Below are 112,460 nucleotides of genomic sequence, written 5' to 3'. Positions count from 1 at the left end.
ACCGGCGGCCGGATGCGGTACTTCAGGCCGACGCGCCACGGCTTCGGTGTCAGTCGCGCACGGAAACAATGCTGCAGCCGGCACATGCGCGCGTACAGGGTGTCGGTGCCCAGTGCCTTGAAGAATGCCTGGAGCTGCTCGTCCTCGGGCGAGAAGGTGGCATGCATCGCCAGCACGCGCAGTCCGGCCGGCGTGCGGTAGGTGCGCAGATGCCAGTCCGGATGCTGTTCGCTGAAGGCTGCGACCCGCTGCAGCGCCACACCTTCGGCGCCACCGGCGGCGGCCAGGCGCCGCTTGCGCTGCATCAGCATCGCGGCATTCACCAGCACTACGGCCGCCACACCCAATACCAGGCCCACCAGCCAGTGCCAGAGCAGGGTGCCGATGACGGCGCCGGCAAGCAGCACGATCGCAGCCACGATGGCCGGTATCACGCATCCGGCCGGTGCTGCGCATGGTCGATGTCGGCAAACAGCACGTCGGGGCTGTTGAGGCACAACGCGCCATAGCTGTTGCGGGTGATGATGACATCGCCGTCGCGCTGCACGATCTGCTCGCGGATAGGTACACCTTCCACACCGTAGTTGCTGCGCACTTCGCGTCGCGGCAGCACCTGGCCGGCAAGGATGGCATTGAGTGCTTCGTTGGCACGGCGGTCGGCGTGAGCCTGGGCCTCGGCAGGGCCCTCGTCAGACCAGCCGAAGCGGCGCACGACCACCGGCCGGCCACGGAAACGGGCCTGCAGGCGGGCTTCGGCCCAGTACGCGGAACGATCATCATCGTGCGGTGCTCCATCATCCATGGCAGGTGCCTGAGTGAGTCTGGCACAGCCCCGAAGGGCCTGCATGTGCCCGCTGCGGTGGCCGGGGCGGAGTGATAGATTGCGCGCTTCGCATGCACTCCACCAAGGACGGAGCGATGTCCAGTTTCCTGCGTTGCCTGCTTGCCCTGGCCTGTGCCGGGGCGGTCGGCGTGGCGTCGGCGGGTACCCCGCCGGGGCCGCAGATCCTCACCACCGATGCCAGCCGCTTCTACGCGCTCTACGACAGCACCGGCGGCAAGCCCAGCGTCGCCCAGCTGGCCGGTTACCTGGCCGAAGGCAGTCCGGGCCTGAGTGAACTGGCGAAGGCGCGCCGGGTCACGCCCGAACGCATGGCCGAAGCCATTGCCAGCCAGCCCGGGGTGTATGCGCAGGGCCGCAGCTGCCTGGCGGAGCTGCCGGCGGTGAAGCAGCGCCTGGTGCAGGTGTTCGGCAACCTGCAGGCGATCTATCCGCAGGCCGCGTTTCCTCCGGTGACTCTTGCGGTCGGCCGTGGTCGGCCGGTCGGGTTGACCTCGAAGAGTGGGGTGATCATCGGCCTGGAAGCGCTGTGTGCAGCCGATTTCATGAATCCCAACGTGCAGGACCGTTTCGTGCACGTGATCGCGCACGAGTACGTGCACATCCAGCAGACCGGCCTGACCGATTTCGAGCCCGGCGACCCGCATGCGACGGTGCTGCGTGTTTCGCTGGGCGAAGGCATCGCCGAATTCATCGCCGAATTGATTTCCGGCAACGTCGGCAACAGTCGCCATGCGGCATGGACGCGCGGCCGCGAGGTCCACATTGAAAGCGCCTTTGCGCTGGATGTGGACAGTACCGATCTGTCGCCGTGGCTGTACAACTACAAGCCCGGTTCGCAGGAGCCCTATGACCTCGGGTACTGGGTGGGCTACCGCATCGCCAAGGCCTATTACCTGCAGGCCAAGGACAAGCGCGATGCAGTGCGTGCGCTGATCCAGCAGGACAACCCGAAGGCAATCCTGGCTGCCAGTGGCTGGACGCCCGGCATGTGGATGCCGGCCAAGGTGACCGGCGTGGCCGCGCGGTCGGCGGCGCGGTAAGCGCGGGGCCGCGCGCTAGACTGGCCCGCACATTCAAGGGAGAGACCCCATGCGTTCCTTGTCCGGCGGCCTGGCCGCAGTTGCCCTCGGTATCGCGCTGAGCGCCCACGGGGTGGCGGCCGAGATGCCCGCGATCAACCCTTTGCTGCTGGAGCCTGTCGAAAGCCTGCGCGCGGACGAAGTGCGCTTCATGCAGCAGCGCCTGGCCGATTGGCCGCAACTGCAGCGTTATCGCGACGCCAACGCGCGAGTGCCTGCCGCTGTACCGGGGCAACCACGCGTGGTGTTCTACGGTGATTCCATCACCGAAGGCTGGGGCAGGGAAGGCAGCGCATCGTTCTTTCCCGGCAAGGGCTGGCTCAACCGCGGCATCAGTGGCCAGACCACGGCGCAGATGCTGGTGCGGTTCCCGCAGGACGTGCTGGCCCTGAAGCCACAGGTGGTGGTGATCCTGGCCGGCACCAACGACATTGCCGGCAACACCGGCCCGTCCACGCAGGCGATGATTGAAGACAACCTGCACGCGATGGTGGACCTGGCACGCGCACATGGCATCGCCGTGGTACTGGCATCGGTGCTGCCGGTCAGCGATTACCCGTGGTTGCCGGGCACGGCACCTGCTCCCAAGGTGCGCGCATTGAACGCGGCATTGAAGCGCTATGCCGATGCGAAGCAGCTGGTCTATCTGGACTACTACACGCCGATGACCAATGCCGCCGGAGGGCTGGATCCGCAGCTGGCCGAGGATGGCGTGCATCCCACGGCGAAGGGCTATGCGGTGATGGGGCCGCTGGCGGAGGCTGCAATCAGGCGCGCAATGGCGCCGGACTAGGCACAGCACCCGCAATGCACAGCGTCCAGCCCGTCGAGGTAAAATGGCCCCGGAGCCGGCCACGCAGCGTGGCCGCCAGGGACGATCGGGTGGGTGATGCGGAAGGGAATCCAGGGATGGCTGCGCCGCAGCGGCGCAACGATGGCACTGCTGCTGGCGGCCGTGCCGGCGTTCAGTGCAGACACGGCGGCGCCTTCGCCGCTGACGCGTGAGCCGGTGGCCGGAGTTTCACTGGCCGAATGGACCGCCCGCTGGTGGCGCTGGGCCGACGCCCAGGGCGGCGCGCCCTATCTCGACCCGGATGGCCGTGTATGCGATGTGGGCCAGGAAGGCCCGGTCTGGAACCTGGCCGGCACCAATGGCCGTTTCCGGCCACATCGCGAATGCGTGGTGCCGGCGGGCAAGTACCTGTTGCTGCCGATCATCAACATGGCGCACTACCAGGTGGATGAGTCTGTGCCCTGCAAGGAGCTGCAGGCGGGGGCGGCGGTCAACAACGATTATCTGATCAGTGCAGTGGTGCTGCTGGATGGCCAACCCCTGGGCGACATGCGCATGCATCGGGTGCGCAGTGAAGGCTGCTTCCGCATGGATGACGATGACGCAGACTCACGGCTGGCCGCCGCCGACGGCTACTGGGTGATGCTCAAGCCGTTGCCGCCAGGCCGGCATACCCTCAGCGTGGGCGCCAACTACGGCGTGCCGGAGGGTGGCGCGTACAGCCGCATGCGGCAGTCCTTCGAGTACGTGCTGCACGTGGGAGGGCGCACCCAGGTCGTATCGCGCAAACTGCACGCGGTGCCGCTGGCCGCCCCCTGAAGCTCAGGCATCGTCCTGCTTCAACGCTGCATCGGCCGCCAGCAACGCTTCGGCGGCCGCACTGAGCGGCGGCGAGGGCGGGGCAACCACGCCGATCGCTTCCATCATCTTCGGCATGCCCAGGAACTGGCGCGCGCGGCGGTCGTAGATGCCGGTGACCAGCAACGCGCGCGTGGCGATCTTCTGCTCGGCACCGATCAGCACGCGCTGCTCCATGATGCCGCGCGAGCCGACCCAGCCCACCAGTCGTGTTTTCAGGGTGAAGCGCTGGAATGGCTTCAATTCGCGGCGGAACTGGATGGTGCCGGCGCCGACGATCGGCGCCCACTTCTCGCGCAGCGCCACCCGGCCCAGACCCATGCGCAGGATCAGGTCCAGCCGGCCCAGGTCGAAGATGTTCCAGTAGCGGCCGTTGGTCATGTGCAGGTTGCTGTCCAGGTCGTTGGGCAGCACCCGGAACTGCAGCCGCGAGACCCGAACGGGGCCTCCAGCTTCGGCCGGAACAGGCTGCACAGCAGCAGGTGGCAGCAGAGCAGACGGAACCAGAGATTCATGGCTATGACGACTGTTATAGAATCGCCGGTACGCTAATCTATGACGACTGTCTTAGCAAGGAGACCGCCGTGAGCCCGCGACCGTCCGATGCCCCACAGCGCGTGATCGATGCCGCGGCGCAGATGCTGGCGCGGGTGGGCCTCAATGCCACCAGCATCCGCGAAGTGACCAAGCTGGCCGAGGCGCCATTGGGCTCCACCTACCATCACTTTCCCGGCGGCAAGCAGGAGCTGCTGGCGCGCGCCACCCACATGGCCGGCGACAAGGTGGAGGCGCTGCTGGTGGAGCTGTTGAAGGATGGGGCGGTACAGGGCCTGCAGCAGTTCCTTGCGATGTGGCGCGAGCGTCTGCTGCGCTCCGGGTTCCGCGCTGGCTGCCCGGTGCTGGCCGCTGCCGTGGAGGAACCGGTCGAGGCGGTTCCCAGCCAACCGCGCGCGGCGGCCGCCGAGGTGTTCGCACGCTGGCACGGCCACCTCGCCTCGGCATTCGTCGCCGAAGGACACGCCCCGCCAGCAGCGGCTGAGCTGGCCAGCCTGGTGATCGCCAGCGTGGAGGGGGCGGTGGCGATGTGCCGTGCGCTGCAGGACATCGCCCCGTTCGATCAGGTGGCCGCGCAGCTGCTGAAGGCGGCCACGCGGCCTTGATCGGCCGGTGCCGACAGGCCAGACTCGCCAGCAGCCCACGACTGGATGCCGCCATGGACGAATTGCACCATCGTCAGTTGATCGAGCACTACCTGCAGGCCTACAACCGCTTCGATATCGACGCCATGCTGGCGGTGCTGGCGCACAACGTACGCTTCGAGAACCACAGCGGCGGCCAGCTGACGATGGTCACCGAAGGCGTCGATGCCTTTGGCGAACTGGCACGCCAGTCTGCGCGCCTGTTCCGGGAGCGCGAACAGCGCTTGCTGGCGCTGGTGTTCGATGGCGACCAGGCGACGGCGACGATTGGCTGGCGCGGCGTGTTCGCGCAGGATGTTCCCGATGGACCGCGTGCGGGCACTGAGCTGGAACTGCAGGGCCAGAGCGAGTTCGTGTTCGCGGGTGGCCGCATCGAACGGATCATTGATCGCAGCTGAGGATCGGCCGCTTGGAACCGCCGTCTGGACAGCGGAGCTGCCCGCGGTAGAATCCGCCCAACACCGCCTACGCGTGCCCGGCAAGGATGTCCGCATGCAGCATCAGGTTCCCGAGGTCCCTGGCCGCGATGCCTCCCGCCCCCTGGCGGCGGCATGAAGCGCTCGCGCCATTTTTCACGCAGCCCACTGACATTGCCGATGAACCGCGGCAGCGAAGTCGTGCGTGCGCGCAGGCACTTGCAGCAGCGCGGTTGGCCACGCCTGCAGATGGCACTGATCGTCGCCCTCACCGGTGCGGCCGGTTTCCTTGCCTCGCACCTGCTGCGCCTGGCCGGTATCGACGCGATGTGGTTTCGCTACCCAATGGCCGTCGTGCTGGCCTACGGCGTGTTCCTGCTGCTGATGTGGATCTGGATCCGCTGGCGTTGGGACAACGTGCTGGATGGCCTGTCGCCGGATGTGGGCGGTGGCAGCCCATCCCCTCGCGGCAGTGCCGTGGAATCACCGTGGAGCGGCGCCGGCGGCCGTTCCGGCGGTGGCGGTGCGTCGGCCTCGTGGAACGAGCCGGCATCGGTGAGCAGTGGCGACGCCGGAGAGCTGCCGTTGGCCGGGCTCGCTGAAGACGAAGCGGGCTTGCCGTTGCTGGCCATCCTCGGCATCGTCGCGCTGGTGGCGACCGTCCTGCTGGCCAGCGTGTGGGTGGTGTGGTCGGCGCCGGTGCTGATGGCCGAACTGCTGGTGGACGCGGCGATCGCCGGCGGCCTGTACCGGCGCATGCAGGGCATGCACGAGCAGGGATGGTGGCGGGTATGCGTGTCGCACACGGTCTGGCCGCTGATCGGCCTGTTGCTGTTCTTCGCGGTGCTGGGCTGGCTTGCTCAGGAACTCGTGCCGGGCGCGAGCCACCTGCTGCAGGTCATCCAGGGGCTGTAATGCGGTTGCTTCCTGGCCTGGTCCCGACCTGTTTTCAGCCGCCCTGAACAGTGGGCTATGATCGCGGTCGCCGAGGATTCGTGTCCTGGCGGTTTTACCTATCCGGAGCTTGTCGTACTGCATCGGGAACCGGGGCGCTGGATGGCCGAACGCCCACTGAGACACACAACCACTGACGAGGAAGAGCGCATGGATGTCGCTGTACGCAGGAACAGGACGTTGTTTCGTTGGATCATGGTGACGCTGCTGGCGGTGTGGTTGCCGTTTGCAGCACTGGCGCAGCCGGCAGCCGGGCAGGGCGATGGCGCTGAAGCCGGCACTGCCGCGGAAGAGGCGCAATGCCGCGCCTGCGCCTATGAGCGCATTGGACCGAAGGTTGATATCGGCCTGGTGGCACTGGTGTCGCTGCTGGTGGTGGGTCTGCTGGTAGCGGTGTCCCGCGAGTGGGGAACCACCTCGCAGCGCTGGACCTGCCGCACGCTGTCCCTGTTGCTGGTGGGCATCGGCGCAGCGTTGCTGTGGTGGGCCGGCAGCATCCTCTACCTGGGTTACAACCCTTGGCAGGAGCAGCTCGCACCCAGCGACGGCTCGCTCGGTTCCACGCTGCTGAGTACGTCGCCGAAGTGGCTGGCGGCACTGGTGCTGATCGGCTTCGCGCCTTCCATCTGGAAGCGCAGCGAGCGCCTGCCAGCGTGGCGTATCGGCTGACCCAGGAACGGCGGCGCCGGATCACGCCCGGCGCCGCCTTCTGCCATCAATCAAAGCGCCAGCGCACGCCTGCATAGAGGCCACGACCTTCGCCCGGGGTCGAGCGCGCAACATCCTTGCCGGCGTCGTCGTAGCCCGGCGTGACCGTAGCGGCGTAGCGGCGATTGCCGAGGTTGCGCATCTCCGCCCAGGCCTGCCAGCGGCCACCGGGTGCGTCGTAGCCGATGCGGCTGCCGAAGATCACATGGCTGTCGGCCCAGTAGCTGTTGGCATAGTCCACCGCGATGCGTGAGGCGTACTCGGTGTTCAGTGCGGCGTACAGGCCGGAGGCATGGTCGAAGCGCAGCTCGGCCTGATAGCTGTGGCGCGGCAGGCCGGGCAGGCGGTTGCCGTCGAAGCGCGCATCGTGGCGGTAGCGGAAGTCGCTGAAGGTATACGCCTGGCGCAGCGACAGGCGGCCCGGTGCAGCCTGCCACAGCGTGCTGTCCAATCCGGCCTCGATACCGCGGTGTACGGTGGGGCTGGCGTTGTTCTCGGCAATGAACAGGTTCGGCACTGGTTGCAGTTCGACGCTCAGCAGTTCGTGGTTCACGTGGGCGTAGTAGCCGGTCAGTTCCCAGCGACCCAGCGCCGCATCACCGCGCGCGCCCAGTTCCAGCGTGGTGGCGGTCTGGTTCTGCATCGGCACCGGCGCGCGCTGGCGGCCGGTAGACGGGCCATTGCCCGGCCCGAAGTACTGGTTCGAGCCCCAGATCATCGACCACGGGTGCGGTGCCTCCACTGAACGACTGAGGTTGCCGAACCACTGGGTCTGCGCGCTGTGCTGCCAGGTAAAGCCTAGTCGCGGTGCGTAGTCCCAGTCGTGGTCACGCAGGCGGCCGCCGCTGCTTGGCCAGGTCACCTGCACATCGCGACGGGTGTTGATCAGTGCCAGCCCGGTCTGCATGCGCAGGCGGTCATTGAAGGCGAGGGTATTGCCGACGTGCAGTGTGCTGTCGGTGCCGTGGTGGCGGAAGTCACGCGTGCGCGTGCCGGCAGCGTAGCCGTTGCTGGCAAAGCGCAGCGACTCGCGCACATCGGCATCCAGGTCATGGGTGACGCGCAGGCCGACCGTGGTCTCGCTGTCCAGCCCGAACAGCCGGTGGCGGTGGCGGTAGTCCAGTGTGGCGTTGAGGTTGGCGTAGTCCAGCTGCTGGCGGTACAGGCTCTCGTTCAAGTCCATCGGGTAGGTGTGGTAGACCAGCCCGGCCTGCAGCGACGAATCCTCATCGATCTGCAGCGTGGTGACATTGCCCACCCAAGTGCTGCCCGGCTGCGGGCGGCGCGCATCGATGGCCAGGTTGGCCGCATTCGCGGCATGTGGATCGTTGCGGATCTGGTCGCGGGTCAAGCGACCGGGCGTTTCGTGATTGGTTTCGCGGTAGCGCACGAAGAAGCGCGTTTGCAGATCGGGCGTGATCTGCCAGCCGATGTTGGCCATCGCGCCCTTGCCGTCGCCGTGCGCATGGCGCTGGTAACCGTCGAACTCGGTATCGGTGTAGGCCAGGAAGTAGTCGACATCGCCGTTGACGCCGCCCCAGCTGAGGCCGCGCTTCTGGTAGCCACGGCTGCCGGCTTCGTAGTGCAGCTGCACGCCCGCCGAATCACGGCCGCTGCGGCTGACGTAGTCGATGGCACCGCCCAGCGCGAGCGCGCCGCGCTCGAAGCCGTTGGCGCCGCGCAGGACTTCCACGCGCGACAGCCACAGCGGTTCCAGCAGTTCGTAAGGCGTGCCACCTGGGCCGGTCAGCGGCAGGCCGTCGATCGACACCGCAATGCCCGAGGCATGCGCGCCCGGCCCGCGGTTGATGCCCGAGCCCCGGATCGAGATCTTGGTGCCCTCGTTGCCCGGCGACTGCGCGCTGATGCCCGGCTGGTAGGCCAGCACATCGGCACTGCTGGACAGTCGGCTGTCGGCTTTGGCCACGTCGATGACGTTGCTGGCGCCGGGTACGCGCTTCAGCGACTCGCGCGCCTGCGCGCTGGCATCGCCAGCAGCGGTGACCTGCACCGCATCCAGCGTGGTGGCCTGCGGGACTGCAGCGGCAGTGGAGGCGAGGCCAAGGGAAACGGTCAGAGACAGCAGCGAGGGGATGGGGCGGTACGACGAGAGCGACATGCGGAAATGCTGTAAACCACGAAAGTGGCGAGCAAGTTAACAGGTCGGTGGCCCCCACGTCACCCTCCACCTGCGTATGGCCACCTGTGGTGGCCCTGTAGAGCCGAGCCCATGCTCGGCTATCGCGCGCAGCGCGGGTTCTCTGCGATCGCCACGAAGAGCAGCCGAGCATGGGCTCGGCTCTACAGCAGGGTTTACGGCGAAGGCTTCGCCAGCGCCTTGGCCTTCGCGTACAGCGCTTTGGCAATCTCTGCATCGCCCAGCGCCGCATGACACTCGGCCAGGCTGTCCCACACATTGGCCGAATCCGGATACAGCTCGGTGTTGAGGGCGAATACCTTCAACGCCCTGCGTGCACCAAGGCTCTCGCGGATGGCATACCCGCTGGCGTTGATCGCTCGTTCCAGCTCGCTGCCCGCCACCCGGTTGTTATCGCGCAACCAACTGCGTATCGCCTGGGCAGCGCCTGCATCATCATCCAGCGCATACGCGACCAGCCCCTCGGACAGCACCGCGTGCGGAAACGCCTGCGGCGCCGCGACCGCCATCGTGCTCTCCACCAGCGTGCTGGACCAGACATTGCGGGCGCTGCCGTTGGTCAGGTACACGAACACCCAGTAGCCGCTGGCCAGCGTGTCCTTGTACGCCAGCCGCGCACGTACACGGGTGCCGCCATCATGGCCGACCTGGGTGTAGCCGTCGCTGCGGGTGGTGTCCCATCCCGTGGAGAAGAAATTGCTGCCGCCACCGCTCAGTTTCTGCGGCTGCCAGAGCTTTTCCAGGGTCTTCGTACGCACCAGCGTGCCGGTCGCCAGCGCCTGCAGGAAGCGGTTCATGTCGCCCACGGTGGTCTGCAGATCGGCATGGCCCCAGCCGTAGTCCGGCCAGGGATCTTCATTGGCAGGCTGCAGTTGGCCATCCTTGCCGATGTACGGCACCGCCGCGCGCCGGGCCGGCACGCTGGCAACGCCCCACGAGGTGCTGGCCATCTTCAATGGCTGCAGGATGCGTTCGCGCGCGATGGCCGGGTAGGACTTGCGGTAGTGCGCTTCCAGCAACGCCGTCAGCACCAGGTAGTTGGCCTGGGTGTACTGCACGCGGCTGCCGGTGGCGAACTGCATCGGTACAGCGCCGGCCACCTTCAGCGCAGTGCCAAGGTCAGGCGCTACACCGGGGTAGCCCTTGCTCACCCAGCGGTTATCCACCCGGTTGTAGTACTCGCCGATACCCGAGCTGTGGTTGAGGAAGTCGCGCACGTGGATTGCCTGCCATGCAGTCGGCAGGTCCGGCACATAGCGGCTCGCCGGCGCATCCAGATCCACCTTGCCCTGATCGACCAGTTGCATCACCAGCGTGCTGGTCAGCAGCTTGGCCATCGACTGCGCGGCGAAGATGGAATCGACGGTGGCAGGTGTGTGCGTAGCGCGATCACGTTCGCCGCTGGCGCCCTGGTACAGCACCTGGCCGTTGTGGGCGACCAGTACCGCCTGACCGGCGATGCCGTAGCGTTCGAGGTTGGCCTGCAGTTGGGCGTCAAGCTGGGTAGAGAGGCCGGCGGAGAGGTCACTCGCTGATGCGGGCGGAGCAGCGAACAGGACGCAGAGCAATGCAGCAGCAAAGGTGCGGTACATCGCGGTGATCCATCAGCGGTGATGGCGCATCTTGGCATGTAGAGCCGAGCCCATGCTCGGCTGCCTTCGGGCCAGGCATCATGCACCCGGAAAAATGAGCCGAGCATGGCTCGGCTCTACAGGTGTTTCCGGGTAGTGCCGGCCGCTGGCCGGCACCCCTGCGATCAGCCCAGGATCCCCGGTAGATCCAGTCCCTTTTCCTTCGCGCAGTCGATCGCGATGTCATACCCCGCATCGGCGTGGCGCATGACGCCGGTGGCCGGGTCGTTCCACAGCACGCGGCCAATCCGCTTCGCCGCTGCCTCGGTACCGTCGCAGACGATCACCATGCCGGCATGCTGGGAGAAGCCCATGCCCACGCCGCCGCCATGGTGCAGCGAGACCCAGGTCGCGCCGCTGGCGGTGTTGAGCAGGGCGTTCAGCAGCGGCCAGTCGGACACCGCGTCGGAGCCATCGGCCATCGCTTCGGTTTCGCGGTTTGGCGAGGCCACGCTGCCGCTGTCCAGGTGGTCACGTCCGATCACCACCGGCGCCTTCAGTTCGCCGTTGGCGACCATCTCGTTGAACGCCAGTCCGAGTCGATCGCGATCACCCAGGCCGACCCAGCAGATGCGCGCCGGCAGGCCCTGGAACTTGATCTTCTCGGCGGCCATGTCCAGCCAGCGGTGCAGGTGGGGATTGTCCGGAATCAGTTCCTTCACCTTGGCATCGGTCTTGGCGATGTCTTCCGGGTCGCCACTCAGTGCTGCCCAGCGGAACGGGCCGATGCCGCGGCAGAACAGCGGGCGGATGTAGGCCGGCACGAAGCCGGGGAAGTCGAACGCGTTCTCCACGCCTTCTTCCAGCGCCATCTGCCGCAGGTTGTTGCCGTAGTCCACGGTCGGCACGCCGAGTGCGTGGAAGCCGAGCATGGCGCGGATATGGTTGGCCATCGACGCGCGCGCTGCTTTCTCCACTTCCTTCGGCGCGGACACGCGCTTTTCGTCCCATTGCTCGACGGTCCAGCCCTGCGGCAGGTAGCCGTTCACCGGGTCGTGCGCGGAGGTCTGGTCGGTCAGCAGGTCCGGCTTCACGCCGCGCTTGAGCAGTTCGGCCAGCACGTCGGCGACGTTGCCGAGCAGGCCCACCGACTTCGGCGTGCCGGCCTTGCAGGCTTCATCGATCAGGCGCAGCGCTTCGTCCAGGTTGTCGGTCCAGGTGTCCAGGTAGCCGGTGCGCAGGCGCATGTCGATGCTGCTCTTGCGGCACTCGACGGCCAGGCAGGAGGCGCCGGCCATCACGGCGGCCAGCGGCTGTGCGCCGCCCATGCCGCCGAGGCCACCGGTGAACAGCCACTTCCCGGTCAGGTCGCCACCGAAATGCTGGCGCCCCATCTCCACGAAGGTCTCGTAGGTGCCCTGCACGATGCCCTGCGCGCCGATGTAGATCCAGCTGCCTGCGGTCATCTGGCCGTACATGGCCAGGCCCTTCCTATCCAGCTCGTTGAAGTGGTCCCAGTTGGCCCAGCGCGGTACCAGGTTGGAATTGGCGATCAGCACGCGCGGCGCATCGGCGTGGGTGCGGAACACGCCCACCGGCTTGCCCGACTGCACCAGCAGGGTCTGGTCGTCGTCCAGGCGCTTGAGCGTTTCGACGATGGCATCGAAGCTCTCCCAGTCGCGTGCGGCGCGGCCGATGCCGCCGTACACCACCAGTTCCTGCGGGCGCTCGGCCACATCGGGGTGCAGGTTGTTCATCAGCATGCGCAGCGGCGCTTCGGTCAGCCAGCTCTTGGCGTTGAGCGTGGTGCCGGTCGGCGCGGCGATGGTGCGGGACGGGTCGTTGCGGGTCATGCGGCGCTCCGGTTCGTAGCGAATTCAAGGCAGGCATTGAGCACCTGCGCCAGGGTGTGGCGCAGCGGTGCGGCGTGGTCGGGGTCGAGCGGCGTGGGCCAGCTGTGCTCGTCCACCTGGTCCGGCAGGGGTTCGTGCATGTAGCCGCGGCAGGCCAGCTCCATCTGCAGGCTGTGCACGCCGCCGGCGATGTTGCTGTAGTGGCGGGTGATCCAGCCACCCTTGAAACGGCCGTTGCGCACCTGGCTCATGCCACTGATCTTCAGCAGGTTCTCCACCACGTCGCTCAAGGCGTTGTCGCAGGACGTGTCAGGTGCGCCGGACGGGCCAGCGGTGCCCAGGTTGAACTGCGGCAGCTCCCCGTCGAACAGATGCGGGATGTGTGAGCGGATCGAGTGCGCGTCGTACACCACCACGGTGCCGTGGCGTGCACGCAGGCGCGTGATCTGCGAAGCCAGCGCATCGTGGTAAGGCAGGAAATACGTGTCGCGGCGACGGGCGATTTCTGCGTCGTCCGGTTCGCGCCCGGCGTGGTACAGCGGCTGGTTGTCGAAGGTCGTCAGCGGGCACAGGCCGGTGGTGTTCTGGCCCGGGTACAGCGACACGCCGCTGGGATCGCGGTTGAGGTCGATCACCGAACGCGAGATTGCCGAGCGCACCGTGGTCGCGCCCATGCCACGCACGAAGTCGTACAGATCGTGCACCCACCAATCGGCGTCGCGGCGTGCCAGCCACGGCGAGTGGTAGTCGCCCATCAGTTCATGCGGCAGCTCGCTGCCGGTATGCGGGAAGCTGACGATGAGGGGGCGTCGCCCTCGTGCACCGTCAGCCATTCGGGAAGGGTCGTCATGCCTGCGGTTCCACGGTCGGCAACAGATCGCCCAGGCCCTGCGCCAGCGCACCGCTGCGCACCAGATTCGTGGCGGTCACCATGTCCGGATGGAAGTAGCGGTCTTCTTCCAGTGTCGGCACCTGCGCACGCAGGCTGGCGCGCACGCTTTCCAGCGCGGCACTGGAGCGCAGCGGGGCGTGGAAGTCGCAGCCCTGTGCTGCGGCCAGCAGTTCGATACCGATCACGTTGGCGGCGTTCTCGGCCATCTGCATCAGGCGGCGTGCGCCGTGCGCGGCCATCGACACATGGTCTTCCTGGTTGGCCGAGGTCGGGATTGAATCAACGCTGGCCGGGTAGGCGCGCTGCTTGTTTTCCGAGACCAGTGCAGCCGCGGTCACCTGCGGAATCATGAAGCCGGAATTCAGGCCCGGGCGCGGGGTCAGGAACGCCGGCAGGCCGGACAGCGCCGGGTCCACCAGCATCGCCAGGCGGCGCTCGCTGATCGAGCCGATCTCGCACACCGCCATCGCCAGCATGTCGGCGGCGAAGGCGACCGGCTCGGCGTGGAAGTTGCCGCCGGACAGTGCTTCGCCGGTGTCGGTGAACACCAGCGGATTGTCGGAGACGCCGTTGGCTTCGATTTCCAGCGTGGTCGCGGCCTGGCGCAGGATGTCCAGCGCCGCGCCCATCACCTGCGGCTGGCAGCGCAGGCAGTACGGGTCCTGCACGCGCACATCGTTGTCGCGGTGCGATTCGCGGATGTCCGAGCCCTGCATCAGCGCGCGCAGCGTCGCGGCAGTGGCAATCTGCCCGCGCTGGCCGCGGATGGCGTGGATGCGCGGGTCGAACGGCGTGTCCGAGCCCTTGGCCGCTTCCACCGACAGCGCGCCGGTGACCAGTGCGGCCTGGAATACGGTCTCGATCTCGAACAGGCCGGCCAGCGCGTAGGCGGTGGAGAACTGCGTGCCATTGAGCAGCGCAAGGCCTTCCTTCGCTCCCAGTTCGATCGGCTGCAGGCCGGCACGTGCCAGGGCATCGACCGCCGGCAGGCGCTCGCCATCGATGAAGGCTTCGCCCACGCCCAGCATCACGCTGGCCAGGTGCGAGAGCGGCGCCAGATCGCCCGAGGCACCCACCGAGCCTTGTGCCGGCACCACGGGCAATACGCCCTTGACCAGCATCGCTTCGAGCAGCAGCAGGGTTTCCTCGCGAATGCCCGATGCGCCCTGCGCCAGGCTGACCAGCTTCAGCGCCATCATCAACCGCACCACGCTGGCCGGCATCGGCTCGCCCACCCCGGCGGCATGCGAGAGCACGATGTTCCGCTGCAGGGTGGCCAGGTCTTCGCGCTCGATGCGCACGCTGGCCAGCTTGCCGAAGCCGGTGTTGATGCCATACACCGGTGCGCCTTTGGCGACGATGGCGGCGACGGCTGCGGCACTGGCGCGCACCACCGGCAGCGCGGCCGGGTCCAGTGCAAGCGGCGCACCGCGATAGACCTGCCGCCATTGGGCGAGAGTGACATGGCCGGGGCGAAGAACCAGGGTGTTGCTCATGTGTTGCTCCAGGAGGCAGGCAGGTCGGGCTGGCCGCGCACCACGCGCGCGTGCAGCGGGTTGAATCCAATGCGATAGACCAGGTCGGCAGGGGCGTCGATGTCCCAGATCGCCAGGTCACAGTCCATGCCGACGGCGAGGCGGCCGATGCGCTCACCATGGCCGAGCGCGCGCGCTGCTTCACGGGTGAAGCCGGCGATGCACTCGTCCACGGTCAGGCGGAACAGGGTCGCGCCCATGTTCATCGCCAGCAGCGGGCTGGTCAGCGGCGAGGTGCCCGGATTGCTGTCGGTGGCCAGCGCCAGCGGCACGCCGGCCGCACGCAGCGCGGCGATCGGCGGCAGGGTGGTATCGCGGGTGAAATAGAAAGCACCGGGCAGCAGCACGGCGACGGTACCGGCAGCGGCCATCGCGGCGATCCCGGCATCGTCCAGATGTTCGATATGGTCGGCCGACAGTGCACCGAAGCTGGCCGCCAGTTCGGCACCGTGCTGGTTGCTCAGCTGTTCGGCGTGGATCTTCAACGCCAGTCCGTTCGCGCGGGCGGCCTCGAATACCTGCCGCGCCTGCGCGGGCGAGAAGGCGATGTTCTCGCAGAACACGTCCACCGCTTCGGCCAGGCCTTCGGCAGCAATGGCCGGAATCATCACCTCGCACACCTCGTCGGTGTACTCCTGTGCCTCGCGGCCCGGCGGAATCGCGTGTGCACCGAGGAAGGTGGTCACCACGTTGACCCGGCATTGCTCGCCCAGCGTGCGTGCAACCTGCAGCTGCTTGCGTTCGTCGGACAGGGTCAGGCCGTAGCCGGACTTGATCTCGATCGTGGTCACGCCTTCGGCGCGCATCGCCAGCAGGCGCGGGCGGCTCTCGCTGGCCAGTTGCTCGGGCGTGGCAGCGCGGGTGGCGCGCACGGTGGAGACGATGCCGCCGCCGGCACGGGCGATCTCGGCATAGCTCACGCCCTGCAGGCGTTGCTCGAATTCGTTGGCGCGGTTACCGGCGTAGACCAGGTGGGTGTGGCAGTCGATCAGGCCCGGCGAGATCCAGCGGCCTTCGCCATCGATGCGGGTGGTCGGCTGCAGCTGTGCATCGCTGCCGGCCGGGCCGACGTGGACGATGCGGCCCTCGGCGCAGGCCAGTACGCCATCGCGGATGACACCCAGGCCCTCGCCATCGAGGGTGATCAGGTGGACGTTGGACCAGAGGGTATCGACGTGCATGGCATCCACAACGCGGCTGTGCTTATATGTCTATACAATATAGGTGTCCATTTCGGGTTGTCCAGCCATGTCCGATTCGCGTTCCCCGCACTGTTTCCATGCCGCCCACGCCCTCCTGGCCGATGGCTGGGCCCGTGATGTCCGCCTGCAGGTACAGGACGGTCGTATTGCGGCGATCAGTACGGGGCAGGGCGCCCAGCACGGCGACACCCGCGCCGGCATCCTGGTGCCGGGCCTGCCCAACCTGCACAGCCATGCCTTCCAGCGCGGCATGGCTGGCCTGACCGAGATCGGCGGCGGTGACGGTGACAGCTTCTGGAGCTGGCGCGAGCTGATGTACCGCTTCCTGGCCCACCTGCGTCCGGACGCGGTGCAGGCCATCGCCGCCCAGGCCTACATGGAAATGCTGGAAAGCGGCTTCACCCGCGTCGGCGAGTTCCATTACCTGCACCACGACGCCGATGGCCATGCCTATGCCAATCGCGCCGAGATGAGCGCGCGGATTGCCGCTGCGGCCGATCAGACCGGCATCGGCCTGACCCTGCTGCCGGTGTTCTACGCGCATGCCGATTTCGGTGGCGCGCCGCCGAATCCGGCGCAGCGCCGCCTGATCCACGACGTGGACGGTTTCGCGCAGCTGCTGGACGCCGCCAAGCCGGCGTTGGCCGCGCTGCCCGATGCGGTGCTCGGCATTGCACCGCACAGCCTGCGTGCGGTCACCGGCGAGGAACTGGGCGCGTTGCTGCCGTTGACCGACGGCCCGGTGCACATCCATATCGCCGAGCAGGTGCGTGAAGTCGAGGCCTGCCTGGCCTGGAGCGGCCAGCGCCCGGTGCAGTGGCTGTACGACCATGCACCGGTCGATGCGCGCTGGTGCCTGGTGCATGCCACCCACATCACCGATGACGAGCGCGCGGCCATCGTCGCCAGCCAGGCTGTGGCCGGCCTGTGCCCGATCACCGAAGCCAATCTGGGCGACGGCCTGTTCCCGATGCAGGCGTTCGCCCGCGAGGGCGGGCGCTTCGGTGTCGGTTCCGATTCCAATGTGCTGATCGATGCAGCTGAAGAACTGCGCCTGCTTGAGTACGGCCAGCGGCTGACCCTGCGCGGACGCAACGTGCTGGCGCCGGATGCCACCCGCAGCACCGGTCGTTTCCTGTTTGAAGGTGCATTGCACGGTGGCGCACAGGCGCTGGGCGTGGCCGCTGGCCTGCAGGTGGGCGCCAGTGCCGATCTGGTCGAACTGGATGCCGCACACCCGGCGCTGCAGGCGCGACAGGATGACGCATGGCTTGACAGCTGGGTGTTCGCCGCACGTAATGGCGCGCTGCGATCGGTCTGGCGGCATGGCCGCCAGTGCGTGGCCGACGGCCGCCACCTGCAGCGCGAGGCGATCACCACCGCCTTCGCCGCCGCCCTGAAGGGCGTGCTGGGCTGATCGTCTCCGCCACCGGGATCCCATTACGTGAAGGCCAGCAAGTCCGCCACGCTCAACCAGCGTATCCGCAGCGATCTGGAAAGCCGCATCCTCAGTGGGGAGTGGGCGCCGGGCTTCCGGATTCCGTACGAGCACGAACTGATGGAGCAGTACGGCTGCTCGCGGATGACGGTGAACAAGGTGCTGACCGCACTGGCCGAGAGCGGCATGATCGAACGCCGCCGTCGTGCGGGTTCATTCGTGGCGCGTCAGCCGCCGCACCTGGAGCAGGTAGCGCTGGAGATTCCCGATATCGCGATGGAGGTCGGTTCGCGCGGCCACCAGTACGCGTACCGCCTGCTGCAGCGCGAGCTGCGCCTGGCCGACGGCGGCAATGCCGGTGAAATGGAGCTGGCCGGCAGCGAGAAGCTGCTGGCGATGCGCTGCCTGCACCTGGCCGATGGCCGTCCGCTGGCGCTGGAGCATCGCCTGATCAGTCCGGTGGGCGTGCCCGAGGTACTGGAAGTCGATTTCAGTACCACCGCGCCGGGCAGCTGGTTGCTGCAGAACGTGTCCTGGACGCGCGCGCAGCATCGCATCAGTGCCTGGGGTGCGGACACCGCCACGGCCAGGCTGCTGGACGTGAAACCGGGCACCGCCTGCCTGGTGATCGAGCGCCTGACCTGGCGCGGTGAACAGCCGATCACCCGCGTGCGCCAGGTGTTCCTGGGGGATGCCTGGGACCTGGTTGCGCGCTTCGCGCCGGGCGCTCGCTAGGGATTCCATCCACGCATGGCGTGGATCTACTGGTCCGGTACGGCTGTCGTCTTGAACTCTGTTGGTGCGTGTGTGCGATGTGTATCGTCCCTGCATGAAGAGCAGGGACCTCATCCGGGGTCTGGAGGCGGCAGGTTGGACCTGTTGCAGGATTCGCGGATCCCATCATGTATTCGTGCACCTCGCAGTGGCCTCACATCATCACCGTGCCTCACCCCAGAAAGGATCTGGGCAAGGGGCTGGTTCAGGCGTTGCGGAAGCTCGCAGGACTGACGTAGGAGGTCCCATGCGCTATCCAGTCTTGATTGAGGCCGGCGATGAACGCACCGCGTGGGGGTCATCGTTCCCGATCTGCCGGGGTGCTTCTCGGCAGCCGACACGCTTGACGATGCACTCAGCGCGGCCGAGGAGTCTGCGCTTGCCTGGATCGATGCGGCCCTGGATGAGGGGCGCTCGATTCCGAGTCCTTCTGCGCCACAGAAGATCGTCGCCGAGGCTCCCAGTGGTACGGCCTGGATTCTTGCCTACATCTGCATTGATCCATCTCTGCTGGACGACACCATCGAACGGGTCAACATCAGCCTGCCGCGTCGCATCCTGGCCAGGCTGGATGCGCAGGCCAGGGCGGCCGGCGAATCCCGCTCCAGTTACATCGCCCATCTCGCAGCATTGGGCTGAGCGGGCGCCCTGTAGAGCCCAGCCCATGGTCGGCTGCTGTTCGCGCGTTGCGCGATGAGTCGAGCGTGGCTCGACTCTGCAAAGGCATCCACGCATCGCGTGGATCTACCAGAGATTCGTGTGTCGGGATTCAGTAGGTCCATGCCATGCGTGGATGTTGCCCCATCAATACGTAGCGCACTGCCGCCAGCGCACCGGCTCATCCACGCCGGGGCGGGCATTGAGCTGGATGCGCACGTTGCGCAGGGCAGGGTAGTGCAGCACTTCCTCACAGACCTGCGGCCAGACCTTTTCCAGTTCACCGGTGCGGTTGATCGCCAGCGTCTGCCGGGTCAGCCAGACACCGCTGGCGATGCCGGGCTTGCCAGCCAGGGCACGGGCCAGATCGGCCTGGTAGCGATCCAGCGTGGCTGCATCCGGATTGGGGTTGCTGCGCGGGTCGGCCGCCGGGGCGACGGCAGCGGCGGGTGAAGAGGCGGCCGGGAGCACTGCCGCGGTGCCAGCAGGTTCCGCCGCAGGCGCGGTTGAAGGCGTCGCCACCACCGACGCTGCAGCAACCGGCGCGGCCTCTTCCACACGCAGGCCCTGCAGGCCCAGGCCAACCAGCAGCCCCAGCGTTGCCGAACCCAGTGCGGCGATGGCGATGCGGCGCAGCGCTTCGTGCCGGGCGCTGGCGCGCACGCGCGCTTCGATGTCGCCGGGCAGGTAAGGCTGCAGCAATGGCCACAGGCGCGGGCCGTCCAGCACTTCAACCGCCTGCTTCTCGGCGGCGCTGCGGCCGTCGCGCTCGATGCGGCCTTCGGTCAGCAGCACGCCGCCCTTGGCGCCGGCCAGGCGCGCGGCCGCACCCAGCTCGTTCACTGCGGCGGTGCCGATGCGGTAGGCCAGGCCATGCTTGCACGACACCAGCCAGTGGTTGGGGCCATCGCTGAGCATGAAATCGCTGCTTGGCTCGCGGGCTTCTTCCGCCGGATCGATCAGTTCACGCAGGCCGCGCTGTTCGCGCAGCATGCGCTTGACCAGAACGGAGAATTCGCGCCAATGCATGCCCGCCAGGGCCTGCAGGCCGAGTTGCATCTCCTTCTGCCGCCGCTTGACCCACCACAGATAGATAACGGCCAGGAAACAGCTAAGCAGGGCCGACAGCAGGGCCAGGATCCAGGGGAGCATGCAGGAGTAGGGCGGAAGGGGCGAAAGCGGAGAACGACAGTGTAAAGGTCGCGGTGCCTGGCCGGGTCAGGATGTTCCTGACAGAAAGCGTGATGGAGCGCGCAGATCGGCGTACAGCGGGCACGAAAAACCCGCCAATCCTGAAGCCGTGAGGGGAGGGAACAAACGGCAGCCGAAGCGATTGGCGGGTTGCTCGCGATTGTCAATCAATTTTTATTGCATTGCAACAATCGTGGTCAGGGCACGCTGTCCGGTGACTGATGGCTGCCCGGAGCAGGGGCATCGGTGCCGGACGCGGCGCGGTTTTCCAGCTTGGCCAGGCGCGCGTGCAGGGCATCAATGCGCGCCTCCAGTGCGGTCACTTCGTCGGCGGTGGGTACATGCAGGCGCTTGAGTACGCCCTGCACCTGGTCATCGAAGGCCTTCTCCACCTTGTTCCAAGTGCCGGAGGCCTTCTCGCGGGCCTCATCCAGCGAGGTCTCGACATTGTCACGCCAGCCCGGGCCCTGGTCGCCGTTGCGTTCACGGCGGCGGGCTTCCCAGGCTTCGCCTTCCTTCACCAGGCCATCGAAGAAGCGGCTGCCCTCGGCCTGGGCGCGACCCAGCGCACCCAACCCGGCCAGCCAGACCTGCTGGGCCGAATCGCTCAGCTTGCGCGAGAAGCGCTCGGCCTGGTCACTGAAAGAGGCATCGTCGTTGCGGCGGTCGTCGTTCTCGTAGTGGTTCATCGCACTTCCCGTGGGAGTTGGGCCTGCCCCGAGAGTAGCGCGCACCGGCGTTGCACGGCCGTGACGGCCGCCGCCGGGGTTCAGCCCAGCTTTTCCTTCAGCACACGCTGGATCTCGCCTTCGACCATGCCCTTCATCGCCGACAGCAGGAAGCCCAGCTTGGCGGTTACGCGCACCGCGCCCGGCTGCAGTTCGATCGCACCGTCCACGCCGCTGCCGGAGAAGTTCAGTACGTCGGCGGTCCAGGACGACTTCAGGCCAAAGCGCTCGGACAGCTTGGCAGCGACCTGTTCGATCGCGGCGCGCGCCTGTGCATCGGGCAGGGCGTGGGCGTGGCGGACATCGATGGTGGACATGCAGGCTCCTGGCGCAGGGCGGGGATGGTCGAAGAGGGCAAGCATTGTGCGCATCAAGGGCCGCCGCGCCAAGCACTCATCGTGGGTTCTTCTTCGTTGGCGACCAACCTGCTAGGCTGCGCCGCGTGCAGAACCTGCTTGTTCACTTCAGTCAACAACAACAGCCCGACCAGCCCTTGCGGCCCGGGGTGCAGCGCATCGTGCGCCAGGCCAACGGCAGCGTGCGGCTCGGAGATCCTGGCCACGGCGCACTGCTGCTGGCCCAGTTCTGCATGGATGATCGCGGCCTCTGGCTGCAGGTCGGCAACGGCATCCGCGGCGTCCACGTGAACGGTCGCCCGGTACGCCGGATGGCCCTGCTGCGTGCAGGCGATGCGGTGTATGTGGATGGCGTGGAGATGGTCCTGCAGGGCGAGGTCGAAAGCCTGCTGCAGGCGCCTGCGCCGAAAGCCGAAGATGGCAGCGACGAGCAGCAGCGGCTGCTGCGCGGTGTCGGCGGTCTCCATCATGGCCGCAGCTTCACCCTGTCGCGGGCCCGCCTGATCGGGCGGGGCAACGAGGCCGACATCGCCATCGATGACCCGGCTTTTGCCGAGCAGCATGCCCGCGTGGAAGTGCACGGCGAACGCGTGCTGCTGCGCGACCTCGGCAGTGCCGAAGGCACCCGCGTCAATGGCGTGGCCGTGCGCCATTGCTGGCTGCAGGCCGGCGACCAGGTGGTGTTCGATGGCCAGCACCGTTTCGTGCTGGAAGTGCCGCATGATCCGCGCCGACGGTCGTTGCCGGTCGAGGACGAGTCGGGCGAGGACGTGGAACAGGCGCCGGTGCTGCCGGCTGCGCCGCGCAGGGTGCGGCGCTGGCCGTGGCTGCTGGTCAGTGCGCTGCTGCTGGCCGCGCTGCTCAGCCTGCTGCTCTGGTTCGGCGCGCGCTGACGGTAGTGCCGGCCGCTGGCCGGCAACCGCCGCCCCGAATCCGTTAGGTTGCCGGCCAGCGGCCGGCACTACCTGGTCGCGTTGCCGATGGATTCCGATGAAACCAAATTTCCCTTGCCGCACAAGGCCGCAAGGCTGGTGCACTGCGGCATACTAGGGGTCTTGCCCCACAGGTGTGACATGACGCGCGCGTTCAACTTCAGTGCCGGCCCTGCGACCTTGCCGGAATCGGTCCTGCGCCAGGCGCAGGCGGAAATGCTGGACTGGCACGGGTCCGGCGCTTCGATCGTGGAAATGAGCCATCGCGGCGCGGAATTCATGTCCGTGGCCGCCGAGGCCGAGGCCGACCTGCGTCGCCTGCTCGATATTCCCGAAGACTATGCGGTGCTGTTCCTGTCCGGTGGTGCCACCACCCAGCAGGCGTTGATCCCGCTGAACTTCGCCGCCCCCGGCCAGCGTGCCGACTACGTGGTCAGTGGCCACTGGGGCAAGACCGCGGTCAGGCAGGCCGGTGTTTACGTGGACGTCAACATCGGCGCCAGCAGCGAGGCCGATGGCTATCGCACGCTGCCGCCGCGCGCCGACTGGCAGCTGTCACCCGATGCCGCCTACGTGCACATCACCGCCAACGAGACCATCCACGGCGTCGAGTTCCGTGATGTGCCCGACACCGGCAACGTTCCGCTGATCGCCGACTTCAGCTCGTCCATCGCCAGCGAGCCGCTGGACGTGCGCCGCTACGGCGTGATCTATGCCGGCGCGCAGAAGAACCTGGGCCCGGTCGGCATCGCGGTGATGATCATCCGCCGCGACCTGCTCGAGCGCAGTGGCCAGCCACGCGCGGACATCTTCGATTACCGCTCGCATGTCGCCCGCGATTCGATGCTCAACACCCCGCCAACCTGGAACTGGTACCTGGCCGGCCTGGTGTTCAAGTGGATGCTGGCCGAGGGCGGCGTGGCCGAGTTCGCCAGGCGCAATGCCGCCAAGGCCGCGCTGGTGTACGGCGCCATCGACGGTTCCGGCGGCTTCTACCGCAATGAGGTTGCACACGCGGCCCGTTCGCGGATGAACATCCCGTTCTTCCTGCCCGATGCCGATCTCGATGCCCGCTTCGTGGCCGAGGCCAAGGCCGCTGGCCTGCTGGCGCTGAAGGGGCACAAGGTCGTCGGTGGCATCCGTGCCTCGCTCTACAACGCCATGCCGCTGGCCGGGGCCGAGGCGCTGGTCGCCTTCATGGCCAATTTCCAGCAGCGTCACGGCTGAGCAATGAACGGCGCGCACCGTCGGGTGCGGGCCCCGCAACAAGGAATTCCGATGGCAAGCAGCAAATCCAGCAAGAAGGCGCCGAAGAAGGCCGAACCGGCCAAGGACAGCGTGCCCACCAAGGCGAAGGGCAAGGCCAAGGCCACCTCGAACCCGGCACCCACCCTGGCGCCGCTGGCGCTGGCCGATGTGCGCTCGAAGATCGACCAGATCGACCGCGACATCCAGAGCCTGATCGCCGAGCGCGCGCGCTTCGCCCACCAGGTCGGCAAGGCCAAGGGCAAGCTCGCCGCCGCCGTCGACTACTACCGCCCCGAGCGCGAAGCGCAGGTGCTGCGCATGGTGGTGGACCGCAACGAAGGCCCGCTCAGCGATGAACTGCTGGTACACGTCTACCGCGAGATCATGTCGGCCTGCCTGGCCCAGCAGGAGCCGCTGAAGATCGGTTACCTCGGCCCGGAAGGCACCTTCAGCCAGCAGGCCGTGCTCAAGCACTTCGGCCGCTCGGCGCTGGGCCTGCCGATGGCCAGCATCGAAGAGGTGTTCCAGGAAGTGGAAGCGGGCAACGCCGATTTCGGCGTAGTGCCGGTGGAGAATTCGGGGCAGGGCACCATCCAGATCACCCTGGACATGTTCCTGACCTCCAACCTGAAGATCTGCGGCGAAGTGGAACTGCGCGTGCAGCAGTTCCTGATGTCGCGCAGCGGCCGCATCGAGGACATCGAGCGCATCTACGCGCATCCGCAGTCGTTCATGCAGACCTCGGCGTGGCTGCGCGCCAACCTGCCGAAGGCCGAGAAGATTCCGGTGTCGAGCAACGCCGAAGGCGCGCGTCGTGCGCGCAACGCCGACGACGCGGCGGCCATCGGCGGCGAGAGTGCCGGCCACGTGTACGGCCTGAAGAAGGTGGTCACCAAGCCGATCCAGAACGATGCCGACAACACCACCCGCTTCCTGGTGGTGGGTCGCAACATTTTCCCGACCTCCGGGCACGACCGCACCTCGGTGCTGGTGTTCATCCATGACAAGCCCGGTGCGCTGTTCGACGTGCTCAGCCCGTTCGCCCGCCACGGCATCAGCATGAACCGCATCGAGTCGCGGCCGTCACACCACGGCAAGTGGGAGTACGGTTTCTTCATCGACCTGGCCGGCCACATCGACGACGCGCCGATGCAGGCTGCGCTGGCCGAACTGGAAGCGCACTCGGCGCAGATCAAGGTGCTGGGCTCCTATCCGGTGGCCGTGCCCTGAGTGCTGCTGCGGCGGCAACAGCCGCCACTCCCTGATGCATCGCCGGCGCTGCCGGTGTTTACGGAATGATCGAACGATGAGCAACGCGCAACACTGGATAGCCCGCAAGGGCCAGCCGCTGCAGGGCAGCCTGACCATTCCCGGCGACAAGTCGGTCTCGCACCGCTCGGTGATGTTTGCCGCGCTGGCCGATGGCACCTCGCACATCGAGGGCTTCCTGGAAGGCGAAGACACCCGCGCCACCGCGCGCATCTTCAGCCAGCTGGGGTGCGCATCGAAACCCCCAGCCCGTCGCAGCGCATCGTGCATGGGGTGGGTATCGACGGCCTGAAAGCACCGCAGGCACCGCTGGACTGCGGCAATGCCGGTACCGGCATGCGCCTGCTGGCGGGCCTGCTGGCAGGCCAGGCCTTCGACTGCACGCTGATCGGCGATGAATCGCTGTCCGGCCGACCGATGCGCCGCGTGACCGGCCCGCTGTCGCAGATGGGCGCAAGGATCGACACCCAGGACGACGGCACGCCGCCGCTGCACGTGCATGGTGGCCAAGCGCTGCACGGCATCGATTTCGCCTCGCCGGTGGCCAGTGCGCAGGTCAAGTCGGCGGTGCTGCTGGCCGGGCTGTATGCGCAGGGCGAAACCAGCGTGACCGAACCGCACCCGACCCGCGACTACACCGAGCGCATGTTGTCCGCATTCGGCGTGGACATCGCGTTTTCGCCGGGCAAGGCCCGCCTGCGCGGTGGCCAGCGCCTGCGCGCCACGGATATCGTGGTACCCGCCGATTTCTCTTCGGCCGCGTTCTACCTGGTCGCCGCCAGCATCATTCCCGGTTCCGAGCTGCGCCTGAAGCAGGTCGGCCTGAATCCGCGTCGCACTGGCCTGCTGCATGCGCTGCGCCTGATGGGTGCGGACATCAGCGAAGAGAACCCGGCAGAACAGGGCGGTGAACCGGTGGCCGACCTGGTGGTGCGCTACGCCCCGCTGAAGGGCGCACGCATTCCGGAAGAACTGGTGCCGGACATGATCGACGAGTTCCCGGCGCTGTTCGTGGCCGCCGCGGCCGCCGAGGGCCAGACCGTGGTGAGCGGTGCGGCCGAACTGCGAGTGAAGGAATCCGACCGCCTTGCGGCGATGGCCACCGGCCTGCGTGCGCTGGGCATGCAGGTGGACGAGACCGAAGACGGCGCCACCCTGCACGGCGGCGTTCGGCTGGGGAGTGGCACCATCGAAAGCCACGGTGACCACCGTATTGCCATGGCGTTTGCCATTGCCGGCCAGATCAGCGACGGCGAAGTGCGCATCAACGACATCGCCAACGTCGCCACCTCCTTCCCGGACTTCGACGGCCTGGCACGCAGCGCCGGCTTCAACCTGGCCTGATCGGCCGATCAGGTTTTCCGGTAGGTGCCAACCATGGTTGGCACGCGCCCCCTGTCCGGTAGGTGCCGACCTCGGTCGGCGCGCTCACATCGCCCGGTAGGTGCCGACCTTGGTCGGCACGCTTCTCCGCATAAAAGGACGGAGGCCGAAGCCTCCGTCTAAACATCACGAACCCCTCGTCCGCGATCAACGCTGTCCGGTACGGAAATCCACCGGGACCCGCACCACACTGGCCACTGCACGGCCTTCATGCATCGCCGGCTGGAACTTCCAGTTCTGCACGGCGCTCAGCACCGCACGATCCAGGTCACGGCTGCGCTCGCCGCTGCGCGAAACAATCGCAGCATTGGTGACCTGGCCGCGGGCATCGACATTCAGGCTGGCGACCACGCTGCCCTGCACGCCATTGCGCAGCGCGGCAGCGGGGTAGGTCGGCTTGCTGTTGCCTGCCAGCGGGCGTGCCTCGCGATTGCGTACGGCAGGGGGGGCCTTGCGCTGGTTGCCGGCCGCTGCGGCCTGGCGGGCCGCAGGCTGTTGTACATCGGCGACCGGCGCCTGCTCGGGCGCGGGCAGCATGCGCTCGCCGACCGGTGCCGGCGCCACGTCTTCCTGGTTCGAGTGACGCAGCCAGAGCAGCGCGGCGGCAAACATCGCCACGATCAGCGCGATCCACATCCAGGGCGACGTGGGCTTGTGCTGTTCGCTGGCGTCCTGCTGCAGCTGCGGCGAATGAAGGTCTTCGTGGGTGGTGGCGGTCATCGCAAACTCCTTCCGTCAATGGACGACGGGGAGAGTGTTGCGCGGGCCAGTGGCGGGAAGTGTCAGCGTTGCGTCAACGCGACCGGCAGGGTTCAGTTTGCCTGCCGGGAAACGTTCAGTTACTGGGTCTTGAAGTCGAACGGCACTTCAATGCTGCCCGGTACGGCCTGGCCGTTGCTCTGCGCCGGGGTGAAGCGCCAGCGGCGCACCGCATCGGTCGCGGCACGGTCGAGCTCGCGTGAGCCGCTGCGCTGGATCACCGTGGCATTGTTCGGATAGCCGGTGGCATCCACGTCCACGCGCACCACCACGCTGCCGGTCTCGCCGGCGCGCAGCGCGGCGGCCGGGTAGGCCGGTGGAGGCGACTGGCCGGCGATCGGCATCGGCTGGCTGTTGCCTGTAGCAGCCGGCGCCGGGGCCGGTGCGACCGGGGCCGCTTCAGCGACGGGCGCCGGCGGTGGCGGCGGGGTTTCGACCAGCTTCGGGGCTTCCTCCTCGACCGGGGCCGGCTTGGCATCGGGCATGTCGCTGGAACCGGCGGCCGCAGCCAGCGGTTCGGGCAGCGGTTCCACCTGCGCCGTCTCCTGCGGGGTCTGTGCGGCCGGGTCGGCGCGGAAGAATTCCTTGTCGCGACCGGTGTACCAGACCAGCACGAACAGCAGCACGCCCACGCCGAAGGCGATGCCCGCGATCTTCAGGGCGTTGCGCGGGATATGCACGGTAAACGACTTGGCGGACGACGAGCGGGGTGCAGACATGGACCGGACCAGTACGGAATGCCCCGATTCTGCCACGGCGGGAATGAACCGGGCGGCAGAAATCCGTATAACAAGCGATAATCCCATCCCTGATACCCACCACGACACCTGCCATGCTTGATCCAGCCCTGCTCCGCCACCAGCCCGCCGACCTCGCCGAACGCCTGCGCACCAGCCGCGGCTTCGAGCTCGACGTGTCTGCCCTGGAGTCCCTGGAGGCCGATCGCAAGCGCATCCAGGTGCGTACCCAGGAGCTGCAGAGCCTGCGCAACAGCCGTTCCAAGGCTATCGGCCAGGCCAAGGCCAAGGGCGAGGACGTGTCGGCCATCATGGCCGAGGTCGCTGCATTCGCCGACGAGCTGAAGGCCTCGGAAGTGGCGCTGGACGAGCTGCGCGAGAAGATCGAAGCGATCTCTATGGGGATTCCGAACCTGCCGGCCGATGACGTGCCGGCCGGTTCCGACGAGAACGACAATGTCGAGCAGGCGCGCTGGGGTACTCCGCGCCAGTTCGACTTCAAGGTGCTCGACCACGTTGAGCTGGGTGCGCGCAACGGCTGGCTGGACGGCGAGACCGCGGCCAAGCTGTCCGGCTCGCGCTTCACCGTACTGCGCGGCCCGATCGCGCGCCTGCACCGTGCGCTGGCCCAGTTCATGGTCGACCTGCACACCGGTGAGCACGGCTATGAGGAAACCAACGTACCGCTGCTGGTCAACGCCGATTCGCTGCGTGGCACCAGCCAGCTGCCGAAGTTCGAGGACGACCTGTTCAAGACCGCCGTGGGCGACTCCACGCGGTACCTGATCCCGACCTCGGAAGTGCCGCTGACCAACATCGTGCGCGACGAGATCGTCGACGCCGAGCGCCTGCCGCTGCGCATGACCGCCCACTCGATGTGCTTCCGTGCCGAGGCCGGCAGCGGTGGCCGCGACGTGCGCGGCATGATCCGCCAGCACCAGTTCGAGAAGGTCGAGCTGGTCTCGATCAGCCGCCCGGAAGACAGCGACGCCGAGCACCAGCGCATGACCCGCTGTGCCGAAGTGGTGCTGGAAAAGCTGGGCCTGCCGTACCGCAAGGTGCTGCTGTGCACCGGCGACATGGGCTTCTCGGCCATCAAGACCTACGACCTGGAAGTCTGGCTTCCGTCGCAGGAGACCTACCGCGAGATCTCCTCGTGCTCGAACTGTGGTGACTTCCAGGCCCGCCGCATGCAGGCGCGCTGGCGCAACCCGGCCACCGGCAAGCCTGAGCTGGTGCATACCCTGAACGGCTCGGGCGTGGCGGTTGGCCGCGCGATGATCGCGGTGATGGAGAACTACCAGAACGCCGACGGCAGCATCACCGTGCCGGAGGCCCTGCGCCCGTACATGGGCGGCCTGGAAACCATCGCCTGATTCTCTGGCTGGGTGGGTGCCATGCTTGCATGGCACCGTATCCACGCATGGCGTGGATCTACTTGAGGATGTTGCACGCGCCGGGAATGAATTCAACGATGCCCCAGTAGATCCACGCCATGCGTGGATGAACCCCCGCGATCACTCCACAGCGCGCAGCTTCTCCAGCGGTACCCATCCCGGTTCGCCGGTCTCCGGCACGCACCACGCCCAGCCATTGAGGGGGCGCAGCCCGCGCAAGATCTGCCCGGGATCCACATCCAGCTCCCGCGCGCAGTAATCCTCCGTGGCATAGGCGTCACCCTGCGCATAGCGACCGATCACCGGCGCCGGCACGAAACCGGGCTGCTGCCCTTCGGCTTGGCACAGGAACCAGTCTTCCCAGCCCTCCGGGCCTTCATAACGTTCGCCCACCACCAGCGCCTGGCCACGGCGCAGGGTGATCGGGTGCGGAAATTCGCTGCGGTGCGCAGCCGTCACGATGTAGTTCATGCCCCAGCCTAGCGCGTCGCAAAAGAAAACGGCCCCGCACAGCGGGGCCGCCAGGGTGGGCCGGGATGGGGAGGGGATCCCGGCCCGCGTTCAGCGCCCAGACGAGGAGAGAGGGGCGCCGAACGTTGGAACGCGTTATGCGGCGACGGGTTCGGCCGCTTCGTGCGACGGCAGTGCTGCCAGCGCACCGGCGATGGCGTCTTCACGGTGCTGCGGCGAATAGGCGATGCCCTCGGCGCGCACGAATTCGACCTCGTTGATGCCCATGAAGGCGAACACCTGGCGCAGGAACGGCTCCTGGAAGTCGGCCGGCGAGTCGGTGTAGATGCCGCCACGGCTGCTGGCGATGATCACCCGCTTGCCACCGGCCAGTCCCACCGGGCCGTTCTCGGTGTACTTGAAGGTGCGGCCGGCCACGGCCACGCGGTCGATCCAGGCCTTCAGCGTGGACGGAATGCTGAAGTTGTACATCGGCGCGCCGATCACCACGATGTCGGCGTCCAGGAACTGCTGCATCACCTGTTCAGCATCGGTCGCCTCGGCCGCGTCGGTCCTGGCCAGCGAGCTGCTGCGCAGATGCGGTACCGGATTGGCGTCAAGATCGCGATAATCGACCTGCAGGCCATCAATCTGGCTGGCGAAGCGGGCGACCACGGCGGCCGACAGCTGGCGCGAGACGGAGTTGTCGCCAAGCACGCTGGCGTCGAGATGCAGAAGCTTCATGGCAGTCACCTGTGTTCTGGGAGGAAGGGGCGGGGGGCCCCGCCGACGGAGAGAACGATAGGTTGTTGCAAAGGCGGGATAAAGGTGATTGAATGCCACGTATTGTTCTAGATATGGAACTCGGGTATGCATGACCTGAATGACCTGTATTACTTCGCGATGGTGGTCGACCACGGCGGATTCGCCGCCGCCGAGCGCGCACTGGGTATTCCCAAGTCGCGCCTGAGCCGCCGCATCAGCCAGCTGGAAACCGACCTGGGCGTACGCCTGCTGCAGCGCTCCACGCGCCGTTTCGCGGTCACCGATGTCGGCACCAGCGTGCATCGCCATGCGCAGACGATGCTGGCCGAGGCCCAGGCCGCCCGCGAAGTGGTGGACCGCCTCAGCGCGGAGCCGCGCGGCGTGGTGCGCGCCAGCGTGCCGGTGTCACTGGCGCAGATGCAGCTTCCCAAGCTGCTGCCCAAGTTCCTTGAGCAGTACCCGAAGGTGCGGCTGCAGCTGAACATCAGCAACCGCCGCGTGGATATCATCAATGAAGGCTACGACGTCGCCCTGCGCGTGCGTTCGCGCCTGGACGACGACGGCAGCCTGGTGATGCGCAGCTTCGGCCAGGTGCAGGAACTGCTGGTGGCCAGCCCCAAATACCTGGACCGCGCCGGCCGCCCCAAGGACCCGGAAGAGCTCACCCAGCATGTCACCCTCAGCATCAGCGAAGACGAAGCCCGCCAGCGCTGGGAACTGCATGGCCCGGAAGGCGAAGTGCGCCGGGTCGACCTGCAGCCGCGCGTGGCTGGTTTCGACTTCCCGCTGCTGCAGAGCATGGTGAAGGACGGTTTCGGCATCACCATGCTGCCGGAGACCGTGTGCGCCGACGCCGTGCGCAACGGCGAGCTGGAAGTGGTGCTGCCGGACTGGTCGCTGCCGCAGGGCGTGTGTCACGCCGTGTTCGCTTCGCGCCGCGGCCTGCTGCCGGCGGTGCGCGTGTTCATCGACTTCCTGGCCGAGCACCTGCCGCCGCAGCTGGAGGCCTCGCGCCTGGATTGCGGTGGCGCCTGTGAAAAGGCCAAGGAGCGGATCAAGGCCAGTGCGCTGGGTGCGCTGGCGGTGGATGCGGGCTGAGAGGTCTTGAAGGCAGCGCCGGGCGATGTCCGGCGTTGCTGTTCTACGGCGAAGGCCCCACCGTGCCGGATGCGGAGGGCAGGGGCATGGTGGTCTTGGGCAAATGCCCGTCACGTGCGAGAATACGGCGCTGCCCGGGCGACCGGGACCCGATTGGAGAGATGGCCGAGCGGTTTAAGGCACCGGTCTTGAAAACCGGCGAAGGGTCAAACCTTCCGTGGGTTCGAATCCCACTCTCTCCGCCAAGATGTGGCGCATGTTGTTGATTTTAATGGTTATTGGCCCACTTGTTGGAGGCTGTTCCCATCGCTGTTCCCAATGCGGTGCATCGGCTGCAGTCTAATAGGGGAAGTAGATGGCGCAGGAAGGAAAGTTCGACGTTCTTTACGGGCCGCTTGTAGATGTGTGCAAAGCCCACGGCATATCAAGAACTAATGCATTCAAGCTCGCCAATGAGGGGCTACTGGAGACCTTCATGTACGGGAACCGGCGCTACGTATATGTAAGTAGCGTTCATTCTCTGCCCGAGCGCCTCGGATTGGTCGTCAGAACGCCGCCTGTTGGCGACTAGAGCGAACACTCTGTCATTACGCCTCAACCAGCCGAGGCGGACCTTAGTTCATTCTTCTATTCTGAGTCGGGGGCGCTTTCGCTGCCTCCTAGCAAGTTCCGCTGCCTCAACCGTGCAAGCATCCGGTTGAAAGACTTCTTCGTCCAGGGGCGTTTTCTTAGCGTGTGCACGCCGTTGGCATTCAGCCACGCGCGCCAGCTTGCCTTGTCGTGCCCATCGTCGGCACTGTCTATTGCCCCGTCCTTCATTGCAGCAAGCAGTGCTTCATAGACGGTCTTTGCATGCTTGTCTGCGTTGAGCTGCAACTGTCGCGTGGCAGCTGCCGTGTCGCTGTTGCGGACTGCCTTCAGATTTGGATTCCCACCGGGTCTTGCCATGCCTATTGGTTCCCAAATTGCGGAATGTCCCCCCTTGAGAAGATACCTGTGAGAGCAAAAACGCACAACGCTCTTGCAGGTACAAGCAATGGATGACACGAATAATTATTCAAGAACTGAGCTTCAACGACAGACCGCAGAGTGGCTTCTCAGAGAAGAGTGCAACGCGATGGTCACGTTAACTTTCAGCGGCGAAAAAGGAGTGAGCTATCAGTTTGCGGAGAAGGCATTTGGTTCCTTTACGCACAAGCTGAAGTGTCGTCTATTTGGTCGGAACTCGAAGAAGCGGATTCGTATGTGTCCAATAGTTGAAGACTTTGGTGGGGAACAGATGTGGAGTACATCGGCTCAAGGTGTTCGACGAGGAACGCACATTCATTGCTTAATGCGATTGCCTGGCGACCCGATGGACTACAAGGAAGTAGTCCGGAACCTATGGTGTTCTTCGGGCGAGTTGTGCGGAGACCCAAACGTGAACTGTCCGAATAGTAGCGATTGGTTCGTCGATATTAGCAATGAGCAAGACAGGCGCGAAGTGACCCACTACGTCCTGAAAAAGTGCGCGCAAGACATCGACGGAGTACTTGTAAAATTTATGCCAACTCGGTCTGCGATTTAAGAACTGGATTCACTTCGTAGGAGGCAAATGCCTCTGGTATATTGCTATCATCAGCGAAGGGGAGTCAGCTCTCCCCTGATTTATCTATGGGGAATATATAAGGTCACGGTAGTGAGTTGGGATTCTTCTGGCTCTTCAAATAGACACTGATAACGAGTTCCGTAAGGCCTCCAGCACGTGAGTGTCTTCTTCGATAGAGAAGCCTGTTGTGGATGCCGTGCCGGATGACGCGAGCACGACAGTCCCTCTATGGTCAACGCGTTGATGCTTAACGCGGACCTTTTCGATGACGTACGGTCTGGCTGACGTCAAGGACTTCAGTGCGGTCTGTGCGTCGCCTCTTCCTGCCTTAACCAACGCTCTCGCGCTCGCTCCATCCGAAAATGCGATGCTTCCAACTTGGAAGGCGTCAACAGTAAACGGCATGCTTGTGGAGGCTGCGAAGACCTCAAGCCAATGATTGACGTCGACCTTCACGGGTTTCACGGCTATTCTAAAGTCGGTAGTTTGGCTTAGCAGTGCCAGACAGGCATGCAAATGCCGGACTCCCTGTCGAAGCTCTATGCAAGGTAGGTCATCAGCAATAAAAAAATGCTGTTCGGAATACTTAACGGAGGAGAACTCTGCTTCGTTTCCGAATGGGTCGACTATGACCTCCGTTACGTTGACTCGTTGAACATAGCGGGCTTCAATAGAGTTTCGTCGCGCTCTGTCAACTACAAATCCTTCCTCGGAATCCTTAGTGAACTGCGCTTGTTGGAGTAGTCTTGCTAGCTGCCGAGCCGATACGTCCAAATCCGCCGAAAGCCATTTTACCTTGCTCATAACTAAGGGGCCTCTCCCGCCTCGGTCGGTGAAGCGCTCGAAAGGGCAGCTTCCTTCACAAGTGCATTCAGTGTTTCGCGAGCGAATACTTCCAATGCCTGGAGGTGCTGTTCCCTTTCCAGGGTGTCGAGCGTTCGGAAACTGGTAGCGTAGTGCCCGGCCTTCGTGCGTGGTGCATATTTAACGGCGTAACGGAAGCCAGTGCCATCTGCGCCATTCTCGAAGCCGGCTTCAAAGCGCATAAGGTGGTACGGTGGAGAGCGATGTTCTGTATGCCAGGTAATAGAAGTTACGAAGTACCCGCTATCCAGCAGACTCTTGTATTCAGGAGAGACAGCCAAGTTTTCGCCAGACATTGCGACACTTCGTACGAATGACAGAATTTCAGACTGCGCTCCTTCATCGTCCTCTTCAAGTAGAAGCTCTTCATCTTCATCTGCCTTGACTCCTGGTGATACTCGAACGTTCGATACGGTTCTGTATGTGTATCCAGGGAGCTTCGCTATCAGTGTCGTGAAGAATCTCGTGCGAAGTTCAGGCGATAACGTGGTTACCTCAATCTGAGTTGCCTCCACATCCTTCTTCTTGATTTGGCCCAGCTTTTCCTGCAGCTGTCCGATTACATGGCGTGCCTTCTCGTTGGCGGGCATTCTGACAGCCAGTTTGCCATCAGAGATTCTTAGTTCAATGCGCGCGTCTTTCGGCTGGCGCTGCGCCAAGCGCGTCTTGGAGAAGTCAAACTCTTCGTAGTCAATCTCCAGAACCGCAGCATCGGCGCCCGCAATATTGAACTTGACGGACTCTGAGCCGTTCTTCTCGTCTTTGTAAGAGCCGAGGACAGTCTTCAGGTCGTCCGTGGTCACAGCGACGTCAAGCGTCATCGTGGTGGTCTTTTCGCCGCGATTTGATGGTTGTCGACGTTCGATTATGTCAACAATATCAAAATAGTCATGGGGCAGGATTGATAGCTTATCAGCAATCTGCTCTCTTGTCTCATTCGCGGAGTAGAAGATTCCCCTGTCTCTTGCTAGCTCGCGCAATACGGGTAGGGTAATGCGCTGCTTGCTGGAGACAAGTAGGTCGTGAATTTCACGGTCTGTTGCGCTAAGAATTTCAATCCTACGCCTCATATTCCATTCCTATTTCAACATTGGAAAATGTTGATTTGACTTGAGGGATGTTTGACAATTCTATGGAAGTGATGCGGCTTCCTAGTTCGTTGCTGTCTTCAGCGCCATTGGTCATCTCCTCCACATAGCGCTGAGAAGCTTTCTGGAAGTTGGCGTTGATTGCTTTGTCAGCGTCGAATGATTTTATGCGTATCCGGCGGTCGTCATCGAACGCCCCGTGCTGTCGGAGATAGTCCAAGAGATACATGAACTCATCGGTGGTCTCTCCCTTCCTTTTATAGAAGACGACCATGCCGGGGCCTTCTTTGGGTGCCTTGTGTTCAAGGATTACCCACGGTGAAGTAAGCATTTCGAGGGTCGCGGCAACGGCGCTATCAGGCTGAACGTTTGCTCGACTGGCAAGCTGAGGGAAATAGAAGTTGCAATGCTCTGCTGCAGGAAGCTTGTCGGTTCCTGCGGAGCCGCGCATCTGCCGAATATCGTAGCGAATGTTGTCCAGCCAGAAAACTTCCTTCGGGCCGAGTACGACAATCTTCGAGTCCAAAGGAATCTGGATTTCGCTTGATTTAACAAGCTCTAAATTGCTGCTGAAATTAGAGTCATACTCCCCATCATGGTTGTAGACGATGAGGAGGCCTGTGACCGTGTAGGTCACGTGGTCATGTGCGTAGTATTTCCTCCACTCTTCGCTCTTCTCAGCGCACGATACCTGCTTTGCAAGGCTCTCAATCGCGCCTCTAATAGCGGTCGACGTTATGCTTCCCTTTGCGTAGCTCTTCAGGTCGCACTGTAGATACGTGCGGCGCACAGAATAGGGTTCATCGTAGAAGTAGACGACATCTGATGGGTGTGTTTCTACATTGTGCGCTTCAGGTGTTGCGCAGCTCCAGTTGACGTTGGTTGGGCCAACCTTTTTCCACAAGAACTCGGCAAACAATTCATCGCAGAGCTTCTCCGCCATCTTTGCCGTGTTGACAGTCTCGCCCATCTCTCACTTCCTCTGTGACACGTAGGTCTTCACGTTAATCTAACAGAGACGACCAATTAGACAAGCCGGCTTAGGCCGGGGTGCAGCAAGGCCTGCCTGAAGAGGCGCTCTGGTCGTCTAGTCGACAACCGCCCGGAGCTACGGGCGGGCTTAGAGTACATCCCAGATTGAAGCGCGCTGACCGTATGGTGCCTGGACCGCATGCCCCGGTCAGTACTGGACCTTGCCAAGACTACCGAGCGACTTAAGAAAAGGGGCATCAGCCTCCCTGTACTCGACAAAGCTGTGGATGAGACCACGTCAGGAAGGCTGGTGTTCAACTTACTTGGAGCCTTCGAAGGGTTCGAGGCGGACATGCTCGACGAACGCCAAAGAGAGTGAATCGCTCGCGCTCAACAGAAGGGGGGCGCTCTTCTTGAACCCAAGAGGGCGCTCACGGGTGCAGGGGAGGAGCATATTTGTAGGGTGAGGCTGAGGCTGAGGCTGAGGCTGAAAGAGGGAGTCGGTACCAACTGACTGAGCCATTCTTCGTTAGACGTAGCAGCGTGTACCGTGCCCTACAGGCCGGCACTACGGCTTAAGGACTTCAAGTAGAGCTTCACGCTTCCTGGCTCGGAGCGCTCGAAAGCGGACCAATAAGGCCTCTTCCTGGGCATTACTGGCACGTAGCTCGCCTTCCTTAGTGGCCGCAGGCTCGGCTACGGCGCTCAGGCTGCCGCAAATGAGTTCGTCCAAGGACCTGTTCAAGGCATCACGTAGGTCAGCCAAGACACGGAAGCTGGGCGTTTCGCGCCCATTCTCCCAGGCCGAAACCGAAGCCTTGGTGACACCAATAGCAAAGCCCAGTTGCTCCTGTGTCAGGCCGGAAGCTGCCCGCGCTTCCCGCAATCTATCGCCAAAGCTCTTCATTTCGGTTGCCTGCTGAACTAGGCAACCAAAATATGGAGAGTCCACACCGCTGTCGTTCGGCTAGGCTTGACTCCGTGTGTTCGGACTATCCATACTTCTGCGGTGCGGGCATCCCAGACAAGCTAACCCGGTAGAAGCATTTGATTGTTTGCGCGGGAAGGTGCACTCGAATGCCCCCCGAAACCCTCGCCTATGAGGAATTAGAGGCGGCTGACTGGCCCGTAAGGTGCTTGTGAGTCAATCAAAGTTTGCTAGGGCGGGATACAGCCATCATTCGATAGGGGTCGTCTATGAACGGGAATGAGTCGCCCTCTGGCAGTACCGCAACGTTCGTGCTGCCAGACCACATTCGCAAGAACCTAAAGAAGTGCCAACGGCACGCACCTGGTATGACATGCCTAGAGTGCGGATACACCGGTCTCATGGGCATCAAATCCAGCTGGAAGCCGTGGTACGCAACTTGGTGGGGAAGCACGCTTCTCTCAGCCGTAGCGGCATGCGTCGCATTTGTCCTGTTCGGTGGCATTGGATGGTGGCTGCATTCGTTGTTGGTGCCCTGGTCAGCGGATTGGCGATGTCTGGAAGCCGTGACATCTACTCCTGCCCGAGTTGCGAGGCAGACCTCCAGCGCCGCTGAGCGGGCTTCTCTTCTCTTAGAACATCCTTGCGCTGAAGGAGAACCATGCGCGCCGTCTTTCCTATCTGCACCGTACTACTTCCCATCCTCCTCGCTGGTTGTGACCAGCTCACGGCGATGGCTGGTCCGAGTGAAATGGTCTCATTCGGATTCATTAGGCCGACGTCATGCGAGAGGCGTGGCCCTGTCAGCTTCAACTGTGTGATGCGCAATCACATGAATGCTCCTAGGGAGGCCAACATGGAGTGTGCTGGTTTCGACGGTCAGAAACGCATGGTTGGTAGACCCAAGAATGTGCACGCAATGTTGGGAGTTACCTTGATGCCAGGAGAAGAGCGAGTTGCCACTGTCTTCTATGAAAAGGGGGTCGTCCGCTTGGTATGCGTAGATGTGAAGGACAGCATCCCAACATTCAGTAGGGTGGAACAGCTGATTGCCGACCCTGGTGCCAACGACATCACCTCAGTTCTTGCTCTATAGCGGGCAAGTGGGACAGCGGAAAACAAAGCAACATCCGAGCTAAAGGCTCAACAAGTTTGGCCTTTCGCGGGTTCACGCAGATAGGGACTCCTCTCAGCGGGGAGCGTAGCTGCTAAGCGAAGCAAAAAAATCCCCATGTTCTTACATTCATTGCATTCAAGGACAACTCATATGCTGACCCGGCTCGCCATAGTGGCTTCCCTTGCAATTGTTCCACTGCCCTCGGTGGCACAAGGGCTTCTTACCGTTACCGGTCAGTGGGAGTACCGCGACGCATCCCGAATGGAAACGGACGAAGGACTCAACGTCTGCTTTCAGTTGGATGCCGCCTCAGTGGCACGGAATCCGCAGTTGCAGCAATTGGGAGGTGCCTTGTGCCTTTCGAACCCCTCGGACGCGGCCAAGCTTCTTGGAGTCGTACCGTCCGGGCAGAAGCCAGGATGCAAGTACGTAGCAAAGGGAACGGCAAGCGTTGTACTAGCCAATGTCAAGTTGCAGCCCGAAGATGAGATGTATGACGAGCGCATAGAAGCTCGCCTCATGCAGGTGCGGGTGAATCGTGTGACATCCCCACTTGGCAGTGACTGTGACCGCCGCAGCACCTCGCAGGGATTCGCCTCTATCAACGAGGCCATCGCTGCACTAGGAACTCATCCAGGCTATGTAGGTGTGTCGGCGTCAGATTTCGTGCGTATAGATGCCAGCAATGGCTACGCTGAGCTTGATGCGAGCACGCAGATGTGGTTGCCGCGAGGTGCCTCAAACATGCTGGTGACGTACTACGAAGGCAATTCCGGTTTGCATGAGCTGGGCGTCTATCGGTATGAAGGGGGCCGGTGGCACAACGCAAGTAGTGATGTGCTGCCTGGGTACACCGAGAGCGCCAAGCACTTCAAAGGGACCAACTTCTACTTGGATAGCAGCAACGGAAGGCCGGTACTGAGAAGCCTTCCGGGGAGGGAGGCATGGACTTACGCAAATGGTCGCTTTGCGCGGCAGAAGTAGGCTTAGCTAGGGCCGCGCTGGTCCTAGCCTAGCCGCTACGGCTCGGCGTGGCAGTAGTCCGCCCAGTCTTGCATCAGTGGGATTCGCTTCTTGAGCATTTCCGAGCGGAAATAGGCCGCCTCGGTCTTGGATTTGACGACATGGCCGAGCGCTAGCTCTGCGGCCTCTCGGCTGTGATGGGAGACCTCCGCAGCCCAGTCTCGGAAGGAGCTTCGGAATCCATGACAAGTCTGCCCCGGCCGTAGCGACTTCAGAAGTTTCAAGGGCGCCGCAGTCGTGATGGGCTTGCCTGGCTTTCCAGGAAACAGGAAATTGTCCCCGGACGTCGGAAGGTGGGTCAGTAGAGCAACTGCTTGGGTCGACAAGGGGACGGTGTGGTCCCTTCCAGTTTTCGTGCGTGCCCCCGGAATCAACCAAGTTCGGTTGTCCAGATTGAATTCGGCCCATCGGGCCGCTGATGCCTCGCCTGGTCGGGTTGCTGTAAGAATCTGGAGCCGCAAGCAGGATGCAGAGAAGTCCGCCCTTGGTGCCAGCTCCCGCATCAAAGCTGGCACTTCGTTGTAGTTCAACGCAGCTCTGTGCACGACCTTTTTAACCTTTGCGGGAGAGGGGAGCAGGCTCCGTAGATTTCCTCGCCACGCGGCAGGGTTCTCGCCTTGGCGAAAGTTGTTGGCTTTCGCCCAATCCAGCACTCGTTCAATGCGCGCTCTCACCCTGGTGGCCGTTTCAGTCTTTGTGAGCCATATGCGCTCCAGCACGTCGCGGATGTGCTCCACACTAATGTCCGACACCGGAATGTCCTCAATGCCGGCGCAGTATGTACTGAGGGTCGACGTCCATTGAGCCTTGTGCTTGGCGTTTCGCCATTCGTGCTCATGAGTCTCAATGCAGCGTCGTGCACACTCTCCGAAAGTCAATTGTCTGGCCAAGCCACGCCGCGCTGCTGCCAAGGCATCTCTCTTGGCGCGGAGGGGGTCTATACCTGCTGCGAGGTCGGTTCGGAGCTGCTGGGCGCGCTGCCTCGCTTGCGCGAGGCTTACATCTCTGGCCGAGCCTAGACCCAAGTCTTTCGCTTTCCCCGTGAGCCGGTCTCGGTAGCGGAAGACCCAAGTCTTACGGCCGCTGTTCTTCTTGACGTACAGATATAGGTTGCCGCCGTCACTGTGTCTGCCAGGGCCTGCGTTTTTGACTGCCACTGCTGTGAGCATTGCCTGATGTTGTTCCCATCGCTGTTCCCTACATGGTAGCCTGGCTGAGTGGGGACGGTCTAGGCTTTATTTGTATTTTTAAGCTGTCAAGTGTTTGATTTATAAGATTAAATGTGAGTTTTGAAGATGGCCTGGAAATAATTTGAATTATGGTTTGGCAGACACTCTCTCCGCCAGTTGATTCAAAGAGCCCCTGGATTCAGGGGCTTTTTCGTCTCGTCAGTCCACGCCATCGATCTGCACGCGAGCCGGGGTAGCACGGCGGCCTTGCATGAGGAGCCCGACGCCGGCCACGAGGCAGGCCGCCAGCGTTGCGATGGAGAGCGGAAGCAGGAACTCGTCACGACCGGCCGCGGCGAAGCCCACATGAATCATGGCGGTGCCGGCGCCAACTGTCCCGCACAGGCTGGCATACGCCCGCGCGGAGGGCTTGGCCAGCACAACCTGGCGATAGCCATGCAGCAGGGCGCCCACAGCGATCAGGTTGAAAGCCAGAAACCCCTGGATGCCGCCGGGAACGCCGAACAGGGCCCACTCGTGCCAGAACGCTGCATCAATCTGGTGCAGGACCAACGCCAGCAGTGTTGCCAGATACCACCGTTCCATGGGGTCGTCCATTTGAATGTCGGCAAAGTCTAGCAGCCGGAGTGAGTAGTCGATCTCCGCCTGGGCGAAGCTCACGGTGACGGTGAGGGCAGTGCGCACATCGCCAGGAAAGCGCAGAGAATACGCTCACCCACGACGCTCACCCTTCGGCTTGTTATGGCACAACGGGTAACTCGAGCACGACCGGAACGCCCCGTGCGGCCCATTGCGGTCCACGAACACGCCCACCTTGCACACCGGGCAGCGCTCTTCGTGGATGGCCGCGCCTGAAATCGCGGTCACTTCCACTGCCCCGTCCTCCACCAGCTCATCCAGGAACGGCGAGTGCCTGCCCTGCACGGTGAAGATCGCAACCGACCGTCGCGCACGCGTCAGCGCGACATAGAACAGGCGCCGTTCTTCGCTCAGCGGATAGGTATCGCCGTCCGGCATCGCCAGCGAAAGCACCGGGTCATCCGCGCGCAGGTTCGGGAAGCTGCGGTTGATCATGCCCGGCAGGATCACGTAGTCCGCCTCGCGCCCCTTCGATCGATGTGCGGTCAGGAACTCGACGTCCATCGTGCTGCCAAAGGCCGTCTTCCAATCCGAAGGCACCGCGCCGCGGTCCGCGCGGTAGCGCCCCAGAACAAAGACCGTCACGCGTCCATTGCGGCCCTGCGCCACCGCGCCTGACAACAGTTGCTGGTGCAGCTTCGAAAGGTACTGGCGAACGCCATCCTGCACCTCCTCACGCCGGTTCATCTGGAACGCCTGCAGCACCGGGCCGACTGCCGGCGCAGCAGAGCGGACCTTCTTGGCGATCTGCGCGGGGTTGCGGCTGATGAAGCGGCTGGAAACATCACACAGTGCCTGCGGGCATCGGAATGTCTGCTCCAGTTTCAGCACCTGGCCATGCCCCATCCATTCACGGAATCCGGTCATCACCGAAACGTCGGCGCCAGCGAAGCGATTGATCGACTGCCAGTCATCGCCCACCGCAAACAGATAGCGGCCCGGTTGGCTGACCAGCGCACGGCAGAGGCGCGCACGGGCGCGCGAGGCATCCTGGAATTCGTCGGCCATCACCAGATCGTAGGGTGATTCATAGTGGCCCTGTTCCAGCAGCCCGGCGGCCATGTTGAGCATGTCCTCGAAATCGATGCTGCGCTCGTCAGCCAGTGCATCGTCCCAGGCCTGGAAAACCGGCCCGGCGATCTCCAGGAAGCGCCGGTAGCGTTCCTTGAACTGATCCTCAGGCATCTGCCGCAGGCGTGCGGCCATGTCATCCAGCGTCAGGCAGTTGCTCTTGGCATGCGCAATGAAGGTGCGCATCAGGCCAATCAGGTCTGCATCCGGCATCGGCTTGGCGCCCTGGTCAGGCAGCTCGCGGTCCGGGTGCGGGTCGAGTTCGACACCAGACGCACCCAGCCGCTCGGCAAGATGCTGCAGGGCCTGTCCACTGCGCAGGCCGAACGACGTCGTTTCGACCAGTGCGGTGCCGCGTGCCGCATGCTGCTGCCGCTTCCAGCGCATCCCTTCGCTGTAGTTGGCAAAGTGCTTCGGCGGCTGGCCATCGGCATCCAGCGCAAAGTGCTCGTGATACAGCTGGGCGTCCGGATAGTAGAAGTCAGGACGATACTGGCGGTGGGTATCCGTCGCGGTATCGAACTCGTAGCGCCGCTCGTAGTCGTACGCCACGCCGTTGTAGAACAGCCAGTCGGCGATGACGCACTCTTCCAGGCTCTTCACTCGCTCACCCTGCAGGGTACGCATGTAGGGCGTGCCATCGCGGTCGTAACCATCGGCCATCATGTCGGCACCCAACGGCGGCAGATCGCGTCCGAACACCAGGCGGAACATGTCCCACTGGGTGCGGAAGTGGGTCGAACGGTCCTTCAGGTCGTCCACCAGTTCGGCCAGCTTGTTGAAGCCCAGCGTTGCGTCGACCGCCCATTCCGGGATATCGGGCTTGCGCCCTGTGGCCTTGGCGATGAGGGACAGGCCCAGGGCGTGGAAGGTCCAGGCTTCCACCATGGTGTCGCCCATGCCGAGCCGGTCGAAGCATCGCTGCGCGCGCTCTTCCAGCTCCTGAGCGGCGTCCTTGTTGAAGGCGAGCATCACAATCCGTTCGGGCTGGAAAAAGCCGCGATCGATGGCATAAGCGGCCTTGGCAACCATCGTGGAGGTCTTGCCAGAGCCGGCCGCGGCCACGACCTGCACCCGGTTGTCGAAGCAGATGACAGCGCGGGCCTGCTCCTCGGTCAGCGGCCTGCTCTCGACCCGGTCCAGGAAGGGCTTGGCCAGACCCAGTTCACGGGTCGCCATTGCCTCATTGGCGTCCGCCCACATGGCGGGCCAATCCAGCTGCCAGTCGTGCAGTGCATCCAGTGCCATGCGGTGGCGGTCCGAGTGCAGGTCGTCATGCACCTCCTCGTCGAGGAACAGCTGCTCCAGCTCGGCTGACGTGAGGGGCAGGGACGGGCGTTCGGCCAGCAACGCCTGCTGCTGTTCGTACGTGATCCAGCGGCGGCCGGTGGTGCCTCGGTCGGTAAGCGCATCTGCCTCGGCCAGCCACGCCTGGATCTGCGCCAGAACGTGCTCAAACAGTGCCTTGCGCCCTCGTCTGGAGCGCGCGAAAAGCACGTGCTGAACGGCAGCGGCAAGCCCGGAGCCCTGGCTGTTGGGCAGCCCATCCACGGACAGTGCTTCACCGTGCTCGGTCGTCAGTTCGACCCGGGACCAGAGCACGCCGCGAACGACCCGCACGCTGTGTTCGTTCGCCACATGCTGGTGGTATTGCCTGCCGTCGATCAAAAGCGCGAGCTGTTCGCCATCCAGCCGCAACTGCCAGTCCGGCGAGCGGGTCACACGCTGGCCCCAGACCGAGGGGCGCCATTCCATAGACATCCAGATACTGCCTTGCGTACGTCACCGGGCGTAAAGCGCCCTTGCCGCCCCATGATAAGGCGGCTTGGCGTGGCACGCTGCGTTTTCCGGTCAGTCGCGCGCGTGAGCCAGCGATGGCATTGCACCCTCGCCAGCGCGACAGGCGTCAGGCGTTCACATCCACGACGATGCGGCCGCGCACCTTGCCGGGGATGATCTGCTCATAGACATCCAGCACCTCGGCGAGGCCGATCTGCTGCACGGTGCTTTCCAGCTTTTGCGGGTCCAGGTCGGTCGCAAGCCGATCCCAGGCGCGCGGGCGAACCTCTTGTGGGGCATTCACCGAATCCACGCCGGCCAGGGTCACGTTGCGCAGGATGAAGGGCAATACCGAGCCGTGCAGAGCGTCGCTCTGCGCCAGGCCGCACGCGGCCACGGCACCGCGATACTTCGTCTCGGCGATGGCGTTGACCAGGGTAGGGCCGCCGGCCACATCCACCACGCCGGCCCAGCGTTCGGCACTCACCGGCCGCTCGCGCGGCTCCGAAAGCTGCGCACGATCGATGATCTCGGCCGCACCCAGGTTGTGCAGATACTCAGCATGCTCCGGGCGTCCGGTGGCGGCTACCACGCGATAGCCCAGCTTCGACAGGATCGCCACCGCAATCGAGCCGACGCCACCGTTGGCGCCAGTCACCAGCACATCGCCCTTCTCGGGCGTCACCCCGGCATGTTCCAGGGCCAGCACGCACAGCATCGCGGTATAGCCAGCGGTACCGATGGCCATGGCGTCACGGGTGCTCAGGTTGCCAGGAATCCGGTTGAGCCATTCGCCGCGTACGCGGGCGCGCTGTGCCAGGCCGCCGTGGTGGCCCATGCTCAGGTCCCAGCCATTGAGCACGACGCGGTCGCCTGGCTTGAAGTCGGCCCTGCTGGATTCCAGTACCACGCCTGCCAGATCGATGCCGGGAATGAGCGGGAATCTCCGGATGATCGGACTCTTGCCGGTGAGCGCAAGCGCATCCTTGTAGTTGAGCGTGGAGTACTCGACCTGCACCAGGACATCGCCGTCCATCAGGTCCGCCTCGTCGAAATCGACCAGCTCGGTCGAAAGCTGGTTGTTCGTCTTGCCGGTCAGCAGGGCTTTGAACGTCATGGATGGCCTCACATTCATGGAATGGGGCCATGCTAGGCTCGTGCCACTATTGCAACAAGAACGATGATTTTCCGTAGGTACTATGGTTTTCCGGAGTATGCATGCGTAGCAGGCGTTGGGATGGCAAGAGCGGGTGTGCGGTGGAAGTCACGCTGTCCGTGATCGGTGGCGTGTGGAAGCCGATCATTCTGTTTCACCTGATGACCGGCAAGCGACGTTTCATGGAACTGACCCGGCGGGTGCCTAATGCCACCCAGTCCATGCTCACCAGCCAGTTGCGTGAACTGGAAGCCGATGGCGTGGTGATCCGCCACGTGTATCCGGAAGTGCCGCCGAAAGTGGAATACGAGCTGTCCGAGTTCGGCCGCACGCTGGCGCCGGTGCTGCTGGCGATGCGCGAGTGGGGCGAGACCTACCGCGGCTATCAGAGCACCCAAGGCGATAGCTGAAGGCTGCGCGGCGTTGCGCTTGCCGCATGTGGGTTTCGCGAATGCCTACAGCCGTCGGCGGGTCTTTGGCACCGCGAGCGCGCATGTCGTATACGGCTGGATAGGGCGTCCGGAAAGTACGCGTCGATGGTAGTCGCCTGCTGGCGAAGAACGCCAGTCAATGGACAACTCGACATCCACTGACGCAACCAACGTAGCGACTTGATCGATCAGGATTTCCCTGCTTTCCACCGCCGGTTCAGGGCGGTAACCATGTCCGCGCCAAGGCATTCGCCGTGGCCGGGATTGGCGTCCCGAACTTACGTAGTACAAGGCGTCGTAGTTGCAACGTATGTTGCGATCACGACAATGCACCTTCTGTCAGTTCATGGCGGATGGTGCGTGGGGGTCTTAGGGCCCGTCGGCTTTCGTACTACGTATCCGGCACGCCAACCCGCACCGTCCGCCACCTTGCATCTGCAGGTGGCCACATCGTGAGGTTGCCGTCATGCCCGAACGTCTTCCCGACCATCCCCGCCTGCATGCGCTGCTGGGCGCCGCCGTGCGCGATCTTCCCGCTGCGTTGGCGGAAACGCTGGAGGACGCGCTCCGCGAATCCGCCGAGTTCGTCACCCCATCGGCTTTCTTCGCACACCTGAAAGGCCACGGCAGGAACCTGCGTGCCGATGGCGAGGCCTGGAGTGAAATGTGCCTGAGCCCCGGCCGCGCCTTCGACATGGCCCTGGCGACCCGAAGCATTTCGGGCATCACGGCGTTGACTGCGGTGCTGCACGCTGCGCATGTGGCGCGGGAGAGCGACGATCCCGCCTGCTGTCCCTCCGCCGCCGTGGTCGAGGGCCTGTTCAACGCCTGCCAAGTGCTGTCACTGCAGGTAGAGCGCTGCCTGGTTCCATGAAGGGCTGCGATGCGGTTCCTGTTCCGTTGACGCCCGGCTCCTTATAGTGGCGCTGGAACCCTGCAATGGAATGCCCATGCACGTGATGTCCCCGAGCCGTTGCCTGACGCTTGCACTTGCCGTCGCGGTGAGCGCCAGCGCATGTGCACGGTCACCGTCCACCGAACACGAAAGGAATCCCGCCATGTCCGGCGCAACGCAGACCGGCCGCACGATCAACGGCCACACCTATACCGATGCGCCCGTGGACGTGAAGCTCGGGCCGAATACCTTCCGCATTCCAGCCAACTACCTGGACAGCCAGATCGCACCGTGGCCAGGCGAGGGCGTGACGCTGGTCATCGAGTGGCCGGACATGAAGCCGACGGCGCCGGGCGCCCGGGCCAATCCGCGTACGAATGATTTCCGGAAGGAGATTGCTGTGGCGATCGACTACATCGATCGTGCGCCAATCGAAACATCATTGGAGCGATTGTCCTCCAACCAGGCATCCACCGAGGAGGGGTCGGTGGAGCGAAAGGATCCTCGGGATCGGCTCGATCTGCGGATTGCGCAGCCCGATGTCATGGGCCTGACGCCTTACGCCATCGATGAAACGAGGATGGCGGTTTTCTCGAAGGAGTACGAAGCACGCTATGGACAACCGCCCACCCGCAATCCTGCCTATGAAGATGACTGGTACATCGCGCGCGCTCCCAACGGCAACCTGACCACATTCATCAAGTGCGAAAACACGGCGTTCCGGGGGGACGGCGTTCGACTGCAGGGCGATCAGGTCATCAGTGAGCAGGGACAAGCCGCCGCGGGGTGCTTCCACTATTTCTCGGATGTGGAGAACAAGCTTTCCATCTCGCTGAACTACAAGCGGGCCTTCCTGGCGGACTGGAAGCGGATGGAAGATGCGGTGCGGGATGTTCTCGCGCGCTCCCGGGTCCGGAAGTGAGTGCATTCAGGAGCAGGCGATGGGCGGATTGACGCAAGAAAATCTCAAGATTCTGGCCAGCTATGCCAAGGCTGGAAACCGCGAGTTGTACTGGAACTATCTGTCGCAGCTGCCGGACGCGGATGGCTATGGGACGCTTGCGCTGGGCGTGGTTCGCAACGACAGCTTGCCTGGCCGCGTTGCAAACAGCTATGCACAGGAGTATGCCCGGCATCAGGAAGGCAAGGGCTCCGGCTTTCCCGACGCGCAGCTGAGCGAGCGCCAATGGGAGATGTTTGGGCAGACGCTTCTGCGCCAGGACCTGGAGCGACGCCTGTTTTGGATGGAGCAGGGGCGATCCGACCTGGCACTGAATCTTCCCGGCAAAGACGTGATGCTGGCTCACGACCGCGCATTTGAACGGCATGAACTCGATCCCAACTGCTGGACGCCGCGCGTGTTGCTGCAGGCGGCTGAACAGAAGAGCGGCCCCGAGAAGCTGGAGCAGATCTGGACCAACATGCTCAACAACGACTATGCCGGCGGCCCGCGCGTAGGCAATACCAGTGTTGATGCCATCAGCCAGATGGGATGGGCGAAGGGCGGCCAGTACCTCACCCGGTTGAGCGTGCTGGAAGCCACTCAGGCATTGGAAGGGCGCTCGGCGGTCGATCCGAACGTCATCGGTGGCAACAGCTACTACGCAATGTATTTCGCAGCGGACAGGAAGTGGGCCAGTGTCAGCGCGGGCGGCGGCCACATGTCGATGCGGGAGATCACAGACCCCGCACGCATCGCCGAGCTCAACGACGCGCGCGAGGTTCGTCTGGAGCGCCAGGAAAAACGCACCCAGTTCCACCCGGACGACCCGTACCGGACCATCACCCGCAGCCCGCTGACCGCAGCTGTGGACGACGTGCCGGATTTCTCGCAGGCACCGACCCGCCTGGCCGACATTGGTCCGGGCCACCGCGACTACGCACTGATGCAACAGGTGCGCGAAGGCGTGGCCGCGATCGATGCCGGCGCCGGGCGTACCCACGACGAGAACAGCGAGCGCCTCGTAGCGAGCGTGATGGCATTGGCCCGTCGCAACCAGCTTGAACGGGCCGACCATGTGCTGCTGAGCGCGCAGACCGCCGAGCATCCGGCCGGCCGCAACGTGTTCGTGGTGCAGGGCGAGATGAGCGATCCCGCGCATCTGCGAGCGGTCATGCCTACGGACACGGCAGTGCAGACGCCGGTCGAACACTCGCTGCGGCAGATCGAGGCCGCCAGCCTGGAACGACAGCAGGCGGCCATGCAGCGCCAGCAGGACAACGACGTCCACGCGCGTGACAACCCTGCGATGCGGATGGGCTGAGGTTACGCAGCAGAGCCGAGCGGGCGCCCGGCTCTGCTGGAAGGCCTTCTCAGAAGCTGTAAGCCGCCTGCACATACACCCGCCGCGGCTCGCCCGGGAAATGCCCGTTGCGCTCGATGAAGCCGCTGGCCGCGTACACCTTGTCGAACAGGTTCTTGACGTTGGCCTGGAACTGCCACTGCTTCCACGTGGTCTTCCAGCTCATGTCGAATACCGTGTATGCCTTGACCGCCTGCCCATCCAGGCTGACACGCTCGCCCACATGGTCGGCGCCGAAGCCGATGGCCGAGTTGATTGACGGCAGGTCGTAGCGCGTCCACACGCCGAGCTTGTTGCGTGGCGCATTGGCGAAGCGGTCGCCGGAGGCATTGGTGATGCCGTTCGGTCCGGCATCCTTCACCCGTGCGTCGTTGTAGGCGTAGGTCAGGTTCACCACCCAGCGCTCGGTCACGTCGGCCAGCAGGTCCAGTTCCATGCCCGTGCTGCGTACCAGGCCCAGTGCAGCGAGTTGGTTTACCCCGCCGATCACCTCGCCGGTGGCCTGCACGATGTTGCTGCGGTCGATGCGGTAGGCCGCCATGTTCAGGGTCACACGGTCGGCCAGCAGGGATTTCAGGCCGATTTCCCATTGCCTGCTGCGCTCCGCGTCGAAGGGCCCACCGGCCGACGGATTCTGGTTGGCGGCACTCTGCGGCACGAAGCCACTGGCGACGTTGGCGTACAGGTTCACGCCGTCCCGGGCGGCAAAGGTGCTGCCCAGACGCCAGCTGAGCGCATTGCCATCGACGCTGCTGCGACCCATGCGGTCCTCATCCTTGAGGCCATCCCAGCGCAGTCCGGCCAGCACATGCCAGCGCGTGCCCAGTGCCAGCTCATCCTGCAGATAGCCGCCGTAGCGTTTGCTGCGGGTGGCGGTGCTGCGCCAGGGTAGTGCGGCCAGGTTGTAGTCGTGCCAGGTGCTCGCGCCATAGACCGGGTTGAACAGGTCGATGCCGCGCACAGGGCCGGCGCCGCGTGCCAGGTCGGCGCTGTTGGCGGTCTGCGCGGTGAAGTCGGCGTCGAGCTGATACACGTCGGCACCGAACAGCACCTTGTGTTCGATACGGCCGGTGTTGATCCGCCAGACGGCATTGCCGCTGGCGGTGAAGGCCTCGTTGTCGCGGATCTGGTTGCGCAGCTGGCGCGTCATCCACTCGGCCACGCCGTCGCGATCACGATCAATCAGCCCCATCGGCTCGTGGTACATCTGGTGCTCGTTGTTGCTGAACCAGCGCGCGGCAATGTCCACGTCCAGGTTGTCGCGCGGTGCGAAACGATACTGCGCCAGTGCGACCTTGGCGCGCATGTCGAGGAAGTCACTGGCCTCGTTGTGGTTCCATCGCCGGTCGGTCAGGAAGCTGCCGGCATCGTTCACCGGCACGCCGCGCAGGCGGTTGCCGCCCAGGTTCTGGGTGATGTCGGTGAACTGCAGCACCAGTTCGCCGGTCTGGCCGACATCGAAGGCCAGCGAGGCATCGCCGATCACGCTTTCGCTGTCGGCATTCCAGCGTACGCCCTGCTCGCTGTCGGCATACAGGCCGGCGCGATAGCGAATGCTGCCGCTGGCATTCAAGGGGCCGGTGCCTTCGATCGATCCGGCGCGGAAGTCCCTGTCGCCTGCCTGCAGCTCGATGCGGCGTTCGGCGCGCGCCTTGGGCTTGCGCGTTACATAGTTGATGACACCGCCCGCATCACCACCGCCGTACAGCGCACCGGCCGGACCTTTCAGCACTTCCACGCGTTCGATATTGAACAGTTGCGGCACCGAGAAGCCTGCATAGGGATCACCGCGCAGGCCGTCGTAGAGCACGTTCTCCTGGCGGAACCCGCGCAGGGTGACGCCGGCATAGCTGAAGAAGCTGATGCCGCTGATGCTGCGGTACAGATCGGTGACCTGGCGCGCCGCCTGGTCGTCGATCAGCTCGCGCGGCACGACCTGGATCGACTGCGGTACCAGTTCCAGCGGGGTATCGGTGCGGGTGCCGACGGCCGCATCGTTGGTGCGATACAGGGTCTGCGCGCGGCCGCGGACTTCCACTTTGTCCAGGTCCTTCGGGGTGTCAGCGAAGGCCTCGGAAGCCAGTGCAGGTGTAGCCAGGGAAAGGGGCAGCGCCAGGCAGAGGGCGCGCTTGAGCGGGGTTGGAAAGGGCATGAGGGACGAGGCTGGGCTGCAAATGAGAAAGATTAGCATTTGCAGTGCTTCGGGACCTATCCCCGGATGCACTATGGACGCGGGCCCGGGTCGGTATACGGGGTGCCGGCCAGGGCCACCAGCACGCCGGTGCCGCCGCGTACGATCAGCTGCAGCACCGCCTGGCGCGGATCCTCACCCTCCTGCTGGCTGGCCAGGCCTCCCTGATAGGCCGCCACCATCGACGCCAGCAGCATCGCCGCACCCAGGCGTGCCTCGGCATCATCCGCTGGCCGCCCGACCGCGCTTGCCATCAACAGCGTGAGGTCGTCGGCCAGCAGTGCCTGCAGCCGTCGCGCGTGCGCGACCAGCACCGGACTGTCGGCCACGGTGGCCCAGAAGGCCGCTGCACCGGAGTTGATCCGCAACAGGGGATGGCCGCTGTCGAGCAGCTCCCTCACCAGAGACTGGAAGGCGGCCAGCGGCGTCATGCCGCGGCGCGCCGCCATGCCCTCGCGCAGCAACGCCCGCGCCTCCTCGTCGCGGTCGAATACCAGGTCCTCCTTGCTGGCGAAATAGTTGAAGACTGTCTTGCGCGAGACCCCGGCGGCCTTGGCGATCTCGGACATCGACACCGCCTCGAAGCCACGCCGGATGATCAGCGCGGTGGCGACATCGGAAATTGCCTGTCGGGTCTGTGCCTTGCGTTGCTCGCGACGGCCTTGGGGCGGGGTCATGGCGGTTGGCTTGTGTAAACGTACACCGAGTGTAACATTGTGCGCACCAGAGCGCCGGGCCGGCGCAGGCGGGGAACCTGATGCTGTACGACGTTGTCATTGCCGGGGCCGGCCCGGTCGGCCTGTTCCCGTCCTGCGAGCTGGCCCAGGCCGGCTGTTCGGTCCTGCTGCTGGAGCAGGCTGAGTCGCCCGATTCAGCCCTGAAGCGCCTGCCCTTTGGCCTGCGCGGCTTGAACGCGCCCACGTTGGAAGCGCTGGATCGGCGCGGCCTGCTGGACGCGGTCGCAGCCCGCCAGGTGCTGAAGCCGGACAAGGGCGCACCGCCGCCCGGCACCGCCCATTGGTTGGCACAACCGCGGCCGCTGGGAGGCCACTTCGCCGGCATTCCGTTCGCGCTGGATGACGTGGACAGCGGGCGCTGGCGTGATCGCCTGCCGACCCCGGTACCCACCCAGATGGCGGTGGAGCTGCAGTCGCTGGAGACGGTGCTGGCCGAGCGCGCAGTGTCGCTGGGTGTGCAGATCGAGCGTGGCTGTTCGGTGCAGGCAGTGCAGGCACACGACGCACAGATGCAGGTGCAGACCGGTCGCGGCTGATGCGGGGCCGATGGCTGGTCGGTTGCGATGGCGCCCGCAGCACGGTACGCAAGCACTCCGGCTTCGAGTTCGCAGGGACGGCGCCCGAGTTCACCGGGTACACGCTGCAGGTTGAACTGGCCGATCCGTCGGTGCTCACCCCGGGGCGTCGGTTCACCAAATACGGCATGTGCAATTTCAACCCGCCGGGCGTGCTGGCGCTGGCCGATTTCGACGGTGGCGCAGGCCACCGCAGGCCACTGGACCTGCACGCCGCCCAGGCGTTGCTGCGGCGGGTGTCCGGGCGCCAGGCAACGATCACCGCGTTGCATCTGGCCACCACATGGACCGATGCCGCGCGCCAGGCCACGGCCTATCGCAGCGGCCGCGTGCTGTTGGCTGGTGATGCGGCGCACATGCATTCGCCGCTGGGAGGGCAGGGCCTGAATCTCGGCATCGGCGATGCGATGAACCTGGGGTGGAAGCTGGCCGCCGTGGCGCGAGGCGACGCCGCCGAGACGCTGCTGGACAGCTATCAGGCGGAGCGCCATCCGATCGGCGCGCGGGTGCTCGACTGGTCGCGTGCGCAGGTGGCGTTGATGCGACCAGGCCCAGGGCAGCGCGCGCTGGCGGCGGTCTTCGCCGACCTGGCCGCGACCCGCGACGGTGCCACCTATCTCGCTGAGCGGTTGTGGGGCGTGGCACAACCACCGGTGTTCAACGGCGAGCATCCGTGGGTTGGCCAAAGCGCGCCTGACGTCCAGCTGGCCAATGGCGATCGCATGGGGGAGCTCCTGCGCGCAGGGAAGGGCGTGCTGCTGGGGCTCGATACCGGCGTTTCACTCGGCCCGGTCTTTGCGCGCTGGCAACGCTCGGTTACCTGCGTGATATCCACGGCGCGCGATGCGATGGGACTGGGTGCGGTGCTGGTCCGCCCTGACGGTATTGTGGCCTGGGCCTGCGATGCTGGCGGCGACACGTCGGGGCTGGAGTCTTCGCTGGAACGCTGGTTCGGTTTGCCGTGGTGAACGGCGCGCTAGGGGATGCCATCATGGCCTGGGCGCGGTGCCCGGTCTCGGTCATCACCGAGGCCAGCTGCTTCAATGAGTACGGCTTGCGCAGCAGGGTGAAGCCATGGCCAGGATCCCGCGCCAGCAATTCGCTGTAGCCGCTGGTGAGGATCACCGGAAGCTCCGGGAAGCGGGCGCGGATGGCACGGGCCAGATCCAGGCCGTTCATGCCCGGCATTACCACGTCGCTGAAGACCACATGGAAGCGCGCGGCATCCCGTTCCAGCTCGGCCAGGGCCTCGTCCGCATTGCGTGCAAGGACCACGCTGTAGTCGAGTTCGCGCAGGGCGCCCACCGCAAATTCGGCCACGTCGACGTTGTCTTCCACCACCAGCACGCAGACGCCATGACCATGCTGCAGCCCCGATTGCGCCGCCGGCCGTTCCGCCGTTTCTCCTGCCTGCGCCAGTGGCAGATACAGCGTAAAGCGGGTACCGGCGCCGGCCTGGCTCTGCACGTCCACCTCGCCTTCTGACTGCTTGACGAAGCCGAATACCTGGCTGAGACCGAGCCCGGTCCCAGCGCCCACGCTCTTGGTGGTGAAGAAGGGCTCGAAAATGCGGTCAACCACCGCAGGGTCGATGCCCGCTCCTGTGTCGGTCACACTGATCGCGGCAAAGTCGCCCTTCATCGGCGCGGCGAAGCGCACCGAAGGCACGGCGGTTACCCGTTCCACTTCGATGGTCACCCGGCCGTGTCCCTCGATCGCGTCGCGGGCATTGACCGCGATGTTGATCAATGCGGTGTCCAGCTGGGTCCGGTCCAGCAGTACCGGCATCGGTGTATCGGGCAATGTCAACGACACCTGGATGCGCGCGCCAAGTACCGTGGTGATGATATCCGAGAGCGCGTGCACGCTTTCGCAGAGGTCGAAGACTTCCGGCGACAGGCTCTGGCGACGCGAGAATGCAAGCAGTTGCGCGGTCAGCTTGGTGGCGCGGTCCGACGCTGTTGCAATGGCCTGGATGTAGCGGCGCCGGGTGTCGTCTGCCGGCCACGTGTGCAGGAGCATGTCTACCGAACCGGTGATGACCTGCAGCAGGTTGTTGAAGTCGTGGGCCACCCCGCCGGTGAGCTGGCCGATCGCCTCCAGCTTCTGCGACTGCCGCAGCTGCTCGCGGGCGCGCACCAGTTCCAGATGGGCCTCCCGCGCCTGCTCGGTGATCGCCGCGACCTGGCGGCTGTGCAGGTCGCGCTCGATCACCCGTTCGGTCTGTTCGCTGACCACGCACAGGATGCCGGCCACGCTGCCGCAGCCGACGCGCAGTGGCGAATAGGAGAACGTCCAGAATGTTTCACGCAGCGTGCCGTCGCGATCCATCATCAACGGGAGGTTCTTGAAGCTGCGGCTGGTGCCGGCGAAGGCATCGTTGACGGCCTGCACCACGTTCGGCCATACGTCCGCCCAGACATCCTCCAGGCGATTGCCCATCGCGCCGTGCAGCTTTTCCCCCAGCATGGGCAGGTACGCATCATTGAAGAAGAACGCCTTGTCTTCCTTGCCCCAGGCAAGCCACAGGGGTTCTGGCGAATCCAGGATCATCGCCAGCAACGTGCGAAGTTCGGCGGGTGCGCTTGCGGCAGTGGCCGAGCGGGCCCAGTCACTGTCCTGCAGCAGTCGGTAGGCGAGCTGATCAGGTGCAGAGACTGGCAGGGGAAAAGGATGCATGGCCGCCATTGGCGCAGGAAGGTGGCGCAGCATAGCCGAGCGCATGTCATGACGCTCTGCACACCGCCGACATGACAGGCCTCGCCACTTCGCCGCCGACGTGGCAGCGATGCACCCCTTGTTCCGCAGGTTGCCGCTATCGCGGCGCAGCGCGAAGGGAGGCGGAGCTGGCCTGAGCGGCGGGTCTAGCCCTCACGACCTGCCTGCGCGGTGAGCGCATCCCGGCCAGCCTCGGTGAGATCGATATCCCCGTCCTCTGCCTGTACAGCCCATCCGGCGGTCACCGCCCAGGTTGCGGCATCACCGCGCACCGGTTCTGCAGCGGCGATCGCTTGGAGTATTTTCCGCTGTTCCGCAGTCATTATCACGTCGCGGTCCTCAGATACCCAGCAACGACGCCGGTTGCCAGTCCGACAGCCGGGCATGGCTGACCGGCTGATGGCAGCCGCACCCGTCGCAGCGGAACAATGCTCCACCTGGCAAGTGCACCAGATTGTCCTCACTGGCCGAACTGGTCGATGTGCAATGCCGGCAGGTGACCGTGAGCGCGGTGATGCGCTGCACGCCCCTGACAGATCGAACACGGCCTCGAACGCGCGAATGACAGGGTGGGCAGTGTCCGGCATCTGAATCTCGACAGGGTGGGGAGACCTCATCGTCGCGCGCCGGTTGTGATGGGCCAGTCAGCCAGGTGCATGGACATGATCAAGCCAGCTGCGGCAACCGGCAGCGCTCCATTTCAGAGATCCTTTTTCTTTCCGCTCAGGTCCAGCGGCTTGTCACTGCCGCCGCGCTCGCTCGACCACACTTCCACACCCTTGTTGCAACGGCTCTCGCGGGCAGCGACCTCGCGTGGCAGATCCTTCAGATGGGGTGACTCTTGGCAGGTCGGATGCATGGCGCTGTCGTCGTAGGTGGCGCAGGCGCTGAGCGACGCCAGAGCGATGGCAGTGAGGGTGGCGCGGAATGAAGGCTGCAGGTTCATGGGGTGGCCTCGGGTAATGCCAGGATGGTCATGGAATTCAAATCCGTGACGCCGGGCATGCACAATCGGACCCATTGCACTTGTTATTCTGTAACAAATGCGCGATAGTCCGGCCCCTGCTGGGTCAGGCGATGCAGATCATCAGCACCATGCACAGCGCCACCATCAGCACGAACACACGACGGCTCAGCGCCAGGCAGGCCAGATAGGCTGCGAGCGCCCAGGCAGCCAGCAGTGCGCAGGCCACCACCCACAGCCCGATCCCCATCATCGAATCGGCTGCCAACGCGGACAAGGCGATGGCCTTGGACAACGCCACCCCCAACACGCTGCCCAGCATGCCGGCCTGCAAGGCGATGGCATCGTGGCGGGCAGGGGCGCGAGGGTGGTGCATTGCGGGTCCGGTGCAGGCCGAGAAAACGGCGTCGGCTGCACTGTGCCCAAATGCACATCCACGAAATGTGTTCATCGCGCGTCAGGAGCGCGACGAAGCCGGCTCAGTCGAACGGTTGACCTGTGGATGCGGTCGTCCGTTCTTCAGTGGTTGCCGGCGGCGACGGTCTTGCGCTTCCTGTCCAGCATCACCGCCACGCACCACAGCAGCAGGCCGCCGATCGCGGTGGCTGCACCGACATAGCCGGTACTGGCCGGGCTGAAGCCGGCGCTGATCGCCATGCCGCCCAGCCACGGGCCGAGTGCGTTGGCGGTATTGAAGGCGGCGTGATTGGAGGCCGCCGCCAGCGTCTGCGCTTCGCCGGCCACGTCCATCAGGCGCGTCTGCAGCACCGCCGCCAGCGCACCCATGGTGCCGACCGTGATGATCATCGGGCCGATGGTCCACACCGACTGTGCGGCCAGCGGATACAGCAGCAGCATCACGATCGACCACAGCAGCACCACGGCGGCGGCCTTGAAATGGAACTTGTCCACCAGCCAGCCACCGGCGATGTTGCCGATGATCGCGCCGATGCCGAACACGCCTACTGCCAGCGGCATCCACGATTCGGCAACGCCGGTGACCTGCACGAGGGTGGGTGCGAGGTAGGTGAACACGCAGAACATGCCGGCGAAGCCGACCGCACCGATCGCCAGCGCCAGCCACACCTGGGGAGTGTTGAAGGCGCGCAGTTCGCGCATCGGCGAGGTACGCACTTCGTCCGGGTCCGGCAGCAGGAAGCGCGCGATCATCGCCACCGTGGCAATGGCCAGCACGCTGACCAGGGCAAAGGCGGTGCGCCAGCTCAACTGCTGGCCCAGCCAGGTGGTCAACGGATTGCCGACCAGGATCGCGATCGACAGGCCCAGCAGCACCCGCGACATCGCCTGGCCGCGCTGGCCGGCAGGGCTGATCGCAGCGGCCACCAGCATCGCAACGCCGAAGTAGGCGCCATGCGGCAGGCCGGCGACGAAGCGTGCCACCAGCATCGTGCCGTAATTCGGTGCCAGCGCGCTGGCCAGGTTGCCGATCGCGTAGAAGCCCATCAGCGCCAACAGCAGCTTGCGGCGCGGGAAGCTGGCACCCACGAAGGCGAGGATCGGGGCACCGACCACCACGCCGATGGCGTAGGCGCTGATCAGGTGCCCGACCTGGGTTTCGGAAATCGACAGGCCGCGGCTGATCTCCAGCATCAGCCCCATGCTGGCGAATTCGCTGGTGCCGATGGCAAATCCACCCAGCGACAGGGCGAGGATGATCAGGGTGCGCTGGCGGGGCGTCAGACGCGCAGCCAGGGAAGAGTTGGGGCTCATGCGGAGGCGCGATGGGGCGGGGAGCCGTCCATTGTACTGCTGCACTGCAACAGGAGCAGCAGCACTCAGGGTAAATCAGCGTTTGATCGGTGACACGCCGGCCCTCCGCGCCGCCTCGCGGCGGGCTCAGATGCCCAGCGCCGCCCGGGCATGAGCGTATTTGTCGCGAAGGCGCCCTGCCGTGGTCCCGTCCAGCATCGCCAGCCGCTGTGGATCGGCGTTGTCATCCAGATCGGCGCGCTTCACTTTCAATGCAAGCGGGTGGGCGGCAATGCGCGCGTAGTAGCTGTCCGCGTCAGGAGCTGCATCGCGGTTGAGCAGTTGCACCGCCTCGCGCAGCGGCGCCGGAAATACCTCGATCCGCGCGGCAAACGCCGGGCAGTCCTCGGCCACGTCATGCAGCCAGGCCACCACTTCGGCGTCATCGTCGCCGCGCACGGCGGCCGCCACCCGCGCCACATGGCCGATATAAGGCTGGCCGGCCTTGTCGAACTGCCCCGCGTGGGCCTCGGTGGCCAGCGTACGGGCAAGTGCTACCCAGTCCATTGCAGTCTCCTTGGATATCCGCGCACAGTTTCGCGCAAGAGCCGCAGCGGTTGTGGATGCGCCCATGACGCTGCCACGGGCATGATGGCGAGGCAGGGGACGCAGTGTTGCCCCGACAAGGAGGAGTGAGATGCAGGAATTCAGGCATGTGCTGGAAACCCGTGGGCGCTATCAGCTGGTAGCGGTGTCCTACGAGCCGGTGTACGCTCCCGGCGATGTGGTCGGCCATGCGGTCGTCGCCGACGATGGGGATCGTCTGACCGACCTGATATCACTGGCCGAAGCGCGCCAACGCTTGCTGCAACTGGTGCGTGAAGAGGGCGAGGAGCCCGGGCTGGAAAACGAGAACCACCTGCGGAAGAAGGCGTCGCGCTGGCGCCACCGCTAGGCCGTCGCGCCGCGTGCGCATCATGGAGGATTCGGGTGTTGCCCAGTAAGAAGTATCTGCTCATCGCCATCATCACGCTGGCGACCCTGCTGCTCGGTTTCGTGTTTTCCGGCTATCTGACCCTGCTGTTCCTGGGGCTGGACACCCAGCTGTTCACCTGGAACACCTACTACCAGTACGTCCACGCCATCGGCCAACCGCAGGTCGCGCCCTTCGTGGGCAAGATCAAATGGGCTGGCTACGTGGGCTTCGGCCTGCCCCTGCTGGTGCTGCTGGTGGCCGGCCTGGTGCTGCTGCTGAAGAAGGACAAGCGCTCGCTGCACGGCGACGCGCGCTTCGCCACCGGCGCCGACCTGGCCAAGCACGGCATGTTCAAGAAGACCGGCCAGAGCATCGTGGTCGGCAGCCATGGCGGCAAGCTGGTGCGCCTGGATGGCCAGCAGTTCGTGATCCTGGCCGCGCCGACCCGCTCGGGCAAGGGCGTGGGCGTGGTCATCCCGAACCTGCTGGAGTACGGCGAATCACTGGTCGTGCTGGACATCAAGCAGGAGAACTTCGACCTGACCAGCGGTTGGCGCGCCAGCCAGGGCCAGGAGATCTACCTGTTCAATCCCTTCGCCGAAGATCGGCGCACGCACCGCTGGAACCCGCTCAGCTACGTCTCCGATGATCCGGCCTTCCGCGTCTCGGACCTGATGAGCATCGCCGCGATGCTGTATCCGGACGGGGCCGAGGACCAGAAATTCTGGGTCAGCCAGGCGCGCAACGCGTTCATGGCCTTCACCCTGTACCTGTTCGAGAACTGGGACGACGAGCGCAGCAGCGGTTTCCCGGGCGGCGCCGGCACGCCCACGCTCGGTGCGGTGTACCGGCTGTCCTCCGGCGACGGCACCGACCTGAAGAAGTACCTCAAGACCCTGTCGGAGCGGCCGTTCCTCAGCGCCAACGCCCGTTCGGCGTTCGCCAACATGCTGTCGCAGGCCGATGAGACCTTCGCCTCGATCCTGGGCACCTTCAAGGAACCGCTCAATCCCTGGATCAATCCGGTGCTGGACAAGGCCACCAGCTGCAACGACTTCCTGCTGACCGATGTCCGCAAGAAGAAGATGACCATCTATATCGGCATCCAGCCGAACAAGCTGGCCGAGAGCCGGCTGATCATCAACCTGTTCTTCAGCCAGCTGATCAACCTCAACACCAAGGAACTGCCCAAGTCCAACCCGGACCTGAAGTATCAGTGCCTGCTGCTGATGGACGAATTCACCTCGATCGGCAAAGTGGAGATCATCGCCTCGGCGGTGTCGTACATGGCTGGCTACAACATCCGCCTGCTGCCGATCATCCAGAGCATGTCCCAGCTCGACGCCACCTACGGCCGGGAAGTGTCACGCACCATCATCACCAACCATGCCCTGCAGATCCTGTACGCGCCGCGTGAGCAACAGGATGCCAATGACTATTCGGACATGCTGGGCTACACCACGGTGCGCAAGAAGAACGTCACCCATGCCCGCGAGAAGACCCACAACTTCACCGAGGAACGGCGCGCGCTGATGCTGCCGCAGGAGCTGAAGGCAATGGGGCCGGACATGGAGGTGTTCCTGTATGAGGGCATACCGCATCCGGTGAAGTGCGACAAGATCCGCTACTACAAGGACCGCTACTTCACTTCGAGGCTGCTGCCGAAGGTGGACGTTCCGATGCTGAACGTCTAATTCACGACGCTTAATTTGTGAATTTGATTCGAAGTTAAGAATGTGAATTCGTGATTTCGGTCAAGAATTTGGCATTTGTTCATGGATTTTCAGACTTGTCTGACATGGAATTGACGCGTGGTTGTGCGACCCTGTGCATGTCGTCCAGAAGTGTGTGCTGGATGTCGAAGATGTAGCAGCAGGGTGGCCAGGAGTTTGTGCCATGGAAACAAGGATGGTTTCGACGTTGGTGAGGTATGCGGATGTGTTGTCGGCTGCGCCGATGGCCCCGCGACCTGGTTGGCAGCCTTTGGGCTGCAGGGGAGCCGGAGTGGGTGCGCTGCACACAGCGTGTCCCTCCGATTCCGGCGTGCGCGATGCAGCGCCGGACGACCAGGGGACCAATGCTCGGGACTGCTTTTTCGTACGTCAAAGTGAAGCCCGTATGAATCAGGCGTTTATCGCGAAAATGTCCATCGCCGCAGTGGCGGCGCTGATGGTGGCCGGTTGCGCCACCAAGTCCGCTCCGGATTTCGGAGGCCGCTGGAAGCCGGTCAACCGCTTTGCTGCGACGACGACCGAAATTCCGCTGTACTCCAGCTACGTCTACCAGGCCTCGCCGATGGATGGCACGCTCAAAGCCATGCTCGAGCGTTGGGCCAAGGATTCCGGGCGCACGCTGGACTACCGCCTCAGCTCGGATTTCACCCTGTATGGCGCGGTCTCGAACATCGACACCACCAACGCACAGCAGGCCGTGATCGATCTGACCGCAGCCTATGCGGCGCAGGGCATCTCCGTCTCCATCGTTGGCAACCAGATCGTTGTGCAGAGCGCTGGCTCGACGCCGACCGCGTCGGCGCAGGGCGCTGATTCCAACAGCGGCACCTGAGTCCACCTCGAAATCATCGAACGTGCCGCTCCCCGCGCCTGTCGCAGGGGTGCCACGCCCATTGATGTTTCAGCAGTACGGAAGAATCCATGTTCCGCAAGAAGGATCCCGGCAATAGTCCCAAGGTCGAGCAGTCGGTCGCCAAGGCGGTCAGCTACGAGATCACCGTGGCCGACATGGCGCGCCGCAGCGAGCGGCGCGCGTGGTGGGTCGCCACGGGCTCGTTGTTGATGTCGCTCGCCCTGGCGGGCGGCTACTACTACATGCTGCCGCTGAAGGAGAAGGTGCCGTTCCTGGTGATGGCCGATGCCTACACGGGTACCGCGACCGTCGCGCGCCTGAGTGGCACCTTCCAGGGCGAGACGATCACCACCAACGAAGCGATCAATCGCAGCAACGTCGCCCAGTACGTGCTCGCGCGCGAATCGTACGACTCGGCGGTGATGGGGCTGCGTGACTGGGAACTGGTGTTCGTGATGTCCACCGATCCGGTGGCGCAGTCCATGCGTGTCCGCTATGCCGGCAACAATCCGCAGAACCCGTTCGTGATGTATGGCCGCGAACGCGCCATCCGGGTCAAGATCCTCAGCATCACGCCACTGGGGGCCGAGCCGAACGGCAGCTTCCGCGGCGCTTCGGTGCGCATCCAGCGCAGCCTGCTGGACAAGCGCACCGGCGTCTCTACCTACCTGGACAACCAGCTGGTGACGATGCGCTTCGAGTACAACCAGAACCTGGCGTTGTCCGAGCAGGATCGCATCCTCAACCCGCTGGCGTTCCAGGTCACCGAGTACCGCGTCGACAACGACTACTCGCGTGGTGTGCCGGTGCCGGATGACGGCGCCATGCAGGCGCAGGCGCAACAGGCCGCTCAGGCGGCGCAGCAGGGGCAGGGCGCCTACGATCCCAACAATCCGGCCGCGGCCACCATGATCGACCCGGCCACCGGCCAGCCGGTCGCGGTGCCAGCCAATGGCCAGGTGCCGGGCCAGCCCGTACAGGGTCAACCCATGCCGGGTCAGCCGGTGCAGGGGCAAGCAATGCCGGGGCAGGCCATGCCCGGACATCCGGCCATGAGGCCGGCGCAGAACAATTCCACCGGAACTGCTGATGGAGCAAGCAACCGATGAGTAGTCGAAATATCAGGGGAAGCGCGCTGGCGCTGCTGTCGATGTTGTCGTTGCTGTTCTCAGCAGCGGCGATGGCGCAGGCGGTTGACCACTACGAGTACGAGAAGGACCGCATCTATCCGGTTCGCACCGGCCTGGGCCTGACCACCCAGATCGAGTTGAGCCCTAACGAGAAGATCCTCGACTACAGCACCGGCTTCAGCAGCGGCTGGGAACTGACCCGCCGCGAGAACGTGTTCTACCTCAAGCCGAAGAACGTCGACGTCGACACCAACATGATGGTGCGCACCGAGACCCATTCCTACATCTTCGAACTGAAGGTAGTAGCCACCGACTGGCGCCAGCTGGAGCAGGCACGCCGTGCAGGCGTGCAGTACAAGATCGCCTTCGTCTATCCCAACGACACCGTGTTCGGTGTCGCCCAGGAAGCGGTCGAAGAAGAGGCCAAGCCGTTGTTGAGCTCGGAACTGGCCAAGGACCGGCAGTACAACTTCAACTACTCCTATTCGACCAGCAAGGCGAAGAAGATGGGGTGGCTGATCCCGGTCAACGCCTACGACGATGGTCGTTTCACCTACCTGAAACTGCCGAATTCGCCGGAGTACAAGACCGGCATCTTCCCGGCGGTGTTCGGTCGTGAAACGGAATACGGTGAAGACTTCGTGGTCAACACCACGGTTGAAGGCAATACGCTGATCGTGCACGGGACGCACCCGTACCTGGTCATCCGCCACGGCGACTTCGTCGTCGGCCTGCGAAGGAACGTGAAGAAATGAGCCAGCAGAACACTCCCGGAAACGACCCGAACAACGGACGCGACGAGAGCCAGAGCCCGTACGGCGCACAGGGTGCCGCGGACGCGCCGTCGAATCCCTACTTCGGCACGACCCAGGCCGAGCCCGCGCCGGATCTGGATGCGGCCGCGCCGCAGCTGCGCTCGGCCGAAGAGCAGCGGTTGAACCGCAAGGCGCTGCTGTTCCTCGGCGGTATCGTGCTGCTGCTTGTGGCCATGGGCTTCCTGCTGTTCCGGAAGGGGCAGGATGACAAGAATGCCGTGCAGAAGGTGCCGGAAGTTGCGCGCGTGTCTACGCCGACGCTGCCGGACGCCGTGCAGACGGGTCCGGTTCCGTCGCAGGCGATGCAGCCCGCTGACCCGATTCCGATGCTGCCACCGCTGCCGCCGCAGGAGAGCAATGCCATTTCGCCAGCGATGATGGGCACGCGTCAGGAGCGCGAGATCGAGCGTGGCCCCTCGCTGCTTGATCGCCGCATTGCCGGGTCTGGCGGTGGCGTGGGTGGCATGGGTGAAGGGCAGGGTCAGGCTGGGGGTCCTCCTTCATCCTACGAACAGGCCATGCTCGCCACGCTGCAGGCGCAGAACGGCAACACCGCTCCCGCAAAGGTTCGCCGCGGCCCGGACGTCGAGGATGTCTCCAGCGCCACCTACATCCAAAGCCCCGATGCGCTGCTGGTGCGTGGCACCTACCTGCGTTGCGTGCTGGAAACCCGCATCATCACCGACCTCGCCGGCTACACCTCGTGCCTGCTGACCGAGCCGGTGTACTCGATCAACGGTCGCAACCTGCTGCTGCCGAAGGGCTCCAAGATCTATGGCGCCTACGGCGGCGGTCCGATGGGCAAGCGCGTGGAAGTGATCTGGGATCGCATCACCACACCGAATGGCATCGACGTTGCGATGTCCAGCCCGGGCGTGGATCAGCTGGGTGGCGCCGGTCATCCGGGCCAGTACAGCGCGCACTGGGGTAGCCGTATCGCATCGGCGCTGATGATCAGCCTGATTTCCGACGCCTTCAAGTATGCGGCCGCCGAGCACGGTCCGGAGACCACGACCATCGCCAACAATGGCATGACGGTGCAGTCGCCCTACGAGAGTGCTACCGCACGCACGATGGAGCGCCTGGCCAACGAGGCACTCAGCAGCAACCGTCGTCCGCCAACCGTCACCATCAACCAGGGCACGATCGTGAACGTCTACGTCGCCAAGGACGTCGACTTCACCAACGTGCTGCATCCCCGCCGGTAACCCAACGAACGATCATGGACGCCGAAGTGTCACCCCTCGCCCTCGTCTCCAGCGATTTCCTGCGCTATCAGTACGAAGTGCTGGGCATCGCCGAGTACATGACCTCTCCGGAAGTGACGGAAATCTGCATCAACCGTCCCGGTGAGCTGTACCTGGAAACGCGGGCCGGGTGGCAGCGGGTGGACGTGCCGAGCCTGACCTTCGAGCGGGCCCGGCAGTTCTGCACGGCGGTGGTGAACGAGAGCAACACCGGCCAGCGCATCACCGATGCCGATCCGGTCGTGTCGCTCACGTTCCCCACTGGCCAGCGTGCGCAGTTCGTGATTCCGCCTGCATGTGATGCAGGCAAGGTGTCGATCACCATCCGTCTGCCGTCCAAGCACACCAAGTCGCTCAGCCAGTATCACGAAGACGGCTTCTTCAATCAGATCCTGGAAAGCGATGGCAGCATCAGCGAGCAGGATCGCGAGCTGCTGGAGCTGCGTCATTCGCGAGAGTACGCCGAGTTCTTCCGGCGTGCGGTGATGTACCGCAAGAACATCGTGGTATCCGGTGCGACCGGCAGCGGCAAGACCACCTTCATGAAGGCGCTGGTCAACCATATCCCGGACAACGAGCGCCTGGTCACCATCGAGGACGCACGCGAGCTGTTCCTGACCCAGCCCAACGTGGTGCACCTGTTGTATTCCAAGGGCGGGCAGAGCACCAGCAATGTCACGGCCAAGAGCTGCATGGAAGCCTGCCTGCGCATGAAGCCCGAGCGTATCATCCTGGCCGAGCTGCGCGGTGACGAAGCGTTCTACTTCATCCGCAACTGCGCGTCCGGCCATCCGGGTTCGATCACCAGCTGCCATGCGGGCAGCCCGGAGCAGACCTGGGACCAGCTTGCACTGATGGTTAAGGCTTCAGCCGAAGGTTCGGGCCTGGAGTTCAACGTGATCAAGCGGCTGTTGATGATGACCATCGACATCGTTGTGCATATCAAGGCGCATGCTGGCTCGCGCTACATCACCGGCATCGACTTCAATCCTGGGCGTGCCCAGGGGCAGGAGGGCTGAGGGATGCTGCCAGGACTGGAAATGATGGCGTGCCCGGAGATGGCCGTGTCGATGGATGTGATGCAGCACGTCATCAACGTCGAATCGTCGCGCAATCCCTACGCCATCGGCGTGGTCGGCGGTGCACTGGTGCGCCAGCCCAAGGCGTTGGATGAAGCGCTGGCGACGGTGCGCATGCTGGAAGAGAAGGGCTACAACTTCTCGATCGGGCTGGCCCAGGTCAATCGCTACAACCTGGGCAAATACGGGCTGGATTCGTACGAGAAGGCCTTCCAGCAGTGCCCGAACCTGCAGGCCGGTTCGCGCATTCTCGCCGAGTGCTACAAGCGCTCCGGTGGTGACTGGGGCAAGTCGTTCAGCTGTTACTACTCGGGCAACTTCGAGACCGGCTTCCGTCACGGCTACGTGCAGAAGATCTACGACTCGATCCGCCGCGGCCAGCAGGTTGCCAGCAATGGTGTTGCGCCGATCGACGTGGTGAGCCGCGGCGAGCGCCGCAGCGTGAAGGTCGAACATCATCCGCAGCTGGCCTCTCCGGCGCAGGCGCGCATCGTTGCTCAATCCAACGGCCCGGTGTACGTGCCGTCCGAAGATCCCGCACGCGCCTATGTCGTGTACCCGTCCACCGGGGCGATGGCGCGGGTAGTTTGCTGAATCTCGCCGACCAGGCGCTGTCCAAGGTGGTGCTGGGTTCGGTGGACAGGATGATGCAGCCTCAAGCGCAACCCAGCCAAGGGGCCGCCTATCCGCAGCAACAGTCCGGTGGTATGCCGCAGCAGTTGCCTCAGCAGCGTGCTGCGCAGGCCATGGCCATGCCGCAGCAGTTGCCGGGCGCCGCCGGTGCCAGCAATGAGGGGCCCGTGATGCTGCGGCCCTGGAGCGAGCGTAACCAGCCTGTGGCGGGTGCCGACAATTCGTACAACGCGCCGGTGCAGGCCGCACCGGTGCAACAGATTCCCGCAGGGGATGCGGCCTTCGTGTTCTGACGAAGTCGTGGTGCGGCCAGTCCCCCGGCTGGCCGATTCAGTTGTGTTAGTCCATCAACAAGGAAATCAATCCATGAAGCGATCCAATCTCGACCTCGTCCAGGCCCAGCGCACGCTGAAGACCCTGCTGATGGCCACGATCTTCGTTGGCGCACTGTTCGCCCCGCAGGTGTTCGCCACCGGCACCGACTTCGGCGGCACCGACAAGAAGGTCTGCGGTTTCTTCTCCAACATCAACGGCCTGCTGAACATGGCCTCAATCGCCGTGGTGACCATTGCGGTGATCTTCGCCGGCTACCAGATCGCCTTCGCGCACAAGCGCATCGGTGACGTCGCGCCGATCCTGATCGGTGGCGTGCTGATCGGTGCCGCTGGCCAGATCGCACGCATGCTGCTGGGCGAAGGTAGTGATGGGAAGTGCGGTGCTGGTACCAGCACTGGCTACTACCTGATCAAAAACGCGATCCAGTACTACAGTGCATAAGAACGTCGTGTTCCGCGGCTGCACGCGCCCGGCCATGTTCCTGGGTGTGCCTTACCTGCCATTCTTCATGGTGGCAGGCGGGTTGCTGCTGCTCAGCATGTATACGAACTTCTGGTTCCTGCTCACCATTCCGGTGGCGGTCTTCATCATGCGACAGATGGCCAAGCGTGACGAAATGATCTTCCGCCTGTTGGGCCTGCGCCTGATGTTCAAGCTGAAAGTCCGCAACGTGCAGGAACACGATGGCATGTGGGTGTTCAACCCCAACCATTACCGCGACAAGCCGGCCCGAATGGATTGAGGTCCGGATCCGGCCCGGCGGGCGCAAGCGCCCGTCGGGTCTGTTGAAACTTCTTGGCAGTACCTCTTTGGAAGCAGTCGTATGTTCAGCCCAGACACCTCCATCAGCGAGTTCATTCCATTGTCGTCGCACGTCGCCCCGAACGTGGTCAAGACCACGGGCGGCGACTACCTGCTGACCTGGCATCTGGAAGGGCTGCCGTTCGTCGGCCGTGAGGAGTGGGAGCTGGAGCATCGCCACAACACGTTCAACCGCCTGCTGCAGACGCTGCGTGCTCCCGACTTCGTGAACGTGGCGTTCTGGGTGCATGACATCCGTCGTCGCCGCACGCTGAAGGGCAAGAGCAACTACAAGCAGCGCTTCAACCAGGACGTGTCCGATCAGTACATGGGCATGCTGTCCTCGCAGCGCATCATGCAGAACGAGCTGTACCTGACCATGATCTATCGCCCCGTGGTGGCGGGTAAGCGCTTCGTCGAGAAGTCGGCGAACGTGGACAAGCTGCGCGCGGAGCAGGAGCAGGCAGTCGAAAAGCTGATGGAACTGGCCGGCAACGTCGAGGCCGTGATCCGCGACTACGCGCCGTATCGCCTGGGCATGTATGAGGCCAAGAATGGCGTGGTGTTCTCGGAAACGCTGGAGCTGTTCGGCTACCTGATCAATCGCATTGACGAGCCGGTCCCGGTGCTGTCGGCACCAATCAAGGACTACCTGCCGGTCAGCCGGCACATGTTCTCGTCCAAGACCGGTGACTTCGTCATCAATACCCCCAATGGTGCCAACCACTTCGGCGCCATCCTGAACATCAAGGAGTATGCCGAGGGAACTTACCCGGGCATCCTCAACGGCCTGAAGTACCTGGACTACGAGTACGTCATCACCCATTCGTTCAGCCCGATGGGGCGTCAGGACGCGCTCAAGGTGCTCGACCGCACCAAGGGCATGATGATCTCCTCCGGCGACAAGGCAGTCAGCCAGATCGTCGAGCTGGACCAGGCGATGGATCAGCTCTCGTCGGGTAATTTCGTGCTCGGCGAGTATCACTTCATCATGGCAGTCTACGGCGACAGCCAGGCCAAGCTGTCGCAGAACGTGGCCACGACGCGCGCCGAGCTGTCCAATGCCGGTTTTGTATCGACCAAGGAAGATCTGGCGGTTACCTCGTCTTTCTACTCCCAACTGCCGGCCAACTGGCGCTACCGCACCCGCCTGGCCAATGTCAGCTCGCTGAACTTCCTGGGCCTGTCGCCGCTGCATAACTTCGCGACCGGCAAGCAGCACAACAACCCGTGGGGCGATTGCGTCACCACGCTGCAGACCACCAACGGCCAGCCGTACTACTTCAATTTCCACGCGACCCATCCGTCAGAGAACTCGCTGGGCGAGAAGGCGATCGCCAATACCATGGTGATCGGCAAGTCCGGTACCGGTAAGACCGCGCTGATCAACTTCCTGCTCAGCCAGGTTCAGAAGTACGAGCCGTCGCCGACCATCTTCTTCTTCGACAAGGACCGTGGTGCGGAGATTTTCGTGCGCGCCTGCGGTGGTAACTATCTGGCCCTGGAGAACGGTGCGCCAACCGGCTTCAACCCGTTCCAGTGCGAGAACAATGAAGCCAACGTCCAGTTCCTCGCCGACCTGATCAAGGTGCTGGCCGGCAAGCGTGAGTACAGTGCCCGCGAGGAAGAGGATATCTATCGCGCTGTAGAGAGCATGCTCGATACGCCGATGCACCTGCGCAGCATGACCAACTTCCAGAAGAGCCTGCCCAACATGGGTGACGATGGGCTGTACGCGCGCATGCGCCGCTGGACCTCGGGCAATTCGCTGGGCTGGGTCTTCGACAATCCGGTCGACACCGTTGATCTGAGCAAGGCCAACATCATCGGCTTCGACTACACCGACATCATCGACAACCCCGAAGTGCGCGTGCCGGTCATCAATTACCTGCTGCACCGCCTGGAGTCGCTGATCGATGGTCGTCCGCTGATCTACGTGATGGACGAATTCTGGAAGATCCTGGACGGCGAGGGTGGCCTGAAGGAATTCGCGAAGAACAAGCAGAAGACCATCCGTAAGCAGAACGGTCTGGGCATCTTCGCAACGCAGAGCCCGGAAGATGCACTGAAGAGTGACATCTCCGCCGCGCTGATTGAACAGACCGCCACGCTGATCCTTCTGCCCAACCCGAACGCCAGCAAGAGCGACTACATGGACGGCCTGAAGCTGACCGAGGCCGAGTTCAGGGTGGTTACCGCCCTGGACGAGCGCTCGCGCTGCTTCCTGGTCAAGCAGGGTCATGCGTCCAGCGTCTGCCAGCTCAACCTGCGTGGCATGGACGACATCCTGTCGGTGATCTCGGCCTCGACCGACAACATCGACATCATGCATCGGGTGTTGCAGACGGCTGCAGTCCGCAATCGGATCACCGTGGACGAGCTCACGCCGGAACAGTGGCTGGAAGATTTCTACAAGAATCGAAAGGGTTCGGGCAAGACGGCGAGTACTGAGGCCGTGGCATGAGTCGGGTGTCCCGACGCTCTTGAACGACCGACTATGGAGACGATGATGAACAGTCTGAGCAAGAACAGGAAGAAGGCCGGTATGCCGCGCAGCACTCGACTGAGCGCGTTGGCATTGGGCGCCGTGATGTCGTTGGCAACCACGACGGCAAACGCAGGCTGGCCGGTGTTTGATTACTCGAACCTGATGCAGGCCATCTATGAGTACAAGAACTCGATCACCAGTTACGCGGCCGACGCTGCCGAGTATGCCGAGCAGGCAGAGCGTTGGAAAAGGACGCTGGACCAGTACGCTCAGGCGCTGGTGAAGGTGCAGGCTCAGATGCGCAAGATCGGCCTGCCGGAGGGGCAGCCGTTGGTACCCGTGCCTGCGGACTATCTGGTGGCGGAAACCTGTGGCAGCAAGAGCAGTTTCTCGCCCGGCGATCTTTTCAAGAGTCTTGTGTTCAATCCGACCGGTGACATGAAGGAGCAGCAGACCCAGATCTGCGTGAACATCCGCATGATGCAGAATCGCAAGTACAACGATTCGGTGATGTTCCTCGTGCAGTCCATTCCCCAGATGGAGTCGGGCCTGAAGGAAATTTTCGATCTGCGCATCCTCAGCAATGATCAGGGCAACGTCCAGGGTTCGGACAGCGAAGCGACCCGCATGGCCATCAACCTGGAAGTGGCAGCGCAGAGCTGGGAAGGACGCATGCGTTCTTACGATGCCTACATTGAAGTCATGGAAGCCAACCAGAAGATTGTGGCACAGGCGGCGCTCAAGGGAGATCCCACCAAGACCCTTGCGAGCGATCTGGTGAAGACAGTCGCGCTGAAGGCTGCACTGTCCATCGATTGAGGCAGGCGGTGGGGTGGCCAGAGCAAGTGCAAGGGGCGGCCACCGGTGCAAAAGCGGTATTACCAAGGGATTGCAGGAATGACGATCAGGTCGATTGCCAACTTTGATTTTTCGGGCGGGTTCCAGGATCTGATGGAGCACGCTGTGCGTATCCAGTCGATCGGCGACTTCGTGTTCTTCAAGCTGATTCTTGACTACCTGCGCGACAGGATTGGCAAGTTCGGCTTCCATTTGATGGAGAACATGATGACGTGGGTCGGCGGCATCGCGCTGACCCTGATGACCCTGTGGGTGCTGGTACAGGGCTATCGGATCGTCACCGGCCGCAGCCGGGACTCGATGATGATCCTGGTGACCAACATGGCGCGCGCCGCCCTGATCGTGGCGGTGGCGACGAGCATGGGCATGTTCGGTCGCGACCTCCATGAATTCCTGACGGAAGACGTGAAGGGGCTGATCACGCACGTTGTGACCGGCAAGGACGAGAAGCCCGAGGCGCAGATCGACAAGAGCCTTGCCTGGATGCAGGTGGCGCTGTCCAGCATCGATGGGATCAAGATTCTCAATGATCCCGAGCTGCAGGCTGACAAGACCCGCGCGATGTGGTTCATCGGCCTGGGCACGGGTGGCCCTGCGGTGACGGCAGGTTCAATGCTGCTGCTGTATGAGGTCGCCATGGCCCTGTTCATCGGCTTGGGACCACTGTTCATTCTTTGCCTTCTGTTCGACCAGACCAAGCAGCTGTTCCAGCGATGGCTGTTCTACGGCATTGGAACCATGTTCTCCATGGCGGTACTGGCGGCGATGGTATCTATCGCGCTGGACATGGTGATCCGCGTGTCGGCCTCGTTCTGGATGACGGCGCTTGTGAACAAGTTCCCGCTCATGGGCGCGTCCAGTGACGGCATGACCAGTCAGGCGATGCAGCAGGGCGGCATGGGATTGATCCTGACTACCTTGATTCTGACTGCGCCCCCAATGGCGGCCATGTTCTTCCAGGGCACCTTGGGTAGCTTCATGGCATATTCGCAGATAGGTGGTAGCGCAGCCGCTACTCCGAGTGCGGATGGGCGTCCACCCGGCACCTATACACCAGCTGCTCCTTCGAAGCAGGATTCTGTCAATCCGGAAACCAGTAATTCAGCTGGGAATGGCAGGCTCACTGTTCCGCAAGGGGGCTGCTGTCCCCCAGGAGACTGGGCTCCGGGCTGCGAATAAGATCAGCGGCAATTGATGAAGAGGTAAATATGTCTTTGGCTTCGCGCGTGATTCTTCTGATGATTACGTTGGTAGCTGCCGGCCAAGCATTTGCAGAAGGGCGTTGCCCGCCAGGTCAGTACCCAATCGGTGGCCCGGGTGTCGGTGGGTGCGCCCCGATTCCAACTGGGGGGAGAGCGGCACATCTGCGCCCAGGCCCGACGGCCGTTGGATCAAGACGTGGGGTGCCATCTCTCTGTCACCTGCGTCCGGTGACATGGGGGCATCCAAGGGTCATAAGGATAAGTCGGCAGCCGAGACAGAAGCCCAAGAGCGATGTGCGCAGTATGGGGCGACCGACTGCAAAGTCCTGACAACTTACAAGAACCAGTGCGTTGCCTACGCGACCGCGCAGGAAGGACGGAAGGTAAGGACGAACACGGGAGCATCGCGCGAAAGTGCAACCCAGAATGTGCTGGCTGCGTGCAGTAAGGAGAGCATTGGGCAATGCAAGGTGCTCTATACCGACTGCACTGAGCCGCTCTTCAAGTCTTACTGAGCGAAGTGCGACCGGGGCGTACAGGCATGAGTTGTTAGAGGTCGCATTACGGCTTGTTAGCGAGTATTGACCAAACCAACATTCAGAGCGTTTGCTGTACGAGGTCGCTTTGGGCCTCGTTCTTCGTCCTGCGGTCCCTGTGCATCTTCTGTCTGCTGTTTGCCTAGGCCAAGCAGCTGTTCAAAGGTAGTTGTTCTACGGCATAGGCACCATGTTCTCGATGGTGGTTCTTGCGGCGATGGTATCTATCGCGCTGGACATGGTGATCCGCGTGTCGGCCTCGTTCTGGATGACAGCGCTTGTGAACAAGTTCCCGCTCATGGTCGCGTCCAGTGACGGTATGACCAGTCAGGCGATGCAGCAGGGCGGCATGGGATTGATCCTGACGACCTTGATTCTGACTGCGCCCCCAATGGCGGCCATGTTCTTCCAGGGCACCTTGGGTAGCTTCATGGCATATTCGCAGATAGGTGGCAGCCCGGTGGCACAGGCGCCTGGCCCGAGCGGGCAGCCGCCGGGTAGCTACTACACGCCGGATAAGCCTTCGACGAGCAAGGGAAGTGAAGGCGCTAATGAAGTTGGTGCTCCAACAAAGATGTTCACCGGTCCTTCTAACTCCACGCCCGAGCATGATCCAGGCAGGATGGGGATTGGCAATAAACCGAGATAGAGCCAAGGTGATTGTGATGCGTGCAGCGAATAAATTCAGGGCGAAGCAACTGGTAGCAGCGTACGCCTCGATGCTGTCTTTGCTGTTGATCCTCTTCTTGGTGGATGCTCCGTCCGCTAGCGCAGAAGGTCGTTGTCCACCCGGACAGTATCCCATTGGTGGGCAGGGCGTGGGGGGGTGTACACCGATTCCGGGCGGGGACAGTGGGGCGAATGCAACGGCGGCGCCTAGGCCAACAGGCCGCTGGTTGAAAACTTGGGGAGCTATTGCCACTGCTCCGAGCGGTGATGCCGGTGCATCAACGGGTCAGAGTTCGAAAGGCGCTGCAGAAAAAGAAGCTATTTCGCAGTGTGCCCGCGGAGGCGCTAGTGATTGCCGAGTGACGATGTCCTACAAAAACCAATGCGCTGCAATGGTTACCCCTTCGAGTCTCGAAAGAGGAGGAGCGGTGACGTGGCGAGCCGAGACGGAGGCTCTCGCGACGAAACTTGCAATGGATGAATGCACAAAGCGGGGAAGCGCAGGGTGTAAAGTATTTTATTCCGCATGCTCTGATCCGATTTTTCAGGAGTACTAGTGGAACTTCAGCGTGAGCGAATTTTGAGACTGGCTTGCAAGTATGCCTGCTTGGCAGGTGGGGTCTGGGGCTGACGGGTGGTGCGCGTTGGCGCTAGATTTAAGTGGCGTCCGTTTAGTTGAGAAGGCTTAATTCAGTTGGGCTCCTCAATATGATGTCGCGAATCGCCTCCAAGTTCGTCAGGCCGTACCGCTATCCCGCGTGCAATCCTGTGGGTGTGTTTCTGATGATGCGCGTATACGCTGAGCGCGCATTGGATTGTTAAGCTTGGGCTCACTTCGTGGGAAGTGCTCAAGGGATATCGGCTCATCAATGATGGCCTTGGTGATTCAAGAGACGAACGCCAGCCCTGATCGTGGCGGTGGCGACGAGCATGGGCATGTTCGGTCGCGACCTCCATGAATTCCTGACGGAAGACGTGAAGGGGCTGATCACGCACGTTGTGACCGGCAAGGACGAGAAGCCCGAGGCGCAGATCGACAAGAGCCTTGCCTGGATGCAGGTGGCGCTGTCCAGCATCGATGGGATCAAGATTCTCAATGATCCCGAGCTGCAGGCTGACAAGACCCGCGCGATGTGGTTCATCGGCCTGGGCACGGGCGGACCTGCAGTGACGGCAGGTTCCATGTTGCTGCTGTATGAGGTCGCCATGGCCCTGTTCATCGGCTTGGGACCACTGTTCATTCTTTGCCTTCTGTTCGACCAGACCAAGCAGCTGTTCCAGCGATGGCTGTTCTACGGCATTGGAACCATGTTCTCCATGGCGGTACTGGCGGCGATGGTATCTATCGCGCTGGACATGGTGATCCGCGTGTCGGCCTCGTTCTGGATGACAGCGCTTGTGAACAAGTTCCCGCTCATGGGCGCGTCCAGTGACGGTATGACCAGTCAGGCGATGCAGCAGGGTGGCATGGGATTGATCCTGACGACCTTGATTCTGACTGCGCCCCCAATGGCGGCCATGTTCTTCCAGGGCACCTTGGGTAGCTTCATGGCATATTCGCAGATAGGCGGTAGCCCGGTGGCACAGGCGCCGGGCCCGAATGGGCAGCCGCCGGGTAGCTACTACACGCCCGCGCAGGAGAAGAATTCATCGCAGGGGTCCAGTGGTCCCTCTCCGCAACTTGAAGGGCGCTCGGTGATGGGTTCTGGTCAAAATCAGCATGTTGAATCCAAGTCGCCGGGTGCCTTGGGCAACGCGTTGGTGAAATGAAGACCCGTTTTTCGTTGAAGGTGAAGATGATGAAGACTCTGTTGCTCTTGGCGATTTTGTCGATTCCTGCAGCGGCATATGCCGAGGGCAGGTGTCCGCCAGGCCAGTATCCCGTGGGTGGTGCTCAGGGTGTTCTTGGGTGTGCCCCGATTCCGGGGGGAGCTGATTCTTCGTCATCGCCGACCGCACCCGCTCCATCTGGGAAGTGGGAAAAGCGATGGGGCGCGATTGCGGAAGACTCCAGCGCCAATGCTCGTAGGGTCGTCAGCGCTACAGGCGTTTCGGAATCTCGCAAAAGCAAGTCCGAGGCGATCTCTGTGGCTCTGGATCAATGCCGTTTGGGAGGAGGGCAGAAGTGCCAGGTTCTCATCGTTTACAACAATCAGTGCGTGGCGCTTGCGGATACTCCTAAAGGCGCGACTTCGGCAAGCTCGATAGCTGCCCGCGCGGAAACCTTGGAGCTTGCAAGGCGTAACGCATTGGAACAATGTAAGGCGGCTGCGAATGGTACCGAGTGCAGCGTCATCTACTCGGCCTGTAGTGAGTCTGAGTTCAAGTCTTTCCGTTGATGTGATTCCTGACACTGGCTGGGCTTGGTTGCATACTGAAGGTCTGCTTTTTTTATTTTAGGGGTGGCCCGCTAAGACGTGGGCCATTTCTATTTTCGCTTTCGCTTTCGCTTTCGCTTTCGCTTGAGATGGCGAAGTTGCGCCAAGGGTGGGCGCTGTTGTCCACGGGTTCGGTCAACGTGAGCGCGAGGTGATTACTCTTGGAGATAAAACGTCGTTCTGTAATTCATTTGTCTACTAGCTTCTGCCTTTGGCGCTGAGTTGATTGGTTCGGGGCGCAGTTCATCCTTAGTCTATTGTTCGATCAGACCAAGCAGTTGTTCCAGCGATGGCTGTTCTACGGTATTGGAACCATGTTCTCCATGGCGGTGCTGGCGGCGATGGTCTCGATCGCGCTGGACATGGTGATCCGCGTGTCGGCCTCGTTCTGGATGACGGCGCTTGTGAACAAGTTCCCGCTCATGGGCGCGTCCAGTGACGGCATGACCAGTCAGGCGATGCAGCAGGGCGGCATGGGATTGATCCTGACTACCTTGATTTTGACTGCGCCCCCAATGGCGGCCATGTTCTTCCAGGGCACGCTGGGTAGCTTCATGGCATATTCGCAGATAGGTGGCAGCCCGGTGGCGCAGGCGCCGGGCCCGAATGGGCAGCCGCCGGGTAGTTATACGCCGGCGCAGACGAAGGACGGCAGTAGTGCGAACACAGCAAGTGGAGCCTCAGGGGCTGGCGCTGGATATACGGTCATGGGCAGCCACAATGCGGGTCAAGGTGCGCAGCAGCAGGTAGGCAAATTCGGGAACGCTGGAATGAGCGCTGGAAGTTGAGTTGATTGTTTGGAGTTGACTGCCATGAAAAGAATGTTCCTTCTGGTCTATCTGCTTATCGCTCCCTCGTTCGCGTGGGCGGAAGGGCGCTGCCCTCCTGGTCAGTACCCCATTGGCGATGATCGACAGGGGGTTGGTGGATGTGCGCCGATTCCTGGCGGCCAGAGTCAAGGCAGTGCTCAGCCAAGTGCTCCTGTACCTACCGGGAGATGGGAGACTCGCTGGGAGCGATTGCTCAGGATACCTCTCCTGCGCAAGGGGCGATGCTCGCAATCGGCGTCTCGGAGTCGAGGGCTTCGAAGCGAGAGGCGGCTTCGGTCGCAATTTCGCAGTGTGCTAAAGCTGGGGGCGCGAGTTGTAAAATCTTAATGGAGTACCACAATCAATGTGTTGCACTCGCTGGGCCAGAAGTAAGTGAGTTCAGGATGAAAGGGGGGGCAACATATTCGTCGAGAGCTCCATCGGAGAGTGAGGCAAAAACGAATTCGCTGCGTGAATGCCAAGCGCATGGTAATGCTGCGCGCTGTGAGTTGATCTATTCGGCATGTAGCATGTCTGAGTTCAAGTCATTCCGTTGATGTGAGTTCTAGCGGCAGTAGAGCTCTGTTGCTCGTTACAATTATGCTGTGATTTTTCGAGAAAAAGGGGCCTGATCAATGCCTTTTCCTTTTTCGGTTGCGCGCCTCGGACGCTAGCTTTCTGCCAACCGGAAATGTCGCCAATTGTCAGGTCAGACTGATTCTGCATGCAGCAAACGCCCTTGGGCATGAGGGCGATTCCTGTGGTCATGGTGTCGATGGTGCTGCACACGCTGACCCGCGTGTCTGCCCCGTTATGCGTGACAGCGATTGTGAAGAGGTTCCCGCGTACGGCCGCGTCCACCGGTAACATGACCAATCGACGATCTGGCAGGGCGGCATAGGTCCGATCTTAACGACGCGTTTCCCGACTGCGCCCCCAATGGCAGCCATGTTCTTCCAGGGCACCTCGGGTAGCTTCATGGCATATTCTCAGATAGGTGGCAGCCCTTTGGCGCCGGCGCCGGGCCCGAACGGGCAACCGCCAATGCTGGTGTTTCAACCGGTACTCAGGATGCGACCGCTGGAGTATCACGCATGGGTTTGCCGCAAAACTCGACGATTGGAGTACAGGAGACGGGTCTTCGGGGAGCAAATCGTTAGGTCCTCCTTCCTCCATGATGGCCGTTGCACCGAATTGTCTTGGTCGTTGAGTAGAGCTTATGAAAATTGAGAAAGTGATCCTGTTAGTTCTGCTGCTCGCGTTCTCTGCAAGTGCATATGCGGAGGGGCGTTGTCCGCCTGGACAGTACCCGATTGGCGGCCAAGGAGTAGGCGGCTGCGCTCCGATCCCTGGGGCGGGTGACGGATCGCTCAAGACGCCGCAACCGGCAGGGAAGTGGATCAAAACGTGGGGTGCGATCTCTGTTTCTCCTGAGGGCGCGTCTGGAGTGTCTACCGGGAGGCGTAGTAAGTCTGACGCAGAGGCAGAGGCTGTGATGCAATGCCGGCAATCAGGTGGTCGTGCCTGTCGAACTTCTTTCTCCTACGAGAATCAATGCGTTGCTGCGGTGGTCCCCAGTTCGGGTTCCGGCGGCACCAGCTTTGGTGGAAAGGCGACTGTTGATGAAGCAATTCAATTGGCAACTCGTCTTTGTATAAGGGATGGGGGTCAGGGATGCCATGTCGTGTACACCGCGTGCTCAGTTCCTGAGTATGTGCGGAATTGAAGCGAGGATAGCGCCGGGCTAGCGCGCTGGTTGTTTCGTTGGCCCGGCCGTAGTGCTTCAAGGCTTTGGAAATTTTCACCGCAAACGACTGATGCCGAGCGCCGCAATGGGGCTTGTGTTCGGGCGGGTTCGTTACGGCCCCTGATCTTTGAGTTGTCGTTACTTGGAACGAGCGTCAGTTTTGTTCAGAAGCGCTTTGCCCGCTTGAGCATGTTCAACTGGTGGTGAATGCGTCGGGAGACGGTGCTCTCCGGATTCAATCCATGGCTTAATCACCCGGCTTCTTGCCCGCCGGAAAATTGAAGACGCGTGCGGTTCTCAGCTACGGCTGGGCTCCGTTCCACATTGAAGCTCGGGCTCGCTTGCGGGGACGATGACTGCGTGGCGTGTGTCACCCGATCCGTGTTCGCCGCCCCCGTTCCGCTTGCGTCTGCACGAGTGTTAAGTGCCTGATCAGCGCTGCCGTCATCTCCAAGTGGGCATCCATTCACGTTAACCGCGCTTTTTCTGTGATCAAGTGCGCTTTTCATCCCAAGCCCCCTTCGACGAGCGCCGCCTCCTCGAAGTAAGCTGCGTGCGCGTCAAAATCCCGACGCGCCGGTGCCATCGAACGCAGGAGCTTTTCCGTCCATGAGGACTGTGTCCCCCGCGATGCGGGTGACGCTTGCCACCATCGCGGTTGCCGTGGGCTCGGGGCTATCATCCGCCATGGCGGCCGCAGGGCACGTGCGAGGCATCGCCCCGTTTCCGGCCTCCGCTCGGGAACTGGCAAGACGGGATTGAAGGAGTTGCAGGGGATGGAGAAGGGGAGTGGCGTACACATGGACAATGCCTTGGCGTTCGTTCCGTCCGGCGCGAACCTGCTGGAAGCCGTGCGCGGTGATCTGACCGGCAATGGTTTCCAGGACCAGCTCCTGGTGATCGACCAACCTCCTCCGGAGGGCTTGCTGCCCGGCGAGCACGGTCCCAACCGGGTGCTGTTGCTGCTGCTGGGCGACGCCACGGGCCGATGGCAGTTGGCGGCGCGCAACGACAAGCTGGTGCCGTGTTCCACCCGGGGAGGCATTGCCGGCGATCCTTTCGCGTACGTGACCATCGAGGATGGTGCGTTCAGTGTGATCACCAACGGCGGCAGTCGCGAACGCTGGAGCAGCGTCTACACGTTCCGGTATGCACCTGCCGAGCAGGCGTGCTGGGTGCATGGCGTGCAGCGCAGGGTGGTCGACACCGAGACCGAGGCCACCCATACGCGTGACTTCTCGGCTGCCGAACTTGGCCGGGTGCGGTTCGAGGATTTCGATCCGTCCGTCGTCGCCGACGTCAGCTTGCCCTGAGTGCCATGCCGGTGAGGAGGCGGGAGTATCCAACGATGATCGAGCAGGAGTTTCACCGTGTCGCAGGATAGGGAGTCGCAGCTGTTGCGGCAGGCCACGGAGGCCGGCATGACCTCGTCCCGGGAACTGGCCAACTTCATGGCGCAGGCCGGGCACGAGTCCCGTGGCCTGAGCCGGCTCAATGAAAGTTTCAACTTCACCCGGGGTATCTCGCAGATCCCGGTGGAAGCGGCGTGGCGCAATGGCAATGGTGCGCTTGAGAGCGCGCGCCAGGAGGCGCTGCGTGGGCGGCCGGAGAACCTGGCCGAACTGATGTATGGCGGGCGTATGGGCAATGACGCGCCTGGCGATGCGCTGAAGTATCACGGCCGTGGCTATCTGCCTCTGGTCGGCAAGGAGAATTACGAGCGTGCCGGCAAGGCGCTGGATCTGGACTTGGTGAATCACCCGGAACTGGCCGCGCAGCCCGAGCAGGCAGGCCGCATTGCCGTGTGGCAGTGGCAGACGCGGGTGCCGGAAGCGGCGCGCGAGGACGTGCGCGAAGCGACGCGCGCGATCAATGGTGGCCTGAACGGCATCGAGGCCCGCCAGCAGCGATTCGAGGTGTGGCAGCAGAAGTTGACGCCTGATGTGATGGCGCGGCTGGAGCGGGGCGAAGTCGGGGCGCCGGCCCAGCAGGCCACCGTGCGCGACATGTCGCAGCCTGGCGCGCCGGGGCATGCCCTGTTCCAGGGCGCCCGCCACCATCTGCAGCAGATGGGACCACAAAGCGGTCTGCGCAGCGTGCAGGAACTGGACAATGCTGCCGGCGCACTGGCGCTGAGCGCGCAGAAGGCGGGGATGTCGCGCATCGATCATCTCCTGGCTGGCAACGACGGCCGCACGTTGTTTGCCGTGCAGGGCGCGCTGGGTGACCCGGCCATGCTGCGCGCTTCGGTCGAGCGCGAACAGGCGGCGCAGCAGCCGCTGGCGCAGAGCAGCCAGCAGTTGGCCGCCAGTGTCGCCCAGCAGGACCTCGCGGCCGCGCTCGCCCGCGAGCAGGAGCAGCGCTCTCGATCCCTGTAGCACCTGATGCCGGCGGGCAGAGTGCCCGCCGGCGCTTTACGTACGACGCGTGGCGCCCTTTGGCGCCGACATGGAAACCCACTCGTAAGGACACCACATGCGAATCGTTCCCTCGAATACCCGGCACGCCGCTGCCCGCTGCACTGCATCCGTGCGCCGCCTGCCGCCGCTCTGGCTGCTGTCACTTGGACTTGCCGCAGCGTCGGCACAGGCTCAGGAGGCAGCGGCACCTGTGGTGGGGACGCCCCCCGCTGCCGAGGCTACCGTTGAGGCGCCTGCAGAGGCGGCGCCCGTTGCAGCGCCCGCGGCGGCCAACGCCGTTGTCGCGGCGCCCGCTCCCGAAGTGCCGGCTGCCGTGACTCGCCCTGCGACACCGCGGGTGGACGCGCAGCCGGCGCCGGCTGCGGATCCGGCGCCGGCGCCCGTTGCGCCCGCAGCGGCGGCACCTGTGGCTGCACCGCCCGCCTCCGTCGAGCCAACCGTTCCCGCAGTAGCGCCCGCTCCGCCCGCATTGGCCATCGTGCCGTTGCCGCCAGAGCAGGCGACCGAGCGGGCGCTCGGTGCCCGCTGCCCGGTGGATCTGGCCGGGCGGCTGGCGACCCAGGGCGACCTGCTGATTGGCGCCTGCCAGGGCACCATGCCGGCGCATCTGGCCGCGTTGCTGGTCGCGCTGCCCGCGCAGGACATCCACCTGCCGCGCAGCTGGCGCGAGCGTGAGGTGCGGCAGAAGGCCTGGTTCAAGGCTGTGCCGGGCTATGGCCAGCGCCCGGACTTCATCGTGCGGATGGGCGACATCTGGGTGCGTTCGCTGGAAGGGCGCGACGCCGACAGCACGTTCTATCTGGTGTCGGCGCCGTTCACCTGCAGCGACCAGGTCGCCAACCGTGATGAGTACGGCGCGGAGCCGGTTCGTGTGCCAGCGGGTGATTGCCGCGAGGCTTATGTAGCCCAGCGTGTGTACCAGGTCCGCGGGGATGCGGCGCCGAGGGATGTGACCGCCGATGCCATGCCGACGATGCCCCCGGTCACGGAGGCCGATCGTGCGCGCCAGCTGTCGCGTGAGGGCCGGATCAGCCTGGACCACAGCAAGCTGCAGTACGGCCCGGCCATGCGTTGGTTCGTGCAATACCCGGAGTCGGCGCAGAAGGGTGGTCCGCGCGCCTACAGTGACTGGAACCGTGAGCACATCGCGTTCGTGGTCTGGACCGGTGATCGCTTCGAGCTGCGCGAGAAGGTCGCGCGCGCGCAGTGGCCCTGTGACCCGGTGGCACCCGGCGATCGCGCCTGTGGCGGATTCCCGGATTCCGGGCCCGATCTGTTCGTGACGGCCGCAGCATCCGTGCCAATGGCAGCGTCCGGCCCCTGAGCCGGAGTCTCGAAGTGATGCGGGAGCCGGGCTGACCGGCTCCCGCGCTGCATCAGGCCTGCAGGCTGCGGGTCTGGTTCCGCTGCTGTTCCAGCTGCTGGTCGCGCTCCAGCGTAACGCGCTGGTCGGCGGCCTGCTGGTCGATGCGCTGGCTGCTCTGTTCCAGCGGGTGTTCATCGCCACTGCCGTATCGACCGATACGCGAAGGTGGGCGGGGTCGCCGCCCTGGCCCTGCACGGCGAAGCTGCGCGAGGCATCGGCATTCATGACCACTTCGTCGATGCGCTTGCCGCCTGCTGCGTGCATTTCGGCGGCCAGGCTGCCTGCCAGTTGCGTGCTCATCACGTCTGGTACCCGGCCGACGCGGACATCCTGCGCGTGCACGCCACGGATCGCGTCGTTGAACAGTGGGTTGCCCACATGGTTGGCATCGTCCATTCGCAGCATGCTGGTGTGATGGCCGTTCTTCTCCGCTTCGCGGCGTGCCGGCTCACCGGGCTGCAGCGGGCCGCGGATGTGGTCGTACAGGTCGACGGCGCCGCCTGGAATGCCCCGCGCCGCGCGGGTGACACCACGGCGCAGTGATTCAACGTCGTCGCGGTACTCCTCGATCATCCTGGCGTTGTCTTTTGCCAGCTTCTGCGTTTCCGGGTGCTGCAGCACCGAGCCGTCACCGAGGAAGTTGCCCAGCTTGTGCGCGCCGAACGAGCTGCCTGCGGCGATGATCGGCCGGTCGGGGATAAGGGCGCGCAACGAGTGATTGCTGAAACCGTTCGCGGCGAGCGTGCTGATTTCATTCGGCCTGGCGTAGATGCGCACCTGGCCGAAGTGCGGCGACGCCGCGCTGACCGGATCGGAGGCCATGACATGGTTGATCATGGTGTTGCCGCCTTCCGGGATGCGGTAGCTGAGGCTGACCGCGCCATAGGCGTTGAAGGTTTCGCCCTTGACGTTGAAATGGTGCGAGGTGATCTGGGCCAGAGCGCCACCGAGGGAGTGACCGGTGACGGTGACTTGAGGAGTTGGTCCGCCGCTCAAGCGGGACTGCGCCGCTGCGGCTTCGAGCGTTCTCTGCGTCAATGCGATCGCGTCAGGTGCCTGCACATTGGTGCGGGCGACGACCATGCCTCCATCCGTCAGGATGCCATCGCGTCCGATCTGCTCGGTGCCCCGATGTGCAATGACGATTTCCTTGCTGTCTACGCGTTGATAGACCGTACCTTGATAACCATTGAGCCGATTGTCGACATGCTCAAGGATCTTGTACTCATGGCCGTTCAGTATGACCTTCTCTTCTTGACCAGGGGCGCGTCGACCGACAGCGCGATCCTTATATGCGTCATTGGATAAGGCGGCGTAGTCTTGTGAGGTGATGGTCACGGGGCCACCTCACTTGCAGAAAGACTGATCGTGAACAAATTGTCCCGCAGATCGACGGCATAACCGCTGCGATCGGACTCGCCACTTGCCGGGAAATTGGGAACACGGTCTGTCCGCGGATAGACGAGATCAGGATAGAAAAGCGTGTGCGTTTTCCCTTCGATCAGCGGTTCCGCGTCAGCGAAGGTCAGGAAGCGGGTCTCCTCTTCAGCACCCGTTGCCTTCAGCATCGCGCCTGCACCGGTGAATTCCCATTTGCAGACACCACGACCGTAGTAGTCCTCGTCCAGCATGCGGTCCACATACAGCGTGCCCCGGTACTCGCCATCGGCGACCTTGCGCAGTTCCACCGGTTCCTGGCTGGTAATCCGTGCAGCCGTGCCGGTGGCCGGCTCGATGTGGCCGCACTGGTCTTCGTTGGTGACGTCGTACTGGGCCACGCCTTCAACCACAGCGAAATCACCCGGGGCGTCCTTCAGGCGCAGCACCAGTTCATAGGCCTTGCGCGGGCTGGGGTTGAGCTTTGCGAGCCCGCGCCCACCCTGGGCGACATCGGCTTCAGCAGCGGCACGTTCCTGGTTCATGGCGGTCTCCGGATGGCAGGCGGTCAACAGAAGCAGAGCAAGGCACGGAATCATCTTGTGGCGCAATGTCGGCCTCCTTGGGGGTAGGTGTAAATGTGACACTGGCAGTTCATGGCACAAGCTTCTGCACAGTGGTGGTAGATGAGAACAGCGCATTGCGTAGATCCTCCCTGTAGGCTGACGGATCTTCTTTACCGCTGGCAGGGAAGTTGGCAGCAAGCTCGGCGCGGGGATAGGCAGTCTTCGGGTAGTAGAGAGTCAGCGGCGATCCTGCGTCCATGCGCTCTTTATTGACGTAGGTCAGGAATCGCGTATCGGCTTCGCCGTTCGTCGCACGCAACATCGCGCCAACACCGGTCAGCGTCCAGTGGCACGTACCGCGATCGTAATAGTCCTGATCCTGCATGCGGTCGAGGTAGAACGTACCGCGGTATTCGTTCTCGCCAACCCTGCGCAGTTCCACCGGTTCCTGGCTGGTAATGCGGCTTGCCGTACCGGTGGACCATATGATCCGCCCGCAGTCTTCGTAGTTACTGACGTCGTACTGGGCCACGCCCTCCACGATCGCGAACCGGCCCGGCGCGTCCTTCAGTGTCAGCACCAGTTCGTAGGCCTGCTTCGGCGCCGGGTTGAGTTTGGCCAGGCCGCGTCCACCCGCGGCGACGTCACGCTCGGCGTCGGCGTAGGGCGAACATGCCGCCAGCGGGACGAGGGCGAGCAATGCCAGGAGCGGCCGCCCCCTGGGTTCGGGGCGAGCTACACCCATGGCGCGAGCCTGCATCGTGCGTCCATGTCCATCTATCCTTCCTGGGTGGCAGGTATCTCGATTATGGAACGTGCCGGGAGCGCTGTGCCACCCTTGGAGACGGATTTTTGACGCCCCGGGGAAGCATTGCCCGGGCGGATCGCTTGCCGCACAAGGCTCGCGATCATCACGTTGGCATTGCTGCCGGAGGCAGGTCTGCGGCTGAATCCGTGACTGAAATCAATCATTCACATGTCCATCACTTCATTGAAGGCGCCCTCCTTGAACTGCACGATCCGCCCTGAAATCCGCGAAGACCGCGCTGTCATCCACGCACTCACCGAGGCAGCCTTCCGCGAAGCCCCGCACAGCAGCCACACCGAGCAGTTTATTGTGGATGCACTGCGTTCGCGTGGAGAGCTGAGTCTCTCGCTGGTCGCCGAGAAGGACGGGCAGGTCGTCGGGCATGTTGCCTTGTCGCCGGTGACGATCAGCGATGGCAGTACGGGCTGGTTTGGCCTGGGACCAATCTCGGTGCTGCCCGGATGGCAGGGGCAGGGTGTCGGCGCGGCGCTGATGCATGCGGCGCTTGATGCACTGCGTGAGCAGGGGGCGCAGGGCTGCGTATTGCTGGGAGAACCCGCGTACTACGGTCGATTCGGATTCCGCGCCGAGCCCGGCCTGGTGCTACCGGGTGTGCCGCCAGAGTACTTCCAGGCGCTGCACCTGAGGCCGTCGATGGCGCAGGGAGAGGTGCAGTACTCACCGGCATTCGAAGCCACGGCCTGATGATCGGGGGCGGGCCTCGAATATCCGTCCAATGTCAGCCGTCGTGCCGGAGATGGATCAGAGGATACGGACGGCCCTGCGAATCTAACGGTGAGCGGCCGGTTTCGACGAAGCCCATGCGCAGGTAGAAGCCAACGGCCTGTGCGTTCTGCTCATTGACGTCGGTACTCAGCTGCGGATGCCGGGCCAGCGCGTGCTGCAGCAGTTGCCGGCCGATACCAGTGCCGCGCACGTCCGGATCGATGAACAGCGCTTCCATGTGCGTGCCGTCGATCAGCATGAAGCCCAGTGGCCGATCCTGTGCATCGACCGCAACGGTCATCGGCGCCTGCGGCAGGAAGCTGGCGACTTCGGCATCGATGGCCTGCCGGTCTTCGGCGCTGAGGAAGTCGTGGGTGGCGTCGACGGCGCGGCGCCAGAGGTCGACGAGGGCGGCGCCGTCGTCGGCGCGCGAGGGGCGAAGGGTGGTCATGGGTTCACCAAGGTGCTTGCGGAAGGGCCCAGTATGAGGCCTGCAGCCTGGCTTCAGCGCGCTCGCTGCTTGGACCGCCGGTCGCGCGCAATGGCACCGCCTGTACGCGCGCCGCCTGCACGGCCGCGGGCGTACAATGCGGCCCCGGCGGCCGTCCTGGCCCTGCAGACACGCGAGAACCGCCATGACCGATGCCCTGGGTGTACCGGTGCACGACGCCGATGAACACTGGATGCGCCATGCGCTGGCGCTGGCCGAGCGTGCGCAGCGCGAGTTCGACGAGATTCCGGTCGGCGCGGTACTGGTGGGCGCCGATGGCCAGCTGCTGGGCGAGGGCTGGAACCTCAACATCGCCTCGCACGATCCCAGTGCGCATGCCGAGATCGTGGCCATGCGCGCCGGCGGCACGCGGCTGGCCAATCATCGGCTGCTCGGCAGCACCCTGTACGTGACCCTCGAACCCTGCGCGATGTGCGCGATGGCCATCGTGCATGCACGCGTCGCCCGCTTGGTCTACGGCGCCAGCGACCCCAAGACCGGCGCCTGCGGCAGCGTGTTCGACCTGCTGGGTGATGCCCGGCACAATCACCGGGTGGAAATCCACGGTGGGGTGCTGGCCAAGGAGGCCAGCATGCGCCTGACCAATTATTTCCGCGCCAAGCGCGGCAAGCCGCCGTTGCTGCTGGAAGACCATGCGGGCGAGGGCTGAGGGGCGAACGGGTATGATGGGCGCCTCTTTCCTTCACCGGTAGGCCGCGCGCCTGCCCAGCAACGAGGCGACACAATGGCGGACACCGGCGCGGCCAACGAGCGACTGATCTGGATCGACCTGGAGATGACCGGGTTGGATACCGACAACGATTCGATCATCGAGATCGCCACCGTGGTCACCGATGCCCAGCTCAATGTGCTGGCTGAAGGCCCCGAGTTTGCCATCCACCATCCGCTGGAAACGCTGGAAGCGATGGATGAGTGGAACCGCAACCAGCACCGTCGTTCCGGCCTGTGGCAGCGCGTGGTGGACAGCACCACCACCCTGGGCCAGGCCGAAGCGCAGACGGTGAACTTCCTGGCGCAGTGGATTCCGGCCGGTCTTTCGCCGATGTGCGGCAACTCGATCTGCCAGGATCGCCGCTTCCTGCACCGCCAGATGCCGAGGCTGGAGAAGTACTTCCACTACCGCAACCTGGACGTGTCCACGGTGAAGGAACTGGCCAAGCGCTGGGCGCCGAGCGTGGCCGCCGGCGTCGGCAAGAACAGCAACCATACCGCGTTGAGCGATGTGCACGATTCGATCGCCGAGCTGCGCCACTACCGTCAGTTCATGGGCGCGCTGTCGGGCCTGCCGGCTGCCTGAACGACGCCGCCGGGTGACACGCCCACGGGTAGTGCCGGCCGCTGGCCGGCAAGGCGCCGGATCCGCCCCTTCTGACGTGACCCACGACGAACCGTTCAACTTCCGGGCGCTAAGATCGGCGCCATGAACGAGCCCATCCTGCTTCCCGCGACATCGCCCATGACGCCCGCGACTGGTCCGACCTGCAGCGCGCGGTGGCGCTGCTGGAAGCGCCGACCCTGACCGCGCGCATGGCGAACCTGGTCGGTACGCCGCTGGAGTTCGCGGTGAAGGCGCTGCCCAGTTCGGTCTCCAACCGCATCCACGGTGCGGTGCAGGCGGCACTGTCCAAGTCGGCGCAGGCAGCCCTGTGGAGCATGGACAACTCGCCCGGCAAGGGAGCGTCGACCCGCTGGCACAAATTGGCGGCAGCCACCTCCGGTGCGGTCGGCGGTGCCTTCGGCTTTGCCGCCCTGCTCATCGAGTTGCCGGTGTCGACCACGATCATGATGCGTGCGGTGGCCGACGTCGCCCGCAGCGAGGGGTTTGACCTGTCCGAGTTCAGCACCCGCCAGGCGTGCCTGGAAGTGTTCGCGCTGGGCGGCAACTCGCCGCGTGATGACGCCAGCGAGACGGGCTATTACCTGGCCCGCGGCTTCACCACCGATGTGATGCGCCACCTGTCGGCCGAGCTGGCCGGGCGGGTGGTGACCGGCCGCGACCTGACGCTGGGCGTGGCGCCGAAGGAAGCCGGCAAGCTGCTGGCGAAGATGGTGGAGAAGGTGGCGGCGCGCTTCGGCGTGGTCGTTACCGAGAAGTTCGCCGCGCAGGCGGTGCCGATCGTTGGTGCCGCCGCGGGTGCAACGCTGAACACCATGTTCACCGACTACTACCAGGACATGGCGCGTGGTCACTTCATCGTGCGCCGGCTGGAGTTGAAGTACGGGGAAGATGTGGTGCGCGCCTGCTATGACCGCGTGGCGCATGGCGGCGTGCTGATCGAACCCACGCTGTAACCGGCTTCGGGGTCGGAGCCCTTTGCGGTGCAAAGGGATCCGACCCCGGTTGCGCGCGGGCCGGATCCCGTTCCGCAGGAAGGGGCTCTGCCCCCCGGCTGGCCATCCTTGCCTTCGGGGAACAACTGTTTTGCCAGTGCATGCCTGTTGCCTGGCAGTTGGCATCCCCATCCTTTGCGGCAGTCCCCCCGCAAGAGATCGCCGCCATGTTGTTCACTCCCCACCGCTTGGGCGCCTTGACCCTGCCCAACCGCATCGTGATGCCGCCGATGACCCGCTCGCGTGCCGCCGACGGCAACGTCGCCACCGCGGACATGGCCGCCTACTACGCCCAACGCGCCAGTGCCGGCCTGATCGTCAGCGAGGGCACCCAGATCAGCCCGCAGGGCCAGGGCTATGCCTGGACCCCGGGCATCCACAGCCCGGAACAGGTGCAGGGCTGGCGTCGGGTGACCGATGCGGTGCACGCTGCCGGTGGTCGCATCTACGCCCAGCTGTGGCATGTCGGCCGGGTCTCGCACGTGGCGCTGCAGCCGGGTGGCGCCGCGCCGGTGTCGTCGTCGGCGTTGTTGGCGGAAGGCGTGAAGGTGTTTGTCGACCCGACCGGGGCAGGTCCCGAAGCCGGGGTGGGCGAAATGATCCAGCATTCGATGCCGCGCGCGCTGCGCGAAGACGAGATTCCCGGCATCGTCGCCGACTACGCCCAGGCGGCACGCAGCGCGCTGGACGCAGGCTTCGATGGCGTGGAGTTGCACGGTGCCAATGGCTACCTGATCAACCAGTTCATCGACTCGCAGGCCAACCAGCGCACCGACGGCTATGGCGGCGCGTTGCAGAACCGCCTGCGGTTCCTGCGCGAGGTGGTGCAGGCGGTGGTTGCGGTGGTCGGTGGTGATCGCGTCGGCGTGCGCCTGGCGCCACTGACCACGTTGCAGGGTGCGGTGGACGATACGCCGCAGGCGACCTATCTGGCGGCAGCCCACCTGTTGGGTGAGCTCGGCGTCGGTTACCTGCACATCGCCGAGGCCGACTGGGATGATGCACCGCTGATGCCGGTGGCGTTCAAGCAGGCGCTGCGCATGGTCTACCCGGGCACGCTGATCTACGCCGGCAAGTACACCGCCGAGCGCGCCGAGCAGGCACTGGCTGAAGGCTGGGCCGACTTGATCGGCTTCGGTCGCCCGTTCATAGCCAACCCGGATTTGCCGGAGCGTCTGCGCCTGGGTGCGGAACTGAATCCGCCGGATCGTGCGACGTTCTTCGGTGGCGGGGCGGTCGGCTTCACCGATTACCCGACGCTGGAAGAGAGCGTCGCGGCCTGATCCTGAAGGCTGCCGGCCAGCGGCCGGCACTACCGGTGCATGGAGATGGGTGGGTGCCGGCCAGCGGCCGGCACTACCAGGGGGCGCGGGGCAGGGTAGTGCCGGCCGCTGGCCGGCATTTCTGTTTGGGATCAGGGCTTGTCGCGCACCAGCGCGTCCGCCTCGACCACACCGCCATCCTTCCCATGCAGGTACAGGTGCATGTCCTGCTGCGGGTACGGGATGTTGATGCCGGCCCTGTCAAAGCCCAGCTTCAGCTGCTCCAGCAGCGTGACCTTGGTGCCGAACCAGTCGGCTGACTTCACGTAGCAGCGGATGCCGAGGTTGATCGCGTGCGCCCCCAACTCGTACACCACCACGTCCGGTGCCGGCGTCTGCAGCACGCGCGGGTCGGCCTTCATCAACGCCAGCGCGGTATCGCGCGCCAGCTGGATGTTGTCCTCGTAGCCGATGCCGATCACCAGTTCGACGCGGCGGGTCGGCTCGGCGGTCAGGTTGATGATCGGTGCGGCGGTGATCAGCGTGTTCGGAATGGTGGTGTGCTGGTTGTCGGCACCGGTGATGACGGTCTGGAAAATGCGCACTTCGCGCACCGTGCCGGTCTGTCCGGCAACGGTGACCACGTCGCCGACGCGGAACGGCCGCAGTGTCACCAGCATCACGCCCGAGGCGATGTTGGACAGCGAATCCTTAAGGGCAAGGCCAACGGCCAGGCCGGCGGTGCCGAGCACGGCCAGCAGCGGCGTGATCTGCACGCCCAGCGTGCCGATGGCCAGCACCACCACGATCACCAGCGATGCGGCGTACACCACGTTGCGCAGGAAGCTGCCCAGCATCGGGTCCACGCCCATGCGCGCTGTGGCGCGCGGCATCGCGTTGGACAGGCGACGCGCCACCCACAGGCCCACCAGCAGCACCACGATGGCGGCCAGTAACGGCACACCGTAGGTTTCCAGCAGGCGCTCCCAGTTGAGCGAGTGGAACCAGGGCGTTGCGGCGGGGGCGGGGGTGGGAGGTGCGGCGGCGATCATGCGGAAGTCCTTTGCTGCGTAGCGATGTCTGCGTGGGGCCCGGCGTGCGTGGACGCCAGAAACAGCAAGCCCCGCAGAGGCGGGGCTTGCGTGCAGCAGCAGTATGGGCGGACGTCGATGAAAGCGACGTCAGCCCATCACGGCATCAGCCGTTGGCCTTCAGCTTGGCCAGGCGCAGCCAGGTATCCACCACGGTGTCCGGGTTCAGCGACACCGACTCGATGCCTTCCTGCATCAGCCATTCGGCCAGATCCGGGTGATCGGACGGGCCCTGGCCGCAGATGCCAACGTACTTGCCCTTGGCACGTGCCGACTTGATCGCCATCGACAGCAGTTTTTTCACCGCCGGGTTACGTTCGTCGAACAGGTGCGCGACGATCGACGAGTCGCGGTCCAGGCCCAGGCTCAGCTGGGTCAGGTCGTTGGAGCCGATCGAGAAGCCGTCGAAGATCTCCAGGAACTCATCGGCGAGCAGTGCGTTGGACGGCACTTCGCACATCATGATGATCTTCAGGCCGTTCTCGCCCTGCTTCAGGCCGTTCTGTTCCAGCACCTCGATGACCTTGCGGCCTTCTTCCAGGGTGCGCACGAACGGAATCATGACCCACAGGTTGTCCAGGCCCATTTCGTTGCGCACGCGCAGTACGGCCTTGCACTCCAGCGCGAAGGCGGCCGAGAAGCTCGGATCGACGTAACGGCTGGCGCCGCGGAAGCCGATCATCGGGTTCTCTTCGTGCGGCTCGTAGTTGCTGCCGCCGATCAGGTTGGCGTACTCGTTGGACTTGAAGTCCGACAGGCGCACGATCACGGCGTTCGGGCGACCGAGGCGGTGAGGGTGGCGATGCCTTCGGCCAGGCGGTCGACGTAGAAGCTGACCGGATCACCGTAGCCGGCGATCTTCTCGTCGATCTTCTTCTTGGTCGCCGCATCCTGGCGGTCGTATTCCAGCAGCGCATTCGGATGGATGCCGATGTGGCTGGCGATGATCATTTCCAGGCGGGCCAGGCCGATGCCGGCGTTCGGCAGCTGGCCGAAGTCGAAGGCACGTTCCGGGTTGGCCACGTTCATCATGATCTTCAGCGGCGCCGGCGGCATGTTGCCCAGATCGGTGGTGGTGCGTTCAAAGCCGAGCTTGCCTTCGTAGATGAAGCCGGTATCGCCTTCAGCGCAGCTGACGGTGACCAGCTGGCCATCTTCGATGACCTGGGTCGCGTTGCCCGAACCAACCACGGCCGGCACGCCCAGCTCGCGCGCGATGATCGCGGCGTGGCAGGTGCGGCCACCGCGGTTGGTGACGATGGCCGAGGCGCGCTTCATCACCGGTTCCCAATCCGGATCGGTCATGTCGGCGATCAGCACGTCACCGGGCTGCACGCGGTTCATGTCGTCCAGCGTCTTCACCACGCGGGCCACGCCCGAACCGATCTTGGCGCCGACGGCACGGCCCTCGGCCAGCACCTTGCCGCCCTTCTCGGTCAGCGCGAAGCGCTCGATCTGGGTGGCGTGGCTGCGCGACTTCACCGTTTCCGGGCGCGCCTGCACGATGAACAGCTTGCCGCTGACACCGTCCTTGGCCCACTCGATGTCCATCGGGCGGCCGTAGTGCTTTTCGATGACCAGCGCCTGCTTGGCCAGTTCCTGCACGTCCTCGTCGCTGATCGAGAAGGTGGTGCGCAGTTCGGCCGGCGTGTCTTCGATACGGACGCGCTCACCGGGGACATCCGAATACACCATGCGGATCGCCTTGCTGCCGAGCGAGCGGCGCAGGATCGCCGGCTTGCCAGCCTGCAGGGTGGGCTTGTAGACGTAGTATTCGTCCGGATTGACCGCGCCCTGCACGACCATCTCGCCCAGGCCGAACGAGGAGGTGACGAACACCACGTCGCGGAAGCCGGACTCGGTGTCCAGGGTGAACAGCACGCCGGAGGAACCGACGCCCGAACGCACCATCAGCTGCACGCCGGCGGACAGGAACACGTCCTCATGCTTGAAGCCGTGGTGCACGCGGTAGGCGATGGCGCGGTCGTTGTACAGCGAGGCGAACACTTCCTTGACCTTGTGCACCACGTCGTCGGCACCGGTCACGTTGAGGAAGGTTTCCTGCTGGCCGGCGAAGGACGCATCCGGCAGATCCTCGGCAGTGGCAGACGAACGCACGGCCACGGCCACGTCGCCGCCGCCATTCTCGGCGCTCAGCTTGGCGTAGGCGGTGCGGATGTCCTGGTCCAGCTGCGGCTGCAGCGGGGCGTCGATTACCCAGCCGCGGATTTCCTTGCCGGCGGCGGTCAGCGCGTTGACGTCCTCGACGTCCAGCGTGGCCAGCCTGTCGAAGATGCGCTTGGACAGGTCGTTGTGCGCGATGAAGTCCTTGAAGGCTTCAGCGGTGGTGGCATAACCGCCCGGCACCGAAACGCCCAGACCGGCCAGGTTGCCGATCATCTCGCCCAGGGACGAATTCTTGCCGCCTACGCGGGCCAGATCGGCCAGACGCAGTTCGTGCAACCACAGGATGTTCTCGTTCAAGCGCGATGCTCCGTTTGGCCATCGCCCGAGGCGGGCTGAGTGGCCGCGTCCGTAGGAAGAAGCCGATATGATGCCGGGCAGAGCACCGTCGGCACAAGCTTGTGCTGGCGGCCTTTTTAAGCTTCGTAGGGGGTAAAAGCGCGCATGTCGACCATCCGTCCGGTGTTCTACGTTTCCGATGGAACCGGTATCACCGCTGAAACCATTGGGCATAGCCTGCTGACCCAGTTCTCCGGGTTCAGCTTCATTACCGATCGGATGTCGTTTGTCGACGACCCTGAAAAAGCGCGTGAAGCCTGCGCCCGGATCCAGGCGGCGGGGGAGCGGTACCAGGTCCGGCCGATCGTGGTGAACTCCTGCGTGGACCAGAGCCTGAGTCTGATCCTGGCCGACAGCGGTGCCCTGATGCTGGATGTGTTCGCGCCGTTCATCGAGCCACTGGAGCGCGAACTGGCCAGCCCTCGCCTGGCCCGGGTCGGCCAGGCCCACGGCATGGTCGATTTCGACACGTACCACCGCCGCATCAACGCGATGAACTTCGCCCTGACCCATGACGACGGCATCGCAGTGAACTATGACGATGCCGACGTGATCCTGGTGGCGGTGTCGCGCGCCGGCAAGACGCCCACCTGCATCTACCTGGCTCTGCATTACGGAGTGCGCGCGGCCAACTACCCGCTGACCGACGAGGACCTGGAAAGCGACCGCCTGCCGCCGCGCCTGCGCAACTACCGGCGCAAGCTGTTCGGGTTGACCATCGATCCGGACCGCCTGCAGCAGATCCGCCAGGAGCGCCGTCCGAACTCGCGCTACGCGAACCTGGACACCTGCAAGCGGGAGGTGGCCGCGGCCGAGACCATGTTCCGCATGGAGCGGATCCCGACCCTGAGCACCACCCACACCTCGATCGAGGAGATTTCCAGCAAGGTGCTGGCCACATTGGGGCTGCAGCGCGAGCTGTATTGATCCTTTCCGGCGCGCCTGGCTGCGCCCGTAGAGCCGAGCCCACGCTCGGCTGGGCCACCGGGTTCTGGCCGAAGCGCAGCCGAGCGTGGGCTCGGCCCTGCAGGGGGATCGTCGTCGTCGGGTTGGCTGTGGCTTGAGGCGCCCCCACGTTGAAGCACCAACGTGTAGGATCGACCCATGGCCCGAGCCTTGCCCCGTACCGAACGCATTCCCCGCCTGAGCCGGCTGAGCTGGCTGATGGGCCTGTACGCGGAGAACTACCGCCATCTGGTGCGCCTGTTCGAACCGGCGGGACTGGCGGCGGGCAGCTACATTTCCTCGATCGGCGACGGCCTGGATGTCCGCCTGGACGTGATCGAGTGCCACCGCTATACGGTGGAACTGCGGCTGACCTACGACATTGCCGACCCGGTCACCGGCGAGCCGGATCCCTCGGCCTATGTTCGCCTGTACCGTGACGCGCGCCAGGCCGAGACCACTCATTGCTACGTCGGCCGCCGCTGGCAGGACACCATGGGCCTGTACCCGCCGCCGGCGGAGTTGATCAGTCATCGCATGCGGATGAACACCTTCCTCGGCAAGTGGCTGGAATACCTGGCCGAGCGCGGCCACGGCGTCGCAACGCTGCGCCGTGATCCCGATGGCGCCGGTGCGCCTGCCGAGCGCCGCCTGTCGCTCGTGCGCTGATCGGCCATAATCCAGGGCTGACCTGCCGCTGGATGCCGCCCCATGCCGTACACCCCGATCGTCGCCACTCTGGGCTATGTGCTGTCGCCCGATCGTCGCCAGGTGCTGATGATCCATCGCAATACGCGCCCCGGTGACCATCACCTCGGCAAGTACAACGGCCTGGGTGGCAAGATCGAAGCGGACGAGGACGTGGCGGCCAGCATGCGCCGCGAGATTGCCGAGGAAGCCGGCATCGACTGCACCGGCATGCGCCTGCGCGGCACTCTCAGCTGGCCCGGTTTCGGCAAGCACGGCGAAGACTGGCTGGGCTTCGTGTTCGTCATCGACAGCTTCGAAGGTACCCCGCACGGCGGCAACCACGAAGGCACGCTGGAGTGGGTAGATCTGGACAAGCTGGACACGCTGCCGATGTGGGAAGGCGACCGCAACTTCCTGCCGCTGGTGTTCGACGCCGACCCGCGCCCGTTCCACGGCGTGATGCCGTACAAGGACGGGCGCATGGTCAGTTGGTCCTACAGCCGGCTGTGACCCGGTGAATCGGGGAGGTGCCAACCATTCCGGGGAGTGCCAATCTGGGTTGGCACGCTCTTTTGGTCGATTAATGCCCGGGCAATATTGACAGCCATAAATTACCCGGGCAATATTCGCGCATCACCTCTGATGCCATTGCCATGCCTGCGTCCCGACTCCCTCCCTTCAGTTGTTTCGACGGCCATCGCCTCGTTGCCTGCGGCAGCCCGGAAGTGGCGGCACTGGCGCTCAAGCGGCTGCGCGCCGACAACGCTGCCGGACCATTGCTGGTGTTCGACAACGCCACCGGTCGCACCCGCGATTTCGATACGCGCGGCAGTGACGAGGAACTGCTGGCGCGGGTAACCGAAGCGTTTCCCGCCTCTGACGAGGCGGATGCCGAAATCACTGCCGAAGACGCTGCGACCCCGCGTGGCCGTGGCCGCCCCAAGCTGGGCGTGGTCGCCCGTGAAGTGACCTTGCTGCCGCGCCATTGGGCCTGGCTGGCCGAGCAGCCGGGCGGCGCCTCGGTGGCATTGCGAAAACTGGTGGAGACGGCCAGCCGCGCCGGTGCGGACAAGGACCGCCGGCGTCGCGATGCCGAACGCGCCTATCACTTCCTGCAGACCATCGTCGGCGACCTGCCGGGCTTCGAGGAGGCCATCCGCGTGCTGTTCGCGCACGACCGTGCGGGCCTGGAAGCGGTGCTGCATTCCTGGCCCAGGGATGTGCGCGACCACGCCCTGCGTCTGGCGTTCGACAGCGCTGACGGCTGATCCATCGCGCCGTCGTTGAACGGCGGCGCCACCTGATCGCGGGCCACGGCCCGGTCCCCTGTGCTTGCTTTGCTGGTGGAAACGCCGGGCAGGGCAGCGCCTTGCCCAGAGAACCCCATGAACTCCCCTGTACATCCCACGCCCCTGGTCGCGCCGCCTCTGTGGCGCACCTACCTGGCCCTGCTGCTGCCGATGCTGCTGACCAATGCGCTGCAGCTGGCCGCAGGCACGCTGGACAACATCTACCTCGGCCATCTGCTCGGTACCCAGGCGGTGGCCGTGGCCGCCGCGTTCTTCCCGGTCTTCTTCCTGCTGCTGACCCTGGTGATGGGCCTGGCGACCGGCGCGATGGTGCTGATCGGGCACGCCTGGGGTGCGGGTCGGCCGCAGCAGGTGCGCGCGGTGGCTGGCAGTGCGGTGGCGCTGATCCTTGTGCTGTCGGTGCTGGTGATGGCTCTGGGGAGCGGTTTCGCACCACAGCTTCTGATGTCACTGGGTACACCGGCACCGATCCTCGGTGAGTCCATCGTCTACGCGCGCGTGCTGCTGCTGGCGGCGCCGGCGTTCTTCCTCCTGTGGCTGGCCACTGCCGTGAGCCGCGCAGTAGGCGATGCGAAGACGCCGCTGCATGCGCTGCTGCTGGCCACGGCGGTCGGCCTGCTGTGCACGCCGCTGCTGATTCTGGGCTGGGCCGGCCTGCCGCGGCTGGGATCGGCCAGTGCGGCGGTGTCGGCGGCGTTTGCCTCGCTGTTGGCCCTGGGCTGGCTGTTGTTGCGTTGGCATCGGGCAGGACATCCCCTTGCACCGGGCCCTGAGTTGTTGCATGCCATTCGTTTCGATGGCGCGATCATCCGATCGATGCTGCGCATCGGCATACCCTCCTCGCTGCAGATGCTCAGCCTGGCCGTCGCCGAAATCGTGTTGCTGGCTGGATCAACCGTTACGGCTACACCGCTACGGCCGCCTACGGTGCGGTCAACCAGCTGATGAACTGGGTGCAGTTGCCGGCAATGTCGTTGGGGATCACCGCCACCATCCTCGCGGCGCATGCGATGGGCGCCGGGCGTACAGCACGGCTGCCGGCCATCGCCCGGACTGGTGTGCTGGTGGCGCTGGCGACGCTGAGCGTGGTGGTGGTGCTGGTTGTGGCGCTGGCGCGCGGGCTGACCGGGCTGATCCTGGCGGCAGCCGACGTGCGCGAGCTGGCTGCGTTGCAGCTGCGCACTGTGGTGTGGGGCGTGCTGGCGATGGGAATCAGCGCGGTGCTTGTCGGGGTGATGCGCGGCAGCGGCACGGTATGGTTGCCAGCGTTGCTGGGTATGGCAGCGGTGCTGCTGGTGGAACTGCCGCTGGCGATGTGGATGCAGGCGCAGCACGGGCTGGCCGGCGTGTGGTGGGCGTGGCCGCTGGGGTTGCTGGCCATGCTGGTGCTGCAGGTGTTGTGCTTCGCGCGTTGGCGGCGGGTGCAGGCTGGGTAGTTGCCTGCCGCCGTCCGGCACCCCGGAATGGCAGGGGCAGCCGGCCAGCGGCCGGCTCTACCACTTCAGCGCCGCTGCGCCAGCAGCAGGCGGAAGTACAAGCACAGGGTGTTGACCGCCAGTGCGGCGCTGCGGCGGGGCCTTCGCAGCTGCGCGGCCAGGGTGGAAGCATCCGGCATCATCATCGCCCGTCACCAGGAATCGGGCGTGGCGGCGGCGGGCCCGCCGGTGACCATAGCGCCGACCTCGCGGCTTGGGAAGTAGGGAAACCCCGCGTCAGGGTGATGAGGAAATGTCCACCGTCGCAGTCGGTGAGATCTGGTTGTCCACAGGGGGTGTGGATTACGCGTGGGCAACTTTGTGGATAAGCCGCGACAGGCGCCACCCCCCTAGGCTGTCAAGATGGGTGGCGAAAAATTCACCGCCGGTGAGGGCGGGTGAGGGGGCGGTGAAGGGTGGACCCCGTCAGCGCTGTCACCAGCGACGGCGCTCGCGGTAACCTGTGGGCCTTGATGCTCCGTGAGTCCCCATGAAACGTCACTTCTCGATGCTGCGCGAGTTCCAGCTGGCCGACTGGTTCACCCTGGCCAATGCTTTCTGCGGCACCGGTGCGGTATTTGCCGCCATGCGCTTCCTGCAGGACGGCGAGCGTGGCTACCTGCTGTTCGGCATGGCGCTGATCCCGTTGGCCTTCATCTTCGACGCCCTTGATGGGCGCATCGCGCGCTGGCGCAAGTCCAGCTCCACCCTGGGCCGCGAGCTGGACTCGCTGTCCGACGTGATCTCCTTCGGGGTGGCCCCAGCGGCGCTGGCCTATGCCTGCGGCATGCAGGGTGGCTGGGACTGGCTGGTGCTGAGCTACTTCGTCTGCTGCGGCGTCAGCCGCCTGGCACGCTACAACGTCACAGCCGAGGCAATGACCGGCGATGAGGGCAAGGTCACGTATTTCGAGGGCACCCCGATCCCGACCAGCCTGGTGCTGGTGATCGTACTGGCGATCGCCGCGGGCACCGATGCCATCGGCCAGAACATCTGGTTCGGCCAGTGGCAGATCGGACCGTGGCAGCTGCACCCGATGGTGCTGTTGTTCGCCCTGTCCGGGTCGCTGATGATCAGCAAGACCCTGCGTATCCCCAAGCCATGAGCCAGCCCTGCGGAGGCCTGCGATGACCAGCTCGGCCCACGATGCCGGCAGTAGCGATTTCGAGACGCTGGCCCGGCAGTACTTCGGCGCCTGGGGTGATGCTCTGCGCCATGCGGGCGCGCCCGCTGCACCTGCCGGTGACGACCCCGGCAGCTGGCAACGGTTGTTTGACTGGTGGGGCCAATTGCTGCCCGAACAGGCGCCCGGCGCGCCGGAAGATGCCGTGCGCCGGTTCCGCGAACAGGCGGGCAGCTGGTACGGCACCATGCAGGAGGTCGCCGCACGGTTTGCCGGCCGCGACGCCAGCAGTGCCGACGTCGCCCAGGCCTGGCGCGAGGCGGTGCAGGGGCAGGGCGACGGCATGCTGCAATGGATGCTGCAGGGCGCCCGTGGCAGCACCCACGCCGGCGCCGCGGTTCCGGAGTTCGCCGCCTGGCTGCAGCAGTTCCAGCTGCAGGCGGGCCCGTGGCTGCAGAGCCCGGCATTCGGCCCCGGCCGCGAGCACCAGGCGCGTTGGCAGGCCCTGCTGCGTGCGCAGGAGGAATACCAGCAGCATTCGCGCGCCTATGTCGATCAGATCAAGCAGGCACTGGACGAGGCCTTCGCGCTGTTCGAGCAGCGCCTGGCCGAGCACGAGCAGCCCGGCAGCCAGCTGACCAGCGCCCGCGCGATGTTCGACCTGTGGATCGAAGTGGCCGAGGAGGCCTACGCCAAGGTCGCCATGTCCGAACCGTTCCAGCAGGTGTACGCCTCGCTGGGCAACGCGCAGATGCGTCTGCGCGCCGGCCTGCAGCGCGAGGTGGAACAGATGAGTGAACGTATCGGCCTGCCGACCCGCAGCGAGATGGATGCCGCACACCGCCGCATCGCCGAGCTGGAGCGCAGCCTGCGCCGGCTGCAGACACAAGTGGCGGTGCTGGCTGGAACCGCTGCGGTCGATCCGGTGGCGCAGCCGACGCCGGCGAAGGTGAAGCCAGCCGCCCGCAAGGCCGCGAAGAGGGCCGCGCCGGCAAAGAAGGCGGCTGCCAAAAAGTCCGAATCTCGCACCACCTCACGGGCACGTGACCGATGAAGGGACCGCTGGGCTTCAACGCCGATGACCTGATGCAGGAAACCATGGCGATGCAGCGCAAGCTGATGGAAGGGCTGAAGCTGCTGCCGCAGGTGGAAGACGTTGACTATGGCGTGACCGCCCGCGAGGAAGTGTGGCGCGACGGCAAGGTGGTGCTCTACCGCTTCGTCGGCGAACAGGCGCCGACCCGGCGCACGCCGCTGCTGATCGTCTACGCGCTGGTCAACCGGCCGTACATGGTCGACCTGCAGGCCGACCGCTCCCTGGTGCAGAAGCTGTTGGCGCTCGGGCAGGACGTGTACGTGCTGGACTGGGGCTACCCGGATCGTTCGGAGCGCTTCCAGACGCTGGAGGACTATCTGCTGCGCTATATCGATGGTGCGGTGGATGCACTGCGCGTGCGCAGTGGCGGCCCGATCGACCTGCTCGGCATCTGCCAGGGCGGTGTGTTCGCGCTGTGCTATGCCGCGCTGCGCCGGGAGAAGCTGGGCAAGCTGATCACCATGGTCACCCCGGTCGATTTCCAGACGGCCGACAACATGCTCTCGCACTGGGCGCGGCAGGTGGACGTGGATCTGCTGGTGGATACGCTGGGCAACATACCGGCTGACCTGATGAATGCCAGCTACCTGATGCTCAAGCCATTCCGCCTGAACGTGCAGAAGTACGTCGGTCTGCTCGATATCCTCGACGACAAGGCGGCGCTGGAGGATTTCCTGCGCATGGAAAAATGGATCTTCGATTCGCCGGACCTGGCGGGCGAGGCGTTCCGTGACTTCATCAAGCAGTTCTACCAGGGCAACGGCCTGGTGAACGGTACGGTGCGGATCGGCGAGGAAGCCGTGGATCTGTCGCAGGTGACCTTGCCGGTGCTGAACATCTATGCCGAGCAGGACCATCTGGTACCGCCGGACGCCTCGCGCGCGATGCGTGGGCGCCTGGGCACGGACGACTACACCGAGTCCAGTTTCCGCGGTGGCCACATTGGTATCTATGTGTCCGGCCGCGCCCAGCGCGAAGTGCCGGCCACGATTGATGGCTGGTTGAAGGCACGCGACCTGTAGAGTCGAGCCATGCTCGACTGACCTGGGGGATGATGACGTACCGGACTTTGTTGATTCTTGCGCCACTGCTGGCAGCACCACTTGTCCACGCCGCACCCAGTGCCGATGCACGCCGGGAGATCGCCCAGCTGATCTCCAGCCTGGACGGCTCGCAGTGCCGGTTCCAGCGCAATGGCAGCTGGTACGACGGCAGCGATGCGCGCGCCCATCTGCAGCGCAAGTACGACTACCTGCTGAAGAAGGACATGGTGGACAGCGCCGAGCAGTTCATCGAGCGCGCCGCCAGCCAGAGCAGCATGAGCGGGAAGCCTTACCGCATCCAGTGCCCGGGGCAGCCTGAACAGACCGCGGCCGCCTGGTTCGGTGCGCGCCTGCAGGCGCTGCGTCTCCGCACGCCGTAGACACGGAGGCGGTGTAGAGTCGCGGCGTGCTCGACTGATTCTGCCCGCAAGCCGAGGAGACACCGCCGTGAACACCACGCCCAAGACGCTGTCGCGTTCATTGAACGACCGCATGATTGCCGGCGTGATGGGCGGCATTGCCCATCGCTTCGGCTGGAACCCCACCCTGGTGCGGATCGTGTTCGTGCTGGTATCGATCGGCTCGGCCGCCTTCCCCGGCATTCTGATCTACCTGATCCTGTGGCTGCTGATTCCGAACGAGGCGGATTGAACACCGCCGCTCGATCCTGGCCGCTCTGGCTGCGCGCGCTGCAGATGCTGGGCGCCGCATGGACGCTGCCCAACACACTGATCGGCCTGATCGGCGGCTTGGCCGGCATGCTTGGCGGCGCGACGCTGCGATGGAGCGGGCGGGACTGCGCCGTGGTGTTCGATCACTGGCCGTGGGGGCCGGGCGGTGCGATCACCCTGGGCAACGTGATCCTGCATACCGGCCATGACCTCGGCATCTGCTGCCGGACCTATGCGCATCAGGCGGGGTGGGGCGTGGAGCCGCTGATCCGGCTGGACGACCACGAGCGCGCGCACGTTTACCAGTACATGGTGCTGGGGCCGCTGTACCTGCCGGTGTACCTGCTGTGCGGCGGGTGAGTGCACGCAATCCGTTCGAACGCGCGGCCGATCATTTCGCCCGGTTCGGGCGTGGTTGGTGGCCGTAGTTTCCAGCCAACGGCGCAGCCCCTCGTGGGTGGTGATGCCTGGTTGTCAAATGCAAAACCCTCGCGCTGGTCGGTCGGGTTGGGTTCACGGCGTCCCCGGCCTACCCACCCTCCGGCCAGCCCACAGGAAACCGGCTTTCCGCGACCAACCAAACCACCCACGAGGGGCTGCGCCGTTGGCGGGAATCCCCCACCGATTCGTTAGCCGGAAGTTAAAGATCCGTAAGCATTCTGCTGCGATCCCGCAGTCATCTGCATGCAACCGATCGTCATTAGCCTTCGTGACGTTCCAGTCAGGTTCGACGCGGTAAGCTCTTCCTTGATGAGCTCGCAGCATCGCTCATCGAGCGCAGTACGCAGTAGCAATTTGGAGGAATACATCACATGGCAATCGTTCTTTATGTCGGTGGTAGCAAGGATGGCGAGAAGGGCGTGGTGCCCTACGGCTTCAGCAAATCCCGCGCCGACACCGCGCTGGGGCCGGAGTTCTACACGGAGCGGTTCATGGAACTGCAGGGTGTCGGCAAGGTCCGCCTGATGGCCCTGGAAGGCATGCGTGACGACATCGTCATGCAGCGCGCCGCCCGCCACTACCGCTGACCGTCGCAACACGCGGCAGGGCGCGCCCACCATCGCGCGCCCGCGCCGGCATCCCAGCCCCGGGCCAGTCCGAGCCCGCTCTTTGCCAGGATGCCGGCGTCCAATCCGGCTTCGCCGCTGAACCTCGCCCCCTGTCAATGCCTTGTCCGGCTCCGTCGCGGATTGCCAGAATGGGGGCTTCCCGAAACGCGGCACAGACCTGAAGCAATGCACGACGCCAAGAACGCCCAGAGCGCGCTCGCCCAGCAGATCGCCCAGACCATCGCCGACGAAATCGGTGCCCAGTCCGCCCAGGTACGCGCCGCAGTCGGCCTGCTCGACGAAGGCGCCAGCGTTCCGTTCATCGCGCGCTACCGCAAGGAAGTGACCGGTGGCCTGGACGACACCCAGCTGCGCAACCTGGAAACCCGGCTGACCTACCTGCGCGAGCTGGAGGACCGCCGTGCGGCGGTGCTGGCCAGCATCGGCGAGCAGGGCAAGCTCAGTGACGAGCTGCGCAATGACATCCTGGCGGCCGACACCAAGAGCCGGCTGGAAGACCTGTACCTGCCGTACAAGCCCAAGCGCCGCACCCGTGCGCAGATCGCCCGCGAGGCCGGCCTGGAGCCGTTGGCCGATGGCCTGCTGGCCGACCCGACGCAGGACCCGCAGACGTTCGCGGCCACCTTCGTCGACGCCGACAAGGGCGTAGCCGACACCAAGGCCGCGTTGGAAGGCGCGCGCGCGATCCTGATGGAGCGCTGGGGCGAAGACGCCGCGCTGGTCGGTGAACTGCGCACCTGGCTGGGCGAGAACGGGGTGATCCGTGCCCGCGTCGCCGAGGGCAAGGAAACCGAGGGCGCCAAGTACCGCGACTACTTCGAGCATGCCGAGGCGCTGGCGAAGATTCCGTCGCATCGCTTGCTGGCACTGTTCCGTGCGCGCCGCGAGGAGATCCTGCTCCTGGAACTGGACCCGGGCAGCGATGCCGAGGCTGGCCATCAGTACGCCGAAGGACGCGTGGCGCGCAAGGCCGGCATCGCCGACCAGGGCCGCGCCGCCGACCGCTGGCTGCTGGATGCGTGCCGGCTGACCTGGCGCGCCAAGCTGCACACCCATCTGCTGCTGGACCTGTTCAACCAGGCCCGCGAAAAGGCCGAAGCCGAAGCCATCGCGGTGTTCGGCGACAACCTGAAGGACCTGTTGCTGGCGGCACCCGCCGGCCCGAAGACCGTGCTCGGACTGGACCCGGGCATCCGCACCGGCTGCAAGATCGCCGTGGTCGATGCCACCGGCAAGCTGGTCGCCACCGACACCATCTACCCGCACGAGCCTCGTCGCCAGTGGGAGCAGTCGCTGCAGACGATCAAGCAGCTGTGCGCCAAGCACAACGTGGAACTGATCGCGATCGGCAACGGCACCGCCAGCCGCGAAACCGACAAGCTGGCTGGTGAAGCGATCAAGGCCGCTGCCAACCCGAAGCTGCAGAAGGCAGTGGTCAGCGAGGCCGGGGCGTCGGTGTATTCGGCGTCCGAGTTCGCGGCCAGGGAGTTCCCGGAGCTGGACGTGTCGCTACGTGGGGCGGTGTCGATCGCCCGCCGCCTGCAGGACCCGCTGGCCGAACTGGTGAAGATCGAACCCAAGGCGATCGGTGTCGGCCAGTACCAGCACGATGTGGACCAGTACCGCCTGGCGCGCGCGCTGGATGCCCGCGTGGAGGACTGCGTGAACGCGGTGGGCGTGTACGTGAACACCGCTTCGGCTGCACTGTTGTCGCGGGTGTCCGGCCTGTCGGCCACGGTGGCCGAGAACATCGTGCGCCACCGTGATGCGAACGGCCCGTTCAAGCGCCGCAAGGACCTGCTGAAGGTCGCGCGCCTGGGCGAGAAGACCTTTGAACAGTGCGCGGGCTTCCTGCGCATTGCCGACGGTGATGAGCCGCTGGATGCTTCGGCGGTACACCCGGAAGCCTACCCGGTGGTCGAGCGCATCGTGGCCAGCACCGCGCGCCCGATCAAGGCGCTGATCGGTGATGGCAGCTTCCTGCGCGGCCTGAAGGCCGAGCAGTTCACCGATGCCACCTTCGGCGTGCCGACCGTGCGTGACATCCTCAAGGAACTGGAGAAGCCGGGCCGAGACCCACGTCCCGAGTTCAAGGCGGCACGCTTCGCCGAGGGCGTCGAGGACATCAAGGACCTGCGCGAGGGCATGGTGCTCGAGGGTGTGGTCAGCAACGTGGCGGCCTTCGGTGCCTTCGTCGATATCGGTGTGCACCAGGACGGCCTGATCCACATCTCGGCGCTTTCCGATACGTTCGTGAAGGACCCGCGCGACGTGGTCAAGGCCGGTGATATCGTCAAGGTGAAGGTGCTGGAGGTGGACGTGGCGCGCAAGCGCATCGCCCTGACCCGGCGCCTGGACGATACCCCGGGCAAGCGACCAGCCGCCCGGGCCAGCGTGATGAGCGCGGCCATGGGCAGGGTCCGCGCCGCGATGCAGGCGGCCAGAACCGCGGGCCGAACCGGGGCCAAGGCAATGGCAGCCGTCCCGCCGCGCCCGCGCCGCCGGCCAACAACGCCCTGGCCGAGGCCTTCGCCCGCGCCAAGCGCAGTTGAGGACCGCGTTCCCCGTCACACTTGATTCGTGGCGGGGGACTTGTCGATTTTCCCCGTGATTGCGCACACTTGCGCTTGAGGGGAGGCGTCCGGCCACCCCGCTGTTGCTGGGGAGGGCCATGACGCCAGCACGACCCGCCATCTTCGTTGCAGGCCGCAGCGTTCCGCTGCGGTCGGCGCCTGCCCGTGCCGGCAGGGGACCGGATTGATGCCGGGCCAGGGCACCCACGGCAATGGACTGCTGGAGCGCCGCCTGCAGGAGCTGGCGGAAGAGCGTCGCCGCCTGGCGATGATCATCGACGGTACCGCCGCGGGAACCTGGGAATGGAACGTGCAGACCGGCGAGATGCGGGTCAACGCGCGCTGGGCTGAGATCGTCGGCTACCGCCTGGAAGAGCTGCAACCCATCTGCCAGAAGACGTTCCTGAAGCTGGTCCATCCCGATGACATCGCGCTGTCCGATGCGGCGCTGGATGAGCATTTCGAAGGCCGCAGCGACAACTACGCCTGCCTGCTGCGCATGCGCCACAAGAACGGGCAGTGGATCTGGATCCAGGACCGCGGGCGGGTCTTCGAATGGGATGGGCAGGGCAAGCCGCTGTGGATGGCCGGCGCGCATGCTGACGTCACCGAGCTGCAGCAGGCGAGGCAGGACGCGGCCGAGACCCGGCAACGCCTGCAGGCCGTGGTCGATGCGTCCGATGAGGTAGCGGTGATCGCCACCGATACCGATGGCACCATCACCCTGTTCAACACGGGTGCGGAGCGCCTGCTGGGCTACAGCGCAGCGGAGGTGGTCGGCCAGCGCCGGCTCGATGCGTTCCACGATCCGGAGGAACTGAAAGCCTGGCTGGAGCCGTTGGCCGATGCCGAGGGCAACCTTCCCGACGTGTTCGAAGCGCTCAGTGCTCGCGCTGACGGGCAGACCTACTCGCGGCAGTGGACGTTGCTGCGCAAGGAGGGCCTGCCACGCCAGGTGCGCCTGTCGATCAGCCGCATGGAAGGTGCCGATGGCGCACGCATCGGCTACGTCGGCATGGCCATCGACATCACCGAGATCCTGCAGGCACGGGCTGAGGCGCGGCTGTCGGCGGAGAAGTTCGCCGGTGCATTCACGTCGGCGGCGTTGGGCATGGCGCTGGTGTCGCTGGAGGGGCGTTGGCTGGACGTCAATGATGCGCTGTGCCGGATCCTGGGTTACCCGCGCGAAGAGCTGCTGCAGGTCGACTTCCAGCGCCTGACCCATCCCGATGACCTGCAGACCGACCTGGCCCTGGTGCAGGACCTGCTGGCCGGACGGCGCAGCCATTACCACCTTGAAAAGCGCTATCTCGACCGCGACGGCCGCATCATCTGGGCGCGGCTGTCAGTGTCGCTGGTGCGCAGCGAGCATGGCCAGCCACTGCATTTCGTGTCGCAGATCCAGGACATCACCGCCCAGCGCAGCAGTGAGCAACGCCTGTTCGAGAGCGAACAGCGCAGTCGCATCACCCTGGATGCGGTGGCCGACCTGGTGCTCAGCGTCAACCTTGACGGCCGCATCGACTATGCCAACGCGGCCGCGGTACGCACCCTGGCCGGTGATGGCGCGCTGTCGCTGGCCGGGCACAGGGTGCAGGACGTGCTGGCGCTGACCACCGAGTACGCGCCCGGCTCGGTGCTGGATGTGCAGGTACTCCTGGACCCGGAAAGCAACGCGGTGGACCTGCATGCCGACCTGCTGCTGCGCCTGGGCACGGCAACGGTGCCGGTGGATCTGACGCGGGCCTGGCTGCGCGATGACGAAGGCCATGTGCGCGGCGCGGTGTGGGTGCTGCGCGACGACACCCAGCAGCGGGCGCGGCAGCGCGAAGCCCGCCACCTGGCCGAGATCGATCCACTCACCGAACTGAGCAACCGCCGCGGTTTCGAGGTGCACCTGCAGCAGGCGATCACCCGCGTCGAGCGCACCGGGCAGGCCGCCTCGCTGATGTACATCGATCTGGACCGCTTCAAGCCGGTCAACGACACCTGGGGCCACCTGGCCGGCGATGCCGTGCTGTGGGCGGTGGCCAGTGTGCTGCGACATGGTGTGCGTGATTCGGACGTGGTGGCGCGGCTGGGCGGCGACGAGTTCGCGGTGATCCTGTCCGGGTGTACGCCGCGTCGTGCCGCACGGATCGGCGGTGAGCTCCTGCAGACCCTGTCAGCGCTGTCCATTCCATGGGATCAGCACCGGCTGCGGGTCGGTGCCAGCATCGGCATCGCGCCCCTGGCGGGGGGCATGAGCGTGGACCAGGCAGTGGCCGCTGCCGATGCACAGTGCTACCGGGCCAAGGCGCTGGGGCGCAACAACGTGCAGGTGCAGGGCGAGCTGTCGGGGCTTCCAGGCGACGATGCCGATGCCGCCCAGGACTGATCTCAGCCTGTGAGAGGACGCGCGCGAATACTGCGCGCATCTCCACTCAAGCAGGTGAACCCATGAATGCCTGGAACCCGGTTGCGGTGCGCATGTTCATTCCGGCCCTGATCGGCTGGTGCCTGGCGCTGGCCACCTGCCTGCGCGCCGAACAGCTGCGCGGCGACCCGTACGCGCAGGCGTTGTTGCCCGTGCTGCAGCAAGGCGCGGTCGCGCTGCTGGTCCTGAGCCTGGCGTGCACGGTTGCAGCCTGCCTGTTGCTGTGGCGGCATGGCCGCAGCGTCGGCGGGCGTCTCGCTTCCGGCACTACACCCGTGCGGCGTCCATCAGCAGGACCCGGCACGGTGCGCGCTGGAACGCGTTGATCTGAGGCACCAGACGCTGGAAGTGCTCGCTGGCGCAATGGATATCCAGTGCGTCGCGGTCCGGCCATTGCTCGATGAAGACGAAATGCCCGGGGTCCCTCTGGTCGTCGACGAACAGTTCATAGCCGAGGCAGAGCGGCTCTCGCTGCGTGCATGCGACCAGCTCGCGGTACAGGGGAAGCACGGTATCCACGGCATCGGGATGGATGAAATCCTCGGCGATCACTTTCAGCATGTCGGCACCTGCAGACGGGCCTTGCAGGATAGTGCCAGCGCATGGCCGGCACCTATCCTGGTCAACGCAGTACTGCGTCCGTACTGACCAGCTGCACGTCGTGCATCTGATTGAGGTAGGCCTCGTAGTAGCCCTTGTGCGAGGCACCGACGATGGCCAGCATTCGGCTGCCAGGGTGCAGGCCCAGCACGTCGCGGATGTTGGCGACCATGCGCAGGTTGCGGGTTTCCCAGTAACCGACATACATCCGGCCGAACGCCTTGGAGGACGGCTCGACGAGCGTCGCGCCGAAGTCGCTCTGGTACGCTGCCATCGCTGCCGCCGGGCTGTTGTAATCCCGATACAGCGCCATGACGCCACCGGGCTTGTCCAGATTGGCCACGAGGCGTTCATCGGCCTCCCGTCGCGCCCGCAAGTACGTATTGTTCCAGGCACCGGTGATGGCTGCACTGGCCGCCGCCTTATCCTCCGCCGGTGTGGGAGAATCGGCCGTGTGGTCGTCCACGGCCCACAGCCGTTCATGCCCGAGGCGGGCGGCAACGACGGCGGCGATCAGGCTGGTTTCATTGCGGCGGACCAGGCCTTTGCGGAGGATCTCGACCAGGGCCGGCGTCAGCCCATCGCCGGCTTTGCGCTCGGACGCAGGCAGGCGCAGCCATTGCACCTGCGCCGAGCCGCGTTCGCCCGCAGCCAGGAACAATGCGGCGAGCCGACGACGCTGGGCGGGCGTCGGCTCGTCCGGCCAGGTCGCAAGCAGGCGCTCGGCCTGGGCGTTCGCTGAAGGCACGTCCAGGCCGGTGGCAGCCTGCGCAGCGGTGGTGTCGAAGCAGTAGGTGGCCACGCTCTCCGCATAGCGTTCCGGGTAGCGACGCATGGAATCGCACTGGAGGCCGGACAGGTCTTCGGTGGCGATCAGCCCGGGCTTCCAGGCGACCAGTCGCTGCAGCAACGGTTCAAGCAAGGCGGGCTGGAAGGACTTGGGCAGGCCGGACAGGTGGGCGGTGCCCAGTACCAGTACCTCGTTCGGTCGCCCTGCAGGCGGCCCCTTCAGCTGGTCCGGCTGGAAGGCGGGCCGATAGGTGGCATCGGCAGCGAGGGCGCCGGTACTGCACAGGCCCAGGATCAGGAAGCTGGCCAAGCGTGGGAACATGCGATCTCCGTGTCAGTGAGCGTCCTGCGGTTCGCTGCATGCTGGCCATTTTCACCTGCCATGGAATCGCCCGTTGGTCATGCAAACCTTTTGGGCTTGAACTGCATCGGCGTGCCGGGCAAGGCTATGCCCAGTGACGGCGGCAACGCGCGATATGTTCCGTGACGACACCCCGTGCCCCGCCGAGCGTGAGCAGAATGTGAAGTACATCGCGATTGTCTACCGCGTCCCTGCAGCCGCATCTGAAGTTGCGACGGACGTCGCGTAATCCGGCTAAAGCCACCGATCGCCTCGCCGATACTCCCTCTGGATCCCGCTCCAGTCACCCGCCGCAGGACCCCAGGCCGTCCCCGATGGGCGGCCCGCGCTGTGTGTTCCGCCGCTCCCAGATGCCGATCGCACCCGCAGCAGACGTTCGTGGCAGTCGCTCGAGAGGTGCCGGTTGGCACCTGTAGTCCCTGGCACCTGAAGTTGCCGCCGGGCATCCCGCCCGTCGGGTCGCAACCGCTTACCGGACACCGAGGATCAGACAATGCTCATTCCAGGCTTCACGGCGGGCGCGCAGGCGCCGGCCGAGCTGCATACCCGTTGGTCGCCGTGGCGTGCCCTGCTGGGCGCGCTGGCTCCCCAGCACCGCACCGGCGCCGAGGCCGTGTCCGATGGCCGTGCCGAGCTGGAAGCCCAGGTCGCGGCGCTGCACCGGGTCCAGGCGGTCATCGAGTTCGCCCTCGATGGCACCATCCTGCAGGCCAATGACAACTTCCTGCAGGCGATGGGCTACCGGCTGGAGGAGATCCAGGGAAAGCATCATTCCCTGTTCGTCGATCCCGAGCAGGCGCGCAGCGCCGAGTACCGCGAGTTCTGGGCGCGGCTGGGGCGTGGCGAATATGACGCTGGCCAGTACCGGCGCTTCGGCAAGGGCCAGCGCGAGATCTGGATCCAGGCCTCGTACAACCCGGTGCTGGACCGGCAGGGGCGGCCATACAAGGTGGTCAAGTTCGCCACCGACATCACTGCGCAGAAGCTGCAGGCAGCCGACTCGGCCGGGCAGCTGGCGGCGATCGACAAGTCGCAGGCGGTGATCGAGTTCGGCATGGACGGCCGCATCCTTTCGGCCAACGACAACTTCCTGGCCGCCACCGGCTACAGCCTGGACGACGTGCGTGGCCAGCACCACTCGCTGTTCGTCGAGCCCGAGTATCGTGGCAGTGCCGAGTATCGCCAGTTCTGGGAGAAGCTCGGCCGTGGCGAATACGATGCCGGCCAGTACCGGCGCCTCGGCAAGGGCGGGCGCGAGGTCTGGATCCAGGCGTCCTACAACCCGATCCTGGATCTCAACGGAAAGCCATTCAAGGTGGTCAAGTACGCCACCGACATCACCGCGCAGGTGCATGAGAACCAGGCCATGCAACGTGCCGTGGCGCAGACCCGTGAAGTGGTGGCGGCCGCGAAGGAGGGCGACCTGACCCGGCGCGTGGCCACTGCCGACAAGAACGGGCCGATCGCCGAGCTGTGCGAAGGCGTGAATTCGTTGGTGGAGGCGATGGCCGCGATCATCGCCCAGATCAAGTTCGCCGCCGACACCATCGCCGTCGGTGCCACCGAGATCGCGCAGGGCAACAGCGATCTGTCGCAGCGCACCGAGCAGCAGGCCGCGTCGCTGGAGGAGACCGCGGTGTCGATGAAGGGCCTGGCCGAGACCGTGCAGCGCACCGCGACCAACGCACGGCAGGCCAGTCAGCTGGCCGGTGGTGCTGCTGATGTCGCTGCCCGCGGTGGCAACGTGGTGCACGAAGTGGTCGAGACCATGGCCGTGATCAACGCTTCCTCGCGGCGCATCGTCGACATCATCGGCGTGATCGACGGCATTGCTTTCCAGACCAACTTCCTTGCGTTGAACGCGGCGGTGGAAGCAGCGCGTGCGGGCGAACACGGGCGTGGCTTCGCCGTGGTCGCCACCGAGATCCGCGAACTGTCGCAGCGCTCGGCCAGTGCCGCGAAGGAGATCAAGCAGCTGATCGATGCGTCGGTGGCCAATGTCGGCGCCGGTACCGCGCAGGTTGAGAGCGCCGGACGCACCATGGACGAGATCGTGGTCAATGTGCGCCGTGTCAGTGATCTGATGTCCGAGATCAGCACGGCCGCGCAGCAGCAGAGCGACGACATTCAGCAGATGAATCATGCCGTCGATCTGATCGATCAGGGCACCCAGCAGAACGCCGCGCTGGTCGAGGAAGCCTCGGCCGCAGCGCGCAGCATGGAAGAGCAGTCGGCGCAGCTGCTGCAGACGGTGGCCAGCTTCCGGGTGCAGGGCGGGGCCGGGCACCTGCACGGTGGGCGGTGCTGCGCGCGGTCTAGGCCCGGCGGTCGGAGTGCTGTTCCCCGGCCTTGTTGGGCGGCCTGCTCATGTGCAACCTGCCAGGCTACGCCGATGCTGATGGTCACATGGGCCTCAGCGGCGGGCAGCGCGGTGGCTTCCACGGCGGCGCGCAGGCGCTCGCAGGGCGGCGATGAATTCCTCGCCGCCGTCGCGGGCCAGCAGGTCATCACCGCGTTGCGGGCAGCCGTCGAGGATCGCGGCAGCCGCCTGCAGGTTGTTGGCGTCCCAGCGCCCGGCGCTGATCGGATACGTCAGGCAGATGGCGGGCGATCTGCAGCGCCATCGCCCGTTCGGAAACGTCGCCCCAGCTGGTGTGCTCGATCACGCCTGGCAGCGAGAAGTAGTGGGACCGGGCGACGGCGTCGGACGCCCGCAGGAGGGGCAGCGCGCGGGCAGGGCATGCTGGGGCATGCTTGCCAGTGTCGGGCGCTCGGACCCGGGAAATGCAAAAAGCCAGGTCATGGACCTGGCCTTTGATGCAGTGGTGCCGGTGAAAGGACTCGAACCTTCATGGGGTCACCCCCGGCTGATTTTGAGTCAGCTGCGTATACCATTCCGCCACACCGGCAGGCAGCGTGCGAGTGTAACCGAGGTCGGCAGGCGATGCATAGTAGGAGGGCCTATGAGGGCGGTTCCTGTCGGCATTGGCCCCTTGATAGCTATACTCCCAGCGTGCAATTGCCTCCAGGAGCGGTAGCCGATGACAGTGTTGCAGGACCTGAGGGTGCTGGTGGTCGAGAACGACGAAATGAGTGCGGCCCTGCTGCAGATGCAGTTGGTGCATGCCGGCGCGACTGTGGTCGGGCTTGCAGCGAGCGTGTCCGAAGCCCTGCAGCTGCTGGAGCAGAGCACCCCGGACGTGGCCCTGCTGGACTACCGGCTGGCCCGCAACGAGACCAGTGAACCGGTGGCTGCAGCGCTTTCGGCACGTGGCATTCCGTTCGTGCTGGCCACCGGAACGCTGGCCGAGCAGCTGCCAACACCGATGTTGGCCGGCCTGTTGCTGGTCAAGCCCTACCTGTCGGCCGATCTGTCACGCGCGCTGGCGCGTGCGGTGGGTCGCTCCAGCGTCAAGGCCTGAGCCGTCCGCCACGGACCTGCAGGGGATACTGCCGGGGGGTGAATGCTCGCGTCTGCGATGTTCGGCGGCAACCCCTGATCCAGGAACCCCGCCCAGGCGGGGTTTTTCAATTGCGTCCGGCGCTCAGCCCGCTTCCTTGTACACGTAACGGATCTCCTCGCGGTCGTCGAGGATGCGGTACTGGCGCGCCAGGTCATCCGGTTCGGGGTTGAGCCAGGCGTCGAGGTGTTCCTTGCGGATCGGCACTACGCCGCGGTCATGCCCGGCAGCGGCGACGTCGCTGGGCGGTGCGTCGGTGATCGTGGCAAACGACAGCAGGCGGCCTTCCGGTCCTTCCCATTCTGCCCAGAGGCAGGCCAGCAGCAGGTCGCGCGGCGGATCGGGACGGAATTCGAGTACCACGTCCTGTTCCTTTTCGTCGG

Annotated in this window: 97 protein-coding genes, 2 tRNA genes and 15 pseudogenes (2 of these 114 cut by a window edge); 71 read left to right on the top strand and 43 right to left on the bottom strand. The window is 64.6% G+C overall.

Annotated elements, in window-relative coordinates:
- Window positions 1–780 (bottom strand): annotated as a pseudogene (locus DL544_RS22535) (hypothetical protein); it reaches 202 nt to the left of the window's first position.
- A 138-nt stretch (window positions 781–918) separates the two neighbouring features.
- Here DL544_RS22535 and DL544_RS13325 point away from each other — a divergent pair.
- From DL544_RS13325 to DL544_RS13315, 3 genes are all read left to right on the top strand, one after another.
- Window positions 919–1,884 (top strand): DUF2268 domain-containing putative Zn-dependent protease, encoded by a 966-nt coding sequence (locus DL544_RS13325; protein ID WP_053497308.1) that lies wholly within the window; start codon window positions 919–921, stop codon window positions 1,882–1,884.
- Between the two features lie 49 nt (window positions 1,885–1,933).
- Window positions 1,934–2,716, top strand: coding sequence for an SGNH/GDSL hydrolase family protein (locus tag DL544_RS13320; RefSeq protein ID WP_139727328.1), 783 nt, complete (start codon window positions 1,934–1,936; stop codon window positions 2,714–2,716).
- 141 nt (window positions 2,717–2,857) lie between these two features.
- A complete protein-coding gene (locus DL544_RS13315; RefSeq protein WP_065196158.1) occupies window positions 2,858–3,535 on the top strand; it encodes a hypothetical protein in 678 nt (225 codons plus the stop codon).
- A 3-nt stretch (window positions 3,536–3,538) separates the two neighbouring features.
- Here DL544_RS13315 and DL544_RS13310 read toward each other — a convergent pair.
- A pseudogene (locus tag DL544_RS13310) lies at window positions 3,539–4,089 on the bottom strand (thioesterase family protein).
- A gap of 69 nt (window positions 4,090–4,158) precedes the next feature.
- Between DL544_RS13310 and DL544_RS13305 the strand changes: the two are divergent.
- From DL544_RS13305 to DL544_RS13290, 4 genes are all read left to right on the top strand, one after another.
- Window positions 4,159–4,734: a TetR/AcrR family transcriptional regulator gene (locus DL544_RS13305; RefSeq protein ID WP_139727326.1), complete on the top strand. Its 576-nt coding sequence runs from the start codon at window positions 4,159–4,161 to the stop codon at window positions 4,732–4,734.
- Between the two features lie 53 nt (window positions 4,735–4,787).
- On the top strand, window positions 4,788–5,171 hold the full coding sequence (locus DL544_RS13300; protein ID WP_065186177.1) for a nuclear transport factor 2 family protein: 384 nt from the start codon (window positions 4,788–4,790) through the stop codon (window positions 5,169–5,171).
- Between the two features lie 153 nt (window positions 5,172–5,324).
- A complete protein-coding gene (locus DL544_RS13295; RefSeq protein WP_065186176.1) occupies window positions 5,325–6,104 on the top strand; it encodes a hypothetical protein in 780 nt (259 codons plus the stop codon).
- 189 nt (window positions 6,105–6,293) lie between these two features.
- On the top strand, window positions 6,294–6,812 hold the full coding sequence (locus DL544_RS13290) for a hypothetical protein (protein ID WP_065186175.1): 519 nt from the start codon (window positions 6,294–6,296) through the stop codon (window positions 6,810–6,812).
- 46 nt (window positions 6,813–6,858) lie between these two features.
- Here the strand turns inward: DL544_RS13290 and DL544_RS13285 are convergent, their stop codons facing one another.
- The 6 genes and pseudogenes from DL544_RS13285 to hutI all read right to left on the bottom strand — a co-directional run bounded on the left by DL544_RS13285 (window position 6,859) and on the right by hutI (window position 16,041).
- Window positions 6,859–8,970 (bottom strand): TonB-dependent receptor family protein, encoded by a 2,112-nt coding sequence (locus DL544_RS13285; protein ID WP_065186174.1) that lies wholly within the window; start codon window positions 8,968–8,970, stop codon window positions 6,859–6,861.
- Window positions 8,971–9,164: 194 nt separating this feature from the next.
- The gene (locus DL544_RS13280; RefSeq protein WP_065186173.1) at window positions 9,165–10,601 is read right to left on the bottom strand and encodes a serine hydrolase domain-containing protein; all 1,437 of its coding nucleotides are present in this window, start codon (window positions 10,599–10,601) and stop codon (window positions 9,165–9,167) included.
- A gap of 164 nt (window positions 10,602–10,765) precedes the next feature.
- Window positions 10,766–12,433 carry a urocanate hydratase gene (gene hutU, locus DL544_RS13275; RefSeq protein WP_065186172.1) on the bottom strand — a complete coding sequence of 556 codons (1,668 nt, stop codon included), beginning with the start codon at window positions 12,431–12,433 and terminating at the stop codon, window positions 10,766–10,768.
- Window positions 12,430–13,283, bottom strand: a pseudogene (gene hutG / locus DL544_RS13270) (N-formylglutamate deformylase). Before hutG ends, hutU begins: the two are co-directional and overlap by 4 nt.
- A complete protein-coding gene (gene hutH / locus DL544_RS13265) occupies window positions 13,280–14,821 on the bottom strand; it encodes a histidine ammonia-lyase (RefSeq protein ID WP_005417317.1) in 1,542 nt (513 codons plus the stop codon). Before hutH ends, hutG begins: the two are co-directional and overlap by 4 nt.
- Window positions 14,818–16,041 (bottom strand): imidazolonepropionase, encoded by a 1,224-nt coding sequence (gene hutI, locus DL544_RS13260; protein ID WP_139727324.1) that lies wholly within the window; start codon window positions 16,039–16,041, stop codon window positions 14,818–14,820. The genes hutH and hutI overlap by 4 nt, the downstream gene beginning before the upstream one ends.
- Before the next feature lie 67 nt (window positions 16,042–16,108).
- Here hutI and DL544_RS13255 point away from each other — a divergent pair, with 67 nt between their 5' ends.
- From DL544_RS13255 to DL544_RS13240, 3 genes are all read left to right on the top strand, one after another.
- Complete coding sequence (locus tag DL544_RS13255) at window positions 16,109–17,479, top strand: formimidoylglutamate deiminase (RefSeq protein WP_139727323.1); 1,371 nt, start codon at window positions 16,109–16,111, stop codon at window positions 17,477–17,479.
- A gap of 27 nt (window positions 17,480–17,506) precedes the next feature.
- Complete coding sequence (gene hutC / locus DL544_RS13250) at window positions 17,507–18,235, top strand: histidine utilization repressor (RefSeq protein WP_065178642.1); 729 nt, start codon at window positions 17,507–17,509, stop codon at window positions 18,233–18,235.
- 330 nt (window positions 18,236–18,565) lie between these two features.
- Window positions 18,566–18,913 carry a type II toxin-antitoxin system HicB family antitoxin gene (locus tag DL544_RS13240; RefSeq protein ID WP_255312969.1) on the top strand — a complete coding sequence of 116 codons (348 nt, stop codon included), beginning with the start codon at window positions 18,566–18,568 and terminating at the stop codon, window positions 18,911–18,913.
- 165 nt (window positions 18,914–19,078) lie between these two features.
- Here DL544_RS13240 and DL544_RS13235 read toward each other — a convergent pair whose 3' ends face one another.
- The 3 genes from DL544_RS13235 to DL544_RS13225 form a co-directional block, all read right to left on the bottom strand.
- Window positions 19,079–20,083, bottom strand: a complete 1,005-nt coding sequence (locus DL544_RS13235) for a restriction endonuclease (protein ID WP_065186168.1) — start codon at window positions 20,081–20,083, stop codon at window positions 19,079–19,081.
- A 236-nt stretch (window positions 20,084–20,319) separates the two neighbouring features.
- Window positions 20,320–20,811: a phasin family protein gene (locus DL544_RS13230; RefSeq protein WP_005417304.1), complete on the bottom strand. Its 492-nt coding sequence runs from the start codon at window positions 20,809–20,811 to the stop codon at window positions 20,320–20,322.
- An 80-nt stretch (window positions 20,812–20,891) separates the two neighbouring features.
- Window positions 20,892–21,167 carry a polyhydroxyalkanoic acid system family protein gene (locus DL544_RS13225; protein ID WP_005417302.1) on the bottom strand — a complete coding sequence of 92 codons (276 nt, stop codon included), beginning with the start codon at window positions 21,165–21,167 and terminating at the stop codon, window positions 20,892–20,894.
- 125 nt (window positions 21,168–21,292) lie between these two features.
- On the opposite strand from DL544_RS13225, the gene DL544_RS13220 reads away from it, so the two are divergent.
- From DL544_RS13220 to aroA, 4 genes and pseudogenes are all read left to right on the top strand, one after another.
- A complete protein-coding gene (locus DL544_RS13220) occupies window positions 21,293–22,099 on the top strand; it encodes an FHA domain-containing protein (protein WP_095377187.1) in 807 nt (268 codons plus the stop codon).
- 180 nt (window positions 22,100–22,279) lie between these two features.
- Window positions 22,280–23,365 carry a 3-phosphoserine/phosphohydroxythreonine transaminase gene (gene serC / locus DL544_RS13215; RefSeq protein WP_139727321.1) on the top strand — a complete coding sequence of 362 codons (1,086 nt, stop codon included), beginning with the start codon at window positions 22,280–22,282 and terminating at the stop codon, window positions 23,363–23,365.
- 51 nt (window positions 23,366–23,416) lie between these two features.
- On the top strand, window positions 23,417–24,616 hold the full coding sequence (gene pheA / locus DL544_RS13210) for a prephenate dehydratase (protein ID WP_049414995.1): 1,200 nt from the start codon (window positions 23,417–23,419) through the stop codon (window positions 24,614–24,616).
- 76 nt (window positions 24,617–24,692) lie between these two features.
- A pseudogene (gene aroA / locus DL544_RS13205) lies at window positions 24,693–25,999 on the top strand (3-phosphoshikimate 1-carboxyvinyltransferase).
- 186 nt (window positions 26,000–26,185) lie between these two features.
- Here the strand turns inward: aroA and DL544_RS13200 are convergent.
- Both DL544_RS13200 and DL544_RS13195 read right to left on the bottom strand, forming a co-directional pair.
- Window positions 26,186–26,758, bottom strand: a complete 573-nt coding sequence (locus DL544_RS13200; RefSeq protein WP_069139846.1) for an energy transducer TonB — start codon at window positions 26,756–26,758, stop codon at window positions 26,186–26,188.
- 119 nt (window positions 26,759–26,877) lie between these two features.
- The gene (locus DL544_RS13195) at window positions 26,878–27,516 is read right to left on the bottom strand and encodes an energy transducer TonB (protein ID WP_005417291.1); all 639 of its coding nucleotides are present in this window, start codon (window positions 27,514–27,516) and stop codon (window positions 26,878–26,880) included.
- A 113-nt stretch (window positions 27,517–27,629) separates the two neighbouring features.
- Here DL544_RS13195 and serS point away from each other — a divergent pair, with 113 nt between their 5' ends.
- Window positions 27,630–28,910 carry a serine--tRNA ligase gene (serS, locus tag DL544_RS13190; RefSeq protein WP_139727319.1) on the top strand — a complete coding sequence of 427 codons (1,281 nt, stop codon included), beginning with the start codon at window positions 27,630–27,632 and terminating at the stop codon, window positions 28,908–28,910.
- A 141-nt stretch (window positions 28,911–29,051) separates the two neighbouring features.
- On the opposite strand, the gene DL544_RS13185 is transcribed toward serS, so the two are convergent.
- Both DL544_RS13185 and DL544_RS13180 read right to left on the bottom strand, forming a co-directional pair.
- A complete protein-coding gene (locus DL544_RS13185; RefSeq protein ID WP_139727317.1) occupies window positions 29,052–29,402 on the bottom strand; it encodes an SH3 domain-containing protein in 351 nt (116 codons plus the stop codon).
- 135 nt (window positions 29,403–29,537) lie between these two features.
- On the bottom strand, window positions 29,538–30,125 hold the full coding sequence (locus tag DL544_RS13180; RefSeq protein ID WP_061478956.1) for an FMN-dependent NADH-azoreductase: 588 nt from the start codon (window positions 30,123–30,125) through the stop codon (window positions 29,538–29,540).
- Window positions 30,126–30,251: 126 nt separating this feature from the next.
- Here DL544_RS13180 and DL544_RS13175 point away from each other — a divergent pair, with 126 nt between their 5' ends.
- The gene (locus DL544_RS13175; RefSeq protein ID WP_005410175.1) at window positions 30,252–31,244 is read left to right on the top strand and encodes a LysR family transcriptional regulator; all 993 of its coding nucleotides are present in this window, start codon (window positions 30,252–30,254) and stop codon (window positions 31,242–31,244) included.
- A gap of 155 nt (window positions 31,245–31,399) precedes the next feature.
- Window positions 31,400–31,489: transfer RNA gene (locus DL544_RS13170), tRNA-Ser, on the top strand.
- 382 nt (window positions 31,490–31,871) lie between these two features.
- On the opposite strand, the gene DL544_RS13165 is transcribed toward DL544_RS13170, so the two are convergent.
- The 4 genes from DL544_RS13165 to DL544_RS13150 all read right to left on the bottom strand — a co-directional run bounded on the left by DL544_RS13165 (window position 31,872) and on the right by DL544_RS13150 (window position 35,754).
- Window positions 31,872–32,192: a hypothetical protein gene (locus tag DL544_RS13165; RefSeq protein ID WP_139727315.1), complete on the bottom strand. Its 321-nt coding sequence runs from the start codon at window positions 32,190–32,192 to the stop codon at window positions 31,872–31,874.
- A gap of 754 nt (window positions 32,193–32,946) precedes the next feature.
- Window positions 32,947–33,636 carry a hypothetical protein gene (locus tag DL544_RS13160; protein ID WP_139727313.1) on the bottom strand — a complete coding sequence of 230 codons (690 nt, stop codon included), beginning with the start codon at window positions 33,634–33,636 and terminating at the stop codon, window positions 32,947–32,949.
- 2 nt (window positions 33,637–33,638) lie between these two features.
- A complete protein-coding gene (locus DL544_RS13155; RefSeq protein ID WP_100450291.1) occupies window positions 33,639–34,766 on the bottom strand; it encodes a hypothetical protein in 1,128 nt (375 codons plus the stop codon).
- The gene (locus DL544_RS13150) at window positions 34,756–35,754 is read right to left on the bottom strand and encodes a PD-(D/E)XK nuclease domain-containing protein (RefSeq protein ID WP_021202781.1); all 999 of its coding nucleotides are present in this window, start codon (window positions 35,752–35,754) and stop codon (window positions 34,756–34,758) included. Before DL544_RS13150 ends, DL544_RS13155 begins: the two co-directional genes overlap by 11 nt.
- A 177-nt stretch (window positions 35,755–35,931) precedes the next feature.
- On the opposite strand from DL544_RS13150, the gene DL544_RS22530 reads away from it, so the two are divergent.
- Window positions 35,932–36,135: a recombinase family protein gene (locus DL544_RS22530; protein WP_366593616.1), complete on the top strand. Its 204-nt coding sequence runs from the start codon at window positions 35,932–35,934 to the stop codon at window positions 36,133–36,135.
- A 189-nt stretch (window positions 36,136–36,324) separates the two neighbouring features.
- Here the strand turns inward: DL544_RS22530 and DL544_RS13140 are convergent, their stop codons facing one another.
- A complete protein-coding gene (locus tag DL544_RS13140) occupies window positions 36,325–36,663 on the bottom strand; it encodes a helix-turn-helix domain-containing protein (RefSeq protein ID WP_021202783.1) in 339 nt (112 codons plus the stop codon).
- Between the two features lie 1,288 nt (window positions 36,664–37,951).
- Between DL544_RS13140 and DL544_RS13135 the strand changes: the two genes are divergently transcribed.
- Window positions 37,952–38,785 carry a hypothetical protein gene (locus DL544_RS13135; protein ID WP_139727311.1) on the top strand — a complete coding sequence of 278 codons (834 nt, stop codon included), beginning with the start codon at window positions 37,952–37,954 and terminating at the stop codon, window positions 38,783–38,785.
- Between the two features lie 35 nt (window positions 38,786–38,820).
- Here the strand turns inward: DL544_RS13135 and DL544_RS22525 are convergent, their stop codons facing one another.
- The 4 genes from DL544_RS22525 to acuI form a co-directional block, all read right to left on the bottom strand.
- Window positions 38,821–39,993, bottom strand: a complete 1,173-nt coding sequence (locus DL544_RS22525) for a tyrosine-type recombinase/integrase (protein WP_031269815.1) — start codon at window positions 39,991–39,993, stop codon at window positions 38,821–38,823.
- A 219-nt stretch (window positions 39,994–40,212) separates the two neighbouring features.
- Window positions 40,213–40,674, bottom strand: a complete 462-nt coding sequence (locus DL544_RS13125; protein WP_231109099.1) for a DUF6713 family protein — start codon at window positions 40,672–40,674, stop codon at window positions 40,213–40,215.
- A 51-nt stretch (window positions 40,675–40,725) separates the two neighbouring features.
- Complete coding sequence (locus tag DL544_RS13120; RefSeq protein WP_139728126.1) at window positions 40,726–43,479, bottom strand: UvrD-helicase domain-containing protein; 2,754 nt, start codon at window positions 43,477–43,479, stop codon at window positions 40,726–40,728.
- A 151-nt stretch (window positions 43,480–43,630) separates the two neighbouring features.
- Window positions 43,631–44,620, bottom strand: a complete 990-nt coding sequence (acuI, locus tag DL544_RS13115) for an acrylyl-CoA reductase (NADPH) (RefSeq protein ID WP_139727309.1) — start codon at window positions 44,618–44,620, stop codon at window positions 43,631–43,633.
- Between the two features lie 101 nt (window positions 44,621–44,721).
- Here acuI and DL544_RS13110 point away from each other — a divergent pair, with 101 nt between their 5' ends.
- The 4 genes from DL544_RS13110 to DL544_RS13095 all read left to right on the top strand — a co-directional run bounded on the left by DL544_RS13110 (window position 44,722) and on the right by DL544_RS13095 (window position 48,249).
- Complete coding sequence (locus DL544_RS13110; protein WP_139727306.1) at window positions 44,722–45,069, top strand: winged helix-turn-helix transcriptional regulator; 348 nt, start codon at window positions 44,722–44,724, stop codon at window positions 45,067–45,069.
- A 487-nt stretch (window positions 45,070–45,556) separates the two neighbouring features.
- Window positions 45,557–45,964: a hypothetical protein gene (locus DL544_RS13105; protein WP_138951860.1), complete on the top strand. Its 408-nt coding sequence runs from the start codon at window positions 45,557–45,559 to the stop codon at window positions 45,962–45,964.
- A 76-nt stretch (window positions 45,965–46,040) separates the two neighbouring features.
- A complete protein-coding gene (locus DL544_RS13100; protein WP_065179542.1) occupies window positions 46,041–46,907 on the top strand; it encodes a Smlt3025 familytype IV secretion system inhibitor in 867 nt (288 codons plus the stop codon).
- A gap of 19 nt (window positions 46,908–46,926) precedes the next feature.
- Window positions 46,927–48,249, top strand: a complete 1,323-nt coding sequence (locus DL544_RS13095; RefSeq protein ID WP_065186161.1) for a Smlt3024 family type IV secretion system effector — start codon at window positions 46,927–46,929, stop codon at window positions 48,247–48,249.
- A gap of 49 nt (window positions 48,250–48,298) precedes the next feature.
- Here DL544_RS13095 and DL544_RS13090 read toward each other — a convergent pair whose 3' ends face one another.
- Together DL544_RS13090 and DL544_RS13085 are read right to left on the bottom strand one after the other, a co-directional pair.
- On the bottom strand, window positions 48,299–50,440 hold the full coding sequence (locus tag DL544_RS13090) for a TonB-dependent siderophore receptor (RefSeq protein WP_139727304.1): 2,142 nt from the start codon (window positions 50,438–50,440) through the stop codon (window positions 48,299–48,301).
- A 71-nt stretch (window positions 50,441–50,511) separates the two neighbouring features.
- Window positions 50,512–51,156, bottom strand: coding sequence for a TetR/AcrR family transcriptional regulator (locus tag DL544_RS13085; RefSeq protein WP_065179539.1), 645 nt, complete (start codon window positions 51,154–51,156; stop codon window positions 50,512–50,514).
- Window positions 51,157–51,236: 80 nt separating this feature from the next.
- Here DL544_RS13085 and DL544_RS13080 point away from each other — a divergent pair.
- A pseudogene (locus DL544_RS13080) lies at window positions 51,237–52,693 on the top strand (FAD-dependent monooxygenase); the annotation flags it as partial.
- Here the strand turns inward: DL544_RS13080 and DL544_RS13075 are convergent.
- From DL544_RS13075 to DL544_RS13050, 5 genes are all read right to left on the bottom strand, one after another.
- The gene (locus DL544_RS13075; protein WP_255312968.1) at window positions 52,608–54,470 is read right to left on the bottom strand and encodes a hybrid sensor histidine kinase/response regulator; all 1,863 of its coding nucleotides are present in this window, start codon (window positions 54,468–54,470) and stop codon (window positions 52,608–52,610) included. The pseudogene DL544_RS13080 and the gene DL544_RS13075 sit on opposite strands and share 86 nt — an antisense overlap.
- 739 nt (window positions 54,471–55,209) lie before the next feature.
- The gene (locus tag DL544_RS13065) at window positions 55,210–55,455 is read right to left on the bottom strand and encodes a hypothetical protein (RefSeq protein WP_005417256.1); all 246 of its coding nucleotides are present in this window, start codon (window positions 55,453–55,455) and stop codon (window positions 55,210–55,212) included.
- Between the two features lie 124 nt (window positions 55,456–55,579).
- Window positions 55,580–55,849 (bottom strand): hypothetical protein, encoded by a 270-nt coding sequence (locus DL544_RS13060; protein ID WP_005417254.1) that lies wholly within the window; start codon window positions 55,847–55,849, stop codon window positions 55,580–55,582.
- Between the two features lie 143 nt (window positions 55,850–55,992).
- On the bottom strand, window positions 55,993–57,204 hold the full coding sequence (locus DL544_RS13055) for an MFS transporter (protein ID WP_005417252.1): 1,212 nt from the start codon (window positions 57,202–57,204) through the stop codon (window positions 55,993–55,995).
- A gap of 126 nt (window positions 57,205–57,330) precedes the next feature.
- Window positions 57,331–57,750: an HD domain-containing protein gene (locus DL544_RS13050; protein WP_005417250.1), complete on the bottom strand. Its 420-nt coding sequence runs from the start codon at window positions 57,748–57,750 to the stop codon at window positions 57,331–57,333.
- 130 nt (window positions 57,751–57,880) lie between these two features.
- On the opposite strand from DL544_RS13050, the gene DL544_RS13045 reads away from it, so the two are divergent.
- The 25 genes and pseudogenes from DL544_RS13045 to DL544_RS12925 all read left to right on the top strand — a co-directional run bounded on the left by DL544_RS13045 (window position 57,881) and on the right by DL544_RS12925 (window position 81,217).
- A complete protein-coding gene (locus DL544_RS13045; protein WP_005417248.1) occupies window positions 57,881–58,138 on the top strand; it encodes a hypothetical protein in 258 nt (85 codons plus the stop codon).
- A 35-nt stretch (window positions 58,139–58,173) separates the two neighbouring features.
- On the top strand, window positions 58,174–59,853 hold the full coding sequence (locus DL544_RS13040) for a type IV secretory system conjugative DNA transfer family protein (RefSeq protein ID WP_061480696.1): 1,680 nt from the start codon (window positions 58,174–58,176) through the stop codon (window positions 59,851–59,853).
- Window positions 59,854–60,277: 424 nt separating this feature from the next.
- The gene (locus DL544_RS13035) at window positions 60,278–60,724 is read left to right on the top strand and encodes a hypothetical protein (protein ID WP_032954281.1); all 447 of its coding nucleotides are present in this window, start codon (window positions 60,278–60,280) and stop codon (window positions 60,722–60,724) included.
- 89 nt (window positions 60,725–60,813) lie between these two features.
- Complete coding sequence (locus tag DL544_RS13030; protein ID WP_139727302.1) at window positions 60,814–61,854, top strand: VirB8 family type IV secretion system protein; 1,041 nt, start codon at window positions 60,814–60,816, stop codon at window positions 61,852–61,854.
- Window positions 61,851–62,630 carry a TrbG/VirB9 family P-type conjugative transfer protein gene (locus tag DL544_RS13025; RefSeq protein ID WP_014037652.1) on the top strand — a complete coding sequence of 260 codons (780 nt, stop codon included), beginning with the start codon at window positions 61,851–61,853 and terminating at the stop codon, window positions 62,628–62,630. The genes DL544_RS13030 and DL544_RS13025 overlap by 4 nt, the downstream gene beginning before the upstream one ends.
- Window positions 62,627–63,898 (top strand): TrbI/VirB10 family protein, encoded by a 1,272-nt coding sequence (locus DL544_RS13020; protein ID WP_139727299.1) that lies wholly within the window; start codon window positions 62,627–62,629, stop codon window positions 63,896–63,898. The genes DL544_RS13025 and DL544_RS13020 overlap by 4 nt, the downstream gene beginning before the upstream one ends.
- A gap of 14 nt (window positions 63,899–63,912) precedes the next feature.
- Window positions 63,913–64,956, top strand: a complete 1,044-nt coding sequence (gene virB11, locus DL544_RS13015; RefSeq protein WP_049415061.1) for a P-type DNA transfer ATPase VirB11 — start codon at window positions 63,913–63,915, stop codon at window positions 64,954–64,956.
- A gap of 3 nt (window positions 64,957–64,959) precedes the next feature.
- Window positions 64,960–65,436: pseudogene (locus tag DL544_RS22000) on the top strand (lytic transglycosylase domain-containing protein); the annotation flags it as partial.
- Between the two features lie 167 nt (window positions 65,437–65,603).
- The gene (locus tag DL544_RS21995) at window positions 65,604–65,942 is read left to right on the top strand and encodes a hypothetical protein (protein ID WP_255312967.1); all 339 of its coding nucleotides are present in this window, start codon (window positions 65,604–65,606) and stop codon (window positions 65,940–65,942) included.
- 73 nt (window positions 65,943–66,015) lie between these two features.
- Window positions 66,016–66,426 carry a TrbC/VirB2 family protein gene (locus DL544_RS13005; RefSeq protein ID WP_065186157.1) on the top strand — a complete coding sequence of 137 codons (411 nt, stop codon included), beginning with the start codon at window positions 66,016–66,018 and terminating at the stop codon, window positions 66,424–66,426.
- The gene (locus DL544_RS13000; RefSeq protein ID WP_019660289.1) at window positions 66,419–66,727 is read left to right on the top strand and encodes a VirB3 family type IV secretion system protein; all 309 of its coding nucleotides are present in this window, start codon (window positions 66,419–66,421) and stop codon (window positions 66,725–66,727) included. Before DL544_RS13005 ends, DL544_RS13000 begins: the two co-directional genes overlap by 8 nt.
- Window positions 66,728–66,808: 81 nt before the next feature.
- On the top strand, window positions 66,809–69,250 hold the full coding sequence (locus DL544_RS12995) for a VirB4 family type IV secretion/conjugal transfer ATPase (protein WP_139727297.1): 2,442 nt from the start codon (window positions 66,809–66,811) through the stop codon (window positions 69,248–69,250).
- Window positions 69,251–69,295: 45 nt separating this feature from the next.
- On the top strand, window positions 69,296–70,093 hold the full coding sequence (locus tag DL544_RS12990) for a hypothetical protein (RefSeq protein WP_255312966.1): 798 nt from the start codon (window positions 69,296–69,298) through the stop codon (window positions 70,091–70,093).
- A gap of 78 nt (window positions 70,094–70,171) precedes the next feature.
- Window positions 70,172–71,311, top strand: a complete 1,140-nt coding sequence (locus tag DL544_RS12985; protein WP_255312965.1) for a TrbL/VirB6 family protein — start codon at window positions 70,172–70,174, stop codon at window positions 71,309–71,311.
- A 256-nt stretch (window positions 71,312–71,567) separates the two neighbouring features.
- Window positions 71,568–71,849, top strand: a complete 282-nt coding sequence (locus DL544_RS21990) for a DUF4189 domain-containing protein (protein ID WP_082783317.1) — start codon at window positions 71,568–71,570, stop codon at window positions 71,847–71,849.
- 211 nt (window positions 71,850–72,060) lie between these two features.
- The gene (locus DL544_RS12975) at window positions 72,061–72,519 is read left to right on the top strand and encodes a hypothetical protein (RefSeq protein WP_255312964.1); all 459 of its coding nucleotides are present in this window, start codon (window positions 72,061–72,063) and stop codon (window positions 72,517–72,519) included.
- On the top strand, window positions 72,422–73,096 hold the full coding sequence (locus DL544_RS12970; RefSeq protein WP_329843970.1) for a DUF4189 domain-containing protein: 675 nt from the start codon (window positions 72,422–72,424) through the stop codon (window positions 73,094–73,096). The genes DL544_RS12975 and DL544_RS12970 overlap by 98 nt, the downstream gene beginning before the upstream one ends.
- A gap of 373 nt (window positions 73,097–73,469) precedes the next feature.
- Complete coding sequence (locus DL544_RS12965) at window positions 73,470–74,309, top strand: TrbL/VirB6 family protein (protein WP_171955507.1); 840 nt, start codon at window positions 73,470–73,472, stop codon at window positions 74,307–74,309.
- Window positions 74,306–74,878, top strand: a complete 573-nt coding sequence (locus tag DL544_RS22520) for a DUF4189 domain-containing protein (protein WP_081275804.1) — start codon at window positions 74,306–74,308, stop codon at window positions 74,876–74,878. Before DL544_RS12965 ends, DL544_RS22520 begins: the two co-directional genes overlap by 4 nt.
- Before the next feature lie 272 nt (window positions 74,879–75,150).
- Window positions 75,151–75,705 (top strand): annotated as a pseudogene (locus DL544_RS12955) (type IV secretion system protein); the annotation flags it as partial.
- A gap of 140 nt (window positions 75,706–75,845) precedes the next feature.
- Window positions 75,846–76,283: a DUF4189 domain-containing protein gene (locus DL544_RS22515; RefSeq protein WP_139727293.1), complete on the top strand. Its 438-nt coding sequence runs from the start codon at window positions 75,846–75,848 to the stop codon at window positions 76,281–76,283.
- A 662-nt stretch (window positions 76,284–76,945) separates the two neighbouring features.
- Entirely contained in the window at window positions 76,946–77,452 is a 507-nt protein-coding gene (locus DL544_RS12940; protein WP_081275803.1) for a DUF4189 domain-containing protein, read from the top strand.
- A 797-nt stretch (window positions 77,453–78,249) separates the two neighbouring features.
- Window positions 78,250–78,786 (top strand): hypothetical protein, encoded by a 537-nt coding sequence (locus DL544_RS12935; protein ID WP_032954278.1) that lies wholly within the window; start codon window positions 78,250–78,252, stop codon window positions 78,784–78,786.
- Window positions 78,787–78,843: 57 nt separating this feature from the next.
- Entirely contained in the window at window positions 78,844–79,851 is a 1,008-nt protein-coding gene (locus DL544_RS12930; protein ID WP_065186153.1) for an XVIPCD domain-containing protein, read from the top strand.
- Between the two features lie 97 nt (window positions 79,852–79,948).
- On the top strand, window positions 79,949–81,217 hold the full coding sequence (locus DL544_RS12925) for a hypothetical protein (RefSeq protein WP_374082868.1): 1,269 nt from the start codon (window positions 79,949–79,951) through the stop codon (window positions 81,215–81,217).
- 52 nt (window positions 81,218–81,269) lie between these two features.
- Here the strand turns inward: DL544_RS12925 and DL544_RS12920 are convergent.
- The 3 genes and pseudogenes from DL544_RS12920 to DL544_RS12910 all read right to left on the bottom strand — a co-directional run bounded on the left by DL544_RS12920 (window position 81,270) and on the right by DL544_RS12910 (window position 83,947).
- Window positions 81,270–82,597: pseudogene (locus DL544_RS12920) on the bottom strand (XVIPCD domain-containing protein).
- The gene (locus DL544_RS12915) at window positions 82,594–83,247 is read right to left on the bottom strand and encodes a hypothetical protein (protein WP_065186150.1); all 654 of its coding nucleotides are present in this window, start codon (window positions 83,245–83,247) and stop codon (window positions 82,594–82,596) included. The pseudogene DL544_RS12920 and the gene DL544_RS12915 overlap by 4 nt, the downstream one beginning before the upstream one ends.
- A 43-nt stretch (window positions 83,248–83,290) precedes the next feature.
- A complete protein-coding gene (locus tag DL544_RS12910; protein ID WP_479692449.1) occupies window positions 83,291–83,947 on the bottom strand; it encodes a hypothetical protein in 657 nt (218 codons plus the stop codon).
- Window positions 83,948–84,208: 261 nt separating this feature from the next.
- Here DL544_RS12910 and DL544_RS12905 point away from each other — a divergent pair, with 261 nt between their 5' ends.
- Window positions 84,209–84,715: a GNAT family N-acetyltransferase gene (locus DL544_RS12905; protein ID WP_005417179.1), complete on the top strand. Its 507-nt coding sequence runs from the start codon at window positions 84,209–84,211 to the stop codon at window positions 84,713–84,715.
- A gap of 34 nt (window positions 84,716–84,749) precedes the next feature.
- Here DL544_RS12905 and DL544_RS12900 read toward each other — a convergent pair whose 3' ends face one another.
- Window positions 84,750–85,187 carry an acetyltransferase gene (locus tag DL544_RS12900; RefSeq protein WP_065186149.1) on the bottom strand — a complete coding sequence of 146 codons (438 nt, stop codon included), beginning with the start codon at window positions 85,185–85,187 and terminating at the stop codon, window positions 84,750–84,752.
- A 184-nt stretch (window positions 85,188–85,371) separates the two neighbouring features.
- Here DL544_RS12900 and tadA point away from each other — a divergent pair, with 184 nt between their 5' ends.
- From tadA to DL544_RS12880, 4 genes and pseudogenes are all read left to right on the top strand, one after another.
- A complete protein-coding gene (gene tadA / locus DL544_RS12895) occupies window positions 85,372–85,896 on the top strand; it encodes a tRNA adenosine(34) deaminase TadA (protein WP_005417177.1) in 525 nt (174 codons plus the stop codon).
- A 75-nt stretch (window positions 85,897–85,971) separates the two neighbouring features.
- The gene (gene orn, locus DL544_RS12890) at window positions 85,972–86,544 is read left to right on the top strand and encodes an oligoribonuclease (protein WP_053499815.1); all 573 of its coding nucleotides are present in this window, start codon (window positions 85,972–85,974) and stop codon (window positions 86,542–86,544) included.
- Window positions 86,545–86,667: 123 nt separating this feature from the next.
- Window positions 86,668–87,539 (top strand): annotated as a pseudogene (locus DL544_RS12885) (EcsC family protein).
- A gap of 206 nt (window positions 87,540–87,745) precedes the next feature.
- Window positions 87,746–88,861 carry an alkene reductase gene (locus DL544_RS12880; RefSeq protein WP_065186148.1) on the top strand — a complete coding sequence of 372 codons (1,116 nt, stop codon included), beginning with the start codon at window positions 87,746–87,748 and terminating at the stop codon, window positions 88,859–88,861.
- A gap of 131 nt (window positions 88,862–88,992) precedes the next feature.
- Here the strand turns inward: DL544_RS12880 and DL544_RS12875 are convergent, their stop codons facing one another.
- On the bottom strand, window positions 88,993–89,892 hold the full coding sequence (locus DL544_RS12875) for a mechanosensitive ion channel family protein (RefSeq protein ID WP_065186198.1): 900 nt from the start codon (window positions 89,890–89,892) through the stop codon (window positions 88,993–88,995).
- A gap of 145 nt (window positions 89,893–90,037) precedes the next feature.
- Window positions 90,038–92,415: pseudogene (gene ppsA, locus DL544_RS12870) on the bottom strand (phosphoenolpyruvate synthase).
- 144 nt (window positions 92,416–92,559) lie between these two features.
- Here ppsA and ppsR point away from each other — a divergent pair.
- The 15 genes and pseudogenes from ppsR (at window position 92,560) to DL544_RS12795 (ending at window position 107,192) form a co-directional block, all read left to right on the top strand.
- Complete coding sequence (ppsR, locus tag DL544_RS12865; protein WP_005417170.1) at window positions 92,560–93,381, top strand: posphoenolpyruvate synthetase regulatory kinase/phosphorylase PpsR; 822 nt, start codon at window positions 92,560–92,562, stop codon at window positions 93,379–93,381.
- A gap of 177 nt (window positions 93,382–93,558) precedes the next feature.
- Window positions 93,559–94,068 (top strand): DUF1249 domain-containing protein, encoded by a 510-nt coding sequence (locus tag DL544_RS12860; protein WP_032954273.1) that lies wholly within the window; start codon window positions 93,559–93,561, stop codon window positions 94,066–94,068.
- 42 nt (window positions 94,069–94,110) lie between these two features.
- Window positions 94,111–94,599: an NUDIX hydrolase gene (locus tag DL544_RS12855; RefSeq protein WP_005417168.1), complete on the top strand. Its 489-nt coding sequence runs from the start codon at window positions 94,111–94,113 to the stop codon at window positions 94,597–94,599.
- Window positions 94,600–94,742: 143 nt separating this feature from the next.
- Window positions 94,743–95,357 (top strand): DUF2239 family protein, encoded by a 615-nt coding sequence (locus DL544_RS12850; RefSeq protein ID WP_139727288.1) that lies wholly within the window; start codon window positions 94,743–94,745, stop codon window positions 95,355–95,357.
- A 117-nt stretch (window positions 95,358–95,474) separates the two neighbouring features.
- Window positions 95,475–96,835 (top strand): annotated as a pseudogene (locus DL544_RS12845) (MATE family efflux transporter).
- A gap of 529 nt (window positions 96,836–97,364) precedes the next feature.
- Window positions 97,365–97,979, top strand: coding sequence for a CDP-alcohol phosphatidyltransferase family protein (locus tag DL544_RS12840; protein ID WP_019660264.1), 615 nt, complete (start codon window positions 97,365–97,367; stop codon window positions 97,977–97,979).
- Window positions 97,980–98,001: 22 nt separating this feature from the next.
- Window positions 98,002–99,051, top strand: coding sequence for a class III poly(R)-hydroxyalkanoic acid synthase subunit PhaE (phaE, locus tag DL544_RS12835; protein WP_139727285.1), 1,050 nt, complete (start codon window positions 98,002–98,004; stop codon window positions 99,049–99,051).
- Window positions 99,048–100,115 (top strand): class III poly(R)-hydroxyalkanoic acid synthase subunit PhaC, encoded by a 1,068-nt coding sequence (phaC, locus tag DL544_RS12830; protein ID WP_065196101.1) that lies wholly within the window; start codon window positions 99,048–99,050, stop codon window positions 100,113–100,115. The genes phaE and phaC overlap by 4 nt, the downstream gene beginning before the upstream one ends.
- A gap of 32 nt (window positions 100,116–100,147) precedes the next feature.
- Window positions 100,148–100,516, top strand: coding sequence for a YfeK family protein (locus DL544_RS12825; protein WP_139727283.1), 369 nt, complete (start codon window positions 100,148–100,150; stop codon window positions 100,514–100,516).
- A 112-nt stretch (window positions 100,517–100,628) separates the two neighbouring features.
- Window positions 100,629–100,787, top strand: coding sequence for a PspC domain-containing protein (locus tag DL544_RS12820; RefSeq protein ID WP_194430536.1), 159 nt, complete (start codon window positions 100,629–100,631; stop codon window positions 100,785–100,787).
- Between the two features lie 44 nt (window positions 100,788–100,831).
- Window positions 100,832–101,235: pseudogene (locus tag DL544_RS12815) on the top strand (hypothetical protein).
- Between the two features lie 384 nt (window positions 101,236–101,619).
- Window positions 101,620–101,835 carry a hypothetical protein gene (locus DL544_RS12810; protein WP_005417149.1) on the top strand — a complete coding sequence of 72 codons (216 nt, stop codon included), beginning with the start codon at window positions 101,620–101,622 and terminating at the stop codon, window positions 101,833–101,835.
- A gap of 207 nt (window positions 101,836–102,042) precedes the next feature.
- Window positions 102,043–104,429: pseudogene (locus tag DL544_RS12805) on the top strand (Tex family protein).
- Between the two features lie 208 nt (window positions 104,430–104,637).
- Window positions 104,638–106,827 carry a PAS domain S-box protein gene (locus DL544_RS12800; protein ID WP_065178518.1) on the top strand — a complete coding sequence of 730 codons (2,190 nt, stop codon included), beginning with the start codon at window positions 104,638–104,640 and terminating at the stop codon, window positions 106,825–106,827.
- 62 nt (window positions 106,828–106,889) lie between these two features.
- Window positions 106,890–107,192 (top strand): hypothetical protein, encoded by a 303-nt coding sequence (locus DL544_RS12795; RefSeq protein WP_032954271.1) that lies wholly within the window; start codon window positions 106,890–106,892, stop codon window positions 107,190–107,192.
- On the opposite strand, the gene DL544_RS12790 is transcribed toward DL544_RS12795, so the two are convergent.
- Together DL544_RS12790 and DL544_RS12785 are read right to left on the bottom strand one after the other, a co-directional pair.
- On the bottom strand, window positions 107,134–107,427 hold the full coding sequence (locus DL544_RS12790) for a putative quinol monooxygenase (protein ID WP_139727281.1): 294 nt from the start codon (window positions 107,425–107,427) through the stop codon (window positions 107,134–107,136). The genes DL544_RS12795 and DL544_RS12790 overlap by 59 nt on opposite strands.
- A gap of 61 nt (window positions 107,428–107,488) precedes the next feature.
- Window positions 107,489–108,577, bottom strand: a complete 1,089-nt coding sequence (locus tag DL544_RS12785; protein ID WP_139727279.1) for a DUF5694 domain-containing protein — start codon at window positions 108,575–108,577, stop codon at window positions 107,489–107,491.
- A gap of 532 nt (window positions 108,578–109,109) precedes the next feature.
- Here DL544_RS12785 and DL544_RS12775 point away from each other — a divergent pair.
- Window positions 109,110–110,935 (top strand): annotated as a pseudogene (locus DL544_RS12775) (methyl-accepting chemotaxis protein).
- A gap of 27 nt (window positions 110,936–110,962) precedes the next feature.
- Here DL544_RS12775 and DL544_RS22510 read toward each other — a convergent pair.
- The 3 genes and pseudogenes from DL544_RS22510 to DL544_RS12760 all read right to left on the bottom strand — a co-directional run.
- Window positions 110,963–111,170: pseudogene (locus tag DL544_RS22510) on the bottom strand (GGDEF domain-containing protein); the annotation flags it as partial.
- Window positions 111,124–111,282 (bottom strand): hypothetical protein, encoded by a 159-nt coding sequence (locus DL544_RS22505; protein WP_176556927.1) that lies wholly within the window; start codon window positions 111,280–111,282, stop codon window positions 111,124–111,126. The gene DL544_RS22505 and the pseudogene DL544_RS22510, both read right to left, overlap by 47 nt.
- A gap of 157 nt (window positions 111,283–111,439) precedes the next feature.
- Window positions 111,440–111,525, bottom strand: a tRNA-Leu gene (locus DL544_RS12760).
- 132 nt (window positions 111,526–111,657) lie between these two features.
- Here DL544_RS12760 and DL544_RS12755 point away from each other — a divergent pair.
- Window positions 111,658–112,038, top strand: a complete 381-nt coding sequence (locus DL544_RS12755) for a response regulator (protein ID WP_005417125.1) — start codon at window positions 111,658–111,660, stop codon at window positions 112,036–112,038.
- 123 nt (window positions 112,039–112,161) lie between these two features.
- On the opposite strand, the gene DL544_RS12750 is transcribed toward DL544_RS12755, so the two are convergent.
- On the bottom strand, window positions 112,162–112,460 hold the 3' end of the coding sequence (locus DL544_RS12750) for an SOS response-associated peptidase family protein (protein WP_065178515.1). It continues 658 nt past the right edge of the window; only the last 299 of its 957 coding nucleotides appear in the window; the start codon falls outside the window, past its right edge — the gene reads right to left on this strand; its stop codon occupies window positions 112,162–112,164.

This window comes from Stenotrophomonas sp. pho (assembly GCF_006228405.1).
Classification (GTDB): Bacteria; Pseudomonadota; Gammaproteobacteria; order Xanthomonadales; family Xanthomonadaceae; genus Stenotrophomonas; species Stenotrophomonas sepilia.
This window is presented reverse-complemented; position numbering and strand designations above follow the sequence as displayed.

What these genes read in the sequence shown, in the direction of transcription:
- DL544_RS13280 (WP_065186173.1), bottom strand. Translation starts at nt 10,601, where the DNA reads ATGTACCGCACCTTTGCTGCTGCATTGCTCTGCGTCCTGTTCGCTGCT.
- hutI (WP_139727324.1), bottom strand. Translation starts at nt 16,041, where the DNA reads ATGCACGTCGATACCCTCTGGTCCAACGTCCACCTGATCACCCTCGAT.
- DL544_RS13180 (WP_061478956.1), bottom strand. Translation starts at nt 30,125, where the DNA reads ATGAAGCTTCTGCATCTCGACGCCAGCGTGCTTGGCGACAACTCCGTC.
- hutU (WP_065186172.1), bottom strand. Translation starts at nt 12,433, where the DNA reads ATGACCCGCAACGACCCGTCCCGCACCATCGCCGCGCCGACCGGCACC.
- DL544_RS12875 (WP_065186198.1), bottom strand. Translation starts at nt 89,892, where the DNA reads ATGATCGCCGCCGCACCTCCCACCCCCGCCCCCGCCGCAACGCCCTGG.
- DL544_RS12900 (WP_065186149.1), bottom strand. Translation starts at nt 85,187, where the DNA reads ATGACCACCCTTCGCCCCTCGCGCGCCGACGACGGCGCCGCCCTCGTC.
- DL544_RS12935 (WP_032954278.1), top strand. Translation starts at nt 78,250, where the DNA reads ATGGAGAAGGGGAGTGGCGTACACATGGACAATGCCTTGGCGTTCGTT.
- DL544_RS13325 (WP_053497308.1), top strand. Translation starts at nt 919, where the DNA reads ATGTCCAGTTTCCTGCGTTGCCTGCTTGCCCTGGCCTGTGCCGGGGCG.
- DL544_RS13140 (WP_021202783.1), bottom strand. Translation starts at nt 36,663, where the DNA reads ATGAAGAGCTTTGGCGATAGATTGCGGGAAGCGCGGGCAGCTTCCGGC.
- DL544_RS13020 (WP_139727299.1), top strand. Translation starts at nt 62,627, where the DNA reads ATGAGCCAGCAGAACACTCCCGGAAACGACCCGAACAACGGACGCGAC.
- DL544_RS13050 (WP_005417250.1), bottom strand. Translation starts at nt 57,750, where the DNA reads ATGGACTGGGTAGCACTTGCCCGTACGCTGGCCACCGAGGCCCACGCG.
- virB11 (WP_049415061.1), top strand. Translation starts at nt 63,913, where the DNA reads ATGGACGCCGAAGTGTCACCCCTCGCCCTCGTCTCCAGCGATTTCCTG.
- phaC (WP_065196101.1), top strand. Translation starts at nt 99,048, where the DNA reads ATGAAGGGACCGCTGGGCTTCAACGCCGATGACCTGATGCAGGAAACC.
- DL544_RS13160 (WP_139727313.1), bottom strand. Translation starts at nt 33,636, where the DNA reads ATGAGCAAGGTAAAATGGCTTTCGGCGGATTTGGACGTATCGGCTCGG.
- DL544_RS13285 (WP_065186174.1), bottom strand. Translation starts at nt 8,970, where the DNA reads ATGTCGCTCTCGTCGTACCGCCCCATCCCCTCGCTGCTGTCTCTGACC.
- DL544_RS12910 (WP_479692449.1), bottom strand. Translation starts at nt 83,947, where the DNA reads ATGGGTGTAGCTCGCCCCGAACCCAGGGGGCGGCCGCTCCTGGCATTG.
- DL544_RS12840 (WP_019660264.1), top strand. Translation starts at nt 97,365, where the DNA reads ATGAAACGTCACTTCTCGATGCTGCGCGAGTTCCAGCTGGCCGACTGG.
- DL544_RS13255 (WP_139727323.1), top strand. Translation starts at nt 16,109, where the DNA reads ATGTCCGATTCGCGTTCCCCGCACTGTTTCCATGCCGCCCACGCCCTC.
- serS (WP_139727319.1), top strand. Translation starts at nt 27,630, where the DNA reads ATGCTTGATCCAGCCCTGCTCCGCCACCAGCCCGCCGACCTCGCCGAA.
- DL544_RS13165 (WP_139727315.1), bottom strand. Translation starts at nt 32,192, where the DNA reads ATGGCAAGACCCGGTGGGAATCCAAATCTGAAGGCAGTCCGCAACAGC.
- serC (WP_139727321.1), top strand. Translation starts at nt 22,280, where the DNA reads ATGACGCGCGCGTTCAACTTCAGTGCCGGCCCTGCGACCTTGCCGGAA.
- DL544_RS13085 (WP_065179539.1), bottom strand. Translation starts at nt 51,156, where the DNA reads ATGACCCCGCCCCAAGGCCGTCGCGAGCAACGCAAGGCACAGACCCGA.
- DL544_RS13195 (WP_005417291.1), bottom strand. Translation starts at nt 27,516, where the DNA reads ATGTCTGCACCCCGCTCGTCGTCCGCCAAGTCGTTTACCGTGCATATC.
- DL544_RS12940 (WP_081275803.1), top strand. Translation starts at nt 76,946, where the DNA reads ATGAAAATTGAGAAAGTGATCCTGTTAGTTCTGCTGCTCGCGTTCTCT.
- hutH (WP_005417317.1), bottom strand. Translation starts at nt 14,821, where the DNA reads ATGAGCAACACCCTGGTTCTTCGCCCCGGCCATGTCACTCTCGCCCAA.
- DL544_RS13100 (WP_065179542.1), top strand. Translation starts at nt 46,041, where the DNA reads ATGCACGTGATGTCCCCGAGCCGTTGCCTGACGCTTGCACTTGCCGTC.
- DL544_RS12755 (WP_005417125.1), top strand. Translation starts at nt 111,658, where the DNA reads ATGACAGTGTTGCAGGACCTGAGGGTGCTGGTGGTCGAGAACGACGAA.
- DL544_RS22525 (WP_031269815.1), bottom strand. Translation starts at nt 39,993, where the DNA reads ATGCTCACAGCAGTGGCAGTCAAAAACGCAGGCCCTGGCAGACACAGT.
- DL544_RS12800 (WP_065178518.1), top strand. Translation starts at nt 104,638, where the DNA reads ATGCCGGGCCAGGGCACCCACGGCAATGGACTGCTGGAGCGCCGCCTG.
- DL544_RS13095 (WP_065186161.1), top strand. Translation starts at nt 46,927, where the DNA reads ATGGGCGGATTGACGCAAGAAAATCTCAAGATTCTGGCCAGCTATGCC.
- DL544_RS13025 (WP_014037652.1), top strand. Translation starts at nt 61,851, where the DNA reads ATGAGTAGTCGAAATATCAGGGGAAGCGCGCTGGCGCTGCTGTCGATG.
- DL544_RS12820 (WP_194430536.1), top strand. Translation starts at nt 100,629, where the DNA reads ATGATTGCCGGCGTGATGGGCGGCATTGCCCATCGCTTCGGCTGGAAC.
- DL544_RS13200 (WP_069139846.1), bottom strand. Translation starts at nt 26,758, where the DNA reads ATGACCGCCACCACCCACGAAGACCTTCATTCGCCGCAGCTGCAGCAG.
- phaE (WP_139727285.1), top strand. Translation starts at nt 98,002, where the DNA reads ATGACCAGCTCGGCCCACGATGCCGGCAGTAGCGATTTCGAGACGCTG.
- DL544_RS13060 (WP_005417254.1), bottom strand. Translation starts at nt 55,849, where the DNA reads ATGCACCACCCTCGCGCCCCTGCCCGCCACGATGCCATCGCCTTGCAG.
- DL544_RS12965 (WP_171955507.1), top strand. Translation starts at nt 73,470, where the DNA reads ATGGGCATGTTCGGTCGCGACCTCCATGAATTCCTGACGGAAGACGTG.
- DL544_RS13315 (WP_065196158.1), top strand. Translation starts at nt 2,858, where the DNA reads ATGGCACTGCTGCTGGCGGCCGTGCCGGCGTTCAGTGCAGACACGGCG.
- DL544_RS13005 (WP_065186157.1), top strand. Translation starts at nt 66,016, where the DNA reads ATGAAGCGATCCAATCTCGACCTCGTCCAGGCCCAGCGCACGCTGAAG.
- ppsR (WP_005417170.1), top strand. Translation starts at nt 92,560, where the DNA reads ATGTCGACCATCCGTCCGGTGTTCTACGTTTCCGATGGAACCGGTATC.
- DL544_RS13090 (WP_139727304.1), bottom strand. Translation starts at nt 50,440, where the DNA reads ATGCCCTTTCCAACCCCGCTCAAGCGCGCCCTCTGCCTGGCGCTGCCC.
- DL544_RS13120 (WP_139728126.1), bottom strand. Translation starts at nt 43,479, where the DNA reads ATGGAATGGCGCCCCTCGGTCTGGGGCCAGCGTGTGACCCGCTCGCCG.
- DL544_RS13175 (WP_005410175.1), top strand. Translation starts at nt 30,252, where the DNA reads ATGCATGACCTGAATGACCTGTATTACTTCGCGATGGTGGTCGACCAC.
- DL544_RS13150 (WP_021202781.1), bottom strand. Translation starts at nt 35,754, where the DNA reads ATGGGCGAGACTGTCAACACGGCAAAGATGGCGGAGAAGCTCTGCGAT.
- DL544_RS13030 (WP_139727302.1), top strand. Translation starts at nt 60,814, where the DNA reads ATGTTCCGCAAGAAGGATCCCGGCAATAGTCCCAAGGTCGAGCAGTCG.
- DL544_RS13225 (WP_005417302.1), bottom strand. Translation starts at nt 21,167, where the DNA reads ATGTCCACCATCGATGTCCGCCACGCCCACGCCCTGCCCGATGCACAG.
- acuI (WP_139727309.1), bottom strand. Translation starts at nt 44,620, where the DNA reads ATGACGTTCAAAGCCCTGCTGACCGGCAAGACGAACAACCAGCTTTCG.
- DL544_RS12995 (WP_139727297.1), top strand. Translation starts at nt 66,809, where the DNA reads ATGTTCAGCCCAGACACCTCCATCAGCGAGTTCATTCCATTGTCGTCG.
- DL544_RS12985 (WP_255312965.1), top strand. Translation starts at nt 70,172, where the DNA reads ATGACGATCAGGTCGATTGCCAACTTTGATTTTTCGGGCGGGTTCCAG.
- DL544_RS13075 (WP_255312968.1), bottom strand. Translation starts at nt 54,470, where the DNA reads ATGCATCCTTTTCCCCTGCCAGTCTCTGCACCTGATCAGCTCGCCTAC.
- DL544_RS13105 (WP_138951860.1), top strand. Translation starts at nt 45,557, where the DNA reads ATGCCCGAACGTCTTCCCGACCATCCCCGCCTGCATGCGCTGCTGGGC.
- DL544_RS12790 (WP_139727281.1), bottom strand. Translation starts at nt 107,427, where the DNA reads ATGCTGAAAGTGATCGCCGAGGATTTCATCCATCCCGATGCCGTGGAT.
- DL544_RS13290 (WP_065186175.1), top strand. Translation starts at nt 6,294, where the DNA reads ATGGATGTCGCTGTACGCAGGAACAGGACGTTGTTTCGTTGGATCATG.
- DL544_RS13300 (WP_065186177.1), top strand. Translation starts at nt 4,788, where the DNA reads ATGGACGAATTGCACCATCGTCAGTTGATCGAGCACTACCTGCAGGCC.
- DL544_RS13185 (WP_139727317.1), bottom strand. Translation starts at nt 29,402, where the DNA reads ATGAACTACATCGTGACGGCTGCGCACCGCAGCGAATTTCCGCACCCG.
- DL544_RS12855 (WP_005417168.1), top strand. Translation starts at nt 94,111, where the DNA reads ATGCCGTACACCCCGATCGTCGCCACTCTGGGCTATGTGCTGTCGCCC.
- DL544_RS12850 (WP_139727288.1), top strand. Translation starts at nt 94,743, where the DNA reads ATGCCTGCGTCCCGACTCCCTCCCTTCAGTTGTTTCGACGGCCATCGC.
- DL544_RS13065 (WP_005417256.1), bottom strand. Translation starts at nt 55,455, where the DNA reads ATGAACCTGCAGCCTTCATTCCGCGCCACCCTCACTGCCATCGCTCTG.
- DL544_RS13135 (WP_139727311.1), top strand. Translation starts at nt 37,952, where the DNA reads ATGCTGACCCGGCTCGCCATAGTGGCTTCCCTTGCAATTGTTCCACTG.
- DL544_RS12925 (WP_374082868.1), top strand. Translation starts at nt 79,949, where the DNA reads ATGCGAATCGTTCCCTCGAATACCCGGCACGCCGCTGCCCGCTGCACT.
- tadA (WP_005417177.1), top strand. Translation starts at nt 85,372, where the DNA reads ATGACCGATGCCCTGGGTGTACCGGTGCACGACGCCGATGAACACTGG.
- DL544_RS12825 (WP_139727283.1), top strand. Translation starts at nt 100,148, where the DNA reads ATGACGTACCGGACTTTGTTGATTCTTGCGCCACTGCTGGCAGCACCA.
- DL544_RS13320 (WP_139727328.1), top strand. Translation starts at nt 1,934, where the DNA reads ATGCGTTCCTTGTCCGGCGGCCTGGCCGCAGTTGCCCTCGGTATCGCG.
- DL544_RS13295 (WP_065186176.1), top strand. Translation starts at nt 5,325, where the DNA reads ATGAAGCGCTCGCGCCATTTTTCACGCAGCCCACTGACATTGCCGATG.
- DL544_RS13110 (WP_139727306.1), top strand. Translation starts at nt 44,722, where the DNA reads ATGCGTAGCAGGCGTTGGGATGGCAAGAGCGGGTGTGCGGTGGAAGTC.
- DL544_RS21990 (WP_082783317.1), top strand. Translation starts at nt 71,568, where the DNA reads ATGGGGGCATCCAAGGGTCATAAGGATAAGTCGGCAGCCGAGACAGAA.
- pheA (WP_049414995.1), top strand. Translation starts at nt 23,417, where the DNA reads ATGGCAAGCAGCAAATCCAGCAAGAAGGCGCCGAAGAAGGCCGAACCG.
- DL544_RS13045 (WP_005417248.1), top strand. Translation starts at nt 57,881, where the DNA reads ATGCAGGAATTCAGGCATGTGCTGGAAACCCGTGGGCGCTATCAGCTG.
- DL544_RS22515 (WP_139727293.1), top strand. Translation starts at nt 75,846, where the DNA reads ATGTGCGCCGATTCCTGGCGGCCAGAGTCAAGGCAGTGCTCAGCCAAG.
- DL544_RS12795 (WP_032954271.1), top strand. Translation starts at nt 106,890, where the DNA reads ATGAATGCCTGGAACCCGGTTGCGGTGCGCATGTTCATTCCGGCCCTG.
- DL544_RS12810 (WP_005417149.1), top strand. Translation starts at nt 101,620, where the DNA reads ATGGCAATCGTTCTTTATGTCGGTGGTAGCAAGGATGGCGAGAAGGGC.
- DL544_RS22520 (WP_081275804.1), top strand. Translation starts at nt 74,306, where the DNA reads ATGAAGACCCGTTTTTCGTTGAAGGTGAAGATGATGAAGACTCTGTTG.
- DL544_RS13035 (WP_032954281.1), top strand. Translation starts at nt 60,278, where the DNA reads ATGAATCAGGCGTTTATCGCGAAAATGTCCATCGCCGCAGTGGCGGCG.
- DL544_RS12785 (WP_139727279.1), bottom strand. Translation starts at nt 108,577, where the DNA reads ATGTTCCCACGCTTGGCCAGCTTCCTGATCCTGGGCCTGTGCAGTACC.
- DL544_RS13055 (WP_005417252.1), bottom strand. Translation starts at nt 57,204, where the DNA reads ATGAGCCCCAACTCTTCCCTGGCTGCGCGTCTGACGCCCCGCCAGCGC.
- DL544_RS12970 (WP_329843970.1), top strand. Translation starts at nt 72,422, where the DNA reads ATGAAGTTGGTGCTCCAACAAAGATGTTCACCGGTCCTTCTAACTCCA.
- DL544_RS13235 (WP_065186168.1), bottom strand. Translation starts at nt 20,083, where the DNA reads ATGCTCCCCTGGATCCTGGCCCTGCTGTCGGCCCTGCTTAGCTGTTTC.
- DL544_RS12990 (WP_255312966.1), top strand. Translation starts at nt 69,296, where the DNA reads ATGAACAGTCTGAGCAAGAACAGGAAGAAGGCCGGTATGCCGCGCAGC.
- DL544_RS12880 (WP_065186148.1), top strand. Translation starts at nt 87,746, where the DNA reads ATGTTGTTCACTCCCCACCGCTTGGGCGCCTTGACCCTGCCCAACCGC.
- DL544_RS13230 (WP_005417304.1), bottom strand. Translation starts at nt 20,811, where the DNA reads ATGAACCACTACGAGAACGACGACCGCCGCAACGACGATGCCTCTTTC.
- DL544_RS12975 (WP_255312964.1), top strand. Translation starts at nt 72,061, where the DNA reads ATGTTCTCGATGGTGGTTCTTGCGGCGATGGTATCTATCGCGCTGGAC.
- orn (WP_053499815.1), top strand. Translation starts at nt 85,972, where the DNA reads ATGGCGGACACCGGCGCGGCCAACGAGCGACTGATCTGGATCGACCTG.
- DL544_RS12860 (WP_032954273.1), top strand. Translation starts at nt 93,559, where the DNA reads ATGGCCCGAGCCTTGCCCCGTACCGAACGCATTCCCCGCCTGAGCCGG.
- DL544_RS13155 (WP_100450291.1), bottom strand. Translation starts at nt 34,766, where the DNA reads ATGAGGCGTAGGATTGAAATTCTTAGCGCAACAGACCGTGAAATTCAC.